107 protein-coding genes, 3 tRNA genes and 4 pseudogenes (2 of these 114 only partly in view) are annotated in these 114,526 nt (G+C 65.7%); 49 read left to right on the top strand and 65 right to left on the bottom strand.

The annotated features are described in order from the left end of the window. Both DB708_RS26955 and DB708_RS26950 read right to left on the bottom strand, forming a co-directional pair. Positions 1-408: the 5' portion of a pullulanase gene (locus tag DB708_RS26955; protein WP_108926497.1), read on the bottom strand. 102 nt of this gene lie to the left of the window's left edge; the window shows 408 of its 510 coding nt (coding positions 1-408); its start codon is at positions 406-408; its stop codon lies beyond the left edge, outside the window. A 24-nt stretch (positions 409-432) separates the two neighbouring features. Then, positions 433-1,875: a CCA tRNA nucleotidyltransferase gene (locus DB708_RS26950; RefSeq protein WP_108926496.1), complete on the bottom strand. Its 1,443-nt coding sequence runs from the start codon at positions 1,873-1,875 to the stop codon at positions 433-435. A gap of 145 nt (positions 1,876-2,020) precedes the next feature. Between DB708_RS26950 and DB708_RS26945 the strand changes: the two genes are divergently transcribed. From DB708_RS26945 to DB708_RS26910, 8 genes are all read left to right on the top strand, one after another. Next, positions 2,021-2,752 (top strand): NUDIX hydrolase, encoded by a 732-nt coding sequence (locus DB708_RS26945; RefSeq protein ID WP_108926495.1) that lies wholly within the window; start codon positions 2,021-2,023, stop codon positions 2,750-2,752. Continuing rightward, the gene (locus DB708_RS26940; RefSeq protein WP_108926494.1) at positions 2,749-5,145 is read left to right on the top strand and encodes a DUF6049 family protein; all 2,397 of its coding nucleotides are present in this window, start codon (positions 2,749-2,751) and stop codon (positions 5,143-5,145) included. Before DB708_RS26945 ends, DB708_RS26940 begins: the two co-directional genes overlap by 4 nt. Then, on the top strand, positions 5,142-8,735 hold the full coding sequence (locus DB708_RS26935; RefSeq protein WP_108926493.1) for a murein biosynthesis integral membrane protein MurJ: 3,594 nt from the start codon (positions 5,142-5,144) through the stop codon (positions 8,733-8,735). The genes DB708_RS26940 and DB708_RS26935 overlap by 4 nt, the downstream gene beginning before the upstream one ends. Positions 8,736-8,796: 61 nt before the next feature. After that, on the top strand, positions 8,797-9,384 hold the full coding sequence (gene sigM / locus DB708_RS26930) for an RNA polymerase sigma factor SigM (protein ID WP_108926492.1): 588 nt from the start codon (positions 8,797-8,799) through the stop codon (positions 9,382-9,384). Positions 9,385-9,442: 58 nt separating this feature from the next. Beyond that, complete coding sequence (locus DB708_RS26925; RefSeq protein ID WP_108926491.1) at positions 9,443-10,210, top strand: hypothetical protein; 768 nt, start codon at positions 9,443-9,445, stop codon at positions 10,208-10,210. 93 nt (positions 10,211-10,303) lie between these two features. Further along, on the top strand, positions 10,304-11,320 hold the full coding sequence (trxB, locus tag DB708_RS26920; RefSeq protein ID WP_108926490.1) for a thioredoxin-disulfide reductase: 1,017 nt from the start codon (positions 10,304-10,306) through the stop codon (positions 11,318-11,320). Continuing rightward, on the top strand, positions 11,317-11,670 hold the full coding sequence (gene trxA / locus DB708_RS26915) for a thioredoxin (protein ID WP_108926489.1): 354 nt from the start codon (positions 11,317-11,319) through the stop codon (positions 11,668-11,670). The genes trxB and trxA overlap by 4 nt, the downstream gene beginning before the upstream one ends. Before the next feature lie 133 nt (positions 11,671-11,803). Next, positions 11,804-13,024: an N-acetylmuramoyl-L-alanine amidase gene (locus tag DB708_RS26910; protein ID WP_108926488.1), complete on the top strand. Its 1,221-nt coding sequence runs from the start codon at positions 11,804-11,806 to the stop codon at positions 13,022-13,024. On the opposite strand, the gene DB708_RS26905 is transcribed toward DB708_RS26910, so the two are convergent. From DB708_RS26905 to rpmH, 9 genes are all read right to left on the bottom strand, one after another. Further along, on the bottom strand, positions 13,021-13,773 hold the full coding sequence (locus DB708_RS26905) for an acetyltransferase (protein WP_108926487.1): 753 nt from the start codon (positions 13,771-13,773) through the stop codon (positions 13,021-13,023). The two genes, DB708_RS26910 and DB708_RS26905, sit on opposite strands and share 4 nt — an antisense overlap. A gap of 284 nt (positions 13,774-14,057) precedes the next feature. Beyond that, a complete protein-coding gene (locus DB708_RS26900; RefSeq protein ID WP_108926486.1) occupies positions 14,058-15,041 on the bottom strand; it encodes a ParB/RepB/Spo0J family partition protein in 984 nt (327 codons plus the stop codon). Positions 15,042-15,064: 23 nt separating this feature from the next. Next, positions 15,065-16,084, bottom strand: a complete 1,020-nt coding sequence (locus DB708_RS26895; RefSeq protein ID WP_409347640.1) for a ParA family protein — start codon at positions 16,082-16,084, stop codon at positions 15,065-15,067. After that, positions 16,081-16,815, bottom strand: a complete 735-nt coding sequence (gene rsmG / locus DB708_RS26890) for a 16S rRNA (guanine(527)-N(7))-methyltransferase RsmG (protein WP_108926484.1) — start codon at positions 16,813-16,815, stop codon at positions 16,081-16,083. Before rsmG ends, DB708_RS26895 begins: the two co-directional genes overlap by 4 nt. Positions 16,816-16,875: 60 nt before the next feature. Further along, positions 16,876-17,448 (bottom strand): Jag family protein, encoded by a 573-nt coding sequence (locus tag DB708_RS26885; protein WP_108926529.1) that lies wholly within the window; start codon positions 17,446-17,448, stop codon positions 16,876-16,878. A gap of 83 nt (positions 17,449-17,531) precedes the next feature. Next, positions 17,532-18,623, bottom strand: coding sequence for a membrane protein insertase YidC (gene yidC, locus DB708_RS26880; RefSeq protein ID WP_108926483.1), 1,092 nt, complete (start codon positions 18,621-18,623; stop codon positions 17,532-17,534). Next, positions 18,607-18,966 carry a membrane protein insertion efficiency factor YidD gene (gene yidD / locus DB708_RS26875; protein WP_409347639.1) on the bottom strand — a complete coding sequence of 120 codons (360 nt, stop codon included), beginning with the start codon at positions 18,964-18,966 and terminating at the stop codon, positions 18,607-18,609. The genes yidC and yidD overlap by 17 nt, the downstream gene beginning before the upstream one ends. Then, positions 18,963-19,325 carry a ribonuclease P protein component gene (rnpA, locus tag DB708_RS26870; protein ID WP_165839943.1) on the bottom strand — a complete coding sequence of 121 codons (363 nt, stop codon included), beginning with the start codon at positions 19,323-19,325 and terminating at the stop codon, positions 18,963-18,965. The genes yidD and rnpA overlap by 4 nt, the downstream gene beginning before the upstream one ends. Positions 19,326-19,347: 22 nt before the next feature. Then, a complete protein-coding gene (gene rpmH / locus DB708_RS26865; protein ID WP_003874369.1) occupies positions 19,348-19,491 on the bottom strand; it encodes a 50S ribosomal protein L34 in 144 nt (47 codons plus the stop codon). Positions 19,492-20,103: 612 nt separating this feature from the next. On the opposite strand from rpmH, the gene dnaA reads away from it, so the two are divergent. The 10 genes from dnaA (at position 20,104) to DB708_RS26815 (ending at position 31,775) form a co-directional block, all read left to right on the top strand. Beyond that, positions 20,104-21,627 (top strand): chromosomal replication initiator protein DnaA, encoded by a 1,524-nt coding sequence (gene dnaA, locus DB708_RS26860; RefSeq protein ID WP_108926528.1) that lies wholly within the window; start codon positions 20,104-20,106, stop codon positions 21,625-21,627. A 528-nt stretch (positions 21,628-22,155) separates the two neighbouring features. Further along, positions 22,156-23,355 carry a DNA polymerase III subunit beta gene (dnaN, locus tag DB708_RS26855; RefSeq protein ID WP_108926480.1) on the top strand — a complete coding sequence of 400 codons (1,200 nt, stop codon included), beginning with the start codon at positions 22,156-22,158 and terminating at the stop codon, positions 23,353-23,355. Then, the gene (gene recF, locus DB708_RS26850; protein ID WP_108926479.1) at positions 23,356-24,522 is read left to right on the top strand and encodes a DNA replication/repair protein RecF; all 1,167 of its coding nucleotides are present in this window, start codon (positions 23,356-23,358) and stop codon (positions 24,520-24,522) included. After that, entirely contained in the window at positions 24,519-25,082 is a 564-nt protein-coding gene (locus DB708_RS26845) for a DUF721 family protein (RefSeq protein WP_108926478.1), read from the top strand. The genes recF and DB708_RS26845 overlap by 4 nt, the downstream gene beginning before the upstream one ends. A 266-nt stretch (positions 25,083-25,348) precedes the next feature. Further along, positions 25,349-27,382 carry a DNA topoisomerase (ATP-hydrolyzing) subunit B gene (gene gyrB / locus DB708_RS26840; protein ID WP_108926477.1) on the top strand — a complete coding sequence of 678 codons (2,034 nt, stop codon included), beginning with the start codon at positions 25,349-25,351 and terminating at the stop codon, positions 27,380-27,382. A gap of 40 nt (positions 27,383-27,422) precedes the next feature. Continuing rightward, positions 27,423-29,942 (top strand): DNA gyrase subunit A, encoded by a 2,520-nt coding sequence (gene gyrA / locus DB708_RS26835; RefSeq protein WP_108926476.1) that lies wholly within the window; start codon positions 27,423-27,425, stop codon positions 29,940-29,942. 135 nt (positions 29,943-30,077) lie between these two features. Then, positions 30,078-30,965, top strand: a complete 888-nt coding sequence (locus DB708_RS26830; protein ID WP_108926475.1) for a DUF3566 domain-containing protein — start codon at positions 30,078-30,080, stop codon at positions 30,963-30,965. Between the two features lie 62 nt (positions 30,966-31,027). Further along, positions 31,028-31,101: transfer RNA gene (locus DB708_RS26825), tRNA-Ile, on the top strand. Positions 31,102-31,240: 139 nt separating this feature from the next. Beyond that, positions 31,241-31,313: transfer RNA gene (locus tag DB708_RS26820), tRNA-Ala, on the top strand. Between the two features lie 147 nt (positions 31,314-31,460). Further along, positions 31,461-31,775 (top strand): CDGP domain-containing protein, encoded by a 315-nt coding sequence (locus tag DB708_RS26815; RefSeq protein WP_108926474.1) that lies wholly within the window; start codon positions 31,461-31,463, stop codon positions 31,773-31,775. A 10-nt stretch (positions 31,776-31,785) separates the two neighbouring features. On the opposite strand, the gene DB708_RS26810 is transcribed toward DB708_RS26815, so the two are convergent. Further along, positions 31,786-31,989 (bottom strand): excalibur calcium-binding domain-containing protein, encoded by a 204-nt coding sequence (locus tag DB708_RS26810; RefSeq protein ID WP_108926473.1) that lies wholly within the window; start codon positions 31,987-31,989, stop codon positions 31,786-31,788. 239 nt (positions 31,990-32,228) lie between these two features. Next, positions 32,229-32,666, bottom strand: a complete 438-nt coding sequence (gene cwsA / locus DB708_RS26805) for a cell wall synthesis protein CwsA (RefSeq protein ID WP_108926472.1) — start codon at positions 32,664-32,666, stop codon at positions 32,229-32,231. A 136-nt stretch (positions 32,667-32,802) separates the two neighbouring features. On the opposite strand from cwsA, the gene DB708_RS26800 reads away from it, so the two are divergent. Then, positions 32,803-33,351, top strand: a complete 549-nt coding sequence (locus DB708_RS26800; RefSeq protein WP_108926471.1) for a peptidylprolyl isomerase — start codon at positions 32,803-32,805, stop codon at positions 33,349-33,351. An 11-nt stretch (positions 33,352-33,362) separates the two neighbouring features. On the opposite strand, the gene DB708_RS26795 is transcribed toward DB708_RS26800, so the two are convergent. Next, positions 33,363-33,797, bottom strand: a complete 435-nt coding sequence (locus tag DB708_RS26795) for a PH domain-containing protein (protein WP_108926470.1) — start codon at positions 33,795-33,797, stop codon at positions 33,363-33,365. Positions 33,798-33,952: 155 nt separating this feature from the next. After that, positions 33,953-34,234 (bottom strand): cell division protein CrgA, encoded by a 282-nt coding sequence (gene crgA, locus DB708_RS26790; RefSeq protein ID WP_108926469.1) that lies wholly within the window; start codon positions 34,232-34,234, stop codon positions 33,953-33,955. Positions 34,235-34,352: 118 nt separating this feature from the next. Here crgA and DB708_RS26785 point away from each other — a divergent pair, with 118 nt between their 5' ends. Beyond that, positions 34,353-35,096: a DUF881 domain-containing protein gene (locus DB708_RS26785; protein ID WP_108926468.1), complete on the top strand. Its 744-nt coding sequence runs from the start codon at positions 34,353-34,355 to the stop codon at positions 35,094-35,096. 38 nt (positions 35,097-35,134) lie between these two features. Then, complete coding sequence (locus tag DB708_RS26780) at positions 35,135-35,821, top strand: aminodeoxychorismate/anthranilate synthase component II (RefSeq protein ID WP_108926467.1); 687 nt, start codon at positions 35,135-35,137, stop codon at positions 35,819-35,821. On the opposite strand, the gene pknB is transcribed toward DB708_RS26780, so the two are convergent. From pknB to DB708_RS26745, 7 genes are all read right to left on the bottom strand, one after another. Beyond that, positions 35,799-37,676 carry a Stk1 family PASTA domain-containing Ser/Thr kinase gene (pknB, locus tag DB708_RS26775; protein WP_108926466.1) on the bottom strand — a complete coding sequence of 626 codons (1,878 nt, stop codon included), beginning with the start codon at positions 37,674-37,676 and terminating at the stop codon, positions 35,799-35,801. The two genes, DB708_RS26780 and pknB, sit on opposite strands and share 23 nt — an antisense overlap. After that, positions 37,673-38,986, bottom strand: a complete 1,314-nt coding sequence (locus DB708_RS26770; protein WP_108926465.1) for a serine/threonine-protein kinase — start codon at positions 38,984-38,986, stop codon at positions 37,673-37,675. The genes pknB and DB708_RS26770 overlap by 4 nt, the downstream gene beginning before the upstream one ends. Then, a complete protein-coding gene (gene pbpA / locus DB708_RS26765) occupies positions 38,983-40,461 on the bottom strand; it encodes a D,D-transpeptidase PbpA (protein ID WP_108926464.1) in 1,479 nt (492 codons plus the stop codon). The genes DB708_RS26770 and pbpA overlap by 4 nt, the downstream gene beginning before the upstream one ends. Continuing rightward, entirely contained in the window at positions 40,458-41,867 is a 1,410-nt protein-coding gene (locus tag DB708_RS26760; RefSeq protein ID WP_108926463.1) for an FtsW/RodA/SpoVE family cell cycle protein, read from the bottom strand. The genes pbpA and DB708_RS26760 overlap by 4 nt, the downstream gene beginning before the upstream one ends. After that, complete coding sequence (locus tag DB708_RS26755) at positions 41,864-43,378, bottom strand: PP2C family protein-serine/threonine phosphatase (RefSeq protein WP_108926462.1); 1,515 nt, start codon at positions 43,376-43,378, stop codon at positions 41,864-41,866. The genes DB708_RS26760 and DB708_RS26755 overlap by 4 nt, the downstream gene beginning before the upstream one ends. Further along, the gene (locus DB708_RS26750; protein ID WP_025738168.1) at positions 43,375-43,842 is read right to left on the bottom strand and encodes an FHA domain-containing protein FhaB/FipA; all 468 of its coding nucleotides are present in this window, start codon (positions 43,840-43,842) and stop codon (positions 43,375-43,377) included. Before DB708_RS26750 ends, DB708_RS26755 begins: the two co-directional genes overlap by 4 nt. A 109-nt stretch (positions 43,843-43,951) precedes the next feature. Continuing rightward, positions 43,952-45,619, bottom strand: coding sequence for a DUF3662 and FHA domain-containing protein (locus tag DB708_RS26745; protein ID WP_108926461.1), 1,668 nt, complete (start codon positions 45,617-45,619; stop codon positions 43,952-43,954). 254 nt (positions 45,620-45,873) lie between these two features. On the opposite strand from DB708_RS26745, the gene DB708_RS26740 reads away from it, so the two are divergent. Together DB708_RS26740 and DB708_RS26735 are read left to right on the top strand one after the other, a co-directional pair. Continuing rightward, a tRNA-Leu gene (locus DB708_RS26740) sits at positions 45,874-45,959 on the top strand. 120 nt (positions 45,960-46,079) lie between these two features. Beyond that, positions 46,080-46,970: an SCO6745 family protein gene (locus tag DB708_RS26735; protein WP_108926460.1), complete on the top strand. Its 891-nt coding sequence runs from the start codon at positions 46,080-46,082 to the stop codon at positions 46,968-46,970. 12 nt (positions 46,971-46,982) lie between these two features. Here DB708_RS26735 and DB708_RS26730 read toward each other — a convergent pair whose 3' ends face one another. From DB708_RS26730 to DB708_RS26710, 5 genes are all read right to left on the bottom strand, one after another. After that, positions 46,983-48,353 carry a PPE family protein, SVP subgroup gene (locus DB708_RS26730; protein WP_108926459.1) on the bottom strand — a complete coding sequence of 457 codons (1,371 nt, stop codon included), beginning with the start codon at positions 48,351-48,353 and terminating at the stop codon, positions 46,983-46,985. A 385-nt stretch (positions 48,354-48,738) separates the two neighbouring features. Next, positions 48,739-49,080 (bottom strand): GNAT family N-acetyltransferase, encoded by a 342-nt coding sequence (locus DB708_RS26725; protein WP_108926458.1) that lies wholly within the window; start codon positions 49,078-49,080, stop codon positions 48,739-48,741. Continuing rightward, positions 49,077-50,057 (bottom strand): pirin family protein, encoded by a 981-nt coding sequence (locus DB708_RS26720; protein ID WP_108926457.1) that lies wholly within the window; start codon positions 50,055-50,057, stop codon positions 49,077-49,079. The genes DB708_RS26725 and DB708_RS26720 overlap by 4 nt, the downstream gene beginning before the upstream one ends. 54 nt (positions 50,058-50,111) lie before the next feature. After that, a complete protein-coding gene (locus tag DB708_RS26715) occupies positions 50,112-51,398 on the bottom strand; it encodes an acyl-CoA dehydrogenase family protein (RefSeq protein ID WP_108926456.1) in 1,287 nt (428 codons plus the stop codon). A gap of 91 nt (positions 51,399-51,489) precedes the next feature. After that, positions 51,490-51,906 (bottom strand): WhiB family transcriptional regulator, encoded by a 417-nt coding sequence (locus DB708_RS26710; protein ID WP_108926455.1) that lies wholly within the window; start codon positions 51,904-51,906, stop codon positions 51,490-51,492. A gap of 144 nt (positions 51,907-52,050) precedes the next feature. Between DB708_RS26710 and DB708_RS26705 the strand changes: the two genes are divergently transcribed. From DB708_RS26705 to DB708_RS26690, 4 genes and pseudogenes are all read left to right on the top strand, one after another. Beyond that, on the top strand, positions 52,051-52,839 hold the full coding sequence (locus tag DB708_RS26705) for a helix-turn-helix domain-containing protein (RefSeq protein ID WP_108926454.1): 789 nt from the start codon (positions 52,051-52,053) through the stop codon (positions 52,837-52,839). Beyond that, positions 52,836-53,660, top strand: a complete 825-nt coding sequence (locus DB708_RS26700) for a C40 family peptidase (protein ID WP_108926453.1) — start codon at positions 52,836-52,838, stop codon at positions 53,658-53,660. The genes DB708_RS26705 and DB708_RS26700 overlap by 4 nt, the downstream gene beginning before the upstream one ends. Before the next feature lie 15 nt (positions 53,661-53,675). After that, a complete protein-coding gene (locus tag DB708_RS26695; RefSeq protein ID WP_108926452.1) occupies positions 53,676-54,038 on the top strand; it encodes a DUF4226 domain-containing protein in 363 nt (120 codons plus the stop codon). Between the two features lie 127 nt (positions 54,039-54,165). Then, positions 54,166-55,065, top strand: a pseudogene (locus DB708_RS26690) (DUF4226 domain-containing protein); the annotation flags it as partial. Here DB708_RS26690 and DB708_RS26685 read toward each other — a convergent pair. From DB708_RS26685 to DB708_RS26650, 8 genes and pseudogenes are all read right to left on the bottom strand, one after another. Then, positions 54,969-55,542: pseudogene (locus tag DB708_RS26685) on the bottom strand (ESX secretion-associated protein EspG); the annotation flags it as partial. The pseudogenes DB708_RS26690 and DB708_RS26685 sit on opposite strands and share 97 nt — an antisense overlap. Continuing rightward, entirely contained in the window at positions 55,542-55,856 is a 315-nt protein-coding gene (locus tag DB708_RS26680) for a type VII secretion target (RefSeq protein ID WP_108926451.1), read from the bottom strand. The gene DB708_RS26680 and the pseudogene DB708_RS26685, both read right to left, overlap by 1 nt. A 72-nt stretch (positions 55,857-55,928) precedes the next feature. Next, positions 55,929-57,179, bottom strand: coding sequence for an EspA/EspE family type VII secretion system effector (locus tag DB708_RS26675; RefSeq protein WP_133251073.1), 1,251 nt, complete (start codon positions 57,177-57,179; stop codon positions 55,929-55,931). 345 nt (positions 57,180-57,524) lie between these two features. After that, positions 57,525-58,808, bottom strand: coding sequence for an EspA/EspE family type VII secretion system effector (locus DB708_RS26670; RefSeq protein ID WP_133251072.1), 1,284 nt, complete (start codon positions 58,806-58,808; stop codon positions 57,525-57,527). A gap of 298 nt (positions 58,809-59,106) precedes the next feature. Then, a complete protein-coding gene (locus tag DB708_RS26665; protein ID WP_108926448.1) occupies positions 59,107-60,441 on the bottom strand; it encodes an EspA/EspE family type VII secretion system effector in 1,335 nt (444 codons plus the stop codon). Continuing rightward, a complete protein-coding gene (locus DB708_RS26660; protein WP_108926447.1) occupies positions 60,441-60,755 on the bottom strand; it encodes an ESX-1 secretion-associated protein in 315 nt (104 codons plus the stop codon). Before DB708_RS26660 ends, DB708_RS26665 begins: the two co-directional genes overlap by 1 nt. 57 nt (positions 60,756-60,812) lie before the next feature. Beyond that, on the bottom strand, positions 60,813-62,192 hold the full coding sequence (locus DB708_RS26655; RefSeq protein ID WP_133251071.1) for an EspA/EspE family type VII secretion system effector: 1,380 nt from the start codon (positions 62,190-62,192) through the stop codon (positions 60,813-60,815). Positions 62,193-62,369: 177 nt separating this feature from the next. Then, positions 62,370-63,176 carry a helix-turn-helix domain-containing protein gene (locus DB708_RS26650; RefSeq protein ID WP_409347638.1) on the bottom strand — a complete coding sequence of 269 codons (807 nt, stop codon included), beginning with the start codon at positions 63,174-63,176 and terminating at the stop codon, positions 62,370-62,372. Positions 63,177-63,681: 505 nt separating this feature from the next. Here DB708_RS26650 and DB708_RS26645 point away from each other — a divergent pair. Then, a complete protein-coding gene (locus DB708_RS26645; protein WP_108926445.1) occupies positions 63,682-63,966 on the top strand; it encodes a WhiB family transcriptional regulator in 285 nt (94 codons plus the stop codon). A 96-nt stretch (positions 63,967-64,062) separates the two neighbouring features. Here the strand turns inward: DB708_RS26645 and DB708_RS26640 are convergent, their stop codons facing one another. Together DB708_RS26640 and DB708_RS26635 are read right to left on the bottom strand one after the other, a co-directional pair. Then, positions 64,063-64,503 (bottom strand): nitroreductase family deazaflavin-dependent oxidoreductase, encoded by a 441-nt coding sequence (locus DB708_RS26640; RefSeq protein ID WP_108926444.1) that lies wholly within the window; start codon positions 64,501-64,503, stop codon positions 64,063-64,065. 20 nt (positions 64,504-64,523) lie between these two features. Continuing rightward, complete coding sequence (locus DB708_RS26635; RefSeq protein ID WP_108926443.1) at positions 64,524-65,360, bottom strand: NAD(P)H-binding protein; 837 nt, start codon at positions 65,358-65,360, stop codon at positions 64,524-64,526. Positions 65,361-65,468: 108 nt separating this feature from the next. Between DB708_RS26635 and sigI the strand changes: the two genes are divergently transcribed. After that, the gene (gene sigI, locus DB708_RS26630) at positions 65,469-66,353 is read left to right on the top strand and encodes an RNA polymerase sigma factor SigI (protein ID WP_108926442.1); all 885 of its coding nucleotides are present in this window, start codon (positions 65,469-65,471) and stop codon (positions 66,351-66,353) included. 12 nt (positions 66,354-66,365) lie between these two features. Here sigI and DB708_RS26625 read toward each other — a convergent pair whose 3' ends face one another. Further along, entirely contained in the window at positions 66,366-67,592 is a 1,227-nt protein-coding gene (locus DB708_RS26625; RefSeq protein ID WP_201263632.1) for a nucleotide-binding protein, read from the bottom strand. A gap of 650 nt (positions 67,593-68,242) precedes the next feature. On the opposite strand from DB708_RS26625, the gene gltB reads away from it, so the two are divergent. Both gltB and DB708_RS26615 read left to right on the top strand, forming a co-directional pair. Then, a complete protein-coding gene (gltB, locus tag DB708_RS26620) occupies positions 68,243-72,826 on the top strand; it encodes a glutamate synthase large subunit (RefSeq protein WP_108926441.1) in 4,584 nt (1,527 codons plus the stop codon). Beyond that, positions 72,819-74,285, top strand: coding sequence for a glutamate synthase subunit beta (locus DB708_RS26615; RefSeq protein ID WP_108926440.1), 1,467 nt, complete (start codon positions 72,819-72,821; stop codon positions 74,283-74,285). Before gltB ends, DB708_RS26615 begins: the two co-directional genes overlap by 8 nt. 374 nt (positions 74,286-74,659) lie before the next feature. On the opposite strand, the gene DB708_RS26610 is transcribed toward DB708_RS26615, so the two are convergent. Continuing rightward, entirely contained in the window at positions 74,660-75,511 is an 852-nt protein-coding gene (locus DB708_RS26610; RefSeq protein ID WP_108926439.1) for an LLM class F420-dependent oxidoreductase, read from the bottom strand. 51 nt (positions 75,512-75,562) lie between these two features. Here DB708_RS26610 and DB708_RS26605 point away from each other — a divergent pair, with 51 nt between their 5' ends. Continuing rightward, positions 75,563-76,003 (top strand): hypothetical protein, encoded by a 441-nt coding sequence (locus DB708_RS26605; RefSeq protein WP_108926438.1) that lies wholly within the window; start codon positions 75,563-75,565, stop codon positions 76,001-76,003. Positions 76,004-76,024: 21 nt separating this feature from the next. Then, positions 76,025-77,032, top strand: coding sequence for a PHP domain-containing protein (locus DB708_RS26600; protein ID WP_108926437.1), 1,008 nt, complete (start codon positions 76,025-76,027; stop codon positions 77,030-77,032). A 4-nt stretch (positions 77,033-77,036) separates the two neighbouring features. On the opposite strand, the gene DB708_RS26595 is transcribed toward DB708_RS26600, so the two are convergent. The 3 genes from DB708_RS26595 to DB708_RS26585 all read right to left on the bottom strand — a co-directional run bounded on the left by DB708_RS26595 (position 77,037) and on the right by DB708_RS26585 (position 79,808). Next, positions 77,037-77,795: a YoaK family protein gene (locus DB708_RS26595; RefSeq protein ID WP_108926436.1), complete on the bottom strand. Its 759-nt coding sequence runs from the start codon at positions 77,793-77,795 to the stop codon at positions 77,037-77,039. A gap of 148 nt (positions 77,796-77,943) precedes the next feature. Next, positions 77,944-79,143, bottom strand: a complete 1,200-nt coding sequence (gene dinB, locus DB708_RS26590; protein ID WP_108926435.1) for a DNA polymerase IV — start codon at positions 79,141-79,143, stop codon at positions 77,944-77,946. Between the two features lie 23 nt (positions 79,144-79,166). Then, positions 79,167-79,808 (bottom strand): TetR/AcrR family transcriptional regulator, encoded by a 642-nt coding sequence (locus tag DB708_RS26585; RefSeq protein WP_108926434.1) that lies wholly within the window; start codon positions 79,806-79,808, stop codon positions 79,167-79,169. Between the two features lie 77 nt (positions 79,809-79,885). Between DB708_RS26585 and DB708_RS26580 the strand changes: the two genes are divergently transcribed. Further along, a complete protein-coding gene (locus DB708_RS26580; RefSeq protein WP_108926433.1) occupies positions 79,886-81,355 on the top strand; it encodes a flavin-containing monooxygenase in 1,470 nt (489 codons plus the stop codon). A gap of 5 nt (positions 81,356-81,360) precedes the next feature. Here the strand turns inward: DB708_RS26580 and rraA are convergent, their stop codons facing one another. The 10 genes and pseudogenes from rraA to DB708_RS27395 form a co-directional block, all read right to left on the bottom strand. Continuing rightward, positions 81,361-81,834, bottom strand: coding sequence for a ribonuclease E activity regulator RraA (gene rraA / locus DB708_RS26575; RefSeq protein ID WP_108926432.1), 474 nt, complete (start codon positions 81,832-81,834; stop codon positions 81,361-81,363). After that, positions 81,834-82,280, bottom strand: coding sequence for an Rv3852 family protein (locus tag DB708_RS28050; RefSeq protein WP_133251070.1), 447 nt, complete (start codon positions 82,278-82,280; stop codon positions 81,834-81,836). Before DB708_RS28050 ends, rraA begins: the two co-directional genes overlap by 1 nt. Positions 82,281-82,390: 110 nt before the next feature. Continuing rightward, complete coding sequence (locus DB708_RS26565) at positions 82,391-82,903, bottom strand: copper resistance CopC family protein (protein ID WP_108926431.1); 513 nt, start codon at positions 82,901-82,903, stop codon at positions 82,391-82,393. Beyond that, complete coding sequence (locus tag DB708_RS26560) at positions 82,900-83,574, bottom strand: YcnI family copper-binding membrane protein (protein ID WP_108926430.1); 675 nt, start codon at positions 83,572-83,574, stop codon at positions 82,900-82,902. Before DB708_RS26560 ends, DB708_RS26565 begins: the two co-directional genes overlap by 4 nt. Positions 83,575-83,589: 15 nt before the next feature. Then, positions 83,590-84,246, bottom strand: coding sequence for a DUF6474 family protein (locus DB708_RS26555; protein ID WP_108926429.1), 657 nt, complete (start codon positions 84,244-84,246; stop codon positions 83,590-83,592). A gap of 122 nt (positions 84,247-84,368) precedes the next feature. Continuing rightward, positions 84,369-84,767, bottom strand: coding sequence for a transcriptional regulator (locus DB708_RS26550; protein ID WP_108926525.1), 399 nt, complete (start codon positions 84,765-84,767; stop codon positions 84,369-84,371). 455 nt (positions 84,768-85,222) lie between these two features. Further along, positions 85,223-85,843: a TMEM165/GDT1 family protein gene (locus DB708_RS26545; protein WP_108926428.1), complete on the bottom strand. Its 621-nt coding sequence runs from the start codon at positions 85,841-85,843 to the stop codon at positions 85,223-85,225. Positions 85,844-86,097: 254 nt separating this feature from the next. After that, positions 86,098-86,631, bottom strand: a pseudogene (locus tag DB708_RS26535) (peptidase). Positions 86,632-86,828: 197 nt separating this feature from the next. After that, entirely contained in the window at positions 86,829-87,452 is a 624-nt protein-coding gene (locus DB708_RS26530; protein WP_108926524.1) for a superoxide dismutase, read from the bottom strand. A 165-nt stretch (positions 87,453-87,617) separates the two neighbouring features. Next, positions 87,618-87,773, bottom strand: coding sequence for a hypothetical protein (locus tag DB708_RS27395; RefSeq protein ID WP_165839937.1), 156 nt, complete (start codon positions 87,771-87,773; stop codon positions 87,618-87,620). A gap of 537 nt (positions 87,774-88,310) precedes the next feature. On the opposite strand from DB708_RS27395, the gene DB708_RS26525 reads away from it, so the two are divergent. Beyond that, positions 88,311-89,351, top strand: coding sequence for a DUF4328 domain-containing protein (locus tag DB708_RS26525; protein WP_108926426.1), 1,041 nt, complete (start codon positions 88,311-88,313; stop codon positions 89,349-89,351). 4 nt (positions 89,352-89,355) lie between these two features. Next, positions 89,356-90,180 (top strand): glycerophosphodiester phosphodiesterase, encoded by an 825-nt coding sequence (locus DB708_RS26520; RefSeq protein ID WP_108926425.1) that lies wholly within the window; start codon positions 89,356-89,358, stop codon positions 90,178-90,180. On the opposite strand, the gene DB708_RS26515 is transcribed toward DB708_RS26520, so the two are convergent. From DB708_RS26515 to DB708_RS26505, 3 genes and pseudogenes are all read right to left on the bottom strand, one after another. Further along, positions 90,177-90,734 carry a ferritin gene (locus DB708_RS26515; RefSeq protein WP_108926424.1) on the bottom strand — a complete coding sequence of 186 codons (558 nt, stop codon included), beginning with the start codon at positions 90,732-90,734 and terminating at the stop codon, positions 90,177-90,179. The two genes, DB708_RS26520 and DB708_RS26515, sit on opposite strands and share 4 nt — an antisense overlap. 177 nt (positions 90,735-90,911) lie before the next feature. Continuing rightward, a pseudogene (locus DB708_RS27470) lies at positions 90,912-92,069 on the bottom strand (LCP family protein). 67 nt (positions 92,070-92,136) lie between these two features. Continuing rightward, complete coding sequence (locus DB708_RS26505; protein WP_108926423.1) at positions 92,137-92,925, bottom strand: DUF2470 domain-containing protein; 789 nt, start codon at positions 92,923-92,925, stop codon at positions 92,137-92,139. Positions 92,926-93,024: 99 nt separating this feature from the next. On the opposite strand from DB708_RS26505, the gene pheA reads away from it, so the two are divergent. After that, a complete protein-coding gene (gene pheA / locus DB708_RS26500) occupies positions 93,025-93,990 on the top strand; it encodes a prephenate dehydratase (protein ID WP_108926523.1) in 966 nt (321 codons plus the stop codon). A gap of 3 nt (positions 93,991-93,993) precedes the next feature. Continuing rightward, positions 93,994-94,686 (top strand): histidine phosphatase family protein, encoded by a 693-nt coding sequence (locus tag DB708_RS26495; protein ID WP_108926422.1) that lies wholly within the window; start codon positions 93,994-93,996, stop codon positions 94,684-94,686. On the opposite strand, the gene DB708_RS26490 is transcribed toward DB708_RS26495, so the two are convergent. From DB708_RS26490 to DB708_RS26480, 3 genes are all read right to left on the bottom strand, one after another. Further along, on the bottom strand, positions 94,687-94,878 hold the full coding sequence (locus DB708_RS26490) for a hypothetical protein (protein WP_108926421.1): 192 nt from the start codon (positions 94,876-94,878) through the stop codon (positions 94,687-94,689). Between the two features lie 64 nt (positions 94,879-94,942). Further along, positions 94,943-95,293: a metallopeptidase family protein gene (locus DB708_RS26485; protein WP_108926420.1), complete on the bottom strand. Its 351-nt coding sequence runs from the start codon at positions 95,291-95,293 to the stop codon at positions 94,943-94,945. A gap of 4 nt (positions 95,294-95,297) precedes the next feature. Beyond that, positions 95,298-96,668, bottom strand: coding sequence for a septum formation family protein (locus tag DB708_RS26480; RefSeq protein WP_108926419.1), 1,371 nt, complete (start codon positions 96,666-96,668; stop codon positions 95,298-95,300). 110 nt (positions 96,669-96,778) lie between these two features. Between DB708_RS26480 and serS the strand changes: the two genes are divergently transcribed. Then, positions 96,779-98,038 (top strand): serine--tRNA ligase, encoded by a 1,260-nt coding sequence (serS, locus tag DB708_RS26475; RefSeq protein WP_108926418.1) that lies wholly within the window; start codon positions 96,779-96,781, stop codon positions 98,036-98,038. 4 nt (positions 98,039-98,042) lie between these two features. Here serS and DB708_RS26470 read toward each other — a convergent pair whose 3' ends face one another. Beyond that, positions 98,043-98,528, bottom strand: a complete 486-nt coding sequence (locus DB708_RS26470) for a DUF2834 domain-containing protein (protein ID WP_108926417.1) — start codon at positions 98,526-98,528, stop codon at positions 98,043-98,045. 69 nt (positions 98,529-98,597) lie between these two features. Between DB708_RS26470 and DB708_RS26465 the strand changes: the two genes are divergently transcribed. Continuing rightward, complete coding sequence (locus tag DB708_RS26465; protein ID WP_108926416.1) at positions 98,598-99,245, top strand: TetR/AcrR family transcriptional regulator; 648 nt, start codon at positions 98,598-98,600, stop codon at positions 99,243-99,245. A gap of 49 nt (positions 99,246-99,294) precedes the next feature. Continuing rightward, positions 99,295-100,851 (top strand): phytoene desaturase family protein, encoded by a 1,557-nt coding sequence (locus tag DB708_RS26460; RefSeq protein ID WP_108926415.1) that lies wholly within the window; start codon positions 99,295-99,297, stop codon positions 100,849-100,851. On the opposite strand, the gene DB708_RS26455 is transcribed toward DB708_RS26460, so the two are convergent. From DB708_RS26455 to DB708_RS26445, 3 genes are read right to left on the bottom strand one after another with little or no spacing between them, the layout of a single operon-like run. After that, complete coding sequence (locus tag DB708_RS26455) at positions 100,848-101,180, bottom strand: hypothetical protein (RefSeq protein ID WP_108926414.1); 333 nt, start codon at positions 101,178-101,180, stop codon at positions 100,848-100,850. The genes DB708_RS26460 and DB708_RS26455 overlap by 4 nt on opposite strands. Continuing rightward, positions 101,177-102,727, bottom strand: a complete 1,551-nt coding sequence (locus tag DB708_RS26450) for an MBL fold metallo-hydrolase (protein ID WP_108926522.1) — start codon at positions 102,725-102,727, stop codon at positions 101,177-101,179. Before DB708_RS26450 ends, DB708_RS26455 begins: the two co-directional genes overlap by 4 nt. 38 nt (positions 102,728-102,765) lie before the next feature. Then, entirely contained in the window at positions 102,766-103,521 is a 756-nt protein-coding gene (locus DB708_RS26445) for a phosphotransferase (RefSeq protein ID WP_108926413.1), read from the bottom strand. Between the two features lie 60 nt (positions 103,522-103,581). On the opposite strand from DB708_RS26445, the gene DB708_RS26440 reads away from it, so the two are divergent. The 7 genes from DB708_RS26440 (at position 103,582) to DB708_RS26410 (ending at position 109,211) form a co-directional block, all read left to right on the top strand. Continuing rightward, positions 103,582-104,349 (top strand): lysophospholipid acyltransferase family protein, encoded by a 768-nt coding sequence (locus tag DB708_RS26440; RefSeq protein WP_108926412.1) that lies wholly within the window; start codon positions 103,582-103,584, stop codon positions 104,347-104,349. Between the two features lie 6 nt (positions 104,350-104,355). Continuing rightward, positions 104,356-105,105, top strand: coding sequence for a lysophospholipid acyltransferase family protein (locus DB708_RS26435; RefSeq protein ID WP_108926411.1), 750 nt, complete (start codon positions 104,356-104,358; stop codon positions 105,103-105,105). Between the two features lie 21 nt (positions 105,106-105,126). After that, positions 105,127-105,912: a lysophospholipid acyltransferase family protein gene (locus tag DB708_RS26430; protein WP_108926410.1), complete on the top strand. Its 786-nt coding sequence runs from the start codon at positions 105,127-105,129 to the stop codon at positions 105,910-105,912. Positions 105,913-105,957: 45 nt separating this feature from the next. Beyond that, on the top strand, positions 105,958-106,785 hold the full coding sequence (locus DB708_RS26425) for an HAD family hydrolase (protein ID WP_108926409.1): 828 nt from the start codon (positions 105,958-105,960) through the stop codon (positions 106,783-106,785). A gap of 136 nt (positions 106,786-106,921) precedes the next feature. Further along, positions 106,922-107,548: a hypothetical protein gene (locus DB708_RS26420; RefSeq protein WP_235616963.1), complete on the top strand. Its 627-nt coding sequence runs from the start codon at positions 106,922-106,924 to the stop codon at positions 107,546-107,548. After that, positions 107,545-108,711 (top strand): glutathionylspermidine synthase family protein, encoded by a 1,167-nt coding sequence (locus tag DB708_RS26415; RefSeq protein WP_108926408.1) that lies wholly within the window; start codon positions 107,545-107,547, stop codon positions 108,709-108,711. Before DB708_RS26420 ends, DB708_RS26415 begins: the two co-directional genes overlap by 4 nt. 29 nt (positions 108,712-108,740) lie before the next feature. Then, positions 108,741-109,211 carry a DUF350 domain-containing protein gene (locus DB708_RS26410; protein WP_108926407.1) on the top strand — a complete coding sequence of 157 codons (471 nt, stop codon included), beginning with the start codon at positions 108,741-108,743 and terminating at the stop codon, positions 109,209-109,211. On the opposite strand, the gene DB708_RS28125 is transcribed toward DB708_RS26410, so the two are convergent. From DB708_RS28125 to DB708_RS26390, 3 genes are all read right to left on the bottom strand, one after another. After that, positions 109,208-111,124: an alanine racemase gene (locus DB708_RS28125; RefSeq protein WP_272889280.1), complete on the bottom strand. Its 1,917-nt coding sequence runs from the start codon at positions 111,122-111,124 to the stop codon at positions 109,208-109,210. The genes DB708_RS26410 and DB708_RS28125 overlap by 4 nt on opposite strands. Before the next feature lie 48 nt (positions 111,125-111,172). After that, positions 111,173-112,819 (bottom strand): LGFP repeat-containing protein, encoded by a 1,647-nt coding sequence (locus tag DB708_RS26395; protein ID WP_201263630.1) that lies wholly within the window; start codon positions 112,817-112,819, stop codon positions 111,173-111,175. Between the two features lie 142 nt (positions 112,820-112,961). Next, positions 112,962-113,903 (bottom strand): PirG, encoded by a 942-nt coding sequence (locus DB708_RS26390; RefSeq protein ID WP_201263629.1) that lies wholly within the window; start codon positions 113,901-113,903, stop codon positions 112,962-112,964. A gap of 251 nt (positions 113,904-114,154) precedes the next feature. On the opposite strand from DB708_RS26390, the gene glf reads away from it, so the two are divergent. Further along, positions 114,155-114,526: the beginning of a UDP-galactopyranose mutase gene (gene glf, locus DB708_RS26385; RefSeq protein WP_108926404.1), read on the top strand. It continues 831 nt past the right edge of the window; only the first 372 of its 1,203 coding nucleotides appear in the window; the start codon lies at positions 114,155-114,157; its stop codon lies beyond the right edge, outside the window.

Raw genomic sequence — 114,526 nt, 5'->3', positions numbered from 1 at the left:
GTTCGGATCTGCGCACAGCACCCGGTCGGCCACCCCGTTGCCGTCGCTGTCCAGCAGTCGATCATCCGGGCGGCCCTGCCCGTCGAAGTCGACCAGCGGACCGCCGGTGTGCTCGACGCCGTCGAGTGAGTACCAGCGCAGTCCCCCGACCCGGTCCACAGCGACGGCCCAGGTCCCCGACCCGTCGTCGGTGAAGTACGCCTCGGGTGTGCCGTCGTTGTCGAGATCGAGCACCGCGTGATCGACGACGCCGTCGCCGTCGAGATCCGCCAATGCGTCGTCGCGCAGTCCGTCGTGGTCGAAATCCAGCCCGATTGATTCGAGCCGGCCGTCATGGTCAAGGTCGAGGTCGGGTTGGCCGTGCCAGATGGCGGCCGCACCGCTATCACTAGATAGGCAGTAATCCATACGGGTTCGGACGCGCGGGCATCGCTAACCGTTCCCCCGGGACTGCCACCAGGCCAGCAGCTCCGCGGTGGCTTCCTCGTCGGTCAGCGGTCCGCGGTCCAGCCGCAGCTCCTTCAAGAAGCGCCACGCCTCACCGACCTGCGGCCCCGCCGGGATGTCGAGCAGCGCCATGATCCGGTTCCCGTCCAGGTCGGGACGCACCCGCGCCAGATCTTCCTGGGCGGCCAGCTCGGCGATGCGTGCCTCGAGGCGGTCGTAGTTGGCCTGCAGCCGGGCGGCCCGCCGCTTGTTGCGCGTCGTGCAGTCGGCACGCACCAGCTTGTGCAGCTGAGGTAGCAGTGGCCCGGCGTCGGTGACGTAGCGGCGCACCGCCGAGTCGGTCCACTTCCCGTCGCCATAACCGTGGAATCGCAGGTGCAGATACACCAAGTGGGAGATGTCGTCGACCATCTGTTTGGAGTACTTGAGCGCGCGCAGCCGCTTGCGAACCATCTTGGCGCCGACGACCTCATGGTGATGGAAGCTCACACCGCCGTTGGGTTCGTGGCGTCTGGTGTCGGGCTTACCGATGTCGTGCAGCAGCGCCGCCCAGCGCAGCACCAGGTCCGGGCCGTCATCTTCGAGGCCGATCGCCTGGCGCAACACGGTCAGCGAGTGCTGGTACACGTCCTTATGCTGGTGGTGTTCGTCGATCGCCATCTGCATGGTGCCAACCTCCGGCAGCACCACCTCACCCATACCGGTCTGCACCAGCACGTCGATGCCGGCGACCGGGTCCGCGCCAAGGAGCAGCTTGTCCAGCTCGGCGGCTATCCGCTCGGCGCTGATCCGGCCCAGCTGCGGAGCCATCTCCTCGATCGCCGTCCGCACCCGCGGGGCGACGGTGAATCCGAGCTGCGAGACAAATCGCGCGGCGCGCAGCATCCGCAACGGGTCGTCGCCGAAGGACACCGACGGCGCGGCCGGGGTGTCCAGCATGCGTGCCCGCAGCGCCGCCAAACCGCCTAGGGGATCGAGGAATTCGCCGGGCCCGGTCGACGTGATCCGCACGGCCATCGCGTTCACGGTGAAGTCCCGGCGCACCAAGTCGTCGTCGAGATGCTCGCCGAACTGCACCTCGGGATTGCGTGACACCTGGTCATAGCGGTCCGCACGGAACGTAGTGATTTCCAGGCGATAGTCGTCCTTGCCGACACCCACGGTGCCGAACTCGATCCCGGTATCCCAGACCGCGTCGGCCCACCCCCGCACGATCTGCTGCACCTGTTCGGGGCGCGCGTCGGTGGCGAAGTCCAGATCCCCGCTCGGGCGGCCCAACAGTGCGTCGCGCACCGGACCGCCGACGAGATACAGCTGGTGCCCGGCGTCCGCGAACAGTCCGCCGACCTCGCGCAGCACCCCGGCATGCCGATTCAGGGCCACAGCAGCCGACGTCAGCAGCTCTACATCGCCAGCAGCTTCGGACACGTTCGATCAGCCTAGTCGCGTGACGATGCGGGCCCGCACGGCCCGCTGAGGAGGGCGGCACTCGAACACAGTCATGTCGCCGCCGAGCCCGCACCAGCGGCGAGTATGTCAGGAAGACCAGCTCGTCCCAGCTACTATCGCTTGGGTGTCGGATGGCGAGCAAGCCAAACCACGTCGACGCCGGGGGCGCCGTCGGGGTCGTGGCAGCGTCGGTGCGTCCGCGAACGATGCCGATGCCAAAGTGACGGCCGACTCCGGGGCGGCCAACAGGCGCCGACCGCGCGTACCCCGCCGGGTCCCGGAGCGGCTGCGCACCGTGCACGAAACTTCCGCGGGTGGGCTCGTCATCGACGGCATCGACGGGCCGCTCGACGCACAGGTCGCCGCCCTGATCGGGCGGATCGATCGGCGTGGACGGATGCTGTGGTCGCTGCCCAAAGGCCACATCGAACTCGGTGAGACGGCCGAGCAGACCGCCATTCGCGAGGTTGCCGAGGAGACCGGAATCCGCGGCAGCGTGCTGGCTGCGCTGGGGCGCATCGACTACTGGTTCGTCACCGACGGCCGCCGGGTACACAAGACCGTGCACCACTATCTGATGCGCTTCTCCGGGGGCGAGCTCTCCGACGAAGACCTCGAAGTCGCCGAGGTGGCGTGGGTGCCAATGCAAGAGCTGCCTTCCCGGCTCGCTTACGCCGACGAAAGACGGCTGGCCGAGGTCGCCAACGAACTGATCGGAAAGCTGCAGAGCGACGGTCCTGCTTCGCTGCCGCCACTGCCGCCCAGTGCGCCGCGGCGAAACCCGCAGACCCATTCCCGAACCCGGCATTCCGACAAACCCCCCGGTCGTAAGAACGGTCACGGGCCAGGACCGTGACCGCACCGCGACTCTGCTGGGCCGGCTTGTTGCGCCTTGCCGCTGTGGTCGGCATCGTGGCCGGCTTTGCGGTGGTTCTCACCGGACCCGTCGGCATGCCCCGCGCAGCGGCCGACGAGCCCGGAGCGACGCCATTTGTCCGCGTCCGCATCGACCAGGTGACGCCGGACGTCGTCACCACGACGAGCCCACCGGTCGTCACAGTCAGCGGAACGGTGGCCAACATCGGTGACCGCCCCGTCCGCGACGTGATGGTCCGGCTCGAACACGCCGCCGCCGTCAACGCGTCGGCCGCCCTGCGCACCTCGTTGGACGGCGCCACCGACCAGTACCAGCCGGCCGCTGATTTCCTCACGGTGGCACCCGAGCTGCAGCGCGGCCAAGAGGTCGGCTTCACCCTGTCCGCGCCGCTGCGATCGTTGGCCAAGCCGTCGTTGGACTTCGACGAGCCCGGGATTTACCCCATCCTGGTCAATGTCAACGGAACACCCGACTACGGCGCCCCCGCGCGGCTCGATAATGCGCGGTTCCTGCTGCCGGTGCTGGGGATGCCGCCCGACCGTGCCGATTCCCTGGAATCCGCGGTCGCGCCCGACACCTCGAAACCGGTGTGGGTCACCATGCTGTGGCCGCTGGCCGACCGGCCGCGATTGGCACCGGGCCAACCGGGTGGCACCATCGGCGTCCGGCTGGTCGATGACGACTTGGCCACGTCGTTGGCCACCGGCGGCCGACTGGACATTCTGCTGTCCGCGGCCGAGGTCGCGACCAGCCATGACGTCGATCCCGACGGCGCGGTCGGCCGGGCACTGTGCTTGGCCATTGACCCGGACCTGCTGGTCACCGTCAATGCGATGACGGCCGGCTACGTAGTGTCCAACTCCCCCGACGGTCCCGCGCAGCAGCCCGGCACCCCGACCCATCCGGGCACCGGGCAGGCCGCCGCGACCGGCTGGCTGAACCGATTACGCGCGCTGGGCAGGCGCACCTGTGTCGCACCGCTGCCCTACGCGCAGGCCGATCTGGACGCCTTGCAACGCGTCAACGATCCGGGGCTCAGCGCGATCGCCACCACCAGCGTCGGCGACATCGTCGACCACATCCTGGATGTCCAGTCCACCCGCGGCGCCACGCTGCTGCCCGACGGCCCGCTGACCGGCCGTACTGTCGACCTGCTCAACGCGAACAACAGCACAGTCGCTGTCGCCGCGGGCGATTTGGTCGCGCCGGACTCGCAGCCGTCGTCCGGGCCGGGCGTCGACACCGCCCCCCGGCGGTTGTCCCCGCAAGTCGTGCTCGCACCCTTCGATCCGGCCGTCGGGGCCGCACTGGCCGGGGCGGGCAACAGCCCGAGCGTTCCCACTTATCTGGACCCCTCGCTGACGGTTCGGCTCGCGCACGACTCGAACACCGCGCGGCGTCAGGACGCCCTGGGCTCGATGTTCTGGCACGCGCTGGATCGAGACGCTCCGCCGCGCACGCAAATCCTGGTCCCGCCGGCGACGTGGAATCTACAGGCCGATGACGCGCAGGTCATCCTGACCGCGCTGGCCACCACCATCCGCTCCGGGCTCGGGGTGCCCCGGCCGCTCGCGGCGCTAATCGCCGAGGCCTCGGCCAGCACCGAGCCGCCGGCGCCGCTGGCTGGCTCCGTACCGGAGCGAGGCCGCTTCAGCGAGAACGTCACCGCCGACATCAACGGCCAAGTGGGCCGGCTGTGGAAGCTGACCTCGGCGTTGAGCACCGACGAACGCACGGGGCTGACCGGCGTTCAGTACACCGCGCCGCTGCGCGAGGACATGCTGCGCGCGTTGAGCCAATCGGATCCGCCCGACACCCGCAACGGGCTAGCCCACCAGCGGCTCGAAGTCGTCGGCAACACGATCAACGATTTGTTCGGCGCGGCGACGATCGTCAACCCCGGCGGCTCCTACACGCTGGCCACTGAACACAGTCCACTGCCGTTGGCCCTGCACAACGGCCTGGCCGTGCCGATCAAGGTCCGCGTGCAGGTCGACGCCCCACCGGGAATGACGGTGACCGATGTCGGGCAGATCGAACTGCCCCCCGGCTACCTGCCGCTGCGGGTACCGATCGAAGTGAACTTCACCCAACGGGTCGCCATCGACGTCACGCTGCGGACCCCGGACGGCACCCGATTGGGTGAACCGGTGCGCATGTCGGTGCACTCCAACGCCTATGGCAAGGTGCTGTTCGCGATCACCCTGACCGCGGCGGCGGTGCTGGTGCTGCTCGCCGGGCGCCGGCTTTGGCACCGGTTCCGCGGCCAGCCCGACCGCGCCGACCTGGACCGCCCCGACCCGCCGCACCACCATCCCGCCGACGCGGGGCGCGATGTTGGCGATCGCGTCGACGAAGAGCACCGGGTATGAAACCCGCCTACCGGCGGTCTCATCACCAGCACCCGCCGCCGGGCCGGATTCCGCTGCCGACGGGACCGCTGCCGCCGGTGCCAGACCTGTCCACCCGGCGGGTGGAACTGTCCGATGCTGCGCTGGTGTCGCGGTCGTGGGCGATGGCGTTCGCGACACTGGTCAGCCGGATCACCGGCTTCGCCCGGATCGTGGTGCTGGCCGCGATCCTAGGTGCGGCGCTGTCCAGCGCTTTCTCGGTGGCCAATCAGCTGCCGAACCTGGTTGCCGCGCTTGTGCTGGAGGCGACCTTCACCGCGATCTTCGTGCCGGTGTTGGCTCGCGCCGAGCAGAGCGACCCCGACGGCGGTGCCGCGTTCGTCCGGCGCCTGGTCACGGTGACCACCGCGCTGCTGGCATTCGCCACCGTGGTCTCGGTGGTGGCCGCGCCGCTGCTGGTTCGGTTGATGCTGGGTCGCAGCCCACAGGTCAACGAACCGCTGACCACTGCGTTCGCCTACCTACTGCTGCCGCAGGTGCTCGCCTACGGTCTGACATCGGTGTTCATGGCAATCCTGAATACACGCAACGTATTCGGCCCGACGGCGTGGGCTCCGGTCGTCAACAACGTCGTCGCGCTGGTGACACTGGGCGTCTATCTGGCCGTCCCCGGTGAACTGTCGGTCGATCCCGTCCGGATGGGCAACGCCAAGCTACTGGTGCTCGCCATCGGCACCACGTTGGGCGTCTACGCGCAGACCGCGATACTGCTGATCGCCCTGCGCCGCGAGCGCATCAGCCTGCGACCGCTATGGGGAATCGACGCGCGACTCAAGCGGTTCGGCGCGATGGCCGTCGCGATGGTGCTCTATGTGCTGATCAGCCAGCTGGGCCTGGTGGTGGGAAACCAAATCGCCAGTACCGCAGCGGCTTCCGGCCCCGCGATTTACAACTACACCTGGCTGGTGCTGATGCTGCCGTTCGGCATGATCGGCGTAACGGTGTTGACCGTGGTAATGCCGCGGCTGAGCCGTAACGCGGCAGCCGACGACACCCGGGCCGTGCTCGCCGACCTGTCGCTGGCCACCCGGCTGACGTTGGTCACGCTGATTCCGATCGTGGCGTTCATGACCGTTGGCGGGCCGGCGATCGGTAGCGCGTTGTTCGCCTACGGCCACTTCGGCGGGGTCGACGCCGGGTACCTGGGCGCCGCGATCGCGTTGTCGGCGTTCACGTTGATCCCCTACGGGCTGGTGCTGTTGCAGCTGCGTGTGTTCTACGCGCGGGAGCAGCCGTGGACGCCGATCGTGGTCATCCTCGTCATCACCGCCGTCAAAATCGCCGGCTCGGTGCTGGCGCCGCACGTCACCCACGACCCCCAACTGGTGGCCGGGTACCTCGGCCTGGCCAATGGGCTCGGATTCCTGATCGGCGCGATCGTCGGCTACTACCTGCTGCGCCGCGTCCTGCTGCGGCGCGGCGGCCATCTGGTTGGGCTCGCGGAGATACGAACGGTCCTGGTGACAGTCGTAGCGTCGATGCTCGCCGGCCTGATCGCCCACGTGGTCGACCGGCTTCTGGGGCTGGCCGCGCTCACCGCGCACGGCGGTGCCGCGGGTTCGCTGCTGCGACTTTTGGTGCTGGGCGCGATCATGGCGCCGGTCATCGTGGCGGTCATGGTCCGTGCACAGGTGCCCGAAGCGGTGGCGGCGGCGGCGGCCGTGCGGCGCCGCATCGGCCGGGGCGCTGTCAGCCCGACCGTGGCGCCGGGATCCCGCCCGGCGGCTATCTCACAGGGATCGTCTCACCGGGGCCCTGTCACGTACCCTGAGCAGAGAAATTCGTCCCCGCCGGGGGTTAATGCGGTCCAGGATCCGATCCGGCGCAGGCCTCCGGATCGAGCAGGCGACACCCGGCTAACGAAAGGACCGGAGGTGACCGACCGCCCCTTGGAGAGCGCCGCGTCCGGCCCTGGGTCTGGTTTGGGATCAGGCGGCGACTTGCCGCGGCCACCCGCCGGCGACTTTCAGCCTGACATTTCGGCCGAACGGAAGCCCGAATCGTCGGGGCCACTCCCACCGGAGCAGCGCAACGGCGGTCCCCACGAGCGTGACGCGGAGGCGGCAAGCGACGACGGGCACCTGGTGCCCGGCGCCCGTATCGCGGGTGGCCGGTATCGGCTGCTGGTCTTCCACGGCGGTGCGCCGCCCCTGCAGTTCTGGCAGGCACTCGACACCGCGCTGGACCGGCAGGTGTCGCTGACCTTCGTCGACCCGGACGGGGCACTGCCGGAGGCCGTGCTGCAGGAGATCCTGTCCCGCACGCTGCGGCTCAGCCGGATCGACAAGCCCGGCATCGCGCGCGTGCTCGACGTGGTCCACTCCGACCGTGGCGGCCTGGTCGTCGCGGAATGGATTCGCGGCGGCTCGCTGCAGGAGGTCGCCGATACCGCCCCCTCACCCGTCGGTGCCGTGCGAGCCATGCAGGCGCTGGCCGCCGCCGCCGACACCGCCCACCGCACCGGAGTCGCGCTGTCGATCGATCACCCGAGCCGGGTTCGGGTGAGCATCGAGGGCGACGTCGTGCTCGCCTACCCGGCGACGATGCCCGACGCCAACCCGGAGGACGACATCCGCGGCATCGGCGCCTCGCTGTATGCCTTGTTGGTCAACCGGTGGCCGCTGCCGGAGTTCGGGGTGCGCAGCGGGCTAGCTCCAGCCGACCGGGATGGCTCCGGCCTTCCCGTCGAACCCAACGCCATCGATCGCGACATCCCCTTCCAGATCTCCGCGGTTGCCGTGCGGGCGGTGCAGGAAGACGGCGGAATACGCAGTGCTTCAACGCTTTTGAATCTCTTGCAGCAAGCCACCGCAGTGGCCGACCGCACCGAGGTGCTAGGCCCGATCGATGACTCGCCACCGCCTGCGGCCCCACGCGTAACCGGCGATGAGCACTTGACGTTGGCGCGCCGGCGCCGCAACCTGATGATCGGCGGCGCCGCGGCACTCGCGATCATTGTGGTCGCGTTGCTGGTGCTGGCCTCGATCGTGAGCAGGATCTTCGGCAACGTCGGTGGCGGCCTGAACAAGGACGAGCTCGGACTCAACGGCCCCGGTTCGTCGAGTTCGTCTTCGTCGTCGGCGAATCCCGCGCCGGCGGGCAGTGTCGTCAAACCCACTCGGGCCACGGTCTTCTCCCCTGACGGGGATCCCGACAACGCGAGCACGGCCGGGCAAGCCATTGACGGCGACCCCACAACCGCTTGGGCGACCGAGGTCTATACCGATGCCGTCCCGTTCCCCAGTTTCAAGGTGGGCGAAGGCCTGATACTGCAACTGCCGAAGCCCACGGTGGTCGGCCAGGTCACTATCGACACACCAAGCACCGGCACCAAGATCGAGATTCGCGCTGCGTCCACGGCGTCACCCGCGAAGCTGGACGACACCACCGTGCTGGCTCCGGCGTTCACGCTCAAGCCCGGCCATAACGTCATCCCGGTCAAGGCCGGCTCACCGACGTCGAACCTGTTGGTATGGATCTCCACATTGGGGACAACCAATGGCAAGAGCCAGGCCGGTTTGTCGGAGATCACCGTCCGAGCCGCATCCTGAGACTCACAACCGGGCCTTCGAGTGAAGTGCCGCACGGCATCCCATTGGTTAGTGTCCGGCCGTGGGCATCGGCGGGTACATCCAGCAGGAACGCAGTGACGCCGAGCTGCTGGCCGCACACGTCGCCGGTGACCGCCACGCCTTCGGCGAGTTGTTCGTACGCCATCGACGCCAGTTGCACCGCCTGGCCCGGCTGACCACCCGCAGTCCCGAGGACGCCGAAGACGCGCTGCAGGACGCGATGCTGTCGGCGCACCGGGGTGCCGGCACGTTTCGGTACGACGCCGCGGTCGGCAGCTGGTTGCACCGGATCGTGGTCAACGCCTGCCTGGATCGGCTGCGCCGCACCAAATCCCACCGGACCGAGCCGCTCGAGGACGTCTACCCGGTGGCCGATCGCACGGCTCAGGTTGAGACCGCCATGTTGGTGCAGCATGCACTGATGCGGCTGCCCGTTGAGCAGCGCGCCACGATTGTCGCGGTCGACATGCAGGGCTATTCGATCGCCGACACCGCCTTGCTGTTGGGCATCGCCGAGGGCACGGTCAAGAGCCGATGCGCCCGCGCCCGCGTGCGGCTTGCCCAGCTCCTCGGCTATCTAGATGCCGGCGCCCACACCACACCGGACCACCCCGCCGGTCAGCGTTAACGCCGCTCGACCGGGCCGGGGCTCACCTTCGGTGGGGGCATGACGGACACTGGGGCGGATGGGCGAAGCGGAAAACCAACCCTCGGATCACGATCCGGATGATCGGAATGCGGGAGCAGACGCTGCGCCGACGGTCGAAGCGCTCGCCGACCTTCAGGCCGGTCTGCTGGACGACGACGCCGCCGCCCGGCTACGCCGGCAAGTTCGCGAAGACCCGGACGCCGCAGGGGCCCTGCACGCTTTGAATCAGGTGCGCCGCGATGTCGCAGCCGCCGGTGCGGATCCGGAATCGGCACCCGAACCGCCGGCCGAGGTGACCGCCCGGATCGCCGCGGCGCTGCGGTCGGCGGGTCCGGCCGGCTCGCCGAGCGTGCCCGCCCACTCCGCGCGCCCGCGCATCCGCCCGGCCCGTGTTGCCGCCGGCGCGGCCGGGGTGCTCGCCGCGATCGGTTTCGGCACGGCCGCACTGCTCAACGCCCCCACACCCACGCCGAGCACACCGACCACCGCCGAACACATCACGGTGTCGACACCGCCCATGGCGATCCCGCTGTCCGCGGCCGAGATCGTCGGCCTGCTGCACCGCGCTCCCGATTACGGCCCGCTCAGTGAACCGGCACGGCGCGCGTCCTGCCTCGGCGGTCTCGGCTATCCCGCGTCCACGCAGGTACTCGGCGCGCGCCCGATCGAGATCAACGCCCGCCCCGGCGTGCTGCTGGTGCTCCCCGCCGACACTGCAGCCGACCTGGCGGTCTTTGCGGTGGCGCTGAACTGCAGTGCCGCCGACACCGGGCTGTTAGCCAGCACTCAAGTCCCCCGGCCTTAAGGTGGTGCCACGTGTTGCGCGACACCACCGGGAACACCCACGCCTACGCTGGCGTTCGACACGATTGAAGAAATCTGTATCTGAAAGGCTCGTATGACCGACTCCGCTCATGACACAGTCCACGACGTCATCGTCATCGGTTCCGGTCCGGCTGGGTACACGGCAGCCCTCTACGCGGCGCGCGCTCAGCTGGCACCGCTGGTCTTCGAAGGGACCTCCTTCGGTGGTGCGCTGATGACCACGACCGAGGTGGAGAACTACCCCGGCTTCCGCGACGGCATCACCGGCCCGGAGCTGATGGACCAGATGCGCGAGCAGGCGTTGCGCTTCGGCGCGGACCTGCGGATGGAAGACGTCGAGTCGGTTTCGCTGGACGGCCCGATCAAGTCGGTCGTCACGGCCGAAGGAGAGACCTTCAAAGCTCGGGCCGTGATCTTGGCGATGGGTGCCGCGGCACGTTACCTGCAGGTGCCCGGAGAGCAGGAGTTGCTGGGCCGCGGGGTGAGCGCGTGTGCCACCTGCGACGGGTTCTTCTTCCGCGACCAGGACATCGCCGTAATCGGCGGCGGTGACTCGGCGATGGAAGAGGCGACGTTCCTGACCCGATTTGCCCGTAGCGTGACGCTCGTGCACCGCCGCGACGAGTTCCGGGCGTCGAAGATCATGCTGAACCGGGCCCGGACCAACGACAAGATCAAATTCATTACCAACCAAACCGTGGTCACGGTAGACGGCGAGTCGACGGTGACCGGATTGCGGTTGCGGGACAACGTAACTGGCGAAGAAACCACGTTGCCGGTGACGGGTGTGTTCGTGGCGATCGGTCACGAACCGCGGTCGGCTCTGGTGCGCGGTGCCATCGATGTGGACGCGGACGGGTACGTACTTGTCAAGGGGCGCACCACAAGTACCGCGCTGGAGGGTGTCTTCGCGGCCGGCGATCTGGTCGACCACACCTACCGCCAAGCGGTCACCGCCGCGGGCAGTGGCTGTGCCGCAGCCATTGACGCCGAGCGATGGCTGGCCGACCAGGAAGATTCGGAAGCCGCCGGCACAAAGCCGGCGACTGGAAATGCGGACGATACTGATTTGATTGGAGCACCACGATGAGCGATGCCGAAAAAGCCGGGGCCACAAAGGAAGTCTCTGATGCTTCCTTCTCCGCAGATGTGTTGTCCAGCGATAAGCCTGTGCTGGTTGACTTCTGGGCGACGTGGTGCGGACCATGCAAGATGGTCGCGCCCGTTCTCGAGGAGATCGCGGCCGAGCGTTCGGAACAACTGACCGTCGCCAAGCTTGACGTGGACGCAAATCCTGAGACGGCGCGCGACTTCCAGGTGGTGTCGATCCCCACGATGATCCTGTTCAAGGACGGCCAGCCGGTGAAGCGGATCGTCGGCGCAAAGGGTAAGGCCGCGCTGCTGCGTGAGCTTTCCGACGCGGTTCCCAACCTCACCTGACCGCATCCGGCGCTTTGCGGCAATGCCTCGCCGTTTAGCCTGGCGTTTTCCCGAAATTGAGAAGGATCTGCGACAATACCGGTTAGCTGTAGTGCGTTTGTGAGCCTGTCAGTTGTCCCGGAGGGCCCTTGGTATGTCGAGTCCGCGCCGCGAATACGGCGACGTGCTGCGCTGTGGTGACCGCAGCGCAGCTGTGACCGAGATCCGGGCCTCGCTGGCTGCACTAGGGCTTCTCGACAACGCCGAAGAAGACTTGACCACGGGCCGGCATGTGGCCCTTGAGGTTTTCGATGCCCAGCTCGACCAGGCGGTACGTGCCTTCCAGCAGCATCGTGGCCTACTGGTCGACGGCATCGTCGGCGAGGCCACCTACCGCGCGCTCAAAGAAGCGTCCTACCGCCTCGGCGCACGCACGCTGTACCACCAATTCGGCGCACCTCTATACGGCGACGATGTTGCGACATTGCAGGCCCGGCTCCAGGACCTCGGTTTCTACACGGGATTGGTCGACGGACATTTCGGCTTGCAGACGCACAACGCGTTGATGTCGTACCAGCGCGAGTACGGGATGTCCGCCGACGGGATCTGTGGCCCGGAAACCTTACGCTCTTTGTACTTTCTAAGTTCGCGGGTCAGCGGTGGCTCGCCGCACGCAATCCGCGAAGAAGAACTGGTCCGTCGATCTGGCCCCCGGCTCTCGGGCAAGCGGATCATCATCGATCCAGGCCGCGGCGGCGACGACCGCGGCCTCATAGCACCGGGCCCGGCCGGCCCGGTCAGCGAAGCAGATATCTTGTGGGACTTGGCCAGTCGCCTCGAGGGCCGGATGACCGCGATCGGCATGGAGACGTTCCTGTCCCGGCCAACCAACCGCAGCCCCTCGGACGCCGAGCGTGCCGCGACGGCTAACAATGTGGGCGCGGACCTGATGATCAGCCTGCGCTGCGAAGCTCAGGTCAGCCCTTCAGCCAACGGCGTGGCCTCGTTCCACTTCGGCAACTCGCACGGTTCGGTGTCGACGATCGGCCGTAATCTCGCCGACTTCATTCAGCGGGAAGTGGTGGCCCGCACCGGATTACGGGATTGCCGGACGCATGGCCGTACTTGGGACCTGCTGCGCCTGACGCGGATGCCCACCGTCCAGGTCGACGTCGGCTACATCACCAACGCGGGTGATCGGGACATGCTGCTCGCCACACAAGCGCGCGATGCCATCGCCGAAGGTATCCTCGCCGCGGTCAAGCGGCTCTACCTGCTCGGCAAGAATGACCGGCCCACCGGAACGTTCACGTTCGCCGAACTGCTTGCTCACGAACTGTCAGTAGAGCGGACCACCCGACTCGGCGGCGCTTAACCGTTCTGCTTGTTCTGCAACACATTTCCCGACGCCGATCCAGCCCCGACTGGCTGCTGCAGCTGAGCGTTCGCCAGCAGGCGCTCCAAGGCCGCCTCCACTTCCGCCTTCCACCCCAGCCCCTTGTCCAGCTCGAGGCGTAGTCGCGGGAAGTACGAATGCGGCGCCACCACAACGAATCCCACATCTTTCAAGAATTCCGCGTCGATGATGCAGCGCTCCACCGAGCAATCCCCGAGGGATTCCAGCACCGGGCGCACGTCGGGATCGACCAGTTGCGGATCCAACGCCTCCGAAGCCGCCGGCGTGCGGCCGAAGGCTTCCAGCGCCCGGACTCCGCGGCGCATCAGTTCTTCGATTACCCGGGCCAGCAGGCTGTGCGGCAAGTCGTCGGGGGCATGCCCGAGTTCGATACCCATCGATGTCAGCAGCACCGCGTCCGCAGACACCGGCGCAGTCGGAAACCGCTGCGCCCGCGGCACCGCTCCCGGCGGCGCGTACAGGACGTAGCCCAGGCATGGTGGATCGGTGTGGCTTTGCTCGTCGGGCAACGCGGTCGCGACCTGACCACACGAACCCCACTCCAGCATCACCATGGAGAGCCACGCCTCTTTTTCGAATTCCGGGTCGGCGAGATGGTCCTGGTCGCCGAGGGTCGCGGGATCGACCTCCCAGAAGACGCAGCGACGCGCGTGCTTGGGAAGCTGCTCGAAGGCTTCGAGCCGCAGGGGCGTGATTCGAGCGGACACTAGCCTCCTGGCTTCCATGCGTATCGCAGCCCGTCGCCGCTAACCCGGCTGGCCCCGGGCTGACGTGGCCAACAACCCCTCCAGGATAGGAGAGTTTGTCGTTCTCGGGCCAGTGTTGGCCCTGCCACGCCGAGGCGTGCGCCCGGCCGCCCCGCGGCGCGGCGCGAAAGTGTGCCGAGTTCCGAAAAGTCTTGATGCACAACGGATCTCCGCGCCCACGTAGGTCAAATGCGGACCAGAAACCCGCGCTGTGTCACAGTGACGTAATTACACGGTGTAACGGGTCATGCCTTGGGCGGGGTCATAGTGTCGATAATCCGCTGGAGATCCTCGACCGAGGCGAACTCCACCACGATCCTCCCCTTACGCTTGCCCAGGCTGACCGTCACTCGGGTGTCGAAGGCGTTCGACAGCCTATCGGCGACGTCTTGCAGGCCCGGCATCTGAATCGGCTTGCGGCGTTGCGGTGCCGGCGCCGCTGTGTCGCCGCGGTTGGCCAGCGTCACGGCCTCCTCGGTAGCGCGCACCGACAGCCCCTCGGCGACGATCCGGCTCGCCAACTCTTCCTGTGCTTCAGGCCCGGACTCCAGCGACAGCAACGCGCGGGCATGGCCGGCGGACAGCACCCCCGCCGCCACTCGGCGCTGCACGGCGATCGGCAGTTTGAGCAAGCGGATCATGTTGGTGATCAGCGGCCGCGACCGCCCGATCCGCGAGGCGAGTTCGTCGTGGGTGACCCCGAACTCGTCGAGCAACTGCTGGTATGCCGCCGCTTCTTCCAAGGGGTTCAGCTGTGCCCGATGGATGTTTTCGAGCAAGGCGTCGCGCAGTAGGTTGTCGTCAGTTGTCTCTCGCACGATGGCCGGGAGGGTGGCCAGCTGCGCCGCTTGGGCGGCCCGCCAGCGCCGCTCCCCCATCACGATCTGGTAACGCGCACCACCCGGAGCCGGGGTGACCGCTCGCACCACGATCGGCTGCAACAGACCGAACTCGCGGATCGAGTGCACCAGTTCGGCAAGCGCCTCGTCATCGAAGACCTGGCGCGGCTGGCGCGGGTTGGGCTCGATGTCGGATGGTGCGATCTCGCGATACACCGCGCCCATTTCGTTGACTCCGGGCGCGGGCCCACCGATCAGCACATCAGCGGCCGCGTCCCCCATCCGGGGGCCCAGCGTCGCGGGCCCCGAGTCACCCTCGGCGGGGCCGGTGGGAATCAGCGAAGCCAGGCCCCGGCCGAGGCCGCCCTTCTTGCGTGACGGCTGCGTCATTGTCGTCCCTTCACGGATGGTGATTAGTCACGCTGCGCGAGTTCGCGGCTCGCGTCGAGATAGCTCATCGCCCCGCGCGAACCGGGGTCGTAATCGATGATGGTCATGCTGTAGCCGGGCGCTTCCGACACTTTGACGCTGCGCGGGATGACGGTGCGCAACACCTTGTCGCCGAAGTACCGGCGTACCTCCTCGGCGACCTGATCGGCAAGCTTGGTCCGGCCGTCGTACATCGTCAGAACCACCGTCGTCACATCGAGCTGAGGGTTGAGATGCGCCTTCACCATCTCGATGTTCCGCATCAGCTGCGACACACCTTCCAATGCGTAGTACTCGCACTGGATCGGGATCAATACCTCGGGCGCGGCCACCAGCGCATTGATGGTCAGCAGCCCCAGCGACGGTGGGCAATCCACGAAGACGTAATCGAAGTCGAAGCGCTCGAGCTCCGCCAGGGCGGTACGCAATCGATTCTCGCGTGCCACCATGCTGACCAACTCGATCTCGGCACCCGCCAAATCGATGGTCGCCGGAACGCAGAACAGGCGGTCGCTGTGCGGGCTGCGGCGCAGCGCGGAATCCAGCGTCTCTTCACCGAGCAGTACTTCGTACGACGAGGGTGTGCCGGCCGGCCGGTCAGTGATGCCGAGCGCCGTGCTCGCATTGCCCTGTGGGTCGAGATCGATGACGAGCGTCTTGAGTCCCTGCAGTGCGAGTGCCGCAGCGAGGTTGACCGCGGTGGTCGTCTTGCCGACTCCACCCTTTTGGTTTGCGACGGTAAAAACCCGCCGGTGTCGCGGTCTGCGCAGCGGGGGGTACGTGGTGTGCAGCACCCGCATGGCGCGTTCTGCCGCCGCGCCGATCGGGGTGTCGAACTCATTCGATGTTTCACGTGAAACATCCGCGGCGGTTTCACTCGGCGACTCGTCCGCGAGTGGCACCGACTCGTCCGGCGTCAGTGGCGGCGCGACAGGTGCCCCCGCTGGATTGGTCTGCTGCACGCTGGGACCCGAGCCACCGAATCGATCTTGGGGAGAGCTCATCGCTTTCTCCTGTCCGCCCTTGGAGCCGACCCGCGACGCGACCGTGCTGCGCACTGCGCTACCACCACGGTTGCGGGCGGACGCAAATAGCTCGCGCCACATGTCACCACCCTGACATTCACTGCACCCAACGCAGCCATCCCACGCCGGTGCTGTTCGACTTCCTCGGGAGCACGCTCCCCCTTGATCGCAATCATCCGTCCGTCCGGTCGTAGCAACGGCATGCTCCACTTCGTCAACTTGTCCAACGCTGCAACAGCTCGCGACACCGCGGCGTCTCTCTCGCCGAACCGTCTACGTACCTCCGGCTCTTCGGCGCGGCCACGGACGACTTCGACGGTTAACCCTAGTTCCGCAATGACCTCTTTGAGAAACTCGCTGCGGCGTAGCAGTGGCTCGAGGAGGGAGACCTCCAGATCGGGCCGTGCGATCGCGAGCGGTATCCCCGGCAACCCCGCCCCGCTCCCGATATCGACGATCCGCTCACCGTGCTCTAGCACCTCGGCGACCGCTGCACTATTTAATAGGTGGCGCTCCCAGATGCGGTCGACCTCGCGTGGACCCAGGAGTCCGCGCTCCACTCCAGCCGTCGCGAGCGTTTCCGCGTACTGCTCCGCGACCGCAAGCCGTGCTCCGAAGATTTGGGCCGCCGCGGTGGGTGCCGGCCCGGCGCCCATGGTGCCGGATGCTTCCGCCCCGCCCAAGCCGCCGACATGTTTCACGTGAAACATTCCTCCGGTCTTCGGACCTACAGGGCGGGATGAACTACACCGATGTAACCCGGTCCCCGACTAGTCGTGCAGGACGACAACGCGGCGAGACGGCTCAACACCTTCGCTCTCGCTGTGCACTCCGTCTACTGCCGCGACGGCGTCGTGGACGATCTTGCGCTCGAACGGCGTCATCGGCTTGAGCTCTTCGCGCTCGCCGCTCTCCAACACACGCCGCGCCACCTTGTCGCCCAACGCGGCCAGTTCCTCGCGCCGACGGCGGCGCCAACTCGCGACGTCCAGCATCAGCCGGCTACGGACGCCGGTCTTCTGATGCACCGCCAGTCGGGTCAGCTCCTGCAGCGCGTCGAGCACCTCACCGCCGCGGCCAACCAACTTGGTTAAGTCGTCGCTGCCGTCAATGCTGACGATCGCCCGATTGCCTTCGACGTCCAGATCGATGTCGCCGTCGAAGTCCAACAGATCCAGTAGCTCTTCCAGATAGTCGCCGGCGATCTCTCCTTCGGCGACCAACCGCTCCTCGAGGTCCTCGCCCTCGGGGGCACCGGCCTCTGTTGTCGCGGTCTCCTCGGCCTCATCCTCGACCGCCACTGGAGTTTCCAGGTCACGTTCGGTGGTGTCAGCGTCCGTCATTTCTTCTCCCTCATCCATGGGTCCGTCCCTGTCTCATTCGGGTCACTCTCCGGAGACGGCCCGGTAAAGCTGTGGCGCCTTTGTCAGCGCTTCCGTTTCTTCGGTCGAGCACCCGGTCTCGGTGTGCGGGTGCTCGGACCATTCGAGCCTCCGGTCGTGTCCGGCGTGGCGTCCTCGCCCCCGTCGCCGTCCGCTTCCGTCACCGACTCGATGTCGTCGCCAGCCGTCGACGAGCCGTTGTCGCTCGCCGGTGTTGCCTTGCGCTTCGGCTTGGCTCCCGGCTGCGGCGCATTGGCCGCCCGCCGCTGAAGCACTTCCTGTTTCTTGGCCTCGTCCTCTTTCTCAATCATGTTGAAGACGTAGTGCTGCTGACCGAAGGTCCAGATGTTGTTCGCGAACCAGTACAAGATGATCGCCAGCGGCAGGAAAGGGCCGCCGACGACCACTCCCAATGGAAAGACGTACAAGGCGAGTTTGTTCATCATGGCGGTCTGCGGATTGGCTGCGGCTTCCGCGCTCTGCCGGGCGACCGATGCTCGACTGTTGAAGTAGGTCGCGACGCCCGCCAAGATCATCACCGGAGCGCCGACCAGGATGACCGACGGGCGGCTGAAGTCGATGAAGGCGTCCAGACCGGTGCGCTGCGTCATGGACGCACCGATGGGCGCGCCAAACAGATTCGCGTCCAGGAAGTGCCCGACGTCCGTCGGGCTGAACATGTAGTTGCCCGTCAAGCGATTTTGGAAGACCGACATCTGTGGCTGCCCGAAGCCGCCCGTAGTGCGGTTGAACGAACGCAACACGTGATAGAGCCCGAGGAAGACCGGGATCTGGGCGAGCATCGGCAGGCAGCCCAGGATCGGATTGAACCCGTGCTCGCGTTGCAGCTTTTGCATCTCGAGCGCCATCCGCTGACGGTCCTTGCCGTACTTCTTCTGCAGCGCCTTGATCTGTGGCTGCAATTCCTGCATCTGCCGGGTGGTGCGGATCTGGCGCACGAACGGCTTGTAGAGCAGCGCGCGCAACGTGAACACGAGGAACATCACCGACAGCGCCCAGGCGAAAAAGTTGGACGTCCCCAGCATCGAGGCGAACAGCTTGTACCAGAGCCACATGATCCACGACACCGGGTAGTAGACGAAGTCGAGGCTGAACACATCAAACAAAAGATTCACTCTCCCCTCGCGGCGCCGGGGCATCCCCGGTGTCACTGGTGTCTTCGAAGTCCATCCGGCAACCCCGGTGTTCTGAGGTGCGCTCCGGTATCGGATCCCATCCTCCCCGATGCCATGGTCCGCACTTGACGAGCCTGGCTGCCGCCAGCCAACTCCCCCGAATCAACCCGTACTCGGTGAGGGCATCGACGGCGTACTGGCTGCAGGTCGGCATGAAGCGACACGTCGCCGGGCGCAGCGGCGAGATCATATGGCGGTACAGCTGAATCAGGAAAACCAGTCCGCGCGCAACGGTCCTGCCCGCACCGCCCACTCTCACGCACGCCGGCGCCGTCACAGTCAACGGTCCGTTCCGGCTCGTTCGAAGGCGCGCCGCAAACCTTTGCGTAGCTCCTGCTCCAACCATGCCGACGACACCTGCCGGCTACTGGGCAACGCCCGGATAACCACCTGGTCGCATTGATGGAGATCGGTGAGCATGCCCCGCACGGCATTGCGAAGGCGGCGCGAGACCTTATGCCGGTCAACCGCGGAGCCAACTGATTTGGCGACGATCAACCCGACCCGAGGCCCATTGCCCACTTCACCATTACTTCCCCGGCGGACATGCACGACGAGGTCGGGCTGCGCTGTGCGCATCCCATATTTCACAGTCGCGTCGAATTCCCGTGACCGCCTCATGCGGTTGCGCGCAGGAAGCACCGCCACAAGCCTGCCGGTCAGATCAGGCAGATAGCGCGCGGCGGCCCTTGCGGCGGCGGCCAGACACGATGGCACGCCCGGCACGGGTACGCATCCGCAGACGGAAGCCATGCACTCGGGCTCGGCGCCGGTTGTTCGGCTGGAAGGTCCGCTTCCCCTTGGCCACGGCGTTCTCCTCGTTCTGTTTCGCTAGAAGCTTTCCCAGCCATCCGGCCGCTCACGTTTGACTCAGCTCGAATGCTTCGTGATTCGGTCGAAAAGTGGTCCTGCTGCTGGCCGGCGCGGTCCCCGGGGGGCATAATTCCTGGGTCGCAGCCGTATCGCCGACTTTCGGGCGACTGTATGAGGGTACTGACGAGCGTTCGCCGGGTCAAACCTGGCCTGCCCCAACGGACCAAGTAACACCCGACATGAAATCTTTGGTTGCCGACGGCCCCGACCAGCACGCCTTCGTCGGCAAGTCGCGACACGCCCCAGCAGACCCTAAAGAACCCGATTGGAATGCAACAGAACTGTTGGCAGCCGCACGGAAAACTGTTAGCTTCGGGCAATGCCGTTTCAGACTGGAGCGGCGCTCGACAACGAAGCATGCTGGCGGATCTACTAGCTGTGCAGGCGACCTAGCCGGGATTGTCTCCAGCCCGCAGATCGCGAGCCGTCGCCCGTAGGTTGCGGCCCGCATACGCCTATCCTGTCCACACCTGTGTATAACTATGTGGACAGTTGCTTTGTCGGCAAGCGTGATTGCACCTCAACGTCGGACCAGGGAGATGCGTCGTTGACCGATGACTCCGGTTCTGGTTTCACGACAGTGTGGAATGCGGTCGTCTCCGAGCTCAACGGCGATCCCGACGAAGACGGTGGTACCGGTAATCGCACGGCTCTTGCTACTCCGCTGACTCCGCAACAACGGGCATGGCTGAATCTCGTGCAGCCACTCACCATCGTCGAGGGCTTCGCCTTGTTGTCGGTGCCGAGCAGCTTTGTGCAAAATGAGATCGAGCGTCACCTGCGCACCCCGATCACCGATGCGTTGAGCCGCCGGCTCGGACAACAAGTCCAACTCGGAGTGCGGATCGCGCCGCCGTCCGACGACGTCGACGACACCCCGTTCCCGCAAGGGGATACCTTCACCGACGACATCGACGTAGCAGCGTCAACTGACGCCGATGAGACTGACGAAAACGGTGAGGTCGTCGGCATCGAGCAGAGTTGGCCCAACTACTTCGCCGAGCGCCCGCACAGCACCGATGCGGTGGCCGCCGCAGGCGGCACCAGCCTGAACCGGCGCTACACCTTCGAGACTTTCGTCATCGGTGCTTCCAATCGGTTCGCGCACGCCGCGGCCCTCGCTATCGCCGAAGCGCCGGCGCGCACCTACAACCCTCTTTTCATCTGGGGCGAGTCCGGACTGGGGAAGACCCACTTGTTGCACGCCGCAGGCAATTACGCGCAGCGGCTGTTCCCGGGCATGCGCGTCAAATACGTGTCGACCGAGGAATTCACCAACGACTTCATCAACTCGCTGCGCGACGATCGCAAGGTCGCGTTCAAGCGCAGCTACCGCGACGTCGATGTGCTGCTGGTCGATGACATTCAGTTCATCGAGGGTAAGGAAGGCATCCAGGAAGAGTTCTTCCACACCTTCAACACGTTGCACAACGCCAACAAGCAGATCGTCATCTCATCAGACCGGCCGCCCAAACAACTCGCCACCTTGGAAGACCGGCTGCGAACACGGTTCGAGTGGGGCCTGATTACCGATGTGCAGCCACCCGAACTGGAAACCCGCATCGCGATTCTGCGCAAGAAAGCTCAGATGGAGCGGCTCGCGGTTCCCGACGACGTACTCGAGCTCATCGCCAGCAGCATCGAGCGCAACATCCGTGAGCTCGAAGGAGCTCTGATCCGGGTCACCGCATTCGCCTCGCTGAACAAGACGCCGATCGACAAGTCGCTAGCCGAGATTGTGCTGCGCGACCTGATCGCCGATGCGAGCACGATGCAAATCAGCGCGGCGACCATCATGGCCGCCACCGCCGAATACTTCGACACCACCGTCGAGGAATTACGCGGGCCGGGTAAGACCCGAGCACTGGCTCAGTCCCGCCAGATCGCGATGTATCTGTGCCGCGAGCTCACCGACCTGTCACTGCCCAAGATCGGCCAGGCGTTCGGTCGCGACCACACCACGGTCATGTACGCGCAGCGAAAGATTTTGTCCGAGATGGCCGAGCGGCGTGAGGTATTCGATCACGTCAAAGAACTCACCACTCGCATCCGTCAGCGCTCCAAGCGCTGATTCGGACCACCGCGCGTCAAACTTTTTTCAAAAACTTCTCACACGTTTGTCACTCCAGCCACAGCCGCGCGATGTGCGCAGCGTTGTGTACAAACGTGCCAAACAACAGTGAAGCAATCGGCCTTCAAGTGCACGCCGTTAGCCCATCCCCAGTAGGTCAACATCGGCTGCACAGTTATCAAGCCTGTCATCCACAAGCCGATCGCTGCGCTAGCTGCACCGGAACCCACTTGTCCCCAGAATGCACAGGCCTTAATACTGGTACTGAGATCTCTTCGTCGTTTCTTCTTTGAAGAACAGGCTTGGGGACGCGTCGTTACACAGCGCGCACCGAGCTCTCGACCACTCGGCTTGTCGGCCTTTGCGATTAGCTTTCAAGATGGGCGCGGAAGCTCTACGGTTGTGATTCGACTCCCGTTGTGGACGTCGTGGCGCATGCCTACCATCGGCGTTCGTTGCGGGGCCTCACGCTAGCGGGGCTGGAACGCTAGCTGCCGGATTCGATCTTTGGGCAGGTGAAGGGACGCTATGGACGTGGCGACGACAAGTGCTGGCCTCACCGACCTGAAGTTTCGCCTGGTCCGGGAATCTTTTGCCGAAGCGGTGTCGTGGGTTGCGAAGAACCTGCCGAGCCGGCCGGCGGTGCCTGTGCTTTCCGGCGTGCTATTGACCGGCTCGGACGAAGGCCTGACCATCTCGGGATTCGATTACGAGGTTTCCGCCGAAGCACAGGTTGCGGCCGAAATAGCTTCTCCGGGAAGCGTTTTGGTGTCAGGAAGGTTGTTATCTGACATCACCCGGGCGTTGCCCGACAAGCTTGTCGACTTTTACGTCGATGGCAATCGGGTCGCGCTAACCTGCGGAAGCGCGAAGTTCTCGCTGCCGACGATGGCAGTCGAGGATTACCCGACGCTGCCGTCGCTGCCGGAAGAAACCGGAAGCCTGCCGTCGGATTTGTTCGCCGAAGCGATCGGCCAGGTCGCGATTGCCGCCGGCCGGGACGACACACTGCCGATGCTGACCGGCATCCGGGTTGAGATCTCGGGCGAGAAGGTGGTTTTGGCGGCGACCGACAGATTCCGTCTGGCAGTTCGTGAGCTGACGTGGTCAGCGCTGTCGCCCGACATCGAAGCGGCTGTACTGGTGCCGGCCAAGACGCTGGCCGAGGCCGCCAAGACCGGCACGGACGGTGCCGATGTCCGGTTGTCGTTGGGCGCTGGCAGCGGAGTCGGAAAAGATGGGCTGCTTGGTATCAGCGGGAACGGCAAACGGAGCACCACACGACTGCTAGACGCCGAATTCCCGAAGTTCCGCCAGCTATTGCCCGCCGAGCACACCGCGGTCGCGACCATCAACGTCGCTGAGTTGACCGAAGCCATCAAGCTGGTTGCGTTGGTGGCGGACCGGGGTGCGCAGGTACGCATGGAATTCGCCGAGGGCGTGCTGCGGCTTTCGGCCGGTGCCGACGATGTCGGCCGGGCCGAGGAAGAGCTTGCCGTCGACTTCGCCGGCGAGCCGTTGACCATCGCGTTCAACCCGACTTATCTGACCGACGGGCTCAGCTCGGTGAAGGCGGACCGGGTGTCGTTCGGTTTCACTACCCCAGGTAAGCCGGCGTTGCTGCGCCCGGCGTTCGATGCCGATAGTCATCCGACGGGGTCCGGGCCGTTCTCCGCGTTGCCCACGGATTACGTCTACCTGTTGATGCCAGTTCGGTTGCCGGGATAGGTGTACGTCCGGCATTTGGGGCTGCGTGATTTCCGGTCCTGGGCACACGCCGACCTTGAGCTCGAACCGGGCCGGACGGTGTTCGTCGGTCCGAACGGCTTTGGAAAGACTAATTTGGTTGAGGCACTGTGGTATTCGACCACCTTGGGTTCACATCGGGTTGGGACGGATGTGCCGTTGATCCGAGCGGGTGCCGGCCGCGCGGTTATTTCCACGATCGTGGTCAACGACGGCCGAGAATGCGCGATCGATTTGGAGATTGCCGCGGGACGGGCGAACAAGGCTCGGCTGAACCGTTCGCCGGTGCGCAGTACGCGCGAAGTGATCGGGGTATTGCGCGCGGTGCTCTTTGCTCCCGAAGACCTGGCCTTGGTTCGCGGGGATCCGGCGGACCGGCGCCGCTATCTCGATGAGTTGGCGACCGTGCGTCGCCCGGTACTCGCCGCCGTACGGGCGGACTACGACAAAGTGCTGCGGCAGCGCACGGCATTGTTGAAATCGGTAGCCGGGTCGCGGCATCGAGGTGATCACGGCGCGCTGGAAACCCTCGACGTGTGGGACAGCAGGTTGGCGGAGCACGGCGCCGAATTGATGGCCGCCCGTATCGATTTGGTGAATCAGTTGGCACCGGAAGTGGAAAAGGCCTACCAATTGTTGGCGCCGGCCTCGCGGCCGGCGGCTATCAATTACAAAACGAGTATCGACGGCCTGGGTGTCGAAGGCGTGGGTGATGGCGCGGGTAGCGACCGCGAATTTTTGGAGGCCGCACTGCTGTCGGGGTTAGCGGCCCGGCGTAATGCCGAATTGGAACGCGGCGTGTGTCTAGTCGGCCCGCATCGCGACGATTTGGAGTTGCGTCTCGGCGATCAACCGGCCAAAGGCTTTGCGAGCCATGGGGAATCGTGGTCTTTTGCAATCGCGCTACGGCTGGCCGCGTATGAATTGCTGCGCGCGGACGGCAGCGAACCGGTGTTGTTGCTCGACGACGTGTTCGCCGAACTGGACGCGTCCCGCCGCAAGGCCCTGGCGGCGGTCGCGGAATCCGCGGAACAGGTGTTGGTAACCGCGGCGGTGCTGGAAGATATCCCCGCGGGCTGGGACGCTAGGCGGGTGCACATCGACTTGCAAGATGATGAGGCCGGACGAGTCTCGGTGATGCAAGCATGACCGGCACCGAGGACGAGCCGCCCGTCCAAAGCACCGAACAACCGAGTGACCTCAGCGGGATCGACCTGGTGCGGCGCACCCTCGAGGAGGCTCGCGCGGCGGCGCGAGCCCAGGGCAAAGATGCCGGGCGTGGGCGTGCAAGTAATCCCATTGCGCGCCGTGTTGCCGGGCAACGGCGAAGTTGGTCGGGTCCTGGACCCGACGTGCGCGATCCGCAACCGATGGGCAGGGTCGCGCGCGACCTGGCGAAGAAGCGTGGTTGGTCGGGACGCGTCGCGGAAGGCACCGTGCTCGGCCACTGGACGTCCGTCGTCGGCCACCAGATCGCCGATCACGCGACCCCGATCGCCCTCAATGAGGGGGTGCTCAGCGTCGCGGCCGAATCCACCGCCTGGGCCACGCAGCTGCGGATGATCCAGGCTCAGTTGTTGGCCAAGATCGCCGCCTCGGTGGGCAACGGCGTGGTGACGTCGTTGAAAATCACCGGGCCGGCCGCCCCTTCCTGGCGGAAGGGGCCCCGGCATATCTCCGGCCGAGGCCCGCGCGACACCTACGGCTGACACGATTGACTGGTTCATCGACGCCGGCGAACCGCCGTCAACAAGGCGTAAAGGTCGACCTCTCAGATCGGCGAGAACGAAACGGACCCCCATGACGCACGTCCGGACGCGCCGTCAATAGAGAAATTGAGCGCACGGCGCGTCCAGATAGGTAGAAACGCGCCCAGAAAATCGGTCCCGGCCCCCGATCACGGTAGAGTGAAGTGATGCGACTGCTGCGGTGACTGGAACCGCCCGCATGACACCCCGAGGAGAGCATTCCGACCGTGGCTGCCCAGAAGAAGAAGGCGCAAGACGAATACGGCGCGTCAGCGATCACCGTGCTCGAAGGCCTAGAGGCCGTCCGTAAACGCCCCGGCATGTACATCGGGTCTACCGGGGAGCGAGGTCTGCACCATCTGGTCTGGGAGGTGGTCGACAACTCGGTGGACGAGGCGATGGCCGGCTACGCCAACCAGGTCGACGTGCGCATCCTCGATGACGGCAGTGTCGAGGTCGCCGACAACGGTCGCGGTATCCCGGTCGCCATGCACGCCACCGGTGCCCCGACCGTGGACGTGGTGATGACGCAACTACACGCCGGCGGCAAGTTCGGCGGCGAGAACAGTGGCTACAACGTCAGTGGCGGGTTGCACGGTGTCGGTGTCTCTGTCGTCAACGCGCTTTCGCGCCGCCTTGAGGTGGACATCTCCCGGGATGGTTATGAGTGGTCGCAGTTCTATGACCGCGCGGTACCCGGAACCCTCAAACAAGGCGAGGCCACAAAGAAGACCGGAACCACGATCAGGTTCTGGGCCGACTCCGAGATCTTCGAGACGACCGAGTACGACTTCGAGACGGTGGCTCGTCGGCTGCAGGAAATGGCTTTTCTGAACAAGGGTTTGACGATCAACCTCACCGACGAGCGGGTGACCAAGGAGGAGGTCGTCGACGAGGTTGTCAGCGACACGGCCGAAGCGCCTAAATCCGCAGAAGAAAAAGCGGCCGAGTCGACGGCCTCGCAGAAGGTCAAGCGACGCACGTTCCACTACCCCGGCGGCTTGGTCGACTTCGTCAAGCACATCAACCGCACCAAGAGCCCGATTCAGCAGAGCATCATCGATTTCGACGGCAAGGGCACCGGCCATGAGGTCGAGATCGCAATGCAGTGGAACGGCGGATATTCCGAGTCGGTACACACCTTCGCCAACACAATCAATACCCATGAAGGCGGCACCCACGAGGAGGGTTTCCGCAGCGCGCTGACGTCCGTGGTGAACAAGTACGCCAAAGACAAGAAGCTGTTGAAGGAAAAGGACGCCAACCTGACCGGTGACGACATTCGGGAGGGGCTGGCGGCGGTCATCTCGGTGAAGGTGGCCGAACCACAGTTCGAGGGCCAGACCAAGACCAAGTTGGGCAACACCGAAGTCAAGTCGTTCGTTCAGAAGGTCTGCAACGAACAGCTCACGCACTGGTTCGAGGCCAATCCCTCGGAGGCTAAAACCGTTGTTAATAAAGCGGTTTCATCGGCACAAGCACGCATCGCCGCGCGCAAAGCACGAGAGTTGGTGCGCCGCAAGAGCGCGACCGATCTCGGTGGGCTACCGGGCAAGCTTGCCGACTGCCGTTCCACCGATCCGCGGCGCTCGGAACTGTATGTGGTGGAGGGAGATTCAGCCGGAGGCTCGGCCAAGAGCGGCCGCGACTCGATGTTCCAGGCGATCCTTCCGCTGCGCGGCAAGATCATCAACGTGGAAAAGGCGCGCATCGACCGCGTTCTGAAAAACACTGAAGCCCAGGCGATTATCACCGCGTTGGGCACCGGGATCCACGACGAGTTCGACATCACCAAACTGCGCTATCACAAGATCGTGCTGATGGCCGACGCCGACGTGGACGGCCAGCACATCTCGACGCTGCTGTTGACGCTGTTGTTCCGGTTCATGCGGCCGCTGATCGAAAACGGGCACGTGTTCTTGGCGCAGCCACCGCTGTACAAGTTGAAGTGGCAGCGCAGCGACCCGGAATTCGCCTACTCCGATCGCGAGCGCGACGGACTGCTCGAGGCAGGACTGAAGGCCGGCCGCAAGATCAACAAGGAAGACGGCATCCAGCGCTACAAGGGTCTCGGCGAAATGGATGCCAAGGAACTGTGGGAAACCACGATGGACCCGACCGTCCGGGTGTTGCGACAAATCACCCTCGACGACGCCGCCGCGGCCGACGAGTTGTTCTCGATCCTGATGGGCGAGGACGTCGATGCGCGCCGCAGCTTTATCACCCGCAATGCCAAGGACGTTCGCTTCCTAGACGTCTGACCGATCAGACGGCCACCGTTGACCGACCAACGAGGACTACATGACTGACACCACGCTGCCCCCGGGCGACGACTCCGTCGACCGGATCGAACCGGTTGACATTCAGCAGGAGATGCAGCGCAGCTACATCGACTACGCGATGAGCGTGATCGTCGGGCGCGCGCTGCCCGAGGTGCGCGACGGTCTCAAGCCGGTACACCGCCGGGTGCTCTACGCGATGTACGACTCGGGATTCCGGCCCGATCGCGGCCACGCCAAATCGGCGCGGTCCGTCGCCGAGACGATGGGCAACTACCACCCGCACGGCGACTCATCGATATACGACACCCTGGTCCGGATGGCGCAGCCGTGGTCGCTGCGCTATCCGCTCGTAGACGGTCAGGGCAACTTCGGATCGCCGGGCAATGATCCACCGGCTGCGATGCGTTACACCGAAGCGCGGCTGACGCCCCTGGCGATGGAGATGCTGCGTGAAATCGACGAGGAGACAGTCGATTTCATCCCGAACTACGACGGCCGGGTCCAGGAGCCGACGGTTCTGCCGAGCCGGTTCCCCAACCTACTGGCTAACGGTTCGGGCGGTATCGCGGTCGGCATGGCCACCAATATGCCGCCGCACAACCTACGCGAGCTTTCCGAGGCGGTGTTCTGGTGCCTGGACAATTTCGACGCCGATGAAGAGGCCACCCTGGCCGCGGTCTGCGAGCGGGTCAAGGGACCGGACTTCCCCACCTACGGCCTGATCGTCGGATCGCAGGGTATCCACGATGCCTACACCACCGGCCGCGGTTCGATCCGGATGCGCGGTGTGGTCGAGATCGAGGAGGACTCGCGGGGCCGCACCATGCTGGTGATCACCGAGCTGCCCTATCAGGTCAACCACGACAACTTCATCACTTCCATCGCCGAGCAGGTCCGCGATGGCCGGCTCGCCGGGATCTCGAACATCGAGGACCAATCCAGCGATCGGGTGGGATTGCGGATCGTCGTCGAGGTCAAGCGCGACGCCGTCGCCAAGGTGGTGCTGAACAACCTCTACAAGCACACCCAGCTACAGACCAGCTTCGGCGCCAACATGCTGAGCATCGTCGACGGTGTGCCACGCACGTTGCGGCTCGACCAGATGATTCGCCTCTACGTCGAACATCAACTCGACGTGATCATTCGGCGCACCACGTACCGACTACGCAAAGCCAACGAACGGGCCCACATTCTGCGCGGCTTGGTCAAAGCGCTGGATGCACTGGACGAAGTCATCGCCTTGATCCGGGCGTCGGAAACCGTCGACATCGCGCGGGCCGGCCTGATCGAGTTGCTCGACATCGACGACATCCAGGCCCAGGCGATCCTCGATATGCAGCTGCGCCGGCTGGCGGCGCTGGAGCGCCAGCGCATCGTCGACGACCTGGCCAAGATCGAGGCCGAGATCGCCGACCTCGAGGACATTCTGGCCAAGCCGGAGCGGCAGCGCGCGATCGTGCACGACGAGCTCGCCGAACTCGTCGAGAAGTACGGTGACGATCGGCGCACCCGCATCATCCCCGCCGACGGAGACGTCGCCGATGAGGATCTGATCGCGCGCGAAGAGGTCGTCGTCACGATCACCGAGACGGGCTATGCCAAGCGGACGAAGTCCGACCTGTACCGCAGCCAGAAGCGCGGCGGGAAGGGTGTGCAGGGCGCCGGCCTTAAACAGGACGACATCGTCGCGCACTTCTTCGTGTCGTCGACGCATGACTGGATCCTGTTCTTCACCACCCAAGGGCGGGTGTACCGGGCCAAGGCGTACGACCTGCCGGAGGCGTCCCGGACGGCGCGCGGCCAACACGTCGCTAACCTGTTGGCCTTCCAACCCGAGGAACGTATCGCCCAGGTCATCCAGATCCGCGGGTACGAGGATGCGCCCTATCTGGTGCTGGCCACCAAGAACGGTCTGGTCAAAAAGTCCAAGCTGACCGACTTCGACTCCAACCGCTCGGGTGGGATCGTCGCCGTCAACCTGCGCGATGGCGACGAGCTGGTCGGTGCCGTGCTCTGCTCGGCCGAGGAGGACCTGCTCCTGGTCTCGGCCAACGGGCAGTCCATCAGGTTCTCGGCGACCGACGAGGCGCTGCGACCGATGGGCCGGGCCACGTCCGGCGTGCAGGGCATGCGATTCAACGAGGACGACCGACTGCTGTCGCTGAATGTGGTGCAGGAAGGCATGTTCCTGCTGGTCGCCACGGCCGGCGGTTACGCCAAGCGCACCGCAATCGAGGAGTATCCGGTGCAGGGGCGCGGCGGCAAGGGGGTTCTGACCGTTCAGTACGACCGCCGTCGCGGCAGTCTGGTCGGCGCGCTGATTGTCGACGACGACAGCGAGTTGTACGCGATCACCTCGGGCGGCGGCGTCATCCGCACCCGGGCGCGCCAGGTCCGTAAGGCCGGGCGGCAGACCAAGGGCGTTCGATTGATGAACTTGGGTGAGGGCGACACACTGTTGGCCATCGCCCGCAACGCCGAGGAAAACGCCGGCGACGACATCGAGGAAATCGAAGGCGGCGAGGAGTCGGAGAGCTAGCCGCTAAGGGGGCGGGCCGACCAGTGGCCTGCCAACGGACCGCCACAGGGCGCGGGCAATTAGACTCAGCCCGACCAGAGAAATCGCGAGTGCCACCGTCCGGTCGGCCAAGGCAGCAGAGGTAAGGAGTCTCCGGTGACCTCACCGAGCGAGCCGGGTGCCCCCAAGAAGGGCGACAGCCAGATCGGGGATGTTTCGGCCGAGCGTGCCGGTGCACACCCGCGTGGGGCCCCCAATCAGGCAGGCCGTAGCACCGAGGGCGGGGACTCGCCGCCGTGGCAGCGCGGTGCCGCCCGGGCCGCCAATCCCGCCAACCGGCAGAGCGAACCTCCGACCGAGGCGCGCCCGCAGGGCCAGCCGTCGGGTGTCGATGCCCGAGTGAACCGTTTCATCGCGGGCGGCAACACGCAGGCGGCCGGTGCGCCACCACAGCCGAAGAGCCCCGAGTTCGATGCGTCCGCCCGCGGTGACGGGCCAACGCATGACGCCTACGCCAGCGAGCTGCCGGATCTGTCCGGCGGAATCCCGAGGGGATCACAGCGTAAGACCACGCCGGAGCGCAGCTCGGAGACGTCACAATCAACCGGATCGGCTCGGGCGACCAGCACCGAACCCCGGGAGAATCGCGACAGCCTGCTCCAGGTGTCGCGGCGCAAGGGCGGCCCGGTCCGGGCCACCATGCAGATCCGCCGGATCGATCCGTGGAGCACGCTGAAGGTGTCGCTGATGCTGTCGGTGGCGCTGTTCTTCGTCTGGATGATCGCGGTGGCGTTCCTGTACCTGGTGCTCGGCGGCATGGGGGTGTGGGCCAAGCTCAACAGCAACGTTGGTGACCTGCTGAACAACACCAGCGGCAGCAGCGGAGAACTGGTGTCGAGCGGGACGATCTTCGGCGGCGCCGTGCTGATCGGCTTGTTCAACATCGTCTTGCTGACCGCCATGGCCACGATCGGCGCGTTCGTCTACAACCTGTCGACGGACTTGATCGGCGGCATCGAAGTGACGCTGGCGGATCGGGACTAGTGCAGGTTTTGGGGGTGGGGCGACGAGTGCGGTAATCTCGTCGCTCGGCCGTACGCGCGTACGGGCCTATAGCTCAGGCGGTTAGAGCGCTTCGCTGATAACGAAGAGGTCGGAGGTTCGAGTCCTCCTAGGCCCACAACCATGTGCCCATCAAGACGTTGTGTGAGACTTGCATTGCCGCTGGCACTGATCGCCGTGGTGGCGGTGGTGGTGCGGTCACAACGCGGGGTCGAGGTCTGGCACGTGGCAGCAGTTGATCCCGCACCCGTTGGCGAGGGGCCTTAGCTCAGTTGGTAGAGCACTGCCTTTGCAAGGCAGGTGTCAGGGGTTCGATTCCCCTAGGCTCCACAAATCAAAATGGCGAACTGCCGAATTGCTGACTCCCCCATGGTCGTTGGCCTTCGTGGGCCGCGGTGTCGCCCGGGTTCCATTTGCTGCGCGGTGGTGAAGTCGCTCGACAGGCGCTGTCACGCTATTAGCTGTATCGTGCGGCGCATGACGAAATCAGCGCGGGTCGCCGCCAGCGCGGCGCTGGGGGCAGCACTCACGATCGGCGGAATCGGAATTGCCGTCGGGACGGCTCCGCCCGCGTCGGCGGGCTGTCAGAACACGGCTATTCCCGGAGAGTCCTACTGCGACAAACCGGTAGGACCGGACGGGACCTGGGAGCGATGCCACCAAGGCCCCAGCTACCCGGTCTTCGGCGGCCGGGGCGTGATCGAGGACGTGACCCCGCCGCCCGAGTGCTACCCGGTTGACCCGGCGCAGCCCGTGCCGCTCGGGCAGCCGCCGAACCACGTCGACGACTGAGTCCAGTCGCTCAGTGCGATTCGCAGGCGATGCCGCCGTTGTCCCGGTCTAGCTTTTGCTGGTAGGCGGGATCACCGCGCGGGATGTTGTAACGCCCGTCTTTTGCGGCCGCACTGCAGTCGGTATATGGCGGGTCTGCGTGCGCCGCGGGCGCGACTGTCAGGCCGAGGCCGAGAGTGGCGGCAACCGCGGCCAGCAGGGTACGGAGATCCATGGGCTCACAACCTTTCCTTGCGGGTTGTGAGATTACGGCGAGAACCGCGGCTGCGGGTTAAAATCGGCAGACTTGGCGACCGAGTGCTTGCACCGGACCCGGGCACCGAGTTTCTCAGGCGCACAAGCCTTTCAATAACTTCGAGACGGGCCGAGACGGCCGGCCGGCCAGACCGCTGGCACGGATAGCGAACAGGCACAGTGGAATTGGTGAGTTTTGGCGTAACTGTCCGAACTGCGTCAGGGTCGCGGTTGGACGTCCACGCTGGGTGGCCGTGGTGACGGTTCGGTGTTGTCGCGGTTGGTCGAGCGCCGGACGATGCTGAATGCGGCGCCGCCGCCGGCCAGGACGACGATGGCGGCTGCCGCGATCAGCAGGGGTCGTTTGCCCCGGCGGCGTTGGGATTTGCGTGCATCTTGCAGTGCCTGCGGCAGGCCGGAGACGACCTCCTGTGCGGTGGCCAGTTCCTGGGCGAGCGCCTGCTGTGCCGCGGTGACATCGCGAGACAGTTGGCCCTGGCGGTAGCGGCGGCGCAACTCCGACGCGGTCGACTGGGTGGAGTTGACCCCCAATCCGATGAGACCGCGGGTGACGTCCACCGGTCCCACCGCCGAATAGGTCAGACCCCGAGACAGTCGCTGTCTGGGAGTCAGCCGGGATTCCGCCTGCGCGTTCATCTGCCGCCTTTCTGTGCCGCCCGTGAAACCTACAGACTGCCACCATAAGAACACCGGCGCGGCTATTGCAGCGCGACGTCGGCCTTTTCGGTCCGGGCTGCCGGACTGACACCGGGTGCGGGCGGGTCCGTGGGTAATGGCAGACTCTCGTGTCGTGACCAACAGCCCGCATCAGACTGCCACTGCCACACTGCACACCAACCGCGGCGACATCAAGATCGCCCTGTTTGGGAACCACGCGCCCAAGACTGTCGCCAACTTCGTCGGCCTGGCGCAGGGCACGAAGGAGTACTCGACCCAAAACGCGTCGGGCAGTCCTTCCGGTCCGTTCTACGACGGCGCGGTCTTTCACAGAGTGATCCAGGGCTTCATGATCCAGGGCGGCGACCCGACCGGCACGGGACGCGGTGGCCCCGGCTACCAGTTCGCCGACGAGTTTCACCCCGAGCTGCAGTTCGACAAGCCGTATCTGCTGGCGATGGCCAATGCGGGTCCGGGCACCAACGGTTCGCAATTCTTCGTCACCGTTGGCCCCACGCCGCACCTCAACCGGCGCCACACGATCTTCGGCGAGGTGACCGACGCCGAGTCGCAGCAGGTCGTCGACGCCATCGCGACGACGTCCACCGACGGCAACGACCGTCCGACCGACGAGGTCGTGATCGAGTCGATCACGATCTCGTAAGTTCGGCGTAGCTACGCCGGGCCGGCACCGTCTCGGCCGGCGTAGCCGGCCGCGGTAAGCGCATCGAGGACCTCTAACGGCTCGGCGCCCAGGTCCCATCGGGAGAACAGCACCAGCCGGTCATCGACCGTCTCGACCTCGAGGAAACGCACCTTTCGCCCGAGGCGGCGGAACTCGGTGATCCGAATGATCTTGATGTCGGAGTGCTGCAATACCTGCGTCCGGAACCACCCCCGGATCACCAGACCGTCCGCGGTAATAGCCAGCTTTGGGCGTGCGCGCCAAGTACCGCCCGCAAACACCAGCAGACCCGCCCCGGCAATCCCCGCCAGCACCCGCCCCGGCGGGTCTGTGACCGCGGTCACACTGGCGATAGCCATGAACAACCCGCCAAGGCCACAACCAGCCACTCCCGCAGCATGCGGCTGCCACGATGTTTGCTGCATACCGTTCCTAACCCCTCCCACCACTGCCGATGCAGTTATCCACATCAGCTATCAACAGTGGGGATAAATCACACGCGTGTGATTGGGTAGTCACAAGGTTGCTGGCTTAGCTGCGAATCGACCCCAAGATGAATTCATTCGGCAGCTGATCTTGGTTAGTGCCAGCGCATCGTGAGCAACAACCCGGTGATCATGAAAGCGAACGCGATCGCGTAGTTCCACGGGCCCAGTTGCGCCATCCAATTAAGAGCGGTCGGTGCCTGGCTTCCGACCGCGGCCAACTGGAACACCATCAGCCAAACCAGACCGATCAGCATCAGACCCACGAACAGCGCGACGAACCACACACTGGACGGGCCGACCTTCACTTTCACCGGCGTCCGGCTGACCGCGGTGACGGTGAAGTCGTTCTTCTTGCGGACCTTGGACTTGGGCATGATTACCTCGGGATCACGGTGAGCGGGACGGGGTGCAACGATAGCGGTTGTAGCTACACGCAGGACTTGGCTACGAGATTAACCCACCTGGCCCCCCGACCAGGAAATTGGAGACCCGATGATCCAGACCCGCCGGTCACCATGGCGCTTCGGTGTCCCATTGGTTTGCCTGCTGGCCGGATTGCTGCTGGCCGCCACGCACGGGGTTTCCGGTGGCGCCGAGATCCGCGGCAGCGATGCGCCGCGCCTGGTCGATCTGGTGCGTGAGACGCAGGCCTCGGTGAATCGTCTCAAGGCCGAACGCGACGAGCTGGCCGGCAAGATCGACTCGACGCATCTGAGGTCTTCCGATGCCGCATTGGCAGCCATGCTGCGGCGTTCGGCGGAGCTGGCTGGTGCGGCCGACATGAACCCGGTGCACGGGCCAGGCCTGGCGGTGACCCTCGACGACGCCCAGCGCGACGCCAACGGCCGCTTCCCGCGCGACGCGTCCCCGGACGACCTGGTGGTGCACCAGCAAGACATCGGGGCCGTCCTCAACGCCCTGTGGAGCGCCGGCGCGGAGGCGATCCAGATGCAGGATCAGCGGCTGATCGCCACATCGGTACCGCGCTGCGTTGGCAACACGCTGCTGCTCAACGGGCGCACCTACAGCCCGCCGTACACGATCACCGCGATCGGCAACGCCGCCGCGATGCAGGCCGCCCTGGCCGCCGCGCCGCTGGTGATCCTCTACAAGCAGTACGTCGTCCGATTCGGGCTCGGCCACCACGAGGACGTCAAGCCCGACGTGCAGATCGTCGGCCACACCGAACCGGTCCGGATGCATTTCGCGAAGCCGCTGGGGCCGATCGGCTACTGAGCATCAACCGCGACTCGCCCGGGCGGTAACCTGACACGATGCGGATCCTGGTTGTCGACAACTACGACAGCTTCGTGTTCAACCTCGTGCAATACCTGGGGCAACTCGGAGTCGAGGCAGACGTGTGGCGCAACGACGACGCCCGGCTCGCCGACGAAGCCGCCATCGCCGTGCAGTTCGACGGCGTTTTGCTCAGCCCCGGCCCGGGCACCCCGGAACGCGCGGGCGCATCGATCGACCTGGTCCGCGCCTGCGCCGCGGCGGCCACCCCGCTACTCGGCGTCTGCCTCGGTCACCAGGCCATCGGGGTCGCCTTCGGCGCGACCGTCGACCGTGCACCCGAGTTGCTGCATGGCAAAACCAGCAGCGTCCACCACACTAGTGTCGGTGTGCTGCAAGGACTTCCGGATCCGTTCACGGCGACTCGCTATCACTCGCTGACGATCCTGCCGGAGTCGCTGCCCGACGTGCTCGAGGTGACAGCGCACACCCGCACCGGAGTGATCATGGCCGTGCGCCACACGGAATTGCCGATCCACGGCGTCCAGTTCCATCCGGAGTCGATCCTCACCGAGGGTGGGCACCGAATGCTGGCCAACTGGCTGGCGGTGTGCGGATGGTCGCGGGACGACACCCTGATCCGCCGGCTAGAGAACGAGGTTCGCTCCGCGGTGCGGCCGTATTTCCCTGCCGACCCGGCGGCTACTGACCGAACCTCAGCGTGATGATGCCGTCCCGGTTGACTCCGGTACCGGCCGGCGGGTTCTGATACACCACCTTGTGGGCCTGGGAGCCACCGGCGTCGATGTCGGCGCCCTTGTCCAGCACCCCCGTCCAGCCCAGCGCGCGTAACCGTGGTTCGGCGTCGGTCCAGAACATGCCGGACAGATCGGGCATCACGAACTGATTGCCCTTGGACACCTGCAGCTCGATGATCGAGTCCACCGGAACCGTCTGGCCCTTGGGCGGATTGGTGCCGATGACCTCACCGGCCGGCCGGGCGCTGTCCACCGCCGCCTGGGTGATCTTGGTGAAGCCGTAGACCGTCAGGTTCTTCTGCGCGATGTCGACGGTCTGGCCCGCGACATCGGGAACCTGCTTGGTCTCGGGTCCCGATCCGACGATCACGGTGACCACGTTGGTGATCGCCGACGTCTGATTCGCCGGCGGGTTGGTCCCGATCACCTTGCCCAGCAGCTCCGGCGTCGACGGCGAGTTCGCCTGCTTGAACTTGGTGAACCCGGCTGCCTTCAGCTTGCTCACCGCGTCGGAGTAACTCAGCGAGGACACGTCAGGCACTTCGCGTTGTTCGGGCCCGGTCGACACGTTGATGGTGATCTCGTCGCCGGCGGCCACCGAGGCGTTGGCGCCGGGATCGGTACTGATCACGTGATCGGGCGGGATCGCCGAATCAGGCGTCTGCAGCGTGCGGGTCTTGAAGCCTCGATTCTGCAGGGCCGCAACGGCATCCGCGGAAACCTGGCCGCGCATATCTGGAACTTCAACGTCGCGGGTCGAGCCACCGAACGTGTTGAACCCGATGACGACGACGATCGTCAGCACCGCGAGCACGGCGACGGCGACGACCCAGCGACCGACCGGGCCGCCCATCCGATCGGGGTCGGTGTCGCTGAGGCGCTGCCGAGGCAGCGGGTCCAAGCGTCCACTCCCATGGCCCGGGCCCGTCGCCATCAGCGAGGTCCGCTCGGCGTCGGTGAGCACCTTGGGTGCTTCGGGGGCCTCACCGTTGTGCACGCGAACCAGGTCGGCGCGCATCTCGGCGGCGGTCTGATAGCGGTTGTCCGGGTTCTTGGCCAGCGCCTTGAGCACGACGGCGTCGAGCTCGGCGGAGATACCCGGGTGCCGCGTCGACGGCGGCACCGGGTCTTCGCGGACATGTTGGTAGGCAACCGAAACCGGCGAGTCTCCGGTGAAAGGTGGCTCGCCCGTGAGGATTTCGTAAAGCACACAGCCCAGCGAGTAGACATCGGAGCGGGCGTCGACGGAATCGCCACGGGCTTGCTCCGGCGAGAGATACTGCGCCGTCCCGATCACGGCCGCTGTCTGGGTGACGCTGTTGCCGCTGTCGGCGATCGCCCGGGCGATGCCGAAGTCCATCACCTTGACCGCATTGGTCGTGCTGATCATGATGTTCGCCGGCTTGACGTCGCGGTGGATGATGCCGGTCTGGTGGCTGAAGTTCAGGGCCTGGCAGGCGTCGGCGATGATCTCGATCGCGCGCCGCGGCGGCAGCGGCCCGTCGTTGTGCACGATGTCGCGCAGCGTGACACCGTCGACGTACTCCATCACGATGTAGGGCAGCGGACCGGCGGGGGTCTCCGCCTCGCCGGTGTCGTAGACCGCGACGATCGCCGGGTGATTCAGCGCGGCGGCGTTTTGCGCCTCGCGACGGAAGCGCAAATAGAAACTCGGGTCGCGGGCCAGATCGGCGCGCAGCACCTTGACCGCGACGTCGCGGTGCAGGCGGACGTCGCGAGCCAGGTGAACCTCGGACATCCCCCCGAAACCGAGGATGTCGCCCAGTTCGTAACGGTCGGACAGGTGCTGAGGGGTGGTCATTGCGGTGTCTCGTATTGGGCCGTCGACAGGCTGGGCGCTAAGGGGTTGGCCCAGCTCAGTTCGGGTGGCCTGCTGTGGAATCCAGAATTACTCATCGCCGGCGGTCCCGTCCAATCGAGTCGCAAACTCGGGCCGGAACTGGTGGGGGTCTTGCTCGCCGGTGGCGGCCCGGTGTCGGTGACCGTCGGGGGCACAGGCTGCTGCTGGGTGTCGTCGCGGGAGTTGATCACGATCAGCACCGCGATGATGATCGCGAGCGCGCCCAGCACCCCGGCGGCCCACAGCAGCGCACGCTGTCCCGACGAAAAGGTACGGCGGGCGGGCGCCGGACGATGACTATTCGTGGCCGGCCGCGATCGGCGCGGTGCCGCAGTGCGGGCACTGGGCGCGGTGGTCGTCCTGGTCTGCGCTCCCGACGGAATGGACGCCGGCGAGGCTCGTCCCGGCGGTGGTGACTGACTGGGCCGCGGTGGGCGCCGGCCGGCCCGTACCGCGGCCACGGCGTCCGCGAACGGCCCACCACTGCGGTAGCGCATGCCGGGGTTCTTGACCAGCGTGATCTCGATGAGTTCGCGGACGTTAGGCGGCAATTCTGGAGGCAGCGGTGGCGGCGGCTCCTTGATGTGCTTCATCGCCACCGTCAGCGCGCCGTCACCGGTGAACGGACGCTTGCCTGAAACCACTTCGTAGCCAACAACTCCCAGCGAATAGACATCACTGGACGGTGTCGCGTCATGGCCCAGCGCCTGCTCGGGCGCGATGTATTGGGCGGTGCCCATCACCATGCCGGTCTGGGTCACCGGTGCCGCGTCGACGGCCTTGGCGATACCGAAGTCGGTGATCTTCACCTGCCCGGTCGGGGTGATCAAGATGTTTCCCGGCTTGACGTCGCGGTGCACCAGCCCGGCGGCGTGCGCAATTTGCAGCGCGCGCCCGGTCTGTTCGAGCAGGTCCAGTGCATGCCGCAGCGACAGCCGGCCGGTGCGCTTGAGCACCGAGTTCAGCGGCTCACCGTTGACGAGCTCCATCACCAGGTAGGCGGTGCGCCCCTCGCCGTCCATCTGGCTTTCGCCGTAGTCGTGTACGGCTGCGATCCCGGGGTGGTTAAGCATCGCGGTGGTACGCGCCTCGGCGCGGAACCGCTCAATGAACTCGGAGTCCTGGGAGAACTCCGCCTTGAGCACCTTGACGGCGACCCGCCGGCCCAGCCGGCTGTCCACGGCCTCCCAGACCTGGCCCATGCCGCCGGTGGCGATCAGGCGTTGCAGTCGGTACCTGCCCGACAGTGTCACACCAACTCGTGGGCTCATGGGCCCCCCTGCAGTGCGGACTGGATGACGGCCCGCCCGATCGGTGCGGCGAGCGCACCGCCGGTCGCGGAAAGGCGGCCGGCACCATTCTCCACGAGGACGGCCACGGCGACCTTGGGCGCCTGCGCGGGCGCGAATGCGATGTACCACGCGTGCGGCGGTGTGTTGCGCGGGTCGGTGCCATGCTCTGCGGTACCGGTTTTTGATGCGATCTGCACGCCGGGAATGGCCCCTTTCTGCTGCGCGGCCTTCTCGGCGCCGACCATGAGCTCTGTCAGCTTAGCGGCGATCTGCGGCGATACCGCGCGACGTTGCTGATAGGGCGCTGTTGTGCTGATGTTGGCCAAGTCCGGTCCTTTGACGCTTTCGACCAGGTACGGCTGCATCGTCACGCCGCCGTCCGCGATGGTGGCGGCGATCTGCGCGTTCTGCAGCGGGGTCAGCGCCACGTCCTTCTGCCCGATGCTGGTCATCCCGAGAGCGGCGGCATCCGCGATTATCCCAACCGTCGATTCGGCGACCTGCAGCGGAATCACACTCGGGCTGCTGTCCAGTCCGAACGAATGCGCCATGCTGCGCAGGGCTTGGGCCCCGGTGAGCATGCCTAGCTGGACAAATGCGGTGTTGCACGACTTGGCGAAGGCTTGGCTCAGCGACACGGTTGGCTGGTCGCCGCACGGGGTGCCGCCGTAGTTCTGCAGAGTGGCCGTGCTGTTGGGCAGGGGGATCGTGGGCGCGGCCGTCAACTGCTCGTTGTCGGTGGCGCCGGCCTGCAGCGCTGCCGCGGTGGTGATCACCTTGAAGGTCGAACCGGGTGGGTAGGTCTCTGAGATCGCACGGTTGGTGAGCGGGCTGTCCGGGTCGTCGCGCAGTCGCTGCCACGCCACCGCCTGCACCTCGGGATCGTGCGAGGACAGCAGGTTGGGGTCATAAGACGGCGACGACACCATGGCCAGAATTTTGCCGGTGGACGGCTCCAGCGCCACCACCGCGCCCTTGCACGGCGGCCCGCCGCAACCCTGCTGCATCGCGTCCCAGCCGGCCTGCTGCATACGCGGGTTGATCGTGGTGTCGACGTTGCCACCGCGCGGATCGCGGCCGGTGAAGAAGTCGGCCAGCCGCCGCCCGAACAGCCGCTCGTCGGAGCCGTTCAGCAGTGAGTCTTCAGCTCGTTCCAAACCGGAACTGGAATACCGCAACGAATAGAAGCCGGTCAGCGGCGCGTACACCGCGGGGTTAGGGTACACCCGCAGGAAACGGAATCGGCTGTCGGTGGCCACCGAGTAGGCCAGCAGCTGGCCGCCCGCGATGATCTGGCCGCGCTGGCGCGAGTATTCGTCGAGGAGGACCCGCTGGTTGCGTGGGTCGGCTCGCAGCCCGTCGGCGGCGAATACCTGCGTCATGGTGGCGTTGAGAAGCAGCAGGACGATCAAGGCCATCACGGTCACCGAGATGCGACGGAGTGAGGTGTTCATACCCGCTCAATCACCTCGGTGCCGGCTGCCGCGATCGGCGCCGTGGCGCGGGCGCGGTCTCGCAGCGGGCGCCGGGCGCTATGCGAGATGCGCGCCAGGATGGCCAACAGTATGTAGTTCGCCAGTAGCGAGGATCCGCCGTAGGACATCCATGGTGTGGTCAGTCCGGTCAGGGGAATGAGCTGGGTGACGCCGCCGACGACGATGAACAGTTGGATCGCCAGTGTCGACGCCAGACCCGCGGCCAGCAGCTTGCCGAAGCTGTCGCGTGTCGCGATCGCGGTGCGCAGGCCCCGGACGATGACGATGGTGTACAGCATCAGGAGGCTGGCCAACCCGACCAATCCGAGCTCTTCGCCGAACGCCGCGATGATGAAGTCGGTGGACGCGGCCGGCACAGTATCGGGCTGACCGTTGCCTAGCCCGGTGCCGAAGATGCCTCCGGTGGCAAAGCTGAACAGCGATTGCACGATTTGGTAGCCGCTGCCGTCGGGGTCGGAGAACGGATCCCACCACATCTGCACGCGAACACGTACATGCGCGAAAATGTAGTATGCGGCAACGCTTCCCGCGCCGAATAAAGCCAGCCCGATGACCACCCAACTGAAGCGCTGGGTGGCCAGATAGACCACCACCAGAAACGACGCGTAGAGCAGTAGCGAAGTGCCGAGGTCCTTTTCGAAGACCATGACGCCGATCGAGATCACCCAGGCCGCCAATAGCGGCGCGAGGTCTCGCGGGCGCGGCAGCGTCATGCCCATCAGATGCTTGCCGACGCTGGTGAACAAGCCGCGTTTGGCGACCAGCACCGCGGAGAAGAAGATCAGCAGCAGAATCTTGGAGAACTCGGCGGGCTGAATTGAGAAGCCCGGCAGGCGAATCCAGATCTTAGCGCCGTTCTGCTCGGACAGCGACGACGGCAGCAGGGCCGGGATTGCCAAGAAGACCAGTCCGGTAAGGCCGAAGATGTAGCCGTAGCGCGCGAGTTGTCGGTGGTCTTTGAGGAAGGTGACCACGAGCGCGAATGCGGCAACACTGACCAAGGTCCACAGCAGCTGCTGGGTCGCGCTGGGATGATGTCGACCGCTGAGCTCGTTACCGACAAGGTCGAGCCGGTGGATCATGACCAAGCCAAGTCCGTTGAGCAGCGCCACCATTGGCAGCAGCAGCGGGTCGGTATAGGGCGCAAAGCGCCTAATGGCCAGGTGTGCACTGCCGAACACGGCAAGGAAGGCCAGCGCGTAGCCGGTCAGGCCCCAACGCAGACCGCGGCCCTGGTTGGCGTCGACGATCAGCAACGCGGCGACGGTGATCACCGCGGCGAAGCACAACAGCAGCAGCTCGGAGTTGCGCCGAGTAGGCAGCGGCGGCGTGACCGCGACCGGGGGCTGGACCTGAGTGGTCATGCAGCCGCCCGGCAGTCGATGCCCGGCTGAGGTGGGAGTGGCGGGAGCGCAGTCACCGTCTGAGTGGTGGTCGCGGGCGACGTCGGCGCCGGCGCTGCTGGAGGGGTGCTTGCGGGGGTGGTGCTCGGTGCGGTGCTGTTGGCCGGGGGGCCGCTGGAAGGAGTGGGGGGCGCTGTGGCGCTCGGCGGTGTCGTGCCGCTGGTCGCCGGGGTCAAAGACCCGGGCGGTGAGGTCGCCCGTGGCGGTGGGCAGGGCGGCAGCAAGTTGTTGGCCGACAATTCCTTCAACTGTGATTCGGCCTCATCGAGAGTCCCGGCGGGAAGCCCGGCCAGTACCTGCGCGCGTGCGGCAGGGCGCAGGTCTCCCAATTGCATCAGCCGGCAGTCCAGGTGACCACCGGCTTGGCTGTAGCTGATGATCGATAAGTCGTTGCGCGCGTTGAGACAGCCCACCAAGTAAGGCTCGTGCAGGGACATGCCCAGCAGCGACCCTTGAATCCCCTTCATGATTGACACCATGCCGTTGTGTTCGGCGACGTAGTAGTTGCTGCGAATGATGCCCCGCCCGATGGCAAGGCCGGTGAGCGCGAGCAGTACCACCAGAGTGACGACCATGAACGTCCGCCGCCATGCCCACCGCGCCCGGGTAGCCGGTTCCTCTTGTTGCACAACGCGTTTAGCAGCCTCTTTACGGGGCCCGATGGCAGAAGCCCGGCCCGCCGAGGTGTTGGGCAGCGTCAAGTGGTCTTCTTCGCCGGATACCGCACCGGCCAGAATCGGCTGGGTCTGGCCGTAGTCGTAGTCGACGACATCGGCGACCACGACCGTCACATTGTCGGGACCGCCGCCGCGCAACGCCAATTCGATTAGACGGTAAGCACTTTCGGCGACATCGGGAATCTGCAGGGCCTCGGCGATAGTTTCGTCGCTGACTGGATCGGACAGCCCGTCCGAGCAGAGCAGGTAGCGATCGCCGGCGCGCGCTTCGCGCATGGTCAAGGTGGGCTCGACCTCGTGGCCGGTCAGCGCCCGCATGATCAGCGATCGCTGCGGGTGGCTGTGGGCCTCTTCTTTCGTAATCCGTCCCTCGTCGACCAAGGTTTGGACGAAGGTGTCGTCCTTGGTGATCTGGGCCAGCTCGCCATCGCGCATCAGGTAACCACGCGAGTCTCCGATGTGCACCAATCCAAGACGGTTGCCCGCGAACAGGATTGCGGTCAGCGTGGTGCCCATTCCCTCGAGGTCGGGCTCCATCTCCACTTGTGCGGCGATGGCTGAGTTACCGGAGCGCACAGCCGAATCGAGCTTGGCGAGCAGGTCGCCACCGGGCTCGTCGTCGTCGAGGTGAGCCAGCGCGGCGATCACCAGCTGGGAGGCCACCTCACCGGCGGCGTGGCCGCCCATGCCGTCGGCCAGGGCCAGAAGCCGCGCGCCGGCATAGACCGAGTCTTCGTTGTTGGCGCGTACCAGGCCGCGATCGCTGCGGGCGGCATATCGCAGAACCAGGGTCACGGGCGCAACTCGATTGCCGTCTTGCCGATCCGGATCGGCGTTCCGATTGGAACTCGTACCGCAGTGGTCACCTTCGCCCTGTCAAGGTAAGTGCCGTTGGTCGATCCTAGATCCTCGACGTACCATTCCGAGCCGCGCTGAGACAGCCGGGCATGCCGCGTCGAGGCATAGTCGTCGGTCAGCACCAGCGTCGAGTCGTCGGCACGTCCGATCAACACAGGCTGCCCGCTGAGCGTGATGCGTGCACCTGCCAACGCCCCCTCGGTCACCACCAGATAGCGGGCGGCATGGCGACGCTGGCGGGATGGCAGCAACGTGCCGCGCAACACCAAACCTCGGCGCACCATGACCGCACCGGTTGGTGCGTAGATGTCAGTTTTCAAGATCCGGAGAACAGACCAGATGAATACCCATAACAGCATTAAGAATCCGGCACGCGTCAGCTGCAGTACCAGTCCCTGCATCTGGGCGTCCTTTCCGTCCTGGCGCCGCACCTCGTGAAACCAAGCAACGTCACGATACTTGGAGGGCGGTCGACGCGGGGCGAAGCACGGCAGCTTGTGCCCGGTGCGTTCAGTGGATCCGAACGATGATCTCCGAGTGGCCCAAACGGATCACGTCGCCATCGGCCAACTGCCACTCCTGTATCGGCGCGTTGTTCACGGTCGTGCCGTTCGTGGAGTTGAGGTCGGATAACAGCGCAACCTGTCCGTCCCAGCGGATTTCCAGGTGGCGGCGCGACACCCCAGTGTCGGGCAGCCGGAATTGGGCGTCTTGTCCGCGACCGACAATGTTGGAACCTTCGCGCAGCTGGTAGGTCCGGCCGCTGCCGTCGTCGAGCTGCAGCGTGACCGCAGTTCCGGCAGCGCCATGACCGCCCTGCCCGTAACCGCCGTATCCACCGCCGCCCTGTTGGCCGTAGTCCGCCTGCTGCCCGTACTCAGGCTGCTGCCCGTACTCGGGCTGCGGCGCGTACTCGGCCTGCTGCTGCCCGTACTCGTAGTCGCGGTGAGCGGTCTCGGGGTACGCACCGCCGCCCTGAGGGCCATATCCACCGGCCGGAACGTTCTCCGCGTATTGGGTGTAGTCCCCGCCGCCGTACTCCTGCTGGCCGTAACCCTGACCGCCCTGCTGATAACCCTGGTCGTATCCGCCGCCCTGGTCGGGGTAGGACGGGCGTTGCTGTTCGGGCGCGCCCTGGGCCGGCGGGTAGCCGCCGCTCTCCTCGGGACGAGCAGGCCCGCGACCGTACTCTGCGTAGCCGCCGCCGTAGCCCTGCTGGCCGCCGCCCTGTTGACCGCCGCCGGGCTGGCCGTAGCCGCCGCCCTGGCGGTAGCCCTGGTCGTAACCCTGGCCACCCTGGTCGTATCCCGGGCCGCCGTGGCCACCGCCGGCTGGCGGACGCTGCTCATACGACGGCGGGTAGCCGCCTTGCCCCTGGTCGGGGTAGCCGCGACCCTGGTCTTGGTAGCCGCCCTGGCCGGGGTATCCACCCTGCTGCGGATAACCGCCTTGCTCGGGGTAGCCGCCACCCTGCTGCGGATAGCCACCCTGCTCGGGGTAGCCCCCGCGCTGTTCTTGGTAGCCACCCTGGTCAGCAGGCCGAGGTGGTTGGTAGCCGCCGCCCTGCGGCGGGTAGCCGCCGCGCGCGTCGGGTCCGCCCTGCGGCTCCTGGCCGCCGCGCTGATCATCTTGCGGACGCGCGTACCGCTCGTCGTAGTACTCGTCGCCGGGACGCCCCTGCCCCTGACCGCGGTAGCTCGAGTTGTCAGTCATTGGTGGTACTCCTGGTTCTCCGCTGAACGCCTGGTTTGATTGTGGCCGGGCGGGATCGTTAACCGTCGGGCGGGGCTCGACATCGGGGTTGACAGCACCGCGGGCGCGAAACTGTCCGGTATGCAGGTTCGGCAACTGCTCAAACCGAACGACGACATCACCATACGTTTCCCACCCCTGTTCATGGATATAGTCGGCCAGGTATCTAGCGAAAGCGACCGACGTCAGATCCGGATCGGTGCCCACCTTCTCGAAGTCGTGCATACCGAGGGTAATGACGTATTCGTTGGGCGCCAAAAGGTGATTTCCCCGAAGCGGCCGCAGGCCGTCCTCGGCTTCGCGGCGTAACAGCGCCTCAACCTCTTGCGGGACAATGGATCCGCCGAACATTCGCGCAAATGTGTCGCCGACGGTCGACTCGAGCCTGCGCTCGATCCGTGCCGCGAGCCCCCGTTGGCTACCCATGCCTCAGCGCTCGCCCGCACCTGTCGCGGTGTATCGCCGGCGCAAGGCAAACGATTCGCCCGCCTGTCGTATCACTCATGCATGGTATCGGGACACCGCGACGCTGCGGCACCGTGAGAATCCTGAGAATTGCATCTATGCAGGTCAAGGCCGGTCCGAGTACGAGGTGGGCGGGCACTGAGCGGGCTCCGTCGGCCGTGGGCGCGGTTAGGGCGAATGGCTATACAGTGATATGGTCCATCGGTTGTTTCCCCGGGCGAGTGGCGGAATGGCAGACGCGCTGGCTTCAGGTGCCAGTGTCCTTCGGGACGTGGGGGTTCAAGTCCCCCTTCGCCCACCAGGCGGGTTCGGTGAACCGCAGCCGCAATGCCACGAACTCTACGAGGGGTCGTGGCCTTCGTTAATTCCCATCCACGGGACCGGGATTGGCCGCGCCCGGCCGCGGTGCTTAACTGCAGGCGTGCGCAGAAAACCAGAGCTGGCGCGACGCTTCTATGATCGCTTCGAGCCGGTGCATGCGGTGACATACTTCGCGCCGGAGGCGCGGGCGGCACTCGACGAGCTGGGGTACCGAGGTTTCTGGATGGGCTACTTCGCGGCCCGGTCCGCCCCGCTGGGAATGGCACCGCCGGAGCTGGTGACCGCAATCTTTCACAACTTTGCCCCCCAACGCGTCGCTAAGGCTCTGCCGGCGGCGTGGCAGATCGCCGGTCCGGAGGCTGCGTTGCGGACCCGCCAGCCCTCGGCGGTCGCGGCGCTGCGCCGTTACGGCTTGAAAGAAGATGAAAACGTCAGTGCCGCAGCGGAATTAGCTGCAAAGGCTGCGCGCGGGGCCAACGTCGACGGGCGACCGCTGTTCGCCGCCAACCGTGCGCTGCCGTGGCCGGACGATCCGCTGGCCGCGCTGTGGCACGCCACCACGCTGTTGCGTGAGCAGCGCGGCGATGGCCACGCGGCGGTCTTGACCGCCGCCGGCATCTCGGGCCGGGAGTCCAACGTGTTGCACGCCGCGGCCGACTGCGTCCCGCGGGACTACATCGCGCGCACCCGCGACTACGACGACACCGAATGGCATCACCACGAACAACGGCTGGCCAAGCGTGGGCTGCTGGACTCCGACGGCTCGCTCACCGCGGCCGGCCGCGACCTCAAGGACCACGTCGAATCGAGCACCGACGCGCTCGGCCTGTTGGCGCTCGAGGCGCTCAGCGACGACGAGGCCGAGGCGCTGTTCCAGGCACTCACGCCGATCACCCGGGCAGTGGTCGAAGGCGGCGATGTCCTGTCCGTCACGCCAATGGCATTGCGCCGCCATGAATTACACGACGCCAGCGCGCATTTGGGCGACTAGCGAGGTCTGGCGCTACGGATCACGAGGCAGCAGGCGCTGCTTTTGCTCGACGAATTCGTCTTGGGTGAGAATCCCCGCGTCACGCAGCGAGGCCAACTCACGGAGCTCGGCGGCGATGCTGGTGATCGGGCCGCCCACTGGAATCGGCGGCACCTCGGCTGCCTCGGCCGGCGGTGCGTCCTTCGACTTACGCCCGGGCAACCCGATCCGCTCCTGGCGTCCGGCGCCACCACCTCCGCCGGTGCCGGCCATGGCACGCCCGGCCATGCTCGCCAGCGCCATCTGGCTGAAGAGACTTCCCGCGCTGGAGCCGGTTGCTTGCGCGGCAGCGCCCGCGGTCGCAGCCGGGAGCGCCGTCGCCAGGGCGCGTAGCTCGGGGGCCGCGGCCGACCATGCCGGCGGGACCGACAACCGCCCGATCGGATTCGCTTGGTTGAAACCTCCGGTAACCATCGACGCCGGATTGGTGAGCACCGGAAATGACGCCGGCGGTGCGGGTAGGTTGCCGGGCCAGGTCTGTACGCCCGCCCAGCCGCTGACGATGTCGTCGGTGTGCACACCGGTGTAGTAACCGCCCACGTCGTAGGGAAGAGCTGTGGTCCCCAGTGCGGTGTCGACACCAAGGCTGGTTGCCCCGAATTCAGGATCGAGAAAAACCGCGCTGAGGTCGGCGAGCAGGCCTAGCAGGTCCCGCCCGCCAAACCCCGGGAAGCCCACGTCCGGGGCCGCGAGGGTGGTCAGCGCGCCGGGCACCGCGGCGAAGGTCTGCTGAAGCGACGACACGGCACCCTGCGCATCGCCCGCGGCGGTGTCGGCGGCCGCGTTGACCGCGGCGGCTTGATCCGCGGCTCCGCTGGAGCTGGTGTTCGACGGCGGCGAGGAGAGTGGTTCCAGTCGGGTCGCTGACGCGGAAGACGATGCGTAGCTCTGCATCGCGCCGGTGTCTTGGGCCCACATCTCGGCGTACTGCGCTTCGGTGGTCGCGATCGCCGAGGTGTTCTGCCCGAGGAAATTCGATGCGATCAGCGCGGCCAGCAGGCTGCGGTTGGCCGCGACAACCGGCGGGGGCACCGTTTCGGCAAACGCGGCTTCATAGGCAGCCGCCGCCAGAATGGCGTGGTTGGCGGCCTGCTCGGCCTGTTCTGAGGTGGTCCTCAGCCACCAGACGTACGGGGCGGCCGCGGCAGCCATGGTCGCCGCGGCGGGGCCCAGCCAGGGCCCGGCGGTCAGGTCGTCAATCGCTGACTGGTACGAGCTGGCGGTCGAGCCCAGCTCGGCGGCCAGCGCCTCCCACGCGGATGCCGCGGCCAGCAGAGGTCCGGAGCCAGGGCCTGCATAGATGCGCGCGGAGTTGATCTCCGGCGGCAATGATGCGAAGTCCATGCGTTCCCTCCGGTAAAGATGACCGCCAGCCGACGACCCGGTTGACGGCAAACGAACGAGGCTACCGTCAGCGCCTGGGAACCTGTGCTGGCTGTTTTGCTTGCGGCGATCATTAGTCGCCGTGCCGAAACGACAACTCCCGCCCAACAGCCCAGGATCCGTGTTGCTGGGAGTACCCAATTACCCAGCTGTCCTGCTAAGACACGTTAAGGCATGCGACGGGGCAATTAGTCGCAGACTCCGGAACCGGCCCCGCGGCGCGAAAATCGGCGCGCTTCGCGGGAGGGCGGCAGATCGCTTCCGAGTTGCTTTGCTCGGCGAACGTCGGGTACACGACTCTGGCGAGACGACGGCGGCACAGGACTTGCCGTCGGCCGACGAGTGCTTAGCTGCTGGGCTGGGTCAGCGCCCAGCCCCTGACCTCGGCGGTTGCTGGGTCGGTGATGGCGTCGAACTCGGGGTGCTTCTTGAGCACCGTCTCGACCATTGAGCAGACCGGGACGACGCGTTTGCCGGCCTCGCGTGCCCCGTTCAGCGCCCCCTCGACCAGGATGGTGGCCAGGCCGCGGCCACCGAAGTCGGGATCGACGACGGTGTGATAGAAAACACGCTGGTCGCCGCGGTCTGCGTAGTCGGCGTGGCCGACGGTCTTGCCCTCCACGGCAATCGTGTATGTCTGGTGTCCCTCGGTGACGGTGGTCTCTGCACCGGTTTTATCGGTTGTCATGTGGATCCCTTTCCTTGCGGTCCGTGCGGTATTGGTCGTGGCCGCAGCCGGGTGGTCGGCAGCGGCGGGGCGGCCAGTCGTGTGACGGAGCCCCGGTAGCCCTCGACTGCGCCGAAGCGCGCGTCGGCATCTTCCCAAAGCCGGCGGTAGCCGACGATTTCGTCGTGGTTGCGCCCGACGAAGTTCCACCACATCAGCAGCTCTTCGGTGAACGGGGCGCCCCCCAACAGCATTACCCGCGCCGGACGGTCTCCAACATTACGCAGCTGCAGTGCGGCATTGCCTGGGCCTTGGTAGCCGAGCTGGGCGGCCGCCAGCGCCGTTCCGCTGATCGCGACCACGCCCACATCGCACAGCACGCCATGTTCGAATGCCGGGTCGATGTCGAGGCTCAGCTCAGCGTTGGCGGCGAGATCGATCTGGGCACCCAGCAGCGGCGAGAACGTCTGCACCGGAGAACGGCTGCCGGCCAGCTGGCCGAGAAACACCCGCGCCACCGCGCCGGGAAGTGAGATCGGCTCGGGCACATAGTGAGCGAAGCCGCGTCCGGTGTGGCGATCGGAGTCCGGCAAGGCGACCCACAGCTGGACTCCATGCAGCACGGTGTCCGATTCGACCGACACCTCGGAATGGCAAATCCCCGCGCCCGCTGTCATCAGATTCAACTCGCCGGGCCGGACCAGGGCGTGCACGCCTGCGCTGTCACGGTGTTCCACTTCCCCACTGAACAGCCAGCTCACCGTTTGTAATCCCGTATGCGGATGAGGGGGAACGTCCATCCGCGCAGTGGCGGAGCCGTAGTGGTCGATGAAACACCACGCTCCGATCAGCGAGCGCTGTCGTTGCGGCAGGGTGCGCCGCACCCGGATGGCTCGCGGGCCACCCAGCGGAACTTCTCGCGGCTGTAGCACCTCTATACCCACAACCCGGGAAGCGCTGCAGGCGACTTCGGCCGGGGCGGTCTCGAGATTGCTCACCGTGCACCCTTCGTCGCGGGCGTGACACCGCCGACCGTACCCGCGGCCGCTGACCTACCTGCCCGGCGGCCGCAGCGCCCGCATGGCCACGCGCATGATCGGCTCGGGGATCCGATCCTTAACCGACAGCGCGGCGTCGGCGGCGCGCGAACGCAGCGGGGCGCCCCGGCCGAAGATCCGGTTCAGCGGTCCGCCGGTCGGCTCGAGCACGACGTGCAGCGGCGGGGTACCCACGGCGGCGCCCAGCGCGTTCGAGATGACCATCCGTTGGATCTCGCTGGTGCCCTCAAAGATGGTGTACAGCTTGGCATCTCGATACCATTTCTCGACTGGGTGGTCGGTGATGTAGCCCCAGCCGCCCATTGTCTGGATCGCGCGTTCGGTGGCCTTGATCGCGACCTCGCTGGCGGCGAGCTTTGCCATCGAGCCCTCTCCCCGCTCGAAGGCGACTTCGTTGGCCGCCATCCAGGAGGCCCGCCAGGTCAACAGCCGGGCGGCGTCGATCTGTGTCGCCAGGTCTGCCAGTGGGAACGCGATGCCCTGGTTGTCGATGATCGGTCCGCCGAATGCTTCCCGCTCGGTGGCATACGCCGTCGCGTACTCCAATGCCGCGCGCGCAATGCCGATCGCCTGGGAGGCGACCATCGGGCGGGTCTGCTCGAAGGTGCCCAGCGTTGCCGAGCCGGAGCGCTGTGCACCCGCGATGACCTCGCGGGCCTTTGCGAGCTTGTGTTCGAGCTTGCGCACCAGTTCCAGTCCGGGGCTGCCGCCCGGCACCACGAAGAGGGCTTGACCGCGGTGGCCGAGTTCCTCGTCGACCACGGCGTTGACCACGTGCACGTTGGCTATGCCGCCGTTGCCGATCCACATCTTGTGGCCGTCGATGATCCAGTCGTCACCGTCGCGGCGGGCCCGGGTGCGCAGATTGCGTACGTCGCTGCCGCCCTCGGGCTCAGAAATCGCGAGCGCGGCGAGCTTGAGATCGCCTGGGGTGCCGAAACATTCGGGCGCCCACTGCAGCATCTGCTCCGGTGACGCGGCCTGGCCGATCGCCGAAAGCGCCAGCGCCGGCATCACAATCGCCAGGCCGATTCCGGCGCAACCCCAGAACAGCTCTTCCATGAACATCGGCAGCGACAGGCCGGTGGGATCGCCGATCAGATCGCGGTAAAACAGCGGGCTATAGAAGCCGCGTTCGGCCGCCTCCTCGAGGACTGGCCAGGGAAACTCCTGCCGCCGGTCGTATTCCAGCGCGACCGGACGTATCACCGACTCGGCGAACTCGTGGGTGCGACGGGCGAGGTCGTGCTGCGCCGCCGTCGGTGTCAGGTCGAACGTCATGGATACACCTCTGGGTCGACGGTCTGATATCCCGTCGCGATCGACTACCCCGTCGATTGGGTGAACAAACGTTCACGGGCGCAGCGGCCGGTCAGGCTGCCGACCGCGGGCCAACCTGTGCGATCGGCAGGTGCAGCACCACCGCGGGCGTCAGGATGAGCTCGTGCTCGCTGCGTGCCAACAACGCGGTGTTCTCGGGAAGCTGCCGGGAGTTGATCTCGCCGGCGGCGATGCGTCGCAAGACGTCGTGGGCGCGAGCCAGCTGGTCGCGCTTCCGGTACTGCCCACCGGGGAGCTTGACGCCGGCCCAGACTCCGTATTCCTCCCGGTGCGCGATCGCGTACTGGGCGCACCGCCGCTGTTGCGCCAACGGACAGCGGCGTAAGCACTGGATCCGTGCCTCGGTGGCCGATCGCTCGTAGGCGCGAGCTTTGGCAGCGCCGTCACCACTGTCATCGTCGGGGTAGCCGAACCACAGCTCCGGGTCGGTTGCGCACGGGTGTCCCATGTCAGTCTCCTTGCTTGGGATGAAACGTAGGCAAAAGCGTATATCCGATGCTGCTCGCCGCGCAAGAGAAACGAGATAAAAACGTATATGCATAGCGATACTGCCGGGGCTGTGTAATATCCGGCCTATGGCCGGAGCCCGCGGGTGAGCCGTGAATCGGCAGGTGCGGCTATCCGTGCATTGCGTGAGTCGCACGATTGGTCCCTAGCGGAGCTTGCTGCCGCGACCGGCGTCAGCATCATGGGGCTGAGCTATTTGGAGCGCGGTGCCCGCAAACCGCATAAAAGTACAGTTCAGAAGGTCGAAAACGGCTTGGGCCTGCCACCGGGCACCTATTCGCGGTTGTTGGTGGCTGCCGATCCGGACGCCGAGCTGGCCCGAGTGATCGCCGCGCAGCCCCCCGAAACGATGCCTGGGCCACGAACCGGCGCGGTGGTGGTCGACCGCCACAGCGACACCGATGTGCTGGAAGGTTACGCCGAAGCTCAACTCGATGCCCTCAAATCCGTCATCGATCGACTGCCGGCGACGACATCAAACGAATATGAGACGTATATTCTCTCTGTGATCGCGCAGTGCGTGAAGGCAGAGATGCTCGCGGCCAGCTCGTGGCGGGTAGCGGTGAACGCCGGCGCGGATTCGACCGACCGGCTGATGCAGCATCTGGAGGCCCTCGAGGAAACGCGCAGCGCGCTGTTGAAGCGGATGCCGACCAGCTTGAGCGCTCGTTTCGACCAGGCCTGTGCGCAGTCGCCGCTACCTGACGCGATTATCGCGGCGCTGTTGGGCGTGAGTAGTGACGAAATGTGGGACATCCGCAACCGCGGGGTGATCCCCGCGGGAGCACTCCCCCGCGTTCGTGCGTTCGCCGACGCGATGGATTCGACCGACGAAGACGGCACAGATCAGGGCGGCGGCGAGGGGGACCGATGACCGACAGCGACATCGAGGTGTTGAACCGCGCACATCAATTGTTCGCCGGAAGCACCGAACAGCCAACGCTGGACGCGCCCTACCGCGTGTCGAACCGCACCATCGCACTGAATAGCCTTGTAGGACAAGACTATTACCGAACCCTGCTAAATCGAAGCCATGAAACGCTGCGCTCGGCAGCGCGCACCGATGCCGCCGCGGCCGGCGTCATCGCCGGCGCACACCGGGATCGGGCGCAGGCACGCGAGCTGACCGGGAACGTCCTCGACGAGGCCCGCGCCGACGCGGCCGCTCCCCCGATCACGCCGATGGCCCAGCGGGAGGCCATCCGCCGCCGGGTCGCGAGATTGCGCGCACAACGGGCACACGTGATGGCTGCCCGGGTACGCGCGCGACGGCATTCGGCGGCGCTGCGGGCACTGCGGTACCGGATGCTGCACCACCGCGGTCCGGGATTGGCCGGACTGCGGCTGCCACCGCCGAGCAGTCGCGCCGGAATTGCGGTGCGCGCGGCGCTATCCCGACTGGGTCGTCCCTATGTCTGGGGCGCCACCGGGCCCGATCAATTCGACTGTTCCGGACTGGTCCAGTGGTCCTACGCCCAGGCCGGAATCCATCTGGACCGCACCACGTACCAACAGATCAACGACGGAATCCCGGTGCCCCGTTCGCAAGTCAGGCCCGGCGATCTCGTCTTCCCGCACACGGGACACGTGCAGCTGGCGATCGGCAACAATCTCGTCGTCGAAGCACCCTATTCGGGTGCCTCGGTGCGGATCAGCCAGCTGGGTAACTACGTCGCGATACGCCGCCCGATATGAGATTAGGTTGAACGTATGTCGGAACAAGCCGGCCCCTCGCTAGCCGCCATTACGGAGCGGCAGTCAGCGATGGCGACTCAGCACGGCTCGGTCGCCGAGGCAGACCGGATGCTGATGGATGTGGTGGCCAGTGCAAATGCCGCGATTCGGGAGAGCATCAGGCGCCTGGACGCGATCGCCGACGACATCGAGCGCGCTGTTGTGCATCAGGCGAGCCTGGGCGTCGATACTGCTATGGGAGCGCGTGAGTTTCAGAAGTTTCTGGTCGCCAAACAACGTGAGATCGCGGCGGTCGTCGCTGACGCCCACGAGCTTGATCGGGTGAAAACGGCTGTGCTGGAAAGCCTGCGGGAGCAGTACCGCGTATCAGCGGGCTAGCGCGACGACATCCACCCACAGCCCATCCGTGGTGAATTGTCGACGGCTTGGGGCCTAAGTACTGTCACCCTGCATGGAGGGGTCGCGACACCGCCCGCGTTGGGGCGCAGCGCGGTTTGGCTAGCCGATGTCGACGTATGACGCGCTGCTGGCCACGGTCAAAGCCGTGCGCGACCGCACCGGCGACCCAAACGCGTGGCAGACCGGGTTGACGCCGACAGAGCTGGCCGCGGTGGTCACCCCCACACCAGCCCCACCACAACTGGACGCGATCCTGGCCAAGATCCGCCGGCAACATCTGGACCCACCCCTGGGGGATCGCGAGCAGGGTGCTGCGGCCGAAGCCATAGCGGGCGCCGAAGCTGCCCTGGCATACCAGAATTCGGCAAGCTCTCAGCTTGACCTGCAAGTCATTTCGGCCATCATGAATGCCCACTTGAGGACTGTCGAAGGCGCTGAAGCGCTGGGCGCGTTGCAGCGCGACACCGAAGCCGCGGTGCAAACTCGATCGGACCTGGACACCCCCGCGGGTGCCCGCGACTTTCAGCGGTTCCTGATTGGCAAGCTTCGCGACATCCGCGCGGTGGTCATGAACGCAAGCCTCGACGATACGTCGAAGTCGGCACTGATGGCCGCATGGACATCGCTGTACGACGCCTCGAAGACCGGGCCGAGTGCTGCGGGTGAGAGCAAGCCGGCACCGGTGTCCGCGGTTGCCGCACCCGTGCGTGACAGTGGTCAACAGCCGCCCGATGCGGCCGCCGCCGGATGGGATCCCCTGCTGGATCCGCTGCTGACGGATGACCCCGGACTGCCGGGCGAGGACCCGGGCGAGAGTGCCGCGGCCCCCACGATGCCGTCGATGCTGCCGACCATCCCCAACGTCGCTCTGGGGCCGACGCCCGGGCCGGGTTCGATGGCCGGCTGGGGTACGCCAAGTGGCTTGGCGCTGCCCGGGCGCGAGGGGGGCGGCGAAAGCGATCCGGCGCTGGGCGATCTGGACGACGAGGCCCTCGACGCCAGTCAACGGTTCGACGTTGGCGGGTGTGGCGGAGCCGAGCACGGTGGTCACCATGCCCGCCAAACCGACCTGCGGAGCCACCAGCTGAAGCACCATCATGTCACCGTCGCGCGCGGCGATGACATGGCGCTCGCCCTTGCGGCACACCGCAAAACGCACCATTACGCCGCCGAGATCGCGTCGCCACCACCGGCACTCCAGGCTGCGGTCAGGCCTGCCGAGCGCGTCGACCATCGCTGCCACCGCCGGGTGCGGCTGGCCCTGGTGGTCCAGCACTCCTTGGGCGGTGAGGTCGCGCTGCACCTGATCCCAGACGAGGTCCCGCAGCTCCTCTTGGGGAATGTTAGGGCGAATCCCAAGCGTCGCCGGAAAATCGAACAGCTGCATTCGATCGGCGATCACCAACATGCCGTCGACGGTCACCTCCACCCCGACGACATCGTCGAGGGCCACAAGGCCGCTAGCGAGGTGACCGGACGTCATCAGTGATCGAGCATCTGCTTGTTGAGGTTTGCGCTCAGGTCCTCGTCGACGCCCTCGTAGGTTTGCTTGGCGGCACGCAGCTTCGCGGCTAGGTCGGACGCCTGCTGCCCAATGTTGCGGCCCGCGCCGCGGCGCTGATTCTCAGCGGTGACAAAGGCACCGTTGGAACTCCCGCTGATGACGCCGTGCGTCACCCAGACTGCGGTCGCGGTATTGCTCGCAGCCGAAGCCGCTTCTTGCGCCTTGGTGGCCGCTTGCCCTTGTTTCGTCGCGAGCTGCTCCAGATACTTTTCGTCGACGCTTAAAGTCGCCATGGGTAATCTCCTTGCCCGTTATTTTATTCGCTATTGCCTTGGCTCGTATCACTTTTTTTCGCACTGCCTTGTCTAGAGGACCCGCTGCGGCCGGCCTGGCGCCTGCGCCGCTTCGTGGCCGAGCGCTGCGGCGTCGACAGGCGCACGTTCGGCACCCGCCGTACCCAACGCCGCCCCATCCCGGTTCCCTGCAAAGTCGGACCCTTCGGCGGCGGCCGTCTCGGCAGGTGGCGCCACCCCTGGGCGCTGCTGACCCGCTGAGGAAAGTTGTTGTGCCTGCCCCATCATCTGGTTGGCGAAGTTCATCGGCTGCGAGATTTGTCCGGACATCTGTGCGAGCTGTCCGGACGCCGGCGTCACCTGACTCGTGGTCTCTACGGGAGTCGCACCATCGCTCCTGAGGGCACTCAGAACGTCACGTTCCTCTTGGGTTTCACCGGCCGCCGGCGCCAAGCCGGCCAACGAGGCGACCGTCGGCGCGCCGGAAAAGACTGACATGCCCGACATCCCGCCGGAGATGGCTTCGAAGTCGCCGGTCTTGGTCTCCTCGGCAGCTGTCACCTCTATCCGGGCGAACGAGCTGTTCGGGATCGCCTTCTCGGCGACCGCGCTGTAGTCGAGGGCCACCGAATGGATCTGGTGAGCAAGAGACATCGAGTTGGACAGCGTGAACATCTCGAACGCTAAGACGGTCGCGCATGCCGCGAACGCGGCGATGATCTGCCACGCCGCTGATACTTCATGGCCCACAACCGGGATCAGGTACAGGGACAGGGCAATGCCCTGAGCGATAACGAGGCCCAGCAATGTCACCGCGATGCAGTTGTGCGCCTTGGCGACCTCGGAGCCTTGGTCGGCGATCAGGGTCTGCATCTTCTTGTCCAGATCCTGCATCGTCTGTACCAGGGTCTGCAGCGCCGCCGTCGCGTCGGCGTAGGCCTGGGCTCCGTCACCACTCCAGTCCCGCGCATCCGGAGCCGCCTCACCTAGATAGAGGTAGACGGTCTCGTATTTGTCAGCGCCGCTGGTGAATGAGGCGCCCTTGTCCGGGGTCCAGAATCCATTGAGCAGATCCACCGCCGAGATCGCCACCATCGCGACATCGACAATTGCCGTCGGCGTCGGCAGCGTCTTGGTGCCCTGTTCCTTCAACGCGTCGGCGAGGACTTTGACCTGATTTCTGCCGTACCACATCGCCTTGCCGGCGAGCGCCCCTAAGTTTGCTCCCAAGCCGACCCAATCTCCCGAATACGCGGCGCCCCCACCGCCCTGCAGCCGGGTAAAGCAGTAGGCCAGATCATGAATACCCGCAAAACGACTCACGGCCGTGTTTTCCCTTCGCGCTCGGTGATTGTTGGGTGCCTCGATCTTGTAGACGGTAGGTTGAGCCCAACGCCCACGGGCACTGGCTGCTGCACGAATTTCGCCGGGCCACAAGGGATTCGGCCAACGGTGAACTAACTCCGAACGAAAATTAAGGATTGGTTGACACCCGGAAAACAACCGGTGCAAACGGCGAGGCCGGCGGCACGTCCAGTTACCGTAAACGGCCGAATTTTCAGCCGGCGGCGATGATGGCGCCGGCAGCGCGCGACGGTCCGTGCGGTCCCGCGGCAACCGCAGGGGATGTGGGTCGACCTAGTTTGCCGAGCTGCGAGGGCCGAACCGTCAATGCGTGCGGCCGGGGCGAGCGGAATGCTCTGCGGTATTGATCTCGATCGGCGCGCGCTGCGCACCGGCCGCGCCTGCTGCGGCGCGGTCGGCGTCATTCGCGAGCGGGGCTGTTTCGGTGGCAGCCTGCTTGGCGGGCGCCGCAGTCTCCTGGCCTTGCCGGCTCGGTTGGGCGAGCTGCTGTATTGCTTGGTTGGCCAGGTTTGGGTGCGAAGACAACCGACCCGAGAGCTGGGGGGCTTGCCCTGACATGGCGCTCAGCTGAGCCAGGGTGGGCATAGGTGTCGCCGGCGCGGGCGGGTTGGTCTTGTCCGCCGCTTCGGGCACACCGTTGCCCGGCGTTTGGCTCGCACTCGCTTGAGCGCTGAGCGCAGTGCTTTTGCCCGGCGAACTGCTGGCCGCGCTCGGCGAGGAGGAGGGGGTAGCCGCCATCCCGGACATGCCATCCGAAATTGCCGTGAAGCTGGAAACCGTTGACTGTGCAGTTGTGTCTACCTTGGCCTGCGCCAGTGCACCCTGTTGAACCGTCGCCCCGGCGGCCTGTTCGTATTCGTCGGCCAACGTATTGGCCTTCTTTCCGTGTTCAACCGACCAGTAGGTCAGGTTGCCGAGCAGGCCGGTTGCGGCTGCGATGCCGAGCGCGGACACCGTCAGTCCGAAAATTCGTGCCGGGACCGGACCGGCCGGGGGCGGCAGCAATGTCATGGTTATCTCAATGAGGAATGCCGCGAGTAGCAGATCCTTCAATATCCCAAAGCCCAGATGCGTATGGGTGACCCATTCGGCCTGATTTTCGACAAGGGATGCCAGCTGCAGGTCGAGCCCGGCCATCGTCTGCGCGAGGTCTTTCAGTGCGACGTCAAGCTGGGCGTAGGCCTCCGATCCAGTACCGTCCCAGCCGTCGTCTGGAAGGGCCGACTTCAGCTGCTCGGAGAGCTGACTGAATTGCTGCGAACCATCTTTGAGCGCGTCTCCCTCGTCTGGTGGCCCGAATCCAGTTGTTAGCTCCAAGATTTCGACGATGGTGATCGTCCAAAGGATGATGTCGGCGGCGCTGGCGGCTTTCTTACCAGATTCTTTAGCCGTGCGCGTAGCTACTTTACTGAACAGTTGCGGACCTAGCATCTTGCGCAAGAGGTTGCCGCGCTTCGCGAAACCGACTGCGGCGAAGGGAGTCAACGCGTCCGCACCCATACTGCTCGCGCTGCTCGCGAGGTATTCGCCGCCGTATCCGGCGTTGTCGGCGCCGTAGGACTGTGAGCCCACGCTGCCCAGATTCATGATGATGCGACTCGCACTGACAAATATCGACATCTGTAGGCCCTTACCTCGGTTGTTCGTGTGCTCCGAATGTTGCAGTCGTGTAGTAGTAACGGCTCATTCAGGTTAACAGTGCTCAGGTAGGGTTCGGTGCAGCAATTCGCCAGTCGGACAACGATTTCCGCGACACGGCGGGTGGGCCAGCTGGATCAGCCTTGTCGCGTGGAACAACAACAGCTGGCCGGCTGCGCCTGACGTAGCTCCTCGGCCTTGACTGGCAATTACTCTGGCTTGCTACGGTTTTGGGGCGCCAGCGATATCAAGTTGTGCGCTGCGCCCGGCCGGGCGCCGGCGTCTGTTGGCCGTCGGATATCGCGACCTCGATGGGTGCACGTTGTGCACCGGCTGCGCCTGCTGCGGCTGGTGGTGCCCCGGCGGCATCGTCCTCAACGGGCGCCGTCGTCCCCTGGCCCTGCCGGCTCGTTTGGGTGAGCTGCTGTATCTGTCCCATCGCCTGGTTGGCCAGGCTGGTGTGCGGCGACAACCGACCCGAGAGCTGGGGGGCCTGCCCTGACATGGCGCTCACCTGAGCCAGGGTGGGCATAGGGGCCGCCGGCAGGGGCGAATTGGTCTTCATCGGCGCTTCGGGCGCGTCGTCGCCGGGAGTTTGGCTTGCACTCGCTTGAGCGTTTTCGTCCACCGAGCCCTCGGCCTTGTGGACCGGCGGGCCGACGGCCGGCGTCGCGGAGACCGTGGACGTCCCGGACATGCCGTCCGAAATTGCCGTGAAGCTGGAAACCGTTGACTGTGCAGTTGTGGCTACCTTGGCCTGCGCCAGTGCACCCTGTTGAACCGTCGCCGCGGCGGCCTCTTCGTATTTGTCGGCCAACGTATTGGCCTTCTTTCCGTTGAGAACCGACCAGACGGTCAAGTTGGTCAGCATGCCGGTGGCAATCGCGATCGCGAGAATGCTCACCGTGATCGCAAACGCTTGCGATGCGGCCACGTTGCCCGGCGCGGGTACCAACAGCTTGATCGCCCACTCGGTGGCGTAGGCCGCGATGAGTAGATTCTTCAAGATTCCGAAGCCCAAGCGCATGTGGGTGACCCATTCCGCTTGGTCTTTCACCACGGCCGCCAGCTCGAGGTCCAGGCCGGCCATCGTCTGCGCGAGATTCTGTAGTGACGTATCCAGGTCGGCATAGGCTTCGGAGGCCGTGCCCTCCCAGCTGCCAATGTCGGGAAGGGCTGATGTCAGCTGCCCGCCGAGGGTGGCGAAATACTGGGAACCCTCTTTGAGGACGTCACCCTCGGTCGGTGGTCCGAATCCGGTGGTCAGTTCGAAGACTTCGACGATGGTGAGGGCCCACAGGATGAGATCCGTGCTCTTTGTTGCGTCTGACGCGGCTTTGTATCGAGCTTCGTTGCGGCCGGTCAGCAATCCTCCCGTCATGCGGTCCAAGTTCCACTGGTACAGGCGCGGACCAATCATTTTGCCGGCGGTGGCGGTGGCGGCCAACCCATCCCCGGACATGCTGTTCGCCGTCGCCGCAAGATATTCGCTACTGAAATCGGCGCTGTCGACTCCGACGAACTCCTGGCCCAGGAAGCCCAGGTTCGCGATCAGCCTGGCCGCGTCGGCCAATATGAACATCAGCTATCACGCACCTGCTGGTCGATGTTCTTGCCGGCCTGGTCATCGGTCTTCTCGTAGACCTTTTTGGCGGTGCGCAACTTGTCGGAGAGTTCGGTCGACGCCTTACTCATGGCGTCGCCCGTGCTCTTGCGCGCATTCGCAGCCTTGGTGAAGGCGAGGTTTGAGTACCAGCTGGCCACACCGTGGCTCACCCAGGTGTCAACCTCGAGACTAGAGGCCGCCGAGGCCGCGGTCTTGGCCTGGGTCGACGCCTGGTCTTGGGCTGTCGCCAGCGTGTCCAGGTGTGCTGGGGTGACGGCTACATCGGCCATGACTTCTGCTCCTTAGTGTTTATTGTCTTGGGGTGCAAGGGTTTTAGCTGGTGGGTTTCAGAGTGCGCGCCCAGTGGGGTTCGGTCCCGGCGTCCGTTCCGTGCCGGCCGGCGCGGCCCCGATGGGTGCACGCTCTGCCGCGGCGGCGCCAACGCCTGCCCCGGCGCCTTCGGTGTCACCCGTGCGGGCGGCACCGTCGACGGCGGCCTCTTCGGCGGGTGCCGCGGAGCCCTGACCTTGCTGCGCGGTTTGAACCATCTGTTGCAGCTGTCCCATCGCCTGATTGACGAGGCTCGTGGGCTGCGACAGTTGGCTGGACAGCTTCGAGGCTTGCCCGGACAGCTGAGCCAGCGTGGGCATGGTGACGGTCGGCGCCGACGGCGCCGTCTCATCCGGTGCCGTCTGGTCCGACGTCTCCGCCGCCCCGACCACGGAGGTTCCGCTGGCACCCGCTTGGGCGCTGAGTGGGGCGCGATCGTCCTTCGATTCCTTCGCCGCGCCGGCAGACGGGGCGGGGGTCGGCGTCACGGACAACGCCGACGTCCCGGACATACTGTCGGAAATGGCGCCGAAGCTGGAGACCGTGGTTTCGCCCGCTGCAACTCCCTTGGCCGCCGCGGCCGATCCCGTTTGCGTCGTGCCGACGGCCAAGTCCGAGTATTTACTGGCCAACGCTTCTGCTTTTTGTCCGTTGGTCACCGAGAAATAGGTCAGGGTGCCAATGAACGTTGCGGCGACGCTGAGCCCAAGAGTGGCGACCGCGATCGCGAAGGCCTTAGCGGCAATGGGGCCGGCCGGGGCGGGCACCAAAAGCGTAATGGCTAGTTCAATGATCAGTGCCGCCAAAAGGATGTCCTTGAGCACCCCGAAACCCAGCCGCGAGTGATTCACCCAATCCGCCTGATCCTTTACGAGTGCCGCCAGCTGCAAGTCCAGAGCCGCCATCGCCTGCGCCATAGTCTCCAGCGCGGCATCCAACTCGGCATAGGCATCCGAACCGGAGCCCTTCCACGTGTAGTCGGGGAGGGCCGCATTCAGCTGCTCGGAGAGTGTGGTGAACTGCTGGGAACCGGTCTTGACTCCTTCGCCTTCGGTCGGGATCCCGAACCCGATCGTCAGCTCCAGGAGTTCCACGGTGACCATGGTCCACGAGATGATGCTGAGGCTTCGGCCGAAACTCTTTATTCCCTCAGAGCCGCCCATACGGTTGGCCCTAGCGAACAGCTGACTCTGCGACATGCCTTTGGCCTGATATGACAGATACTTTTGGAAACCAGATACCCCCAGGGATCCCAGATCCGCGCCCCCGCTGGTCGCCATGCCCGAAATGTATTCGGCGTCCATTCCAGAGGTGCCGCTAATGCCAAGCCCCGCGGCTTGCTGACCCAGCCCGGCCAGGGAGGCAATGACCCTCGCGGCTTGTGTGAATACAGACATTTGTAGGTCCTCCGTGGATAGCCATTTACGAATGGGCTGCGCAGCGCATTTGCCGCCCGTTAAGCGTAACGCGGCATAGCCGGGGTCCGTGCACGAATTTTCGGGGGAGCCAACGGCTTCCACTAGGGAGCCGTCGATCGGACTAGAGGTACCGCGGCTGTGTGTGGACGGCCGCTCTTAAATGTGGCCGATTAGCGCTTCGATCGCATCGGCAATATTGCCGGGCACCGCTTCGTCGGCTTCGGCACGCACGATCATTTCTTCGGCAACCCCGGCCGCTTCGGCGGTCTCCCTGGGGGAGAGGTTGGCCCGGCGCCGAGCCGCATACAGGCGTTGCGCCAACGGGGCGCCCGGGGCGGTCGCGCCGAGCGTCATCAGTTCGTCGTAGTGACGGCGGACCGTGCCCAGCGCTTTGATCAATTCGGGCGTGATCTGGCTGATGCGGGTCGCTCGCACGGCGATGGCCTCGAGCTGGCGCAGATCGGAGAGGATCGGGGTCGCCCGTTCGGTGAATTCGGGATCGTCGGCCGGCGGCAAGGCGGCAATCGCCAGGCCGCAGCCGTCCACCGCGGCGACGATCGCCTGCGCGATCAGCGACGCCGGGGCGTCGGAGTTCGGGGGCGCCGCGAGCCTGTTGGCGGCGTCAGGCGCGGCAGCGTTTGTGGTTGGTTCGCCGGCGGTGGGCTGCCCGCGCCGGATCCCCGCGATAGTTCCGGCGGGCCATTGCAGCAGCTGCTCGAGCTTGGCCTGAGTTCGTTGGCGCGGCCAACTGCGGCCCTTTTCGAAAGCGATGAGTGCGCCCGCGTTGATGATCCCGTCGGCCGCCAGGCTGCGCTGGCTGATGCCGAGTTCGCGCCGGCGTGCGGCCGCGGCCGCTCCGGCGCGCGCCATGCCCGGATCCGGTTCTTCACCGTCGGATTTGTGTCCGTTGGCGCGCCCGACAGGATTCGACGACTTCTTCGTAATCGACTCGGCGCTGGGCATCTACGGTGATTCCTCGGTTGAGGGGGCAGCGGGGCGGGCCTTCCGCCGCTGTAATCCTAACCGTTGCACTCCCGGATTCCTATTGCATGCCGCTACGTTTTAAATCACAGCGCTTCCGCTGCGCCGTCGAATCGCTACGGCGCCGCACCGGTCGGTAGCCAGGGTCAGCGAGCACCTCACCGCCACCCGGAGGACACCCCATCGGCAGCGCTACGGTTTGCACAGTTCGCACCCGCCTCCAGTCGTTCGATCAGGGCTATCGCCGATCCGATGCTACGGTTACGTAACCGTCAGGTCGATGACGAGGATACCGCCCTACGCAGACCAAAACGCCAGGTAAGGATACTTATACGGCACAGTCTCGTGATTGAGCGTCACGAGTGCCGAGCGACCATACCGACCCTTCCGACGCAGCATTGGAACTAAACTGTTGCGTTGCACCGGTTAGTGCTATACCGTTCATCACATAGCACCGGAACGCAATGCTTCAGAAGGAACGACCGACATGACTGCTACAGCCCTTTACAACATCCCGCTCGGCGCCTGCACAAAGGATCCCGACCGTTGGATGACCACTACTCCCGACGAGGAGGCCAAGGCGCTATGCCGAGCGTGCCCCCGTCGCTGGTCGTGCGCTCGCGACGCCGTTGAGTCGCCGGGAGTGGAAGGGCTGTGGGCCGGCGTCGTGATTCCCGAATCGGGTCGTCCGCGGGCCTTCGCTCTTAACCAGTTGCGGTCCCTGGCCGAACGCAACGGATATCCGGTGCGCGAGGCCGCGAAGTCGGCCTAATCCCCGCTTATGGCCGCCGATCCTGGGTCAGCGACTGGTGGCAGCCGGAAGCTTTGCACCAGTGCGCCGTTGGGGCACACAACGCCCCGGCGGCCGCTACGTCGGCTCGAATCGGAAGACGGCGAGCCGGCCCGCCAGTGCTTCGAATTCGTCAGCCGTTCCATCACGCACCATGCCCGAACGTTTCGCGAATGCCACACCGACGGGCACCTGCACGGAAAATGTCCGCAGTACCGGCCGCGATTCGGTAGCGGTGAGTTCGACGATCCGGACTTGACGTGACCGTCGGCCTCGGCTGAGCGTGCCGGTGCCCGCGGCCCGGGCGTTGGCCGCCCAATCCGCGCCGGGATAGCCCGCGACCACGTAGAGGCCGCCCCGAAACTCGAACGGCGTCATCGGTGTGCGGCGCGGTTGACCCGACTTACGACCGGGCACGGTAAGCACCATGGCGGGGCCGGTCGGTATCCCCAGCCGTTGCACCGCCATCATCATCTTGTTCATCGGTTTGAGGTAGCGCGGCGGACGTGGTTCGGACATCTCGGAACTCCTTTGGGGGTCTAGTTCGTGTACAGGTAGCGGTGCTCGGACACCCACTGCGCGAAGGGCACTGGCGCCCGGCCGAGAATCTTTTCCACGTCATGAGTGACGAGTGCGGGGGTGTCCAATGTTTCGGCGAGCATGGCCGTATAGGCATCGGCGAACTCAGGACTGAAGGCCAAATCGATGAACCGTTGTCGCACCGCGTCCGCCGGTATTTCCCGGTACTGCAATGTTCGCCCCAGCACGGCGCCGATAACGTCGAGCAGCTCTGAGTTGGTGAACGCCTGTGGACCGGTCAACGGAATCCGCTGACCGACAAGATCATCGGTGAGCAGCGCGCGCGCCGCGACCGCCGCGATGTCGCTCTCGACGATCGGTGCGGTCGAAGCTGCGGCATAAGGCCCCGCCACTGTGTCGCCGGCGCGTATCTGCGCGGCCCACATTCCGGCGAAGTTCGTCGCGAAGACCGTTGGCCGCAGGCTCACCCACACCAGACCCGAGTCGATGGCGAGCTGTTCGACCTCCTTGTTACGGTCGCCGCGAAAGCGCGAGGGCTGCCTCGAGAAGTCGTGATCGGCGTTGATCGCGGACAGTGCAACGAGTTTGGTAACCCGCGCGCGCCGGCATTCGGTCACGATATCGGCGAGATCTTCACCGACCGCGCGGGAATTGAGAAATACCGCGGATGCACCCGGCAGCGCCTCGGCGACCGTGCCAATCACCTCGGTGCGCGAGGGCAACCCGGCGGTTTTCGGCGTGCGGGTGACGGCGCGCACCCGGACGCCCGCGGCGACTAGTTCGGCAACGAGCGGGCGACCGACATTGCCGGTCGCTCCGGTGACGACGATCGTCATGGTGTTTCCTCCTGCGTTCGAAGATCTCCATCAACGACGGGCACGGACCGGGGAAAGTTACAGTCGGTGGCAAGTAACTTTTTCCGCCACCAGATCGTCGATGTTGTTATGAACCAAGCCCAGCCGCCAACCGACCAGATCGCCGACGCGTGGCGTCGTCACCGCCCCTACCTGGTCAATCTCGGATATCAGATCCTCGGAGATGTTGGTGACGCCGAAGATGTTGCGCAAGAGGCATTTCTGCGGCTTTCGCGGGTCGACGCCGAGGAATTCGACGACGTCCGCGGCTGGCTCACGGTCGTTACGAGCCGGCTCTGCCTCGACCAGGTGCGCTCGGCGCGAACGCGGTACGAGCGGCTGGGCCATGCCCTCGACGGCCACCGCGACATCGAAGTCGCGGAATCACGAAGCCCAGACCCCGCCGACCGGGTCACCCTCGACGACGAGGTGCGCGCCGCCCTGATGGAAGTCTTGCGACGACTCAGTCCCGGCGAACGGGTCGCATTCGTGCTGCACGACGTGTTCGGCGTCCCCTTCGATTCGATTGCCGAGACCGTCGGTCGCCCGGTCGGCACCTGTCGTCAGCTGGCGCGGCGTGCGCGCTCGAAATTCACTGCGGCACAGCCGAAGTACAGCGATGTGACCTCCGTCGACCATCAGCTCGTCACCGAGAAATTCATCACCGCCTGCGCCAACGGCGACATCGCCGCGCTGACCGCCGTGCTGGACCCGACGGTCTGGGGGGTGGGCACGGTGCTGGCCGACCCGGCGCCCCCGCCGCAGATCAATCATGGCCCGGATGCGGTGGCCACCAACCTGATGCGCTATCTGTGGCCGGGAGTCACCCTGGTCAGCGGTCCCGCGGGGCAGCCGGTGGTGCTCGCATTCGCGCAGCGCCGGCTGTTCGCCGCCATCGTGTTGACTATCCGTGGCCCGGTCGTCACCAAGATCGAGGCGATCGCCGATCCCTCGGCGCGCATTGCAGCGACCTGAAGCGCGGCGGCGTCAGCTCTCGTTGTCACCCGGCCGCCAGCCGCGGACACGGTCGGGGGTCGCCGCGAAATACCCGGCGATCATCGCGGTGGCCTGCAGAAATTTGCGCCGCGTGGGAGCCGCCATCTCGTGGCTTACGTCGATGACGCCGCCGGGTCGCAGATGAGGGTCGTAGGGCACCTCGACCACCGGCTGGCCGTGATCGACGAACTCGCGGGCCAGCTGTGCCCGGGTGCGTTTGTCGGCGTGCCCGTCGGAATCGTTGAGCACCACGATCGTGTTGTGCAACAACTCCGTCATGCCCTGATCCGACAGCCACTCCATGGTCCGGGCGGCCGCCGAAGCTCCATCAGCCCACGGCGAGGACACCACGATCAACGCATCCAGGTCGCGCATGACTTCCTGGGTGACCGGTGAATCCATCGTCGAGCCGCAGTCGATCACCGAGATCGTGAAGTGGCGGTCCAGCCGCGACGCGGCTTCCCGGTAGATCGCGGGATCGAGTACCCGGCGCGGACCCGACGCCGGTTCGCCCGCGAGTACATGCAGGCCGACCGAATTGCGGCCCACCCGCTCGGCTACATCGGTGAAGGTCTCCAAGTTCTTGTCGGCGTTCAGTTCCCAGAAGGAGCTCGTCGACCGCGGATCGATCCGACTGCTCAACCGCCCGAAGGCGGTGTCGGCGTCGATCGCGACCACGTGGTCTTGGTGGCGGAGTTCGGCGAACAGGGATCCGACACTGGCGGCGACGGACGTCTTTCCCACACCGCCCTTACCCACGACGCCGACCTTGTGGTTGCCCCGGAAGCCGGTTCGGATGGCCGCCTCGAAATGGGCGTCTTCCAGTTGCGCGGGTGACGGACCCAGGTTGACGAGACCAAAGGTGAGCAGCCGCAGGATGCGTCGCCACCCACGGTCGGGGAGTTCCGCTCCGGGCGCCGGGGTGCGGCCGGCGTCGGCCGCCTGCGGTGCGACGACCGGCGTGGCAGGGGGAGCCGGATAGGCAAGTGCGCCAGCGGATCGCGGCGGCACAGGGGGCGCGACGTGCGGACGCGCAGGCGGCCTTGGCGCCGGAGGTGGAAACGACGGCGGCGGGGCGGGTCGCCGTGGTGGCGGGGGAAATGCTGCGGGAGGCGCGCTCCGCTGGCCCTCGGGAGGCGGACCGGGTGGGCGCGCGGTGGGTGTGCTGGGCCGGTCGGGCTGCAGACGGTCCCGCAGGAATTCGTCGCGCTCGTTCATGGGCTCCTCGGTGCCGGGGGATCGATCGTGGCGCGTTAGGCCGGCCCCAGGGCGATGCCCGGCCAATATCTCCGCACGCGCGCCTATCAGTATCGCGCAAACTCACTAGGCCCTCATGCGGTGCACCGCGACGCTCGGGGCGCCTACCGGGCATGCCCGCGAGCGATCCGGACGGCATTGCTGCCACGCTTTATCGTGACCGCTGGTGCGGATGTGGCTGTGCAGTGTGACGCCGCCCATCGCGGGGCCGGCGTACGCCCGGGGTCACAGCAAACTCGGGTACGCGGTGAGGCCGGGAGCGACTCGCGCGGATCTGCGCTGCGGCGAGGGTATCGTGGGTAGTTGAACCCCAGTTTCCCGCGTTATTGGTCGTCGCCTGCAGCGAATTTACGCTGTCGCTACCTGCCGGGTTAGACTTGGCGAAGTTGGCATGTCAGGCGGTTTTTGTCATATCGTTTTACGACTTGTCGAGACCGGGTACACGCCACCGTTCAGCGCCGCACGGACGATTCCCTAATCGGATCATTTGCCGTCTGGGAGACAGCCTATCGACAAGACCGAATGGGTCGGCCCGCTACCTCCGGGTGCAGCCCCGTCGGAGCCACTGAAAACGGTCGCGTAGCAGGTTCTGGTGAAAGAGGCAGGTGCATATGACGCCCACGCGCGTTGGGTTGTATAACCCCGCGTACGAGCACGATTCGTGCGGGGTAGCCATGGTCGTCGACATGCACGGCCGACGTAGCCGCGACATCGTCGACAAGGCGATCACTGCACTGGTCAACCTCGAACATCGTGGCGCCCAGGGCGCCGAGCCGCGCAGCGGCGACGGCGCCGGCATCCTGATTCAGGTCCCGGACTCGTTCCTGCGGGAAGTCGTGGACTTCGAGCTCCCCGCGCCGGGCAGCTACGCCACCGGTATCGCGTTTTTGCCGCAGTCGTCCAAGGATGCCGCCGCTGCCAGCGCCGCGGTGGAGAAAATCGCCGAAGCCGAGGGCCTGACGGTGCTGGGCTGGCGCAATGTGCCCACCGACGACTCGTCGCTGGGCGCGCTGTCGCGTGACGCGATGCCCACCTTCCGGCAGGTGTTCATGGCGGGTGCCTCCGACATGAATCTGGAACGCCGTTGCTACGTGGTTCGCAAGCGTGCCGAACACGAACTCGGCACCAAGGGCCCCGGTCAGGATGGCCCCGGCCGCGAAACCGTCTACTTCCCAAGCCTGTCCGGCCAGACGATGGTCTATAAGGGCATGTTGACCACCCCGCAGCTCAAGGCGTTTTACCTTGACCTGCAAGACGATCGGATGACCAGCGCGCTGGGCATCGTGCACTCCCGCTTCTCGACCAACACCTTCCCGTCCTGGCCGCTGGCGCATCCGTTCCGGCGTATCGCCCACAACGGCGAGATCAACACCGTCACCGGCAACGAGAACTGGATGCGGGCGCGTGAGGCGTTGATAAAGACCGACGTGTTCGGGTCGGTCGACGACCTGGACAAGTTGTTCCCGATCTGCACGCCCGGTGCGTCGGACACCGCGCGCTTCGACGAGGCGCTTGAATTGCTGCACCTGGGCGGGCGCAGCCTGCCGCACGCGGTGCTGATGATGATTCCCGAGGCCTGGGAACGTAACGAGTCGATGGACCCGGCGCGCCGCGCCTTCTACGAGTACCACGCATCGCTGATGGAACCGTGGGACGGCCCGGCGGCGATGACGTTTACCGACGGCACCGTCGTTGGCGCCGTGCTCGACCGCAATGGCCTTCGCCCGTCCCGCATTTGGGTCACCGAGGACGGCTTGGTGGTGATGGCGTCCGAGGCCGGCGTGTTGGACCTGGACCCGCCGACGGTGGTGCAGCGAATGCGGCTACAACCCGGCCGGATGTTTTTGGTGGATACCACTTTAGGCCGCATCGTTGCTGACGAGGAGATCAAAGCCGAGCTGGCCGCCGAGCATCCGTACCAGGAATGGCTCGACAAGAACCTCGTTCCGCTCGAATCGTTGCCACAAGGTAAGTACGTGCGGATGGCGCACGAGCGACTTGTCATGCGGCAGTTAGCCTTTGGCTACACCTATGAAGAGCTGAACCTACTGGTGGCGCCGATGGTGCGCAGCGGCGCCGAGCCACTCGGCTCGATGGGTACCGATACCCCGGTCGCGGTGCTCTCGCAGCGTCCCCGGATGCTCTACGACTACTTCCAGCAGCTGTTCGCTCAGGTGACCAACCCGCCGCTGGACGCCATCCGCGAAGAAGTGGTGACCAGCCTGCAGGGCACCACCGGCGGGGAGCGCGACTTGCTCACGCCGAACGAGTACTCGTGCCACCAGATCGCGCTGCGCCAGCCGATTCTGCGTAACCACGAGCTGGCCAAGCTGATCAACCTGAATCCGGACGACGAGGTCAACGGGCGCGCACACGGTATGCGCTCCAAGACGATTCGCTGTCTGTACCCGGTCGCCGACGGTGGCGCCGGGCTGGCAGCCGCGCTGGATGAGGTGCGTGCTCAGGCGTCGGCCGCGATTGCCGACGACGCCCGGGTGATAGTTCTCTCCGACCGGGATTCCGACGAACAGATGGCCCCGATACCGTCGCTGCTCGCCGTCGCCGGGGTGCACCACCACCTGGTACGCGATCGGACCCGCACCCATGTGGGTCTGGTGGTTGAGTCCGGTGATGCCCGCGAGGTGCACCACATGGCGATGCTGATCGGCTGCGGTGCCGCGGCGGTCAACCCGTACCTGGCGTTCGAGTCGATCGAGGACATGCTTGACCGCGATGTCATCGACGGGATCGACCGCGATAAGGCGCTCAACAATTACGTGAAGGCCGCGGGCAAGGGCGTGCTGAAAGTCATGTCCAAGATGGGCATTTCGACGCTGGCGTCCTACACCGGTGCCCAGCTGTTCCAGGCCATCGGGATCTCCGAGGACGTGCTCGACGAGTACTTCACCGGGCTGGCCTGCCCCACCGACGGCATATCTTTAGAGGACATTGCCACGGACGTGGCCGTGCGGCACAAGCTGGCATATCTGGACCGGCCGGACGAGCGCGCGCACCGCGAACTCGAGGTCGGCGGGGATTACCAGTGGCGCCGTGAGGGCGAGTACCACCTGTTCAACCCGGAGACCGTGTTCAAGCTCCAGCACGCCACCCGCACCGGCCAGTTCAAGATCTTCAAGGACTACACCCGGCTGGTCGACGACCAGAGCGAGCGGATGGCATCGCTGCGTGGCTTGTTGAAGTTCCGTGCGGGTGTGCGGCCCCCAGTTCCGCTGGAAGAAGTCGAACCCGCCAGCGAGATCGTCAAACGATTCTCGACCGGCGCGATGAGCTACGGCTCGATCTCCGCCGAGGCGCACGAGACGCTCGCCATCGCGATGAACCGGCTGGGTGGCCGCTCCAACAGCGGTGAGGGCGGCGAGGACGTCAAGCGATTCGACCCCGATGCCAACGGGGATTGGCGGCGCAGCGCGATCAAGCAGGTCGCCTCGGCACGGTTCGGCGTCACCTCGCACTATCTAACCAACTGCTCCGACATCCAGATCAAGATGGCCCAGGGCGCGAAGCCCGGTGAGGGCGGCCAACTCCCGGGGCACAAGGTGTACCCGTGGGTAGCCGAGGTTCGGCACTCCACACCCGGAGTCGGGCTGATCTCACCGCCGCCGCACCACGATATCTACTCGATCGAGGATCTGGCGCAGCTGATACACGACCTGAAGAACGCCAACCCGCAGGCGCGCGTGCACGTGAAGTTGGTCTCCGAGAACGGTGTGGGCACGGTCGCGGCGGGTGTGTCCAAGGCACACGCCGACGTGGTGCTGATCTCCGGACACGACGGCGGCACCGGTGCCACGCCGCTGACTTCACAGAAGCACGCCGGTGCTCCGTGGGAGCTCGGTCTGGCCGAGACGCAGCAAACCTTGCTGCTCAACGGGTTACGTGACCGGATTGTGGTCCAGGTGGACGGGCAGCTCAAGACCGGACGTGACGTGATGATCGGTGCGCTGCTGGGCGCCGAGGAGTTCGGCTTCGCGACCGCCCCGCTGGTGGTGGTGGGTTGCATCATGATGCGGGTATGTCACCTCGACACCTGCCCGGTCGGCGTGGCCACCCAGAACCCGGTGCTGCGGGAGCGGTTCACCGGCAAGCCGGAATTCGTCGAGAACTTCTTCATGTTCATTGCAGAAGAAGTCCGGGAGTACCTGGCGCAGTTGGGCTTCCGTACCCTCAACGAGGCCGTCGGCCAGGTGGGCGCGTTGGACACTACGCTGGCCCGCGCACACTGGAAGGCGCACAAGCTGGACCTGGCTCCGGTGCTGCACGAGCCCGAGTCCGCGTTCATGAACCAGGACCTGTACTGCAGCTCGCGTCAGGATCACGGCCTGGACAAGGCGCTGGATCAGCAGTTGATCGTGATGAGCCGCGAGGCGCTGGATTCCGCCAAGCCGGTCCGGTTTTCCACTACCATCAGCAACGTGAACCGCACGGTCGGCACTATGCTCGGCCACGAGTTGACGAAAGTTTATGGTGGCCAAGGCTTGCCGGACGGGACGATCGACATCACCTTCGACGGCTCCGCTGGCAATAGCTTCGGCGCCTTTGTGCCCAAGGGCATTACCCTGCGGGTGTACGGCGACGCCAACGACTACGTCGGCAAGGGACTGTCCGGTGGCCGGATCGTGGTGCGGCCGTCAGACAATGCGCCGCTGGAGTACGTCGCGGAGGAAAACATCATCGGTGGCAACGTGATTCTGTTCGGAGCCACCAGCGGGGAGGCCTTCTTGCGCGGCGTGGTCGGCGAACGGTTCGCGGTCCGCAACTCCGGTGCCCACGCCGTGGTCGAGGGCGTCGGCGATCATGGCTGCGAGTACATGACCGGCGGGCGGGTAGTGATCCTCGGCCGTACCGGGCGTAACTTCGCGGCCGGAATGTCCGGCGGTGTGGCCTACGTCTACGACCCGGACGAGGAATTGCCGCAGAACCTCAACACCGAGATGGTGGACCTCGAGGCGCTGGACTCCGAAGACGTGGACTTCCTGCACGGCAGTATCCAGGCGCACGTCGATGCCACCGATTCCGCTGTCGGCCAGCGGATCCTGGCCGACTGGCAGGTACAGCAGCGGCATTTCGCGAAGGTGATGCCCCGGGACTACAAGAAGGTGTTGGAGGCGATCGCCCAGGCCGAACGCGACGGCGCCGATGTCGACAAGGCGATTATGGCGGCGGCGCATGGCTGATCCAAGTGGCTTCCTCAAGTTCACACATCGGGAGCTGCCGCAACGCCGGCCTGTCCCGCTCCGGTTGAAAGACTGGAAAGAGGTCTACGAGGAGTTCAACGACGACACCCTGCGCGAGCAGGCGACCCGTTGCATGGACTGCGGTATTCCCTTCTGCCACAATGGCTGTCCGCTGGGCAACTTGATCCCGGAATGGAACGACCTGGTACGCAGGGGGCGCTGGCGCGACGCGATTGAACGGCTGCACGCTACCAACAACTTCCCCGACTTCACTGGCCGGCTGTGTCCGGCACCGTGTGAGCCGGCGTGTGTGCTGGGCATCAACCAGGATCCGGTGACGATCAAGCAGATCGAGCTGGAGATCATCGACCACGCCTTCGACGAAGGCTTCGTCGAGCCGAAGCCGCCGACCAAGCTGACCGGAAAGACCGTCGCCGTAATCGGTTCGGGCCCGGCCGGATTGGCCGCCGCCCAGCAATTGACCCGCGCCGGGCACAGCGTCACCGTCTTCGAGCGAGCCGACCGCATCGGTGGACTGCTGCGCTACGGAATTCCGGAATTCAAAATGGAGAAGCGCGTCCTCGACCGGCGACTGGATCAAATGCGTGCCGAGGGAACCGAATTCCGGGCCGGCGTCAACGTCGGAGGTGACATCACCGCCGAACAGCTGCTCGCCGACTTCGATGCGGTGGTGCTGGCCGGCGGTGCCACCGCCGCGCGCGATCTACCCGTTCCGGGCCGCGAATTGGACGGCATCCACCAGGCAATGGAATACCTGCCGTGGGGCAACCGGGTGCAGGAAGGCGATGACGTTCTGGGCGAGGACGGGCAGCCGCCGATCACCGCCAAGGGTAAGAAGGTCATCATCATCGGCGGCGGCGACACCGGAGCCGACTGCCTGGGCACCGCGCATCGACAAGGTGCGGTCGCCATCCACCAGTTCGAGATCATGCCGCGGCCACCGGAAGCCCGCGCCGAATCCACGCCGTGGCCGACCTACCCCCTGATGTACCGGGTGTCATCGGCGCACGAGGAAGGCGGCGAACGGGTCTTCTCGGTCAACACCGAGATGTTCGTCGGCACCGACGGGCGCGTGACCGCGCTCAAGGCGCACGAAGTGACGATGGAGGACGGCAAGTTCGTCAAGGTCGAGGGCTCCGATTTCGAGCTCGAGGCCGACTTGGTGCTGCTGGCGACGGGCTTCGTCGGACCCGAGAAGCCGGGCTTGCTCACCGACCTCGACGTGAAGCTCACCGACCGCGGTAACGTCTCGCGCGGCTCCGATTACGAGACCTCGGTGCCCGGCGTTTACGTTGCCGGAGACATGGGCCGGGGTCAGTCGCTGATCGTCTGGGCGATCGCCGAGGGCAGGGCCGCGGCGGCGGGGGTGGATCGGTATTTGATGGGGTCAACCGCGCTTCCGGCGCCCATCAAGCCGACAGCCGCACCGCTTCAATAATCACACCAGTCACATCAGAAACACGCCTGGAATTGCCCGGCGCGTCTCCCACAGTTTGCCAGATCGCGGGTGTCTAATAGCGACTTGTGTGCTTCGTCACAGCGGAGCCACAATTGGGGCAGACCGATCGCAGGAGTGGTCACTGTGCATATGAATCCAGTACCTAGTTCGCGGGTGGGGCGAATGGCCTGGTCTTGGCTTCGACACCCGGTGAAGAGCCGCGAGTTCCCCGCTAAGCGGGAGCGTTTGGTAACCGCCGAAGAGGCCTTACTCTTCGGGGTATAACAATCTGAATTAGCTATCCACGATTCTAGAACGGGTTTGCTCGGCGTTCCGAATTCGCCATTTCGCCGAAGGCAGTCCAAAATCCGCGCTTATCCCTTCCATAAACCCGAATCCCGGATCGTCTCGGCCAACGGTTCCAGGATGGCCGGGTCATGCGGCGGGGGCAGGTAGACGATCGCCAAGTCCAGTCCTTCGGCCCCTAGCCCGGCCGCCGTCTCGATCACTTGCCCGAGGTCGTGGTCTTCACCCAGGCGGACGTGGGCTGACATGGTGATTTCCTTGGGGTCGCGGCCGATGTCCGCGCAGCGCGCCGCCAGCACGTCGCGCTTGCGGGCGAACTCCTCGGGTGTCCCACCCGCGAAATTCCAGTGCTGCGCGTAGCGCGCGGTCAGCGGAAGCGTGCGCTTCTCGCCGCTGCCGCCGATGCAGATTGGCGGGTGCGGGTGCTGCGGACCCTTGGGCTCGTTGCGTGCGTCCTTGAGTTGGTAATACTTGCCTTCGAAGGTCGTCGTCTGCTCACTGAGCAGACTGATCAGCACTTGGCAGGCTTCCTCGAACCGGTCGAATCGTTCCCTGATGCTGCCCAGTTCGATGCCGTAGGCGCCGGACTCCTCCTCGTTCCAGCCGGCACCGATCCCGAGTTCGAGTCTGCCGTTGGAGATGACGTCCAGGGCTGCGGCCATATTGGCCAGCACCGCGGGGTGGCGATAGTGGATGCCGGTGACCAGGGTGCCCAGTCGCAGCCGCTTGGTGGCCTGGGCCAGCGCGGTCAGCGTCGTCCAGCCCTCCAGACACGGGCCGGTGCTGTCGGAGAAGATCGGGTAGAAGTGGTCGAACGTCCACCCGGACTCGAAGACGTCGATCTCGTCGGCGGCCTGCCAGACCGCGAGTATGCCCGGCCAGGTGGTGTTTTGTGGTGAGGTTTTGAACGCGAATCGCATGTCACCGAAGTTAGTCGAGATTTATGAAGCGCAACTAAACTCGTGCGGACAATGACTACCGCTTGTGGTCCCTTGGGCTCTGACACCAAGATCACCCTGCTGTTCGCCGGCCTGATCTTTTTGTTGGCGTTGGTGCTCGGGGTCTGGAAGTACCGGGGGATCGCGACGTCTGACGACCACCGGGCGCATCCCTACGTCGACATCGCCCACCGCGCGGCGTTGCTCTATTCGTTCGCGACCCTGTTGCTCGCGGTCTTCGTCGAACTCAGCGCCTGGCCGAGCTGGGTCAACCTGACAGCGGCGATGGTCGTGGTCTTCTTCTTCGTCGCAGCGATCGCCAGTTATATCGAACACGGTGCCCGGCGCGACACCGTCAACCAATTCGAGAAGCCGGTGCGGGGGACGGGGTTGGCAATGGCCCTGCTGATCGTTGGCGAGATCGGCGGCTTCGCGGCGGTCTTCGCCGGCTTCATCGCCGGGCAATTGTGGTGAAGGGCCAGGCACACTGGAGCCATGGACCCGGTAGCTGCTCTTCGGCAGATCGCCTACTACAAGGACCGCAGCCGCCAGGACCCTAAACGCGTGATGGCGTACCGCAAGGCCGCCGATATCGTCGAGGCCCTCGATGACGCCGAGCGTGAGCGCCATGGGCAGGCCAACAGCTGGCAGACGTTGCCGGGTATCGGGCCCAAGACCGCGAAGGTCATCGCCCAGGCCTGGGCCGGCCGCGAGCCCGACACGTTGGTTGAATTACGTTCTGAGGCAACCGATCTCGGTGGCGGAGCGGTGCGGTCCGCGCTACGCGGCGACCTGCATCTGCATTCGAACTGGTCGGACGGATCGGCACCGATCGAAGAGATGATGGCCAGCGCCGCGGCCCTGGGTCATGAATACTGTGCGCTGACCGATCACTCGCCGCGGTTGACGATCGCCAACGGACTGTCTGCGGAACGATTGCGCAAACAGCTCGGCGTGATCGACGGGCTGCGGGACAGGTTCGCACCGATGCGCATCCTCACCGGTATCGAGGTCGACATCCTCGACGACGGCAGCCTGGACCAGGAGCCCGAACTCCTGGAGCGCCTCGACGTCGTCGTGGCCAGCGTGCATTCCAAGTTGTCGATGGACTCCGCGGCAATGACCCGCCGAATGGTTCGCGCCGTCTCCGACGGCCATGCCGACGTGCTGGGCCATTGCACGGGCCGGCTGGTTGCCGGCAACCGCGGCATCCGGCCGGAGTCGAAGTTCGACGCCGAGAGGGTCTTCACCGCCTGTCGTGATCACGGCACCGCGGTCGAGATCAACTCCCGTCCCGAACGCCGCGACCCGCCGACCCGGCTGCTGAACCTCGCGCTGGAGATCGGTTGCGTGTTCAGCATCGACACCGACGCGCATGCCCCCGGCCAGTTGGACTTCCTGGGCTACGGCGCCCAGCGTGCGCTGGACGCCGGCGTTCCGGTCGATCGGATCGTCAACACCTGGCCGGCCGACAAGCTGCTGGAGTGGACCGAATCGAACTGAAACCTCAGACCCGGACCGTTTCCGCTGCCTCGGGAACGGGTTCGACGCTGTTGCCGCGGCTGTGCAGCAAATTGGCGCCGGCCACGATCGCGCACGTCGCGGCCGGAAGGAGCAGCGAATATCCGCCTAGGTGAACGCCGAACAGGATCCCGGCGATGCCGCCGCCGAGAAACAGCAACAGCGTCGTCGTGAGGATCGCAGCCTTCCACTTCTGGATCCCCTCGTGCCGGCTGCGGCCGAGCATCAGCCCGAGGTCGGTGACAGTCCCGGTGAAGTGTGTAGTGCGGATCGACATTCCGCGAAAGCTCGAGGTCAACCCATTCTGCAGGCCGAGGGCCGCGGCGGCGAACATCGCCTGCACGGCGGTTAGCTCGATTCCCAGCGAAGTGATCTGTGCCTTGACGAAGGTGTCTTCGACGCCGGCCGCGGCGAGCGCGAGCAGCACCGCCTCGGTAAACAGCACGACGGCATGGCGTCGGCCCGCCAGTGCCTGGGTGGGTGCGAGAACTGCCCCAGCCGTGATCGCGCCGACCAGGAAGCCGAACAGGATCGCGCCGAGCACGTGCCCTTCGTACAGCCACGGATTTGCCGTATTCATGCCCAGTTGGGTGGTGATCGCGGTGAGGTTGCCGACCGGCAAGGCCAAAATCAGCAGGGCCACCGCGTTGACGAAGCCCGCGGATAACGCGAGCACCGCGCAATAGCCGAGCAAGAGACCTTCGCGAGGCAGGCCACTGTCGCGGGCTTTGTCCGGCGGCGGCATGGTGTTCAGTCACTCACTTTCAAGGTCGGGTTTTCGCCAGCTTACAAGCGGATACTCGGGCCCGCCGGGGGCCGCAGCATCTCAAACAATGCTCTTATCATCGAAATAGCATGGGCTGGAATGAAATTGGTGATTCAGAGCAAAATATTCAGTCGGGAAGGTGTGGCATTTCTATACCCGAATCGTGTCCAACCAATACCCCCCGGGTGAGTGCGGCCTTGCCGAAGCGCGCACGGACCTGGTCGACCGCGGCGTCGACCGCGAGCGATTCGGAGTAAAACGGCAGCATCAGTTGCTGGGCACCGCTGCGGTCGATACCCGACACCGCGAAGCCGATCAGCGTCAAGCCGCGTTGGGCAATCGTGGGTGCGGCGACAGCGACCAATCGTCGGGCTGTGGCCAGGATCGGCTGCGTCGACGATGTCGCCCAGGGCAGGGTGTGTGAGCGGGTCGCGCGGGTGAAGTCGTCGAACCGCAGCCGCAGCACCACGGTGCGACCCGTGCGCCCGGCGCCGCGCATCCGAGCCGTGATGCGGTCGATCAAGGTGACGACCACCGCGTCGATCTCGTTGTCCGACATGCGATTTCCGGCGTGCCCCAGCGCGCGCTGGGCGCCCACAGACCGTCGATGCACGCCGGCGGTCACCCGGCGGCGGTCGATGTTGCGCGATAGCGCATACAGCTGGCGGCCCATCGCGACGCCCAGCAGCGAAGCCAGCGTCGACTCGCTGAGCGCGGCGACGTCGGCCACCGTCGTGAGTCCGTAGGCGTGCAGCTTGTCGGCGGTCACCGCACCGACTCCCCATAACCGGCGCACCGGCAGTGGGCGCAGGAACGCCAGCTCCCGATCGGGCGGCACCAGCAGAAGCCCGTCCGGCTTGGCCTCCTGGCTGGCGACCTTGGCCAGGAACTTGGTCCTCGCGATGCCCACGGTGATGGGCAGGCCGACCCGGTCGCACACATCGACGCGCAGCCGCTGCGCGATCTGAACCGGTGTGCCGGAGACCCGGCGCAGGCCGCCGACGTCCAGGAAAGCCTCGTCCACCGAGAGCGGCTCCACGATTGGCGTGGCGTCTCGGAACACCTCGAATACCGCATCGCTGGCACGCGAGTAGGCCGTCATCCGTGGTGGGACCACGACGGCATCGGGACAGAGTTGTCGTGCCTGCCTGCCGCCCATCGCCGTGCGCACGCCATAGGCCTTCGCTTCATAACTGGCGGCCAGCACGACTGCGCCGCCAACGATCACTGGGCGGCCTCGCAAGGTCGGGGCGTCGCGCTGTTCTACGGACGCGTAGAACGAATCCAGGTCCGCGTGCAGGATCGACGCTTCACGCCGCACGAACATATGTTCGCACGCAGGGGTGACAACTAGCCGGCGTCGCCGTAGATGCTGCTCACCCAGATGTGGGTGAGGGTGTCGACGACTCGCTCGGCCTCGACCGCAGGCGTTTCGGCGGACAGCGCGGCCATCATCGTGCGCTCGTTCATCTGGTTCAACGAGGTGGCCAGGTCCGCGGCCGGAATGGTGTCGGGCGCGGCGCCGCGTTCCCGTTCGGCGGCGATCATGGCGGTGGTTTGGTCGATCCATTTCTGCATGAAACCCGACCAGACCGTCCGTAGCTCCGAGCTGGTGGCCAGCGCCTCCGTTGCGGTCCGCGCCACTGCTCGCTGTGTGCTGAACGCGGTGAAGAACGCTTTGATGCCGTTACGCCACACCCGGCGCGGGTCGGCCGGGAGTCGCTGCACCGCGCCGTCGAACTCGGAGTCGGCGCGCGCGATCACCGGCTCGAGCAGCGACAGCAGCACGGCCTCTTTGGACTTGAAATAGAAGTAGAACGTGGGGCGCGAGATACCGGCGCCTTTAGCCAGGTCATCGACCGAAATGTCGGCCAGCGAGCGGTCCTCGAGCAGGCGCTCGGCGGTCGCCAGGATCGCCTGCTCACGATCGTCACCCGATGGGCGCAGGGAACGACGGCAGCGCAGGGCGCGAGTCTGGCCGGCAGTGGTCACGCCCGCTACTTTACACATCGTTGAGAGTTTCGACAGTGTGTTGACTAGTTCGACGCGGCGTTGATAGCGTTGCTGCCATGACTGATCACCTGGACGTCGTCATCGTGGGCGCCGGAATCTCCGGCGTCAGCGCCGCCTGGCACCTGCAGGACCGCTGCCCGACCAAGAGCTACGCCATCTTGGAGCGCCGCGACGACCTCGGCGGCACGTGGGACCTTTTCAAATACCCGGGCATCCGGTCCGACTCGGACATGTTCACCCTCGGGTTCCGGTTCAAGCCGTGGCGCTCGGCGAAGTCGATCGCCGACGGCGCCGACATCAAGGCGTATATCAAGGACACCGTGGTCGAGAACAAAATCGACCAGCACATCCGCTACCGCCACCGCGTCGTGGCCACCGATTGGTCCGACGCCGACAATCGCTGGACCCTGACCGTCGAATGCGACGGCCAGCAGCGCGAGATCACTTGCGCCTTTCTGATCGCGTGCACCGGCTACTACAACTACGACGAGGGATATTCGCCGACGTTCCCCGGCGCCGAAGACTTCGGCGGCACGATCGTGCATCCGCAGCACTGGCCCGACGACCTCAACTATGCGGGCAAGAAGATCGTCGTGATCGGCTCCGGCGCCACTGCGATCACTTTGATTCCTGCTTTGGTGAATTCGGGCTCCGGACATGTGACGATGTTGCAGCGCTCACCGACCTACATCGGTTCACTGCCCGGGGTCGACCCGTTTGCCGTGCGATTCAACCGGCTGCTGCCGGAACGCCTTGCGCACCTCGCGAACCGCTGGAAAGCCATCGCGTTCAGCACATTCCAGTATCAGCTGGCCCGCAAGCGCCCCGCCTACATGCGTAAGACGTTGATGACGATGGCGCAGCACCGTCTGCCGAAGGGCTACGACGTCGAAAAGCACTTCGGGCCGAGCTACAACGTGTGGGACCAGCGGCTGTGCCTGGCGCCCGACGGCGATTTCTTCCGGACCATCCGGCACGGCAAGGCGGATGTCGTCACCGACACTATCGACCGGTTTACCCAGACCGGAATCAGGCTCGCTTCGGGTGAGGAGCTACCGGCCGACATCATCGTTACCGCAACGGGTTTGAACATGCAGTTGCTGGGCGGAGTGCAGCCCAGCCGCAATGGTGTGCCCTTCGACTTGACGTCGCTGATGACTTACAAAGGCTTGATGTTCTCCGGGGTGCCGAATTTCGCCATCACGTTCGGCTACACGAACGCGTCATGGACACTCAAAGCCGACCTGGTTTCCGAATTCGTATGCCGGCTGCTCAATTACATGGACGCTAAGGGCTTTGACAACGTGGAGCCGCAGCGTCCCGATAACGACGTCGACGAGCTGCCGTTCATGGACTTCAGTCCGGGCTACTTCCAGCGCTCGGCGCACCTGCTGCCCAAGTCGGGATCGCGCGCACCGTGGCGGCTCAAGCAGAACTATTTGTTCGACATGCGCATGATCCGGCGCGGCAAGGTTGCCGACGAAGGCCTGCGATTCGCGAGAAAGCGCGCGCGAGTATCGGCTTAGCGGGGCTAGACGACGACGATGCCGTCGTCGTCGCTGTAGGCGATCTCTCCGGGCACAAACGTCACTCCGCCGAGGCTGACTTCAACGTCGCGTTCGCCGTCGCCGGTCTTGCTGCTTTTGCGCGGATTGGTGCCCAGCGCCTTGATGCCGATGTCGATGCCGCGCAACGCTGCGGCGTCACGCACAGCGCCGTTGATGATCAGCCCGGCCCAGCCGTTGGAGCGGGCGAGTTCGGCGATGAGATCGCCGACCACCGCGCAGTGCAGCGAGCCGGCCCCATCGATCACTAGCACTCCGCCGGTACTCGGTTGGGATAGTACGGATTTCAGCAGCGCGTTGTCCTCGAAACAGCGCACCGTGCTGATCGGTCCGGCGAATTCTGTGCGCCCACCGAACTGGCGGAACTGAAGATCGCAGCTGCGTACGTCTGGTCCGATGCCGTCGACGAGGTCGGCGGTTGCCTCGAAGGACACACTCATCAGCGGCGCCGAAGCTGCCGGATCAGCAGGATCGCGAGCAAGCTGAGCGCGACTGCTACGGCCAGTGGCAACGACGACTGGCCGCTTACCGCCTGCGGAATGTTGGCAGAGACCGGGTTGTTGGCGCCTTCTACTGTCGACTTCGCTTGTGCCGCGGCATCTTTTGCGGCAGCGGCAACTTCACCGTCAGTCTCGATCTGGGACTGTCGATCATGTTGTGCTGCTGGCGGTTTCGGCGGGGTGGGCGCAGGGCCATTGGCGACAGCTTTTTTGGCGGGCGCCTTTTTGGCGGGCGCCTTTTTCGCTGCGCCTTTTTTCGCAGGTGCCTTTTTGGCGGGCGCTTTTTTGGCCGGTGCCTTTTTCGCGGCCTTGGCGGGGGGGTTTGCCTCCGGCGGCGTCGCCGCGCCGTTGGATTCGCTGTTGGGTTGATCTTGAGGGTCTGCCATGCGGCCGCTCCTTCGCAGCTTTCTTTCTGTCGGCCATTTCTAGCGCCATCAAAAGTTACTCGGAACCCATCATGCCAGGACGTGTGGTCCGGCTTTGCCGACCAGGTCGGTCAGGGCTTGCGGCGCATGGTCCAAAGCAGGCCTGCACCGACGATCGCCACCGCTACCGCGACAAATGGCCAGACGGGAATTCCGTGGCCGGAGTCGCTGGTAGCGGCGCTGGGCCCCGGTGTACCGGTACCGGCCACCGTCAGCCCAAACGACCAGGACCCGGACACCACATGACCATCGGCGGACGTCACCCGGTAGTTCACCGTGTAGGTACCGGCCGGCCCGAGGGGGCGCACCGCCACGCCGACCGCCGCACCCTGCACGGTGGTGTCCCCGCTGGACCAGACGTTGCCGTCCGGGCCGACGACGGTCATGGCCGCGAAGGTCGTTTGTAATTGCTCATTGAAGGTCGCGCTAACCCGGGCCGGACCGGCCGCGAGCACCGCATTGTCCGCGGGGTCGGCGGACACCCGGTTGGCATGTGCCGACGCGACTTGTGCGGTCAGTGTCGCGGTCGACAGCATGGCGAGCAGCAGCAGGCCCGTCCAGGCGACGATGACCAGCCGCCTCATGTCCGGCGACGGGCCAGCACGAGGACGACGCCCAGTGCGGCCGCGACCAGGGCGGCTCCGCCCAGCGCGCGAGCGATGTTATCGGCTGACGGGGAGGTCGATGTGCCACTGTACCCGGTGGGTATCCCCGAATGGTGGTGTTCATGCGGGGAAGCGGGCTCAGCGCCCAGCGTCAGCATGGGGGCCGGATGCTCGGGCTCACTGCCGTCGGGTAGCGGCTGCTGGTCCCACTTCACGATCGACCCGTCGGCGTAGGTCTGGGTGGCCGGGAAGCTGACGGTGTCGGTGTCGGGCAGCTTCACCGATATCCGAAACAGCGCGAACTGGTCGACGCCGATCCCGCCGCCCTGCGCGGCCGTCCACGTCACCGATCTGACGGTGCCGGACGACGCATCGCGGTCGAGCTTGGCAGTCCATCCTGGCATGGCTTCGGTGCGCGCGGATGCGACATTGGGCAGCGCGACGGTCAGTGCCGTGGTCGCGGCACCCTTGTCGGATTCGTTGGGCACCTGAAAGGTCACGATCGCCATGGCGCCGCGGACCGCGTCGTCACTGCTGGCATGGACGTGCGCCCACGCCGGCGCAGTGATGCTCGCGGCGCCGACGTAAAGTGCGGCGGCGGCGAAGACGGTGATCAGGACGCGCGAAATCCCGGTGGCGCGAAATAGCATGTCACAACACCACTTTCAGGTCAACCCGAGCCGAGCCATCAGATCGGCTTCGATCCCGTCGAGCTGCGAGGAGATCGCCGAGTGCGCCGCGCGCCGGCGAGCCGCCGGCATGTTCTCCGCGGCAGTGACGGCTGCTGACAGATCGGCGAGCCGCTCGGCGATGGCGGCCACGAACTGCTTGGTCTCGGCGTCCTTGGGCTTGCGTTCCTGCACCGCCCGCAATGACTTCTCCGCGCCGGCGATGCGTGCCGACAGCTGGGCGCCGTGCCCGGAGAACTGGCCGATCTGTGCCAACGGAATCCCGAGTTGATCCGCGCGACGCTGGTCGATCAGCGCGCGAGCGGCCATCGCCGCCCGGTAGAGCACCGGCGTCAGGATCGGCGCCAGCAGCCGTGACACCGTCAGCACCCGTCGGATCCGCGTCGGCGAGAACAACTTCCCCTCCCGTGCCGCCTTGAGCTCGGTCTCGGCGACTTTGAGCGCCGCGCGGTCGCTGTCGCGCTGCGATTTGATCTGCGCCTTGAGAACTTTGTCGGCGGCTCGACGGTCGTCCCTGAATCGGCGCGCCTGGTTCTTGGCGGCGAGCTTGGCCTCGAGCTTGGCGCGGGCCTTGATCGCACGGACTTCGGCACGACGCGTCGCGCGACTCTTTCGCTTGCGAAACAGGCCCATTCCCGGCCGCCTCCCGGTATCTCGTGGACTATCGCTCTCGCGTGTGCGCGATCCGTGAGGCCAACCCTAATCGGAACAGACCGACGGCAGCCCAACAGGGCGGGCTGCGCTTCGGTGGCCGGCTAGGCGTCGAGGTGTTCTGCGCGGCGCAGTTCGTTGACGCGCTCCACGAGGTCCTGCTGGGCCTGTGCGGACAACCCGACGGCGCGTACCGCGATGCGGCGCACACCGTCGTCGCGCATCGTGGACATCCAGACCAGCTCCTTGTCGAGCTTTTCGTAGTACTCGTCGTCAGTGAAGTAGGCCGACTTGATTCGGAAGAAGTTGGCCAGAGCGGCCATGGTCGCCGACGACGGGTTCGTGCGATTGCCGGAGCGTAGCTGCGACAGGTAGGGAGCCGACATCGTGATGCCCTCCGACTTCAGTGCCGCGATCACCTCCGCGGAGGTATGCGGCCCGCGACCGGGTGGATACACCGTGTCGAACAAGCGGTTCAGGCGGGCGGAAAACGTCGTGCTCATCGATATGACCTCCACGGGGCTGTAGAAGCGAAACTATTACCTATGTGTATTTGCTGATCATGGTAGCGAGAGTTTGTGCTCACAACCAGGTGCAAACCGGGCCGGCTTCGCTGGTGACATCCCCGAGGTTCGCTGAGTCCGCACTTCACGAGCGTCCAACTAAATAACGGCAGTGTCCATAAACGGACTATAACTCACAGGTTATCCGCAGAAATCAGGTCTGGAGCGCGTGCTTTGGGGCGTGGTGTCGAGGAACGACGGACCGGCCCGGCGGATGGTGTCGGGCGAATATCTCGCAACGAGCCGTCTATGAAGTCTCTTTGAAAGCCTACTTTGCTGCCGGGTCGGTTTTTGGGCGCGTTAAGAGGGCGAGGGTGCACAAAATAGCCCTCAGAGATACCTCTGGGGGCGACTGCCCGGCTCGCACGGCTTGAGCGAAGCGGCGCCGCAGCACCTTAGACGGCTTCCGGTGACCTCCCGGACTGCGAAACTCCCGTGTGGCGGCGGCGCAGAGTTTGCGCCGCGGCCGTCGTTACGGCGCCCAGCATGGCCACCGCGGTTACCGCGATGGCCACCGGCCGCCAGCCCAGTGCGCTGTCGAGCAGCATCCACAGGCCGATGGTCACAAACAGCATGCTGGCCAACACGTGCAGCAGCTGGTGGGGAAGGCGGCGGTGCAGCGGCCTTCCCGAGCCAATCGCCGGCGCCAATGTCGTCTTGTCGCTCATTTCGGCGAGTGCGAATGACGACACCACGGTCAGCAGAACCAACCGAGGTTCGAGCCAGGGCGAGACGGCTTCGTCATCGGCGGCGGCGCCCTCACGCCAGGCCCACGCGGCGAAGATCAGGAACGCGATCGCGGATGCGAGAGCCATCGGCCGCGCCGGCAGCGTGGCGCCCAGGACGTCGCCGATCGTCACCGAGACCCGGTGCACAAGAAATGCCGCGAGTGTCACCCCGGGCAGCACTACCCACCATCGGAAACACAAGGCGTACGTCATTGTGATGAGTTGAGACCTGTCGCCGAGTTCGGCAGGCAAGAGCACCGGAAGACTCAGGAGTGTCGCCGCGAGCATCCGGGTGACCTTTCGACGCGTCGTTGACAACCACTGTGGTCATCGAACACCGGTCGAAGGTCTCGCCCACCGATCCGCTGGGATCGGTTCGCCGGCCGGGCTATTCGCCAGTATGTCGACACGACGATTAGGGGCTACTCCCCTTCGCTGACGGTCCCAGGCTAGCGGGCAAATCCGGGGCGCGCCAGGAAGGCCCGGAATTTCGGGCGCCCGCATCTCTGGATTCGGACTCCGAACCAAACGATTGAATATCCTTATGCCGCAAGCAGCATTGCCAGAATCGCGGTGTCGGGATGGCTGATGGGGTCGACGCCGACTCGACTCACCATCGACGTAATGGTGCCATCGGCCTCGGCTTCGACCCACGCCGCGCGGTGCTCTAGTCCCAGATACGGCAACCCCGGGAGCAGGACGCACCCCGAGGCCGCTCCGGTGCATTCCGGCAACGACGGTGTGGTCTCTGATGGAGGATGCAGCATCAGTAAGGCGGGGGGTTGATGATCCGCGAAATACCCTGGCGGGATTGCCGATTCGCCGAATACCGTGCCTTCGGCCAGCACCAGGCCGACGGTGTCCGGCTCGGGCTCGTCGGGCAACTCTTCGCGGGCTCCGAATACCGTTGTGGTGGAAAGCAATTCGGGTAAGGATGCCACCCGCACAGCGACCATCAACAGCTAGGCCCATTCTTTAGTCGAATCGGGCCAACGGCCAGAGATCACAAACCCTTTCAGGGCGCCACGAGCATGGAAGGGCGCAACCCCTATCGGCTGGCCTGACCCAGTCTCCATCTCGACCTCCGCGCGACGTGTTGGTTGGCAAATAACCACGCTGGTAGCCCGAATAGTTAAGAATGCCTGCGGTTTAGACGTGTTGCAACTCGACACGGCATCTGGCGCATGCCTTTTGTGCAGCGGGCTCATATAGGCCAGGTAAAGGTAAGGGCGCCACGCGATCCGCGTGACGCCCCTGCCTCAAGCAGCTGAGCTCAGCCGAAAATCAGGCCCTTCGCCTTCGATGTTGCGGCCTCGTAGCGCGACTGCACATCTGCCCAGTTGACGACGTTCCAGAACGCCTTGACGTAGTCCGCCTTGACGTTCTTGTACTGCAGGTAGAAGGCGTGCTCCCACATGTCGACCTGCAGCAGCGGGATGATGCCCAGCGGGACGTTGGCCTGCTGGTCGTAAAGCTGGAACGTCAGCAGCCGGTCGCCGAGGGTGTCGTAGCCGAGCACCGCCCAGCCCGAGCCCTGTAAGCCGTTGGCCGCGGCGCTGAACTGAGCGCGGAACTTGTCGAACGAGCCGAAGGCGTCGTCGATGGCGGCGCCTAGCGCACCGGTCGGCTTGTCTCCGCCGTTCGGCGACAGGTTCTTCCACCAGATCGAGTGATTCACGTGCCCACCCAAGTGGAACGCGAGGTTCTTCTCGTTCAAGAAGATCGCGGCGTGGTCGTCATTGGCGCGCGCCTCTTCGAGTTTGGCAATGGCGTCGTTCAAGCCCTTGACGTAGGTGGCATGGTGCTTGCTGTGATGAATCTCGTTGATCTGACCTGAGATATGCGGTTCCAGCGCTGCGTAGTCCCAGTCCAAATCGGGCAGCGTGTATTCAGCCACGGCATTCCTTTCCTCGATGATCGTCTTGACGCGCATTCGCACGGAGCCTGCCGCGCGGCAGGCTCAGCGTAATCAACCCTGCTCCATGACTGCACGCGCCGCAAGGACGACCCTTATGGGCCGATAGACCGGGTACCCGGTCGAGTGCGTTTCAAGAGGAAATAATCAAGACAAAACAATGAGCGCGAGAACCGCGAGCAACGCCAACGCGATCAGGCCAGCACGCAACGCGGCGATGCTGTAGCTGTGGTTCCAGGCGGGCGATCCGGAATACGAGTTCGATGCGGCCGGGGTACCTGGACCGAACGAATGCGTCGCCATCAATCGCCTTTCATTGACCGGTCACCTCAGCCGAGTGAGGTGAGTCACAACATTTTTCGTGATGGCGATCATAACCCTTTGTGATGGGGTTGGAAAATGTAACGCGCAACAACACGCTGAGCTGCGGGTTCGTGGTAGCCGGTGTCGGCGGGGTGCGCCCGGGGACGCGGATGAGTCGGAGCTTCGACTGGGCAGGTCCGATTGTTGTGCAGTGGGACGGTCCATTCGCTCGCTGCTCGTCTGGCCTGTCGATGGCGCGCCGCAAATGCCCGGCGTTATCCACAGTTAGGGCCAGGGTTAACCGCAAGTTGCTGATTGATTGCGTCTATACCCCGCCCCCCATGTGGACAAACCTGTGGAAACTGTGGATAGCCATGAAGTAGCTGTGACGCCGGTAACAGGTGCGGATTCGGGTCGCGGAAGGCCATTTCGGCCCTCGCATCGGTGAGGTTTCGCGAAGCGTCCCGCGGTCCGTGTAATCCCACGGTATCGCCGCTGCCGCGCGGGCCGTGTCTGCGCCGGCGCTACGCTGGTCCGGTGATCCAGGTGTGCTCCCAGTGCGGCACCCGTTGGAACGTGCGCGAACGTCGCCGGGAGTGGTGTCCGCGTTGTCGGGGTGCGCTGATGGCACCTCTGGCGGATGTGCCGGGCGACCCCCGGTGGAGCACGCAGGGTGGTCCGCCGCCCGCTCGCTCGGCCGCACCACAACGCACACCGCCGCGGTTGCCGCCGGGTTTCCGGTGGATCGCGGTGCGCCCCGGCGCCGCACCCCCCGCGCGGCGGGGACCACGGTCGCTAGGTCCGACGCCGCGTTACGCCGTGATCCCGCGTTGGGGTTTGACCGACCACGTCGAGCAGACCCCGGCGACCGACGACATTTCGGCACAAACCGGCCCGTCGGCGGCAGCCGTGCGCCTTGCGCTGTTCATCGGCGTGCTGGTGCTCGGCAGTGCGGCGCTGATGTACGTAGTCCGGTATGTCCTGTTGGTCTTCAACCGGAAAACCTTGCTGAACTCGATAGTGGCCGCCGCCGCGGACTGGTTCACAGACTTGGCCAGCGTGGCGGCGGTGGCGGCGCTGATCACCTCCGGCGTGTTCCTGATCCGATGGCTGATCGCGCGGCGGGCGGCCGTGTTCTCGCACTACGGCCTGTCCGATCACCGTTCCGTCAGGGCGTTGTGGGCCGGCTGCGCCGTTCCGTTCGCCAATCTGCTGTGGGCTCCGGTCTACGTGATCGAGCTGGCCGTGCTCGAAGAGCACTATGGCCGGGCGCGGCGACCGATCGTCGAGTGGTGGATCGCTTGGGTTTTCAGCTACCTAGTTTCAATCTGGGCGATCGTCACCAGCTTCGCGACCGACCCCCAAGGCATCGCCAACAACACCGTCCTGATGGTGTTCGGATACCTTTTCGCGGCGGCGACCCTGGCCACTGTGGCCCGTGTTTTTGAGGGATTTGAACGCAAACCCGTCGCACAGCCCGCGCATCGCTGGGTCGCGGTGGCCGCCGATATCCCGGATCAACCCGGCGCGCCCGCCGCCGTTCCTGTTGAGTTGGAGGGGGAGGAACCGGCAGCATAGGGGTATGACGTGGCCCGACGAGGTGCTCGCCGGGCATCCTTTTATCGTTGCCCACCGAGGTGCGTCGGCGTCTCGCCCCGAACACACGCTTGCTGCTTACGACCTCGCGCTCAAGGAGGGCGCCGACGGCGTCGAATGCGACGTGCGGTTGACCCGCGACGGCCATTTGGTGTGTGTGCACGACCGCAAGCTGGACCGGACGTCGAGCGGCGCCGGCTTGGTCAGCACCATGACCCTCGCCGAGCTAGGCGAGCTGGAATACGGTGCCTGGCACGACAGTTGGCGATCGGACGGCACCCACGGTGACACCAGCCTGCTCACGCTGGATGCCCTGGTATCGATGGTTCTCGACTGGAACCGGCCGGTGAAGATCTTCATCGAGACCAAGCATCCGGTGCGGTATGGCTCGCTGGTCGAGAGCAAGGTGCTGGCGCTGCTGCACCGCTTCGGTATCGCCTCGCCGGCATCTGCCGACCGGTCGCGCGCGGTGGTGATGTCCTTCTCAGCGGCAGCGGTCTGGCGAATACGCCGAGCAGCACCGCTGCTGCCAACGGTGCTGCTCGGCCGGAACGCTCGCTATCTGACCAGCAGCGCGGCCACCGCCGTCGGGGCCACCGCCGTCGGGCCGTCGCTGGACGCGCTGAAGGACTATCCGCAACTGGTGGATCGTGCCGTCGCCCAGGGCCGGGCCGTGTACTGCTGGACCGTCGACGGCTACGACGACGTTGACTTCTGCCGGGACGTGGGGGTGGCCTGGATTGCTACCAACCACCCCGGCCGGACGAAGGCCTGGCTGGACAACACGCGGACCATCGGAGGGACTGGCTAGACCGGCGAGACGAGGTGGCCGCCCGCGGCTGGTGGGGCGCTGGCGCTAATGGCCTGAGTGCCCACTTCGCGGGCGACGAAGTTCTCCAGATCGAACAGGTTGGCGCCGGCGCGATCGGACACCGTCACCAGGGTTTTCATCACCGCTACCTCTTCGACCTGCTCCTGCAGAAACCACTGCATGAACTGTTCGCCCAGGTAATCACCCTCGTCGCGAGCCACGCGTGCAAGCTGGGTGATTTGGTCGGTGACCAACCGTTCCTGCTCCAGGGCTAGGACCAGCGCGTCCCGTGGTTGGTCGAATTGATTGCGTACCGCGTCGATGCCCGCGATCTCGACGTCCACGTCGCGATCGAGCAGATGCTGCACCAGCATCATTGCGTGGTTCCGTTCCTCGAGCGCTCGCCCGTAAAAATGCCTCGCCAATTGCGGCAGTTCGGCGGCGCTAAAATAAACGGCAATCGCAACGTATTGCTGAGAACTAGTGAATTCGTGAGAAATCTGCTCCTGGAGTAATGAGTGGAACTTGGTCTTGGGAGTATCAGTCGCGGTCATGCAAGCACCTTAGCGCAGCTAGAAGGGCATCGTAAAGAGCGTCAGATAAGCTCGGAAAAAGTTTCTGAGCCTTATATATACGCCATTTATGCAGGCCCGGTTCGCCTATGTGTAGAAGCGTCACATTACACTGCTCATATTTCGGGAATTGCACCCCGCATTAGGGCCACGAAATCGCTAAGGCGGTCCCTCGAGCGCGTCGCTGGGTACCGGTGCGTCGGAGGCCAGGGCGTCGAACAGCTGGCCGGCAACGTCGTGATTCCACACCACGACCGAGCCGGCGCCGTTGCTGGTGAACTCGGCGATCGGGACGGTCAGCGCGGTGGCGGATCCGTGTATCGCCCAGCCCAGCCGAGCCAGGTCCCAGACGTGATCGCCCTCGTTGACGGTCAACGCGTCGGCGGCGGCGTGCGGCACCGCGTACCAGCGCCACGGATTGAGCCAGACCGACGGGCTGGCGGCGCGCTGCAGCAGCGCTGAGATGAATTGCCGTTGGTTGACCATCCGGTCCAGATCAGCCCGAGGGGTGTCCCGGGTCCTGACGTATCCGAGCGCGTCGCGACCGTTCAGCTGCTGGCAACCGGCGGGCAGGTCGATGCCGGCCAACGGATCGTTGATCGGCTCGGTCGGGCAGGCGGTAACACCGCCAAGCGCGTCCACCAGGACGGCGAACCCGCTGAACCCGATCTCGGCGTAGTGATCGAGCCGCAGTCCGGTGGCCTGTTCCACCGTCTGGGCCAGCAACGATGCCCCGCCGATCGCGAACGCGGAGTTGAGCTTGTCCTTGCCGTGCTCGGGGATCGGCACGTACGAGTCGCGCGGTATCGACACCAGCGTCGTCGGGGTGCGCGACCCCAATGCGGGGATGTGTATCAGCAGCATCGTGTCGGTGCGGCTGTTCCCGGCGTCGCCGCCGGTGGCCAAGTCTTGTTGCTGTTCGGCCGACAGGCCTTCGCGACTGTCCGACCCGACGAGCAGCCAGTTGGTGCCGCGACCGGGCGCGGGCCGATCGGGCTAGTCGGCCAATACCGGCTTGCGATGCAGTGTCGTGTCCAGCCAGAGGCCGCCGCCCAGCACGCCAGCGAGTGCCAGCAGCAAGACGATCAGCAATGTCGACGCGATGGCGCGGCCCCAGCGGTGTTTTTTGCGCTTGCGGCGCACCCGCGGCGCGGCGGGCGGGGATGCCGAGACGCGGGGGATCGGCACCGTTGGGTCGGCGGCCGACGGTGGCGGATTGGTCTGGCGATGCAGCACCGGCGGTGCCTCGGGACGCGACTTCCGCGGAGGGATCGGTCTCGCAGGCCGTCCACGTCGTGGTGATCGGTCGCCGGTCACCCGGTCAATTTACGTGCATCCAGGCGCCCACTGCGTGCGTCGCGGCCCGCGTCGGTGCTCTCGATGGCTAGGGGCGGGCCCGCAGGCCGTTGATGAACGGGCAGCCCATCAGCACGCGAATGGCCTGGCTCAAGCCGGTCATGTCGTCGACCGGCTTGTGGAACGGCAGCCGGATGTCGTGGTCGCCGTCGTGGCCTTCGATGCGGAACCGCACGCCATAGCGGTCGAGCCCGAGCGGGCGGACCTGTCCGCGCCGCAGCGGCGCCGGCAGTCGGGACACCAGGCGCGCCACCACGTCGCTGTGGGCGTTGTCGAGGTGCCACAGCAGGCTCGACTCCATCTCGCAGAACGGGTCGGGGCGAGCCGCGAGCAGGTCTTCGATGCTGACGGGCTCGGCGCCGGTCGCGTCCGTCACCACGACGGAGGCGATCTCGAGCCGCAGCAGCGTGTATCGGTCATCGCCCGGGGTGGGCGGCATGCACTGCGGCGTATCAACTTGCAGCAGTGCCGGATGCGGGCACTCGCTGGCGATCAGATCGAGGGTCGGGGTGATCTCGGCCGCCGGGACCTGCTCCAGCCGGCCGCGAACCCATACCAGCGAACGGACCGGCTCCCGCAGCGGAAGCGGCGCGTAGTCGGTGAGTTCGAGCAGTGCTTGCGATCCGCAGATCCGGCGGTCGGTCGCGCTGTTATCGGTGGGGAGGGCGACGGCGAAGGATCCGTCGTGCAGGAGGTGATGCACCGGGGTGGGTACCGGGTCCTCGCGTTCGACGGCCAGAAGGGCACCGCCGGCCCGGGCGCAGGCGCTGCGGATGCGTTCGGCAGTCGTCGGCGCGGCGCTGGTCAGCGGCAACATCGTCCCGTTCTCCTTCGATCCTTAGGTAGGCCTAAGTTAACTTAGATCGCAGGTCGAAGCAAGGTCTGTTTTTGCAATGACCCCACTAGGGTTGTGGTCGTGGTCGGCATCACTTACCTCGGTCCCGAAGGCACCTTCACCGAGGCGGCGCTCTTGCAGATGATTTCCGCAGGCTTGATCCCCGACCAACATCTGAGCCCGGTCCAGCGGTTGCCGATCGACAGCACACCCGCGGCGCTGGAGGCGGTCCGTAACCGGGAGACCGACTACGCGTGCGTGCCGATCGAGAACTCGATCGACGGCACGGTGGTGCCGACATTGGACAGTTTGGCCAACGGTTCGCCGATGCAGATTTTCGCCGAGACACCCCTCGATGTGGCGTTCAGCATCGTCGTCAAACCCGGCCTGGAAAAAACGCCGGGCGCCGTTGGGGTTAAAACCCTGGCCGCGTTTCCCGTGGCCGCGGCCCAGGTGCGCCGATGGCTGGCCGCCAACCTGCCCAACGTCGAACTGCGGCCGGCCTACTCCAATGCCGACGCCGCCAGGCAGGTAGCCCAGGGCGAGGCCGACGCCGCGGTCACGTCGCCGTTGGCCGCCAAGCACTGGAAGCTCGCGGCCCTGGCCGAAGGCGTGGTCGACGAACTCAACGCCCGTACCCGGTTCGTCCTGGTGGGCTTGCCGGGGCCGCCGCCGGTCCGCACTGGAGCCGATCGCACGTCGGTGGTGTTGCGGATCGAGAATGCGCCGGGCGCGCTGCTGGCCGCGCTCGGCGAATTCGGCATCCGCGATATCGACCTGACCCGCATCGAATCCCGGCCAACCCGAACCGAACTCGGCACCTATCAGTTCTTTGCCGACTGTGCGGGGCATATCGACGACGGCGACGTCGCCGAGGCACTCAAGGCACTGCATCGACGTTGTGTGGATGTGCGATATCTAGGATCCTGGCCGACTGGCCCGGCAGCGGGGATAGGGCCACCGCCACCAGACGAAGCGTCGCGGTGGCTGGCGCGGCTACGGGAGGGCAAACCTGAACAGGCCGAAGCTTCCGGTGGGGGGATCTAAACGATGAGTGGTCGGTTGGTGCTGTTGCGGCACGGCCAGTCCTTCGGCAACGTCGAACGCCGGCTGGACACCCGCCCGCCCGGGGCGGATCTGACGCCCACGGGACGGGATCAGGCGCGGGCGTTCGCCGTCGATGCCGGACGGCCGGCGCTGCTCGCGCACTCGGTGGCCAACCGGGCGTCGCAGACGGCCGCGGTGATTGGCGCCGAGGTCGACGTCGCTCCGCACGAAGTCGCCGGCATCCATGAGGTACAGGTCGGTGCGCTGGAAAACCGCAACGACGACGAGGCGGTAGCGGAGTTCAATGCCATCTACGGCCGATGGCAGCACGGTGAACTCGATCTGCCGTTGCCCGGCGGCGAGACCGCCAGCGAGGTGTTGGACCGCTACGTCCCGGTGCTCACCGACTTACGGATGCGCTATCTCGACGATCGCGACTGGAACGGTGACATCGTCGTCGTCAGCCACGGCGCCGCGATCCGGCTGGTTTCCGCGGTGCTGGCCGGCGTGGACGCAGACTTCGCGCTGGACAACCATCTGGCCAATGCCGAGTCCGTGGTGTTGGCGCCGATCACCGACGGACGGTGGAGCTGCGTGCGGTGGGGAAACCTGGCGCCGCCGTTTTACCCCGAGCCCAGCGCCGAGGTCACGCCGGTCGCCGACGCGGTGCGGTCCAGCACCGATCCGATGGGCTGATCAGACAGCCAGCGCAACCAGTTCCGTGCAGCTGCAGCCGACGGCGTCGCAGTCGATGACGAACGTGTGCGCCAACAGCTCGGGACTGACGCAGTCCGGCTCGGTGCATTCCGAACGGCGCAACGAGTGGCGAATGATGGTGCCGTGGCAGTGTTCTAAGCCTGCCCGGCACTCGCGGCAATCTGCGCTCATACGCCGTTCCTAGCACCAGGGCATGACAAATCCGCGATGCCGCGCCCGGATTTGCGCCGGATTCTCAGCCCCAGCCCAGCTCTTCCAATCGGTCGTCGTCGATGCCGAAGTGGTGGGCGATTTCGTGGATCACCGTGATCGCCACCTCCTGCACGACGTCGTCGTCGGATTCGCAGATGTCCAGCAGCGCGCGGCGGTAGATCGTGATGGCGTCGGGCAGCGATCCGCCGTAGTTCCAGTCGCGTTCGGTCAGCGCTACCCCCTCGTAGAGCCCCAGCAGTTCGGGGTCTTCGGGGTGACGATCCTCGACGAGGATCACGACGTTGTCCATGGCGGCCGCCAGCTGGGTGGGAATCAGGTCGAGTGCGTCGGAGACCAGTTCGTCGAACCGCTGCGGATCCATCCGCACGGCCACCCGGCTAACCTCCCGGTGCCGGCTCGGCTGGCGGAGGCGCGCCCGGTGCCGGTGCATCCGGCATGGGCGGCGGCGCCTGGTTGGCCGGTGGCGGCGGCGCACCACCGTCGGCCGGAGGTGGCGGCTGATCCTGCGGCGCCTGGGTGGCCGGCGCCTGCGTGGCGGTCGCCCGGGGTGGCGTCACCACTGGCTGTTGTTGCGGCAGGTGCTGATTGCCCTGCGGCATCTCCGGCGGAGTGTTGGACTGCTGGGGAGGGCTGGCCGGTGCCTGCACCGGAATCGGCGGCAGGGTGAGCCGCTCCTCGGGAATATCGGGTGGGGGCACCGGTGTCTGACCGTTGATCAGCAGTTGGCCCTTGGCGCTGTTCACCAGCGCGGCCCAGCCCCCGTTGCCCAGAGTGGCGCCGATGCTGCACGCCACCTCCCGGCTACCCGCCGACCAACTGGGCAGCGACACGGTGGGGTAGATCAGCGTCAGCGTCGTGGTGCGCAACTTGATCGGCGCCAGGTACGCGTCGGTCATCTTCGTGCAAGCGTCCTTGATGTAGCCGTCCTGCTCGGGCTCCGCGGGCAGCGCACCGGGGAATTTCTCGGCCAGGTTGACCGTCCCGGTGACCTCCATGGCATGCGGCGCCTTGCAGTCAACCGGGACGTCGATGGGCTGGTTGGCTGTCGAGTCGATGCCCAGGCAGGTGCCCGACGGCCAGATCTTGGACTGGTCGACGTCGGAGACCTTGCCCTTGAAGGCGGCTTGTTCGTTGTTCGAGCCGGGCATCTGCAGCCCGCACAACATGCGGCGCTCGCCGGACTGACGCCACGCTCGGTCACCCGCCCACAGCAGGCTCACACTGAATTTGCTGTTGGGATCGTACTTAGGGCCCAGGTATCGGCGCACCGCCGCCTCGCATTGCTCCTGGCTGATCTGCTGGATGCGCGCCGGCGACGGCGGGGCGGCGTTGGGCCCGTATTCCGAGCCGGGGAAAGTTCTCATGTCGATGGACTCGGCGACCTCGAACTTATGGTCGTCGATGCATTTGACGATGCTTGCGGACTCCGGCGTGACATCCGGCCACATCAGGCAATCGCCGGTTTTGGCGCGGTTGAACGCGGCATCTGTCTTAGCTCCGGTGCTGGGCACGGGATTGCTGTCGAGGTAGCCCGCAAGCCGGCCCTGCCCGGGTCCGCCAACCGGCAGCGCGGTTACCAGTCCCGCGATCAAAAGGCCGCCGAGCGCGAACAGCAGCAACGCCCGCCGGGTCGCCGTCGCCTGCAAAGTGCGCGGCCACTGAAAGCCGGCCAGCTGCTGCTCCGCCTCAGTGGCGGGCGGGCTGGCTGCGGCGACTTGAGTCTCGATCGTGTCCGACATCGACTCCATTCTGACAGGGCGCCCAAGCTAACGTGACAAACGTTACAGATGTGAGTCCTGGGGTTAGCCCTGGCCGATGCTGCGCGCGGCCGTGCCGAACCGAAAGTAATCTTTTGGCCGTGATCGACCTCAAGCTGCTCCGGGAAGACCCCGACGCCGTCCGCCGCTCCCAACGCAGCCGCGGCGAGGATCCGGCGCTGGTGGATGCGCTGCTGAGCGCCGACGGCGCCCGCCGGTCCGCGATCTCGACCGCCGACACGCTGCGGGCCGACCAGAAGTCCGCCAGCAAGAGCGTGGGCGCCGCCTCGCCCGACGAACGCCCGGCGTTGTTGGCGCGCGCCAAGGAGCTGGCCGAGCAGGTGAAGGCCGCCGAGACGGCTCAGGCCGACGCGGAGACGGCGTTCACCGCGGCACACATGGCGATCTCGAACGTCGTCATCGACGGGGTTCCGGCCGGCGGGGAAGACAACTTCACCGTTCTCGACGTCGTCGGAGAGCCACCGGCGATCGCCAACCCCAAGGATCACCTTGAGCTGGGTGAGTCGCTGGGCCTCATCGACATGCAGCGCGGCGCCAAGGTGTCCGGCTCGCGGTTCTACTTCCTGACCGGTCCGGGCGCGCTGCTACAGCTCGGCCTGCTGCAGCTGGCGCTGCGCCTGGCCGTCGAGAACGGCTTCGTCCCGATGATCCCCCCGGTGCTGGTGCGCCCGGAGGTGATGGCCGGCACCGGATTCCTGGGTGCTCACGCCGACGAGATCTATCGGGTGGAAGCCGACGACCTGTACCTGGTCGGCACCTCGGAGGTGCCGCTGGCCGGCTACCACTCGAACGAGATCCTGGATCTGTCCGACGGGCCGCTGCGGTATGCGGGCTGGTCGTCGTGTTTCCGCCGCGAGGCCGGCAGCTACGGCAAGGACACCCGCGGCATCATCCGGGTGCATCAGTTCGACAAGGTCGAGGGTTTCGTCTACTGCACGCCGGCTGACGCCGAGGCGGAACACCAGCGGCTGCTGGGCTGGCAGCGCGAGATGCTGGCTCTCATCGAGGTGCCGTACCGGGTCATCGACGTCGCCGCGGGCGATCTCGGCTCGTCGGCCGCCCGCAAGTTCGACTGCGAGGCATGGGTTCCCACGCAGCAGACCTACCGCGAGCTGACGTCGACGTCGAACTGCACCACGTTCCAGGCGCGCCGGCTGGCGACCCGCTACCGCGGCGACAACGGCAAGCCGCAGACCGCGGCCACGCTCAACGGAACGCTGGGCACCACCCGCTGGCTGGTGTCGATCCTGGAGAACCACCAGCAGCCCGACGGCAGCGTGCGGATGCCCGAAGCATTGGTTCCATTCGTCGGCGCCGAGGTGTTGGAACCGAAGCCCTAGGCGGTTAGGCGTTGACGGCCGCGCGGTCCAGTTCGTGGCGGCGCTGCCGTTCCATCGTCGTGAAGTAGAACGCGAACGCGAACGCGAAGCTGGTGAACAGGCTGGATACGAAGTACAGCCATGGGTGACGCAGACCGCGGCGATAGCCGTCCACGATCGTAAAGATTGGCAGCAGAACCACATTCGCGATCGTGTAGTCCTGACTGGCCGAGCTGGCGGCCGGGTTGGTGAACATCAGCTTGATGTATTCGGCCCAGCTCCCGTGTTCGCCCCAGAGCGGGTTGGTGGAGCCGCGCGAGTACTCCTCGACGTAGGTGATGTTGAAGTACCAGCCGAGCGCGACCGATGCGATGCCGACGACGTAGTACACGATTTCCATCGGTGAGAAGAGCGGGCCGCCGGCCGGCCGGGCGAAGACCTTGGAGTTGGATCTCACAATCCAGGTGATGACTGCCAGTCCGAGTACCGCGTGGGTGATGAGGGAGACCATGGGCGCAGTCTCACCCCCATCGCGAAGTTTTGTCAATATTGACACAATATTTCTTGGTACCTTACTGAAATGGTCAGGCCCGCCCAGACGGCGCGCAGCGAGCGCACGCGTGAAGCGTTGCGCCAGGCCGCGGTGGTGAGATTCCTGGCGCAGGGCGTGGAAGACACCTCGGCCGAACAGATCGCCGCCGACGCCGGGGTGTCGCTGCGCACGTTCTACCGCCACTTCAGCTCGAAGCACGACCTGCTGTTCGCGGACTACACCGGGCTGCACTGGTTTCGGGCGGCCCTGGATGCCGGGCCGGCCGACGAACCGATCATCGATTCGGTGCAGTCGGCCATCTTCGCGTTCCCGTACGACGTTGACGCGGTGAGCAAAATCGCCGCCCTGCGCCAAGACGAGCTGGACCCCGGGCGCATCGTCCGCCACATCCGGGAGGTCCAGGCCGACTTCGCCGATGCCATTGCGGCGCAATTGGAACGACGTAGTCGCGCTGCCAGCGGAACCGCCGAGCGTACCGCCGACCAACAGGTGCGCACCGCGGTGACCGCGCGATGCATTGCGGCCGCGGTGTTCGGCGCGATGGAGGTATGGATGGAAAGCGACGATCGGTCGCTGGGCGAACTCGCGCGCCTATGCCACGCGGCGCTGGAGTCGCTGCGCGCGGGGATCACCGACTCCTGGATTACGGCGACCGTCCGCCAAGTTTCGTCATAATTGACAAAACTTGGCAGGCGTGCGAGCCTCCTCTTCGGAGGGCAGGGACATGACTGGTTATGACGCGATAGTTATCGGTGCAGGGCATAACGGGCTGACCGCGGCCGTGCTGCTGCAGAAGGCGGGACTGCGCACGCTGTGCCTGGACCCCAAGCTCTACGCGGGCGGCATGGCATCCACCGTCGAGCTTTTCGACGGATACCAGTTCGAGATCGCGGGTTCGGTGCTGTTCCCGACCTCGTCCAAGGTGGTCAGCGAGCTGGGCCTGGACGCCATGCCGACTATCGACTTGGACGAGATGTCGGTGGCAGTGCGCGGTGTGGGTGACGATCCGCTGATTCAGTACAGCGACCCGATCAAGCTGTTCACCCACCTCAACGAGGTGCACGGGGCGGACGCCGTCAACGGAATGGCGGGGCTGATGGGATGGGCCCAGGCGCCGAACCGCGCGTTGGGCCGGTTCGAAGCCGGACTGCCGCCCAAGAGCATCGACGAGATGTATGCGTGTGCCACCAATGAATTCGAGCGCTCGGCGATCGATGACATGTTGTTCGGATCGGTCACCGACGTGTTGGACCGCTACCTGCCCGACCGCGAGAAGCACGGCGCGATCCGCGGCTCGATGACGGTGCTGGCCGTCAACACGCTTTACCGGGGGCCGTCCACGCCGGGCAGCGCGGCGGCGCTCGCTTTCGGACTCGGCGTTCCCGACGGGGACACCATGCAGATGAAGAAGCTGCGCGGGGGCATCGGCGCGCTCACCGCGCATCTGCGCGAGGTGCTCGAGAGCCATGGCGGCGAGGTTCGGTTGCGTACCAAGGTGACCGAGATTCTGGTCGCCGACGGGCGGGTGACCGGAGTGCGCACCGAGGCGGGCGAGACGTTGAACGCCCCGATCGTCGTGTCCGGAATCGCGCCGGACGTCACGCTCAACGAGCTGATCGATCCGGCCGCGCTGCCCGCCGATATCCGGGAACGCTATGCGCGCATCGACCACCGCGGCAGCTATCTGCAGATGCACTTCGCGCTGGACGAGGCTCCCGAATTTGTGGCGCCCTACGAGGTCCTCAACGATCCGGCCATGCAGGCCTCGATCGGTCTGTTCTGCACGCCGGAGGAAGTCCAGCAGCAGTGGGAGGATGCTCGGCGCGGAATTGTTCCGGCTGATCCGACGGTCGTGTTGCAGATCCCGTCGCAGAACGACCCGGACCTAGCGCCCGAGGGCAAGCATGCCGCGTCGGCGTTCGCGCTGTTTTTCCCGATCGAGGGCGACGTGGATTACGGGCAGGCGAAGGTGGAAATGGGTCAGCGCGTGATCGACAAGATCACCCGGCTGGCACCGAATTTCGAGCGCACCATCATCCGGCACACCACCTTCACGCCCCGGCATATGGGTGTGATGTTCGGCGCTCCCGGCGGCGACTACTGCCACGGTCTGTTGAATGCGAATCAAGTCGGCCCCAACCGGCCTGGACCGAAAGGCTTTCTCGGCCAGCCGATCCCGATCAAGGGTTTATACCTGGGCAGTGCGGGCTGCCACGGCGGCCCCGGGATCACGTTCACCCCGGGCTACAACGCCGCTCATGCGGCGCTGGCCGATCGCTAACCGATCCGGGCCAGCAGCTCGTCCAGCAGGGCGAGGAACTCGTCCGGGCGCGACGGGGTGAACGCCGGACTTGGCCGGGTCCCCGGAACGTCCAGCGTGATCAGCGTCGACTTCAGTGGGCGCTGCACGTCCAGTGGCAGCCAATGGCGCGGGTCGGTACCGCCCCAGAAGGTGAACCGGGCCGTGAACCAGCCCAGCGATTGAGCCTTGTACCCACGGATTGCGTCCAGCGCGATGATCTTCGACGTGCCGGACGGAAAGTGATAGCGGCGCAACGTGATCGCCGTGCGGTCCAGCTGCACCACGCCGTCCTCGTAGGTGTCGCTCATGTCCGGCGGCTTCGCAGCTGGTGCCCGCGGGTGGTCAGGCAGCGACCGTCCTGTAGCCGCCACTGCCAGCCATGCAGATTGCAGGTCAGCGTGCCGTCTTCTACCACACCGAATTTCGACAAGTCGGCTTTGAGGTGCGGGCAACGACGCTGCATCTCCCAGCCGTCCATCGTGATCGACGCGGAGTCGTCGTGGGTCTCGGCGAACCAGCCGTCGGCGTATGCGATTCGCTCGTCGGTCAAGCACTTGAAGAAGGTGTACAGGTATTCGTTGTAGCCGCCGACCCGCCACGCCCGGAAACGTGTGGACAAAAAGATGGTGTTGACCCAGTCGGGTTCGTGATCGCGCAGCACGGTGCGGACCAACTCCGGCGCGATGGCGAAGCCGTAGCGAACTTTCTCGTGCGGAATACGTTCGCGCACTGTCCGTTTCGGGAAGTCAAGAACCACGGTCTCGGGGCCGATGACTAGCTCGACGGGATAGCCGATGCCGTCACAGATCTCGTTGCTGCCCAGCATCACCGGCTCGAACAGTGCCCGCAGTGGCTCCAGCAGCGGCTCGCCGGTCGGGGGAGCCCAGCCGGCGCGCTCCGCGGCCAGGACCGGCGCCATCCGGTCGGCGAAGTCGGCGATATAGGCCGCCTTGCCGGTGGTGAAGATGGCCTCGACTTCGTCGAGCGGTAGCGGATGTTGTAGCGAATTCAATGACGTGCCAGTGAAATCCGCAACCGTACCAGGAATCATCAGTAGGCCCCGGTCGTGTCCGTGGTTGCGCATCTGGTCCAGGAACACCATTTGGTCGGGGAAGATGTTGGCCGGATCCCCGTGGTCGTCGTTGAGGTGCCGCAACTCCGGATCCAAAAAGCACGGCGGCCCGGCCGATGGCACCACCCAGGTCGCATCCACCTGGGCGACGTACTGACGAGCGCGATCCATTTGACGCTGCCGCTTCTGGGTCCCGAACGACGCCTTGGCCCGGGCCGGCATGTCGTAGACCATCGGGTACCAGATCGCGCCGGAATACTGCAGCAGGTGCACATCGATGTGCCCGAACTCGGCCGTCAGCATGTCGAGATCGACGGGCCGGGCGTCGTTCATGTTGAAAAGCGTTGTCGCACCGTCGGAGACAACCAGCGCCGAGTCGCCGATCGGGCCGTCGGCGGGCGCCCGCAGCGCGATGACCATGATGTCGAGCTCACCCTTGGGCCCGCTGATTTGGTGCTTCATCGAGTCACTGGTCTCAACGAAGCGGTGAAACCCTAATTTTTCCAACTCATTTCGAAGATCGGGCACCGGGAAATCAGGAAGCAGCACCACAGCGTCCTTGTTGACGTGATCGCGGAGATGCTTCGCGTCGAAGTGGTCCTTGTGCAGGTGCGAGACGTACAGGTAGTCGCAGTCGCCCAGCGCCGCCCAGTCCAGCCCCGTGTTATCCGGGAACGGGAACCACGACGCGAAGTAGGCCGGATTAACCCAGGGGTCGCACAGAATGCTGCCCGCCTGGGTTTGGATCAGAAATCCAGCATGACCGACGCTCGTGACCTGCACAAATGCCTTTCGAATGGTTCCGGTGAATCGGTTCGAGCTTAGCGTGAGGTGCTGTCCGAGGTGCCATCGAAGGCCTGCCACAGTCGCCGGTAGTAGTCGATGCGCGCCGGGTCTGGTGCGACGCCGTAGGCGGTGAAGAACTCCGCCTCCCATGCCCGGCCGGGATAATTCCAGCCCAATGAGAGTGTCGCCACCGCGAGATCCGCCCAGCGGTCGGCCACGCCGAGTTCGCCGAGGTCGACATGCCCGCAGCACCGGCCGTCGTCGTCGATCAAGGTGTTGGGGGCACACGCGTCGCCGTGACAGACCACCAGCCGATCGACCGGTGGCGGCTCGCCCACACGTAACCGGGCAGCGGGAGACAGCGCGGCCAGCCTGCTGGTCGCCGACCACTCGAAAGGGCAAGTGTGCGTCGGCAATCCGTCGTGCAGCTCGCGAAGCCCCGCGCCGATCGCACGCACCGCAACGTCCGGGGCCGCCACCCAGCGGGCGTGCACCGCGGACAGGCCCGGCAATCCACGGGTGTACAGCCAGGCACGTTCTGCGTCGACCCCGAACCCGAGCACCTGCGGCACCGCCACGTACCGGGCCGCCCAGCGCAGCCGCCGTGCTTCGCCGGCAAAGTCGGTACCGCGCGCGTTGGCCACCTTGACGAACTCGCGATCGGAGCTGGCCAAGCCCAGCCGGAACGTCACCCCGCCCTCGTCGTTGACCCAGACAGCCTGCACGGGCCGGCCGCCGGCGAATCCGTCAACGATTGCGGGTACCGGGGGCTGCGACGACGGGAAGGTCACTGCTCACCTCTTTTCACCACTTCAGGCGACGCACAGCTGGTAGCACTAGGCTGACAAGCTGTGGAACCGGTATACGGCACTGCGATCCTGCTCGCTCGTTCGATCTGGCGTCTGCAGGGCCTGAAGATCACCGTCACGGGCGTCGAGAACCTGCCGGCTAGCGGTGGGGCAGTGATCGCTATCAACCACACCGGCTACCTCGACTTCACGTTCGCCGGCCTTCCCGCTTACCAGCAGGGTCTGGGTCGCAAAGTACGGTTCATGGCCAAGCAAGAGGTGTTCGACTCTAAAACCACCGGGCCCATCATGCGCAGCCTGCGGCACATCCCGGTGGACCGGCAGGACGGGGCCGCCTCCTACGAAGCGGCCGTCCGAAACCTCAAGGACGGTGAGCTGGTCGGGGTTTATCCCGAAGCGACCATCAGCCGCAGCTTCGAGATCAAGGAATGCAAGAGCGGCGCCGCCCGGATGGCGGTGGAGGCGGGGGTGCCGATTGTCCCGCACATCGTGTGGGGCGCCCAGCGAATCTGGACCAAGGACCACCCGAAAAAGCTCGGACGCCCGAAGGTGCCGATCACAGTGCTGGTCGGCGAGCCGATCGAACCGACACTGGGCGTGCCGGAATTGCGGGGGCTGCTGCACTCGCGGATGCAGCACTTACTGGAAAAGGCGCAGGAACAGTACGGACCTCACCCGGCTGGTGAGTTCTGGGTACCGCACCGGTTGGGCGGCGGCGCCCCATCGTTGGCTGACGCTGCGCGCCTAGACGCCGAGGAGGCCGCCGCGCGCGCGGCTCGGCGGGCCCAAGCCGCGGGGGCGCCGGAGTAGCTGCCGATGGTGGAGCCGACCTATCGCACGTGCGAGCTGCTGGCGCAGGTGGGCGTATTGGCCACTGGCACCGCGATCAGCTACGGCGGGGTGGAGAACATCCCCGAGCGCGGGGGTGCCGTGGTCGCCATCAATCACACCAGCTACATCGACTGGCTGCCGGCCGGGCTGGCTATGCGGCGGCGGCGCCGTCGGCTGCGATTCATGATCAAGGCCGAGATGGAGCAAGTGAAGGTGGTCAGCTTCCTGATCAAGCGGACCGGCACCATTCCGGTGGACCGCAACGCCGGGTCGGGTGCCTATGCGGTGGCCGTGCAGCGGCTACGCGAGGGCGAGCTGGTCGGGGTTTATCCGGAAGCGACGATCAGCCGCAGCTTCGAGCTCAAGGAGTTCAAGACGGGCGCCGCCCGGATGGCCAGCGAAGCGGACGTCCCGATCGTGCCGATCATCGTCTGGGGTGCGCAGCGGATCTGGACCAAGGACCACCCCCGACGCCTCGGCCGGCACCAGGTGCCGATCACCGTGCAGGTCGGCCCGCCGTTGCATGCCACCGACGACATCGCGCAGACCGACGCGGCGCTGCGCGACTCGATGACCAAGCTGCTCTACGAGGCGCAGCAGCAGTATCCGCACCCGGCCGGACAATATTGGGTGCCACACCGGCTGGGCGGAGCGGCACCGACATTGGAGGAGGCCGCGCAGATCGAGGCTGACGAGGCCGCGGCGCGGGCAGCGAACCGCCCCCCGCGCCAGTAGCCTTACAGCGAAGGAGAAGACATGGCAGAGCCGTTCTACCGGTTCGGGGAGTTGATCGTTCCCTCGCTCGTCGCGATGAATGGGACCAAGTTCACTTTCCACGGGCTCGAAAACATTCCGCAACGGGGCGGCGCACTGCTTGCCCAGAATCACACCAGCTACCTGGACTGGCTACCGTCCTTGTTCGCCGCGCGGGAGCGGAACCGGCGCATGTACTTCATGATCAAGGCCGAGATGGCCGACGTGAAGGCCGTCGACTATGTGATCAAGCACGCCCGGCTGATTCCGGTGGACCGCCGCAATGGGCAGGGCGCTTGCGCGTCAGCCGTGCAGCGGCTGCGCGCGGGCGAGCTGATCGGGACGCACCCCGAGGCCACCATCAGCCGCAGTTTCGAACTCAGGGAATTCAAGTCCGGCGCGGCACGGATGGCCTTGGAAGCACAGGTGCCCGTCATCCCGGTGATTGTCTGGGGCGCCCACCGCATTTGGCCGAAAGACCATCCAAAGAAGGTGTTCCGCAACAAGGTTCCGATCACCGTGTCCGTCGGCAGGCCGATCCCGCCGCAGGGTGGCGTCGAGCAACTCAACGCCGCGTTGCGCGAAGCCATGAACGGCTTGCTCTACCGGGTGCAGGAGGAGTACCCACACCCGGAGGGGGAGTTCTGGGTGCCGCGGCGGCTGGGCGGCAGCGCGCCCAACCGGGACGACTCCCAGGCGATCCGGCTGGTCGAGTTGCAAGAGCGGGCAAAGAAATACGGCACCGACGGGGTGACCCGGCCGGGAGACGCGCAAAGCGGCCGGCATTGACCAGCGCGGCCGGCCGGACAGGCGGATCGGCTTAGTGACAGCTCAATGACGGCGCCGACTCCAAGGCCGGCGCTGATTGCCTGCGACGTCGACGGCACCTTGTTCGGCGACGACGAGACCATCACCCCGCGTACCCGCGACGCAGTGCGCGCCGCCGTCGCCGCCGGCGCCAAATTCGTTGTGGCAACTGGCCGCCCGCCTCGCTGGATACGCCCGATCGTGGACGAGCTGGGATTCGCACCGATGGCGGTGTGCGCCAACGGCGCCGTCATCTACGACCCCGCCAACGACCGGGTGGTCTCGACGCGCACATTGCCCGTCGACTCCCTGGCCGAATTGGCTGAGCTTGCGATGCGCGTCATCCCGGGTGTGGGCCTGGCAGTGGAGCGGATCGGGCGCAGCGCCCACGACACCGCGACCCCGCAGTTCGTAAGTTCGCCGGGCTATGAGCACGCGTGGCTGAACCCGGACAACACCGAGGTCTCGATCGAAGACCTGCTCAGCGCACCGGCGATCAAATTGTTGATCCGCCAGGCGGGCGCCCGCAGCGCCGATATGGCGGCTGAACTCGTCAAGCACGTCGGTGTCGAGGGCGACATCACCTACTCCACCAACAACGGGCTGGTGGAGATAGTGCCACTGGGAATCAGCAAGGCCACCGGCATCGAAGAGATCGCCAGGCCGCTGGAGATCGACAGCGGCCAGGTGGTGGCGTTCGGCGACATGCCCAACGACATTCCGATGCTGCGGTGGGCCGGTCATGGCGTGGCGATGGGCAATGCCCACCCCGAGGTGCTCGCCGTCGCCGACGAGGTCACCGCACCCAACAGCGACGACGGGGTGGGACGCGTGCTGGAACGTTGGTGGGGCTAGCCGACCGCGTTCGGTGCTGACCTCTGCCGCAGCCGTAGCAAATGTGGCAGACTGCCCGCGTGCCCGCCTTCTGTCATTACATGTTCGCTTGGTCGACGGGTGACGGCGCCGTTCGCGGCGAGAAGGATCGGTAGCGGTGTCCGACGAAGAGCCACCGAAGGGCGGCGAGCCCGCGGACGACAAGTCCGAGCAGGTCAAGCAACCCGACAAAGGCGACACCGAGCAACCCGAACCCGAGGGCGACTACTCGTCCGGCGGCAGTATCGAGTTCCAGGATGCGGCGACTACCAAGCCGCGGCCGCCGACGCCCGCCGAAATGCGGGCGCGGGACAAGTACGCCAAAAAGCAGAAGGAACTCGAAGAGGCACGCATCGAGGCCGAGGACAAGCAGCGCCACCAGCGCCGCGTGTTGATGGGTGCCGCGGCCGCTGTCGGCGTGGTCGGTCTCGTTGCCGGCCTTGGATATTGGATGCTCTCGACACCCGATGTCACCGCCCAGTGCGTTCAAGAGGATCCGAACGGTCAACCGATAATCGTGCCGGACAGCTACTGCACCGGACACACGGCGGGGCTCAACGGCTTCTACTATTTCGGTGGCCACCAATACCACTATTACTACGGCAGTTCGGGGTCAGTGGGTTCGCGGCCGATCGGTGGCTCGACCGTCGCGCCCAAGGGCGCCAACATCACCACCAAGTCGGGCACCAGCATTTCGCGCGGCGGCCTGGGTGGCTCGTCCCCCGGGAAGAGCAGCGGCTCGTGAAGCGGGTGCGGGCGCAGCCGCGACCGAACTGGCAGGCGACCGTGGAATCGCAAGGACTGGTGTATGGGACACCCGCGCGCGATGCCAGGGGCCGGGACCGGCCGTATTGGGATGAATCGGTGCACTACGAATTCGAGATGGACGAGATCCTGGCGCTGGAAGCCGATGTCGAACTGCTGCATTCGATGTGCCTGAACGCCGTCGAGCAGGTGGTCCTGATGGAGCGCTACGCGGATTTCGGTCTGCCGGAATGGAGTTGGCAGGCCATCGGCGAATCATGGCGCCGCGCCGACCCGCATGTGTACGGGCGCTTTGACTTACGTTACGACGGGCGACGGCCGGCAGTGCTGCTCGAGTACAACGCCGATACACCCACGACGCTGCTGGAAGCCGCCATCCTGCAATGGTATTGGCTTAAGGACGTTTCCCCGGGCGATGACCAGTGGAACTCATTGCATGAGCAGCTAGTCGCCCGCTGGAAGCAGCTGCGGGATCTGCTGCCCAGCGACGAATTGCACTTGAGCTGGTCCGGCGTGGAAGCCACCGGCGAGGACCAGATCACCACGACCTATATGCAGGAAACCGCCGCGGAGGCCGGCTTTCAGACCGTTGGCCTCACGATTGAGGACCTCGGCTGGGACTCCGCCTTGGAGCGCTTCGTCGACTTGGAAGAGTCGCAGATCCACGCGGTCTTCAAGCTCTACCCGTGGGAGTGGGTGCTCGACGACGAGTTCGGCAAGCACGTGGTGTCCAGCCTGCCGCAGACGGCGTGGATCGAACCACTGTGGAAGACGTTGCTGTCCAACAAGGCAATTCTGGGTGTGCTGTGGGAGATGTACCCGGGACACCCAAATCTGTTGCCCGCCTATATCGATGATCCGCACGAGCTGACCGAGTACGTGCGTAAGCCCAAGCTGGGTCGCGAGGGCTCGAACATCAGCGTCGTCGGCGCCGGGATGGAAACCGCTACCGGCGGCGTCTATGGCGAAGAGGGATACGTCTATCAGTTGCTGGACCCGCTGCCGGAATTCGACGACATGCGTCCCGCGTTGGGTGCGTGGATCGTCGGCGATTCGGCGGCCGGGCTTGGTATCCGCGAGACCGCGGGTCTGATCACCGACGACGGTGCAGCCTTTGTCCCACATCGGATCCCCCAGAAGTGAACTTCTGAGCAAGTGAACGGAGTTGATCGATGACAACAACCATCGTGGCGCTGAATTCGGGCTATTGGGATGCCGGCTATTGGACGGTGCTGGGCCGTGGCGCGGGCGCCATTGTCTTGTACGCGGTCGTCGGCCTGGTGCTGATGCTGGTCGGGTTCTATGCCATCGACCTGACCACACCGGGGCCGCTGCGCAAGATGGTCAACGTGGGAAAGCCGAACGCGATCATTGTGTCCGCCGCCGACATGGTGAGCATGGCGTTGATCGTGGTGCTGGCGATCTACTCGTCGTCCGGCAAGCTGATCGAAGGGCTGGTCGGGTCGGCGGTCTTCGGACTGGTCGGAATCATCGCCCAGGTGATCATGATGCGTATCGCGACCATGGTGATCGGTATCGACATGGACACATTGTTCAACGCCGACGAATTCAGCTATGAGGCATTGATGGTGGCCGCCGCACAGGTCGCGCTCGGCATCGTGGTGGCGGTCGCGATTCTCTAGCGATCCCGCAGGCTTTTCGGGGGGATGGTGGACGCACGCAGCGTCTCTGTGTCGACGGTACCCGGCCGGTACGGCAGCGTCGGTAATCGCGCCGACATCAGCGCGACGGGATCGTCGTGGGTTTCGGTCAGCCCGGAAAGGAACGCCCATTCGTGCTCGTCGCTGCCGAAATAGAGGACGGTGCCGAAGGTTTCACGGAATCGCTGCCAGGAGGTATGTAGGGACTCGTTGCGCCACAGCGTCGGGCAACCGGCCTGAGCGACAACTACATGACTGATGTCGCGGCAGCGCTGCAGAAACTCGGTGTCGTAGAGCCGGTTGTGCTGGGCGGGTTCGGTTCGCTCGTCGGGCAGATCGATGACCGCGATGTCGTATGGCGTGGTGGACCGTTCGACGAATTCCCAGCCGTCGCAGTAGTGCACCGCGACAGGCCCGAATCCTGTTTCTGCTCTGTGCAGTTCGTCCACGGTGTAGCCGTAGGGGAGATGCTGCGCGCACAGCCGAACCGCTTCGCGGTCGATGTCGACGTGGTCGACGTGTGTGGCGCCCGCCGATATCGCCAGCTGGCTGACCACGCCCTCGCCCGACCCGATGACGAGCACGCGATCGATGTCGCCGGCCAGCAGCAGCGCGGGCACCAGCAACGCCTCGTGATAGACGAGCTGACTGAATTCGGTGCTCTGCCGTTCGCCGTCGCTGAACAACGCGACGCCTTGGTGGGTGTGGCCGATCACCAGGTTCTGGAATTCGGTGTCCACGTCGCAGATGACCTTGGAGATATGCCAGCTTCGGGTTAGCCCCGGCGCCAGCGGCTCGACGATCTCCCGACTCTTGTCGGGTGAACCTACGAAATACGTTGGCAGTAAAGGAAACCCATTGAACTCCACCGACGCGTAGCTCGCGGTGTAGGCGCCGGCGTCGTCGATCTCGACCCGATCGCCGGGGCGCAGCGTTACCGGAAGCGGATAGTTTCGGTACAGCACGTCGTCGCCGTCACAGGTCGGCCCGGCGACGACTGCGTCATCGACCCGATCGCCGTCGCGGTCGGTTCGCAGCCGGTACCGGATGTACTCGTTCTCCGTCTCGGCCAGACCACCGTAGCGGCCGATGTCGAGGTACACCCAGCGCCGGTCGTCGGTGCCGGTACGCACCGACACCACCTCGCAGCTGATCGTGCCCGCCGAACCCGCGATCACCCGCCCGGGTTCGACAGCCAGCTGCGGTGGGTCCGCGCCGAAATGCCGGGCCAGCGCCGAGGTGATGACGTCGGCGATGACGTCGAGACCGGGTGCACCGACCGCGTATGCCAGTGGGTAGCCACCGCCGATATTGATCGTGCTGAGTTCTGCTATCGCATCAAAAATTGGGGCGGCACAGCGAATTCCCAACGCCCATGCCTCGGGGTCGAGCTGCTGCGAGCCGACGTGAAAGGACACGCCTTGCGGTTGCAGCCCCAGCAGCCGGGCGCGGTCCAGCAGCCTCGCCGCCGCTTCCGGCGTGCAGCCGAACTTGTGCCCGAATGGCGTCACCGAAGACGGAAAGTCCGGTGCTATACGGCATTCCACCGCCGCGCCTGGGGCGTGCTCGGCGATGGCCGTCATACCCTGCTCGCTGTCGAACGTGAACCGACGGACCCCGCGCGCATACGCCCGGGCAACGTCGGCGGCTTTCTTGACGGTGTTCCCGAACGTCAGCAGGCGGCCGTCGATGCCGGCGGCGTCGCACGCGTCGATCTCGCCGACCGATGCGACGTCGAATGCGGACCCCTGTGCCGCGAGCAGACGCAGGATCTGTTCGGCCGGGTTCGCTTTGACCGCGTAGCGGATCTGCGCGTCGGGCAGTGCGGTGCGCAGCGCCCGGAAGTTCTTGCGCACCTGACCAAGATCGATGCTCAGATACGGTGACTCGGGCACAGGTCGCAGACTAGTACGCGCGGCGGCGTCGTGCCCCGGGGCCGTCGGTCAGGCGTCCGGGTGCGTCGGTAGCGAGAAGTGTTCCGGCGGGACGCTCGGAGCGCTGGGGTTTTGTGACGAAAGCGGTGTGGTGATCCCGTCGAGCACCTCGTTGACGTCCCCGGTCAGCCGGTTGTAGTTCAGCGTTCCATGCGCGAAGTTCTGCGTGATCTGCAGCGGCTCTTGGATTTCGGCGCTGGTCGGCAAGCCAAGCGGTCCGCGTTCGTAGCTCTGCGAGGCCCAGGCGTCATAGATCGCGCCGGTGACGGGCTGTGCTCCGGTCACCGGTGACCAGTACATGGCGCCCTTGGCGAAGGTGGAGTAGCGCCCGTCCCCATCGGCGTTGTCTTCCGGCGAGGTCGGAGCGCCCAGCACGCTGTTCATGCCGCCCATCTCCTGCCAGTGCTGGTAGATGGCCCCGCCCTGCAGCGCCTTGATCAACTCCTCGGGCGGGTCGTTGAAATGGGATGCGATATCCCGGATTTCGTCCATCAGCGCGTAGGCGGCGTTGCCGGGGCAATCGGTGTTACCGACGTCGCGATGGGTGAAGATCGTCGGCAGCGTCGCGAAGGCGCCGGCCGGAAACGTGGTGTAGTGACTACCCGCGGACTCCAAGGTGACCGTGCCCTTGGGGTCGACGCCGTCCATTCCAAGGCGCCAGCCCAGCAACCGCCCGACGGCACGAAGCTGAAGAGGAGTCGGCGGCACGTCGTCGAAGTTGCCGATCATCGCGACACCCCAGGTGTTGCGGTTGAAGCCACCGGTGTGGAAACCCTCGACCGCCTTGGTGAGACCGCCGGCGCTGCCCTCGAACACCTGACCGTACTTGTCGACCAGCGCGTTGTAGGCGATGTCGCACCAGCCCAATGTCTTGCTGTGGTAGGTGTAAATGGCCTTGACGATCCCCGCCGATTCAAGCGGCGAGTAGTCGTTGCTGCCCGCGGTGTGATGGATGACGGCGGCGCGAATCCCGTTGTCGTATTGCGGGCTACCGCATCGCAGCGACTCGTCGGCACCCCACTCCGCGCGGCTGATGATAGGGGGCGCCTGGCCGGGCATCAGTACCCCGGCCGGCGGCGTCCACTGCGTCTTGGCGGGCGCCTGCGGCGGAGAGATCAGGATCGCGGAGATGTTCTGCCCGAAGGGCTGTTCCTTGGAGGCCGGCCGGTATCCGAGATCGTTATCCGACGGTGGCAGTGCGGGCGGCCGGGTCAGCGCGGCGTCGAGCGGCCGGGTGACCGCGATCTGCACGGTGGTCGTGGTCCCCACGAAGAGCGGATCGGTGCTGCGGGGACCTTCGGTGGGGCCGGATTCGCTATCCGATGGCTTGGTGTCGGGAGCCGCGGTCTCGTACTCGGTCTGATACCAGGGGCCCCACGAACCATCGGGGTGCTTCGCACGCACCCGGGTCGAGGTGCCGGCCAGGCCGCCGGTGAGTGCCACCAGAGAAAACGGCGTCCCCTGGGTGAGCTCACGAACCGTGACGCCGCCGCCGAGGCCGATCAGCGGCTGCTCAGCGAGTTGGGTTTCGCGTGGGGACGGCGCGGAGACGGTGGCGCCGCGATCGCGAGTTAAGTCCGCCACCGCCGAAACGATGACAACCGTGGCCGCGACGGCAGTAAGCAACATCGTTGGCGCACGGCTGCGGGACGACACCAGCTGATGTTACGTGTGATTCTGATGTTATCTATGAGGCGACACGAGTTTCCTGGTGTCTAAAACCGCTGCAGAAACTGTTCGACGGCACCGCAGAGGGTGTGCCTCTGCGATGCCGTCAGGTAACAGGACCCCCGAAGCTTTAGACGGGAGGCAGCGCCGGCGGGAGCGCTGCGGCCGCACCCGGCAGGGCGCCAACGGCACCCGGCAGAGCACCAGCCGCACCCGGCAGAGCGCCAGCGGCACCTGCGCCGCCGCGAGCCTGCATGATGGCCGGCATCAGCACGCCCTTGAGCAGGTCGATGGCCTGACCGGCACCCAGCTGGTTGGCGGCCTGCATCACGTCGTTGACGAGACCGCCGCTTGCGCCGCTGCCGCCGCCGGCACCGCCGAGACCCGACGCGCCACCCAGGGTCGACGGGTCACCCAGGATCGGGTAGGTGCCGTCGGCACCCGCGTCCATCGGTGCGCTGATCGGCACCTCACCGGGAGCACCCAGACCGCCGGGGGTGAGCCCGGCGGGGCTGGTCAGCCCCGGGTTGGCAAGCGCCGGGTTCAACCCTGCGCCCGGCGTGGTCGGCATACCGGGCGTGGTCGGCATGCCGGGAGTCGGCACACCGGGCGTCAGCGCGCCGGGCGCGGCACCAGGAGTCAGGCCCGGGCTGGTGAGACCGGGAGTCAGGCCCGGACTCGTCAAGCCTGGGTTCGTCAAGCCCGGGTTCGTCAAGCCCGGAGTGCCCAAGCCGGGAGTGCCCAAGCCGGGAGTGCCCAGACCGGGGCTGGTAAGACCGGGGCTGGTCAGGCCCGAAGTCAGGCCCGCGGTGCCGGTACCGGGACCGGCACCGCCCAGAGCGGGCACCGGGGGCAGATTGATCCCGAACGAGGACAGGCCTTGCGTCAGCGCGCCCACGAGCTCGCCGGGCAGGTCGGTCATGACCGCTGCCTGCTTGAACTCGTGATGCTCCGGCGGCTTGCTGCCAGAAGTCGATTCGTAAACAAGGAAGTAGGCGCAAGGACTCGCCACTGCCAGGGCGGCGACGGCGCTCATGGCTGTCGAGAGCTTGCGACGGCGTCGGTTCGGCACGGAAGTCTCCTCAATCTATCGGTTGTGTCGGCGTGTCCTGCCGGAGTTATCCGGTGGGAACCGCACACAGTCGATGGTACGAGTGAGGAAGGTGTTACTAGAGTGGTGATATTGAATCGTGAGGTTATTGCGACCCTGCGCGTTACGTGTGATTCGGGTCATTGCAAACCAGTCTTCACGTGCCCGAACACCGGCGCCTCAGCCTCGTCAGATGAGGGTGCGCCTCCGGTGTCAGATAGCCTAAGCAACCGATGACCGCTCGTTTTGACCTCCTCGTTGTCGGTTCCGGATTCTTCGGCCTCACCATCGCCGAGCGCGTGGCCAGCCAACTCGGGAAGCGTGTGCTTGTCGTCGAAAGACGCCGGCACCTCGGTGGCAACGCCTATTCCGAGCCCGAGCCGCAGACCGGGATCGAGGTGCACAAGTACGGCGCCCACCTGTTCCACACCTCGAACAAGAGGGTGTGGGATTACGTGCGCCAGTTCACCGAATTCACCAACTACCAACACCGTGTGTTTGCGATGCACAACGGACAGGCCTACCAGTTCCCGATGGGCCTGGGCCTGGTGTCGCAGTTCTTCGGTAAGTACTTCACCCCCGAGCAGGCCCGGCAGCTGATCGCC

It is taken from the genome of Mycobacterium montefiorense (assembly GCF_003112775.1).
GTDB classification, from domain to species: Bacteria; Actinomycetota; Actinomycetes; order Mycobacteriales; family Mycobacteriaceae; genus Mycobacterium; species Mycobacterium montefiorense.
The sequence above is the reverse complement of the archived record's forward strand: the minus strand, read 5'-3'. Positions and strand labels throughout refer to the sequence as shown.

Bases quoted from the DNA above. Each gene is read 5' to 3' on its own strand.
- DB708_RS26935 (WP_108926493.1), top strand. From the start codon at position 5,142: ATGAAACCCGCCTACCGGCGGTCTCATCACCAGCACCCGCCGCCGGGC.
- DB708_RS26925 (WP_108926491.1), top strand. From the start codon at position 9,443: ATGGGCGAAGCGGAAAACCAACCCTCGGATCACGATCCGGATGATCGG.
- trxB (WP_108926490.1), top strand. From the start codon at position 10,304: ATGACCGACTCCGCTCATGACACAGTCCACGACGTCATCGTCATCGGT.
- trxA (WP_108926489.1), top strand. From the start codon at position 11,317: ATGAGCGATGCCGAAAAAGCCGGGGCCACAAAGGAAGTCTCTGATGCT.
- DB708_RS26910 (WP_108926488.1), top strand. From the start codon at position 11,804: ATGTCGAGTCCGCGCCGCGAATACGGCGACGTGCTGCGCTGTGGTGAC.
- DB708_RS26900 (WP_108926486.1), bottom strand. From the start codon at position 15,041: ATGACGCAGCCGTCACGCAAGAAGGGCGGCCTCGGCCGGGGCCTGGCT.
- DB708_RS26895 (WP_409347640.1), bottom strand. From the start codon at position 16,084: ATGAGCTCTCCCCAAGATCGATTCGGTGGCTCGGGTCCCAGCGTGCAG.
- rsmG (WP_108926484.1), bottom strand. From the start codon at position 16,815: ATGTTTCACGTGAAACATGTCGGCGGCTTGGGCGGGGCGGAAGCATCC.
- DB708_RS26885 (WP_108926529.1), bottom strand. From the start codon at position 17,448: ATGACGGACGCTGACACCACCGAACGTGACCTGGAAACTCCAGTGGCG.
- dnaN (WP_108926480.1), top strand. From the start codon at position 22,156: ATGGACGTGGCGACGACAAGTGCTGGCCTCACCGACCTGAAGTTTCGC.
- DB708_RS26845 (WP_108926478.1), top strand. From the start codon at position 24,519: ATGACCGGCACCGAGGACGAGCCGCCCGTCCAAAGCACCGAACAACCG.
- gyrA (WP_108926476.1), top strand. From the start codon at position 27,423: ATGACTGACACCACGCTGCCCCCGGGCGACGACTCCGTCGACCGGATC.
- DB708_RS26815 (WP_108926474.1), top strand. From the start codon at position 31,461: ATGACGAAATCAGCGCGGGTCGCCGCCAGCGCGGCGCTGGGGGCAGCA.
- DB708_RS26810 (WP_108926473.1), bottom strand. From the start codon at position 31,989: ATGGATCTCCGTACCCTGCTGGCCGCGGTTGCCGCCACTCTCGGCCTC.
- cwsA (WP_108926472.1), bottom strand. From the start codon at position 32,666: ATGAACGCGCAGGCGGAATCCCGGCTGACTCCCAGACAGCGACTGTCT.
- DB708_RS26800 (WP_108926471.1), top strand. From the start codon at position 32,803: ATGGCAGACTCTCGTGTCGTGACCAACAGCCCGCATCAGACTGCCACT.
- DB708_RS26795 (WP_108926470.1), bottom strand. From the start codon at position 33,797: ATGCAGCAAACATCGTGGCAGCCGCATGCTGCGGGAGTGGCTGGTTGT.
- crgA (WP_108926469.1), bottom strand. From the start codon at position 34,234: ATGCCCAAGTCCAAGGTCCGCAAGAAGAACGACTTCACCGTCACCGCG.
- DB708_RS26785 (WP_108926468.1), top strand. From the start codon at position 34,353: ATGATCCAGACCCGCCGGTCACCATGGCGCTTCGGTGTCCCATTGGTT.
- DB708_RS26780 (WP_108926467.1), top strand. From the start codon at position 35,135: ATGCGGATCCTGGTTGTCGACAACTACGACAGCTTCGTGTTCAACCTC.
- pknB (WP_108926466.1), bottom strand. From the start codon at position 37,676: ATGACCACCCCTCAGCACCTGTCCGACCGTTACGAACTGGGCGACATC.
- DB708_RS26770 (WP_108926465.1), bottom strand. From the start codon at position 38,986: ATGAGCCCACGAGTTGGTGTGACACTGTCGGGCAGGTACCGACTGCAA.
- pbpA (WP_108926464.1), bottom strand. From the start codon at position 40,461: ATGAACACCTCACTCCGTCGCATCTCGGTGACCGTGATGGCCTTGATC.
- DB708_RS26760 (WP_108926463.1), bottom strand. From the start codon at position 41,867: ATGACCACTCAGGTCCAGCCCCCGGTCGCGGTCACGCCGCCGCTGCCT.
- DB708_RS26750 (WP_025738168.1), bottom strand. From the start codon at position 43,842: ATGCAGGGACTGGTACTGCAGCTGACGCGTGCCGGATTCTTAATGCTG.
- DB708_RS26745 (WP_108926461.1), bottom strand. From the start codon at position 45,619: ATGGGTAGCCAACGGGGGCTCGCGGCACGGATCGAGCGCAGGCTCGAG.
- DB708_RS26730 (WP_108926459.1), bottom strand. From the start codon at position 48,353: ATGGACTTCGCATCATTGCCGCCGGAGATCAACTCCGCGCGCATCTAT.
- DB708_RS26725 (WP_108926458.1), bottom strand. From the start codon at position 49,080: ATGACAACCGATAAAACCGGTGCAGAGACCACCGTCACCGAGGGACAC.
- DB708_RS26715 (WP_108926456.1), bottom strand. From the start codon at position 51,398: ATGACGTTCGACCTGACACCGACGGCGGCGCAGCACGACCTCGCCCGT.
- DB708_RS26710 (WP_108926455.1), bottom strand. From the start codon at position 51,906: ATGGGACACCCGTGCGCAACCGACCCGGAGCTGTGGTTCGGCTACCCC.
- DB708_RS26700 (WP_108926453.1), top strand. From the start codon at position 52,836: ATGACCGACAGCGACATCGAGGTGTTGAACCGCGCACATCAATTGTTC.
- DB708_RS26695 (WP_108926452.1), top strand. From the start codon at position 53,676: ATGTCGGAACAAGCCGGCCCCTCGCTAGCCGCCATTACGGAGCGGCAG.
- DB708_RS26680 (WP_108926451.1), bottom strand. From the start codon at position 55,856: ATGGCGACTTTAAGCGTCGACGAAAAGTATCTGGAGCAGCTCGCGACG.
- DB708_RS26670 (WP_133251072.1), bottom strand. From the start codon at position 58,808: ATGAATCTGGGCAGCGTGGGCTCACAGTCCTACGGCGCCGACAACGCC.
- DB708_RS26665 (WP_108926448.1), bottom strand. From the start codon at position 60,441: ATGTTCATATTGGCCGACGCGGCCAGGCTGATCGCGAACCTGGGCTTC.
- DB708_RS26660 (WP_108926447.1), bottom strand. From the start codon at position 60,755: ATGGCCGATGTAGCCGTCACCCCAGCACACCTGGACACGCTGGCGACA.
- DB708_RS26655 (WP_133251071.1), bottom strand. From the start codon at position 62,192: ATGTCTGTATTCACACAAGCCGCGAGGGTCATTGCCTCCCTGGCCGGG.
- DB708_RS26650 (WP_409347638.1), bottom strand. From the start codon at position 63,176: ATGCCCAGCGCCGAGTCGATTACGAAGAAGTCGTCGAATCCTGTCGGG.
- DB708_RS26645 (WP_108926445.1), top strand. From the start codon at position 63,682: ATGACTGCTACAGCCCTTTACAACATCCCGCTCGGCGCCTGCACAAAG.
- DB708_RS26640 (WP_108926444.1), bottom strand. From the start codon at position 64,503: ATGTCCGAACCACGTCCGCCGCGCTACCTCAAACCGATGAACAAGATG.
- DB708_RS26635 (WP_108926443.1), bottom strand. From the start codon at position 65,360: ATGACGATCGTCGTCACCGGAGCGACCGGCAATGTCGGTCGCCCGCTC.
- sigI (WP_108926442.1), top strand. From the start codon at position 65,469: ATGAACCAAGCCCAGCCGCCAACCGACCAGATCGCCGACGCGTGGCGT.
- DB708_RS26625 (WP_201263632.1), bottom strand. From the start codon at position 67,592: ATGAACGAGCGCGACGAATTCCTGCGGGACCGTCTGCAGCCCGACCGG.
- gltB (WP_108926441.1), top strand. From the start codon at position 68,243: ATGACGCCCACGCGCGTTGGGTTGTATAACCCCGCGTACGAGCACGAT.
- DB708_RS26615 (WP_108926440.1), top strand. From the start codon at position 72,819: ATGGCTGATCCAAGTGGCTTCCTCAAGTTCACACATCGGGAGCTGCCG.
- DB708_RS26610 (WP_108926439.1), bottom strand. From the start codon at position 75,511: ATGCGATTCGCGTTCAAAACCTCACCACAAAACACCACCTGGCCGGGC.
- DB708_RS26605 (WP_108926438.1), top strand. From the start codon at position 75,563: ATGACTACCGCTTGTGGTCCCTTGGGCTCTGACACCAAGATCACCCTG.
- DB708_RS26600 (WP_108926437.1), top strand. From the start codon at position 76,025: ATGGACCCGGTAGCTGCTCTTCGGCAGATCGCCTACTACAAGGACCGC.
- DB708_RS26595 (WP_108926436.1), bottom strand. From the start codon at position 77,795: ATGCCGCCGCCGGACAAAGCCCGCGACAGTGGCCTGCCTCGCGAAGGT.
- dinB (WP_108926435.1), bottom strand. From the start codon at position 79,143: ATGTTCGTGCGGCGTGAAGCGTCGATCCTGCACGCGGACCTGGATTCG.
- DB708_RS26580 (WP_108926433.1), top strand. From the start codon at position 79,886: ATGACTGATCACCTGGACGTCGTCATCGTGGGCGCCGGAATCTCCGGC.
- rraA (WP_108926432.1), bottom strand. From the start codon at position 81,834: ATGAGTGTGTCCTTCGAGGCAACCGCCGACCTCGTCGACGGCATCGGA.
- DB708_RS28050 (WP_133251070.1), bottom strand. From the start codon at position 82,280: ATGGCAGACCCTCAAGATCAACCCAACAGCGAATCCAACGGCGCGGCG.
- DB708_RS26565 (WP_108926431.1), bottom strand. From the start codon at position 82,903: ATGAGGCGGCTGGTCATCGTCGCCTGGACGGGCCTGCTGCTGCTCGCC.
- DB708_RS26560 (WP_108926430.1), bottom strand. From the start codon at position 83,574: ATGCTATTTCGCGCCACCGGGATTTCGCGCGTCCTGATCACCGTCTTC.
- DB708_RS26555 (WP_108926429.1), bottom strand. From the start codon at position 84,246: ATGGGCCTGTTTCGCAAGCGAAAGAGTCGCGCGACGCGTCGTGCCGAA.
- DB708_RS26550 (WP_108926525.1), bottom strand. From the start codon at position 84,767: ATGAGCACGACGTTTTCCGCCCGCCTGAACCGCTTGTTCGACACGGTG.
- DB708_RS26545 (WP_108926428.1), bottom strand. From the start codon at position 85,843: ATGCTCGCGGCGACACTCCTGAGTCTTCCGGTGCTCTTGCCTGCCGAA.
- DB708_RS27395 (WP_165839937.1), bottom strand. From the start codon at position 87,773: ATGGCGACGCATTCGTTCGGTCCAGGTACCCCGGCCGCATCGAACTCG.
- DB708_RS26520 (WP_108926425.1), top strand. From the start codon at position 89,356: ATGACGTGGCCCGACGAGGTGCTCGCCGGGCATCCTTTTATCGTTGCC.
- DB708_RS26515 (WP_108926424.1), bottom strand. From the start codon at position 90,734: ATGACCGCGACTGATACTCCCAAGACCAAGTTCCACTCATTACTCCAG.
- DB708_RS26505 (WP_108926423.1), bottom strand. From the start codon at position 92,925: ATGTTGCCGCTGACCAGCGCCGCGCCGACGACTGCCGAACGCATCCGC.
- DB708_RS26495 (WP_108926422.1), top strand. From the start codon at position 93,994: ATGAGTGGTCGGTTGGTGCTGTTGCGGCACGGCCAGTCCTTCGGCAAC.
- DB708_RS26490 (WP_108926421.1), bottom strand. From the start codon at position 94,878: ATGAGCGCAGATTGCCGCGAGTGCCGGGCAGGCTTAGAACACTGCCAC.
- DB708_RS26480 (WP_108926419.1), bottom strand. From the start codon at position 96,668: ATGGAGTCGATGTCGGACACGATCGAGACTCAAGTCGCCGCAGCCAGC.
- DB708_RS26470 (WP_108926417.1), bottom strand. From the start codon at position 98,528: ATGGTCTCCCTCATCACCCACGCGGTACTCGGACTGGCAGTCATCACC.
- DB708_RS26465 (WP_108926416.1), top strand. From the start codon at position 98,598: ATGGTCAGGCCCGCCCAGACGGCGCGCAGCGAGCGCACGCGTGAAGCG.
- DB708_RS26460 (WP_108926415.1), top strand. From the start codon at position 99,295: ATGACTGGTTATGACGCGATAGTTATCGGTGCAGGGCATAACGGGCTG.
- DB708_RS26455 (WP_108926414.1), bottom strand. From the start codon at position 101,180: ATGAGCGACACCTACGAGGACGGCGTGGTGCAGCTGGACCGCACGGCG.
- DB708_RS26435 (WP_108926411.1), top strand. From the start codon at position 104,356: ATGGTGGAGCCGACCTATCGCACGTGCGAGCTGCTGGCGCAGGTGGGC.
- DB708_RS26430 (WP_108926410.1), top strand. From the start codon at position 105,127: ATGGCAGAGCCGTTCTACCGGTTCGGGGAGTTGATCGTTCCCTCGCTC.
- DB708_RS26425 (WP_108926409.1), top strand. From the start codon at position 105,958: ATGACGGCGCCGACTCCAAGGCCGGCGCTGATTGCCTGCGACGTCGAC.
- DB708_RS26410 (WP_108926407.1), top strand. From the start codon at position 108,741: ATGACAACAACCATCGTGGCGCTGAATTCGGGCTATTGGGATGCCGGC.